94 protein-coding genes and 1 tRNA gene are annotated in these 90,212 nt (G+C 46.0%); 77 read left to right on the top strand and 18 right to left on the bottom strand.

Features of this window, described 5'->3' with window-relative positions; genetic code table 11:
- Positions 1–291 precede the first annotated feature (291 nt).
- The 10 genes from greA (at position 292) to ISALK_RS09445 (ending at position 9,107) form a co-directional block, all read left to right on the top strand.
- Positions 292–780, top strand: coding sequence for a transcription elongation factor GreA (gene greA, locus ISALK_RS09490; protein WP_371723810.1), 489 nt, complete (start codon positions 292–294; stop codon positions 778–780).
- A gap of 41 nt (positions 781–821) precedes the next feature.
- Complete coding sequence (gene lysS, locus ISALK_RS09485) at positions 822–2,297, top strand: lysine--tRNA ligase (RefSeq protein ID WP_160721625.1); 1,476 nt, start codon at positions 822–824, stop codon at positions 2,295–2,297.
- Between the two features lie 157 nt (positions 2,298–2,454).
- Positions 2,455–3,723 carry a putative glycoside hydrolase gene (locus ISALK_RS09480; protein WP_160721622.1) on the top strand — a complete coding sequence of 423 codons (1,269 nt, stop codon included), beginning with the start codon at positions 2,455–2,457 and terminating at the stop codon, positions 3,721–3,723.
- Positions 3,724–3,953: 230 nt separating this feature from the next.
- Positions 3,954–4,730 carry a selenium cofactor biosynthesis protein YqeC gene (yqeC, locus tag ISALK_RS09475; protein WP_160721619.1) on the top strand — a complete coding sequence of 259 codons (777 nt, stop codon included), beginning with the start codon at positions 3,954–3,956 and terminating at the stop codon, positions 4,728–4,730.
- A 52-nt stretch (positions 4,731–4,782) separates the two neighbouring features.
- A complete protein-coding gene (locus ISALK_RS09470) occupies positions 4,783–5,412 on the top strand; it encodes a nucleotidyltransferase family protein (RefSeq protein WP_160721616.1) in 630 nt (209 codons plus the stop codon).
- Position 5,413: 1 nt separating this feature from the next.
- A complete protein-coding gene (locus ISALK_RS09465; RefSeq protein WP_160721612.1) occupies positions 5,414–5,752 on the top strand; it encodes a hypothetical protein in 339 nt (112 codons plus the stop codon).
- A 2-nt stretch (positions 5,753–5,754) separates the two neighbouring features.
- On the top strand, positions 5,755–6,510 hold the full coding sequence (locus tag ISALK_RS09460; protein WP_160721608.1) for an undecaprenyl phosphate translocase family protein: 756 nt from the start codon (positions 5,755–5,757) through the stop codon (positions 6,508–6,510).
- Between the two features lie 14 nt (positions 6,511–6,524).
- Positions 6,525–7,253 carry a diacylglycerol/polyprenol kinase family protein gene (locus tag ISALK_RS09455; RefSeq protein ID WP_160721605.1) on the top strand — a complete coding sequence of 243 codons (729 nt, stop codon included), beginning with the start codon at positions 6,525–6,527 and terminating at the stop codon, positions 7,251–7,253.
- 25 nt (positions 7,254–7,278) lie between these two features.
- Positions 7,279–7,935: a cation efflux transmembrane domain-containing protein gene (locus tag ISALK_RS09450; protein ID WP_160721601.1), complete on the top strand. Its 657-nt coding sequence runs from the start codon at positions 7,279–7,281 to the stop codon at positions 7,933–7,935.
- A 113-nt stretch (positions 7,936–8,048) separates the two neighbouring features.
- A complete protein-coding gene (locus tag ISALK_RS09445) occupies positions 8,049–9,107 on the top strand; it encodes an HD-GYP domain-containing protein (protein WP_160721597.1) in 1,059 nt (352 codons plus the stop codon).
- Between the two features lie 170 nt (positions 9,108–9,277).
- Here the strand turns inward: ISALK_RS09445 and ISALK_RS09440 are convergent, their stop codons facing one another.
- Positions 9,278–9,583 (bottom strand): AzlD domain-containing protein, encoded by a 306-nt coding sequence (locus tag ISALK_RS09440; protein WP_160721593.1) that lies wholly within the window; start codon positions 9,581–9,583, stop codon positions 9,278–9,280.
- A complete protein-coding gene (locus tag ISALK_RS09435; RefSeq protein ID WP_160721589.1) occupies positions 9,576–10,292 on the bottom strand; it encodes an AzlC family ABC transporter permease in 717 nt (238 codons plus the stop codon). Before ISALK_RS09435 ends, ISALK_RS09440 begins: the two co-directional genes overlap by 8 nt.
- 137 nt (positions 10,293–10,429) lie before the next feature.
- On the opposite strand from ISALK_RS09435, the gene ISALK_RS09430 reads away from it, so the two are divergent.
- Positions 10,430–11,332 carry a DMT family transporter gene (locus tag ISALK_RS09430; protein WP_160721587.1) on the top strand — a complete coding sequence of 301 codons (903 nt, stop codon included), beginning with the start codon at positions 10,430–10,432 and terminating at the stop codon, positions 11,330–11,332.
- Between the two features lie 83 nt (positions 11,333–11,415).
- Here ISALK_RS09430 and ISALK_RS09425 read toward each other — a convergent pair whose 3' ends face one another.
- The gene (locus tag ISALK_RS09425) at positions 11,416–12,648 is read right to left on the bottom strand and encodes an aminopeptidase (RefSeq protein ID WP_160721585.1); all 1,233 of its coding nucleotides are present in this window, start codon (positions 12,646–12,648) and stop codon (positions 11,416–11,418) included.
- A gap of 195 nt (positions 12,649–12,843) precedes the next feature.
- Positions 12,844–13,230, bottom strand: coding sequence for a DUF302 domain-containing protein (locus ISALK_RS09420; RefSeq protein WP_160721583.1), 387 nt, complete (start codon positions 13,228–13,230; stop codon positions 12,844–12,846).
- A gap of 159 nt (positions 13,231–13,389) precedes the next feature.
- On the opposite strand from ISALK_RS09420, the gene ISALK_RS09415 reads away from it, so the two are divergent.
- Positions 13,390–14,004, top strand: coding sequence for a histidine phosphatase family protein (locus ISALK_RS09415; protein ID WP_160721581.1), 615 nt, complete (start codon positions 13,390–13,392; stop codon positions 14,002–14,004).
- 662 nt (positions 14,005–14,666) lie between these two features.
- On the opposite strand, the gene pepF is transcribed toward ISALK_RS09415, so the two are convergent.
- Positions 14,667–16,448 (bottom strand): oligoendopeptidase F, encoded by a 1,782-nt coding sequence (pepF, locus tag ISALK_RS09410; protein ID WP_160721579.1) that lies wholly within the window; start codon positions 16,446–16,448, stop codon positions 14,667–14,669.
- A gap of 215 nt (positions 16,449–16,663) precedes the next feature.
- Between pepF and ISALK_RS09405 the strand changes: the two genes are divergently transcribed.
- From ISALK_RS09405 to ISALK_RS09395, 3 genes are all read left to right on the top strand, one after another.
- Positions 16,664–18,814, top strand: coding sequence for a methyl-accepting chemotaxis protein (locus ISALK_RS09405; protein ID WP_160721577.1), 2,151 nt, complete (start codon positions 16,664–16,666; stop codon positions 18,812–18,814).
- Positions 18,815–18,963: 149 nt separating this feature from the next.
- Complete coding sequence (locus ISALK_RS09400; protein WP_160721575.1) at positions 18,964–19,212, top strand: GlsB/YeaQ/YmgE family stress response membrane protein; 249 nt, start codon at positions 18,964–18,966, stop codon at positions 19,210–19,212.
- A 286-nt stretch (positions 19,213–19,498) separates the two neighbouring features.
- The gene (locus tag ISALK_RS09395) at positions 19,499–20,767 is read left to right on the top strand and encodes an MFS transporter (RefSeq protein ID WP_160721573.1); all 1,269 of its coding nucleotides are present in this window, start codon (positions 19,499–19,501) and stop codon (positions 20,765–20,767) included.
- 218 nt (positions 20,768–20,985) lie between these two features.
- Here ISALK_RS09395 and ISALK_RS09390 read toward each other — a convergent pair whose 3' ends face one another.
- Positions 20,986–21,234, bottom strand: coding sequence for a DUF6485 family protein (locus ISALK_RS09390; protein WP_201756882.1), 249 nt, complete (start codon positions 21,232–21,234; stop codon positions 20,986–20,988).
- Positions 21,235–21,239: 5 nt separating this feature from the next.
- Positions 21,240–21,316, bottom strand: a tRNA-Arg gene (locus tag ISALK_RS09385).
- Positions 21,317–21,527: 211 nt separating this feature from the next.
- Here ISALK_RS09385 and pgsB point away from each other — a divergent pair.
- The 9 genes from pgsB to ISALK_RS09340 all read left to right on the top strand — a co-directional run bounded on the left by pgsB (position 21,528) and on the right by ISALK_RS09340 (position 31,215).
- The gene (gene pgsB, locus ISALK_RS09380) at positions 21,528–22,808 is read left to right on the top strand and encodes a poly-gamma-glutamate synthase PgsB (protein WP_160721571.1); all 1,281 of its coding nucleotides are present in this window, start codon (positions 21,528–21,530) and stop codon (positions 22,806–22,808) included.
- Positions 22,795–23,241 (top strand): poly-gamma-glutamate biosynthesis protein PgsC, encoded by a 447-nt coding sequence (gene pgsC, locus ISALK_RS09375; protein ID WP_160721569.1) that lies wholly within the window; start codon positions 22,795–22,797, stop codon positions 23,239–23,241. Before pgsB ends, pgsC begins: the two co-directional genes overlap by 14 nt.
- A gap of 21 nt (positions 23,242–23,262) precedes the next feature.
- On the top strand, positions 23,263–24,549 hold the full coding sequence (locus ISALK_RS09370) for a CapA family protein (protein ID WP_160721567.1): 1,287 nt from the start codon (positions 23,263–23,265) through the stop codon (positions 24,547–24,549).
- Positions 24,542–26,446, top strand: a complete 1,905-nt coding sequence (locus ISALK_RS09365) for a gamma-glutamyltransferase family protein (protein WP_160721565.1) — start codon at positions 24,542–24,544, stop codon at positions 26,444–26,446. Before ISALK_RS09370 ends, ISALK_RS09365 begins: the two co-directional genes overlap by 8 nt.
- A gap of 195 nt (positions 26,447–26,641) precedes the next feature.
- Positions 26,642–27,211, top strand: coding sequence for a GNAT family N-acetyltransferase (locus ISALK_RS09360; RefSeq protein WP_160721563.1), 570 nt, complete (start codon positions 26,642–26,644; stop codon positions 27,209–27,211).
- Between the two features lie 106 nt (positions 27,212–27,317).
- A complete protein-coding gene (locus ISALK_RS09355) occupies positions 27,318–28,160 on the top strand; it encodes a universal stress protein (RefSeq protein WP_160721561.1) in 843 nt (280 codons plus the stop codon).
- Positions 28,161–28,270: 110 nt separating this feature from the next.
- Positions 28,271–28,789, top strand: a complete 519-nt coding sequence (gene dcd, locus ISALK_RS09350) for a dCTP deaminase (protein WP_160721559.1) — start codon at positions 28,271–28,273, stop codon at positions 28,787–28,789.
- A gap of 348 nt (positions 28,790–29,137) precedes the next feature.
- Entirely contained in the window at positions 29,138–30,430 is a 1,293-nt protein-coding gene (locus ISALK_RS09345) for a putative DNA modification/repair radical SAM protein (protein WP_160721557.1), read from the top strand.
- Complete coding sequence (locus ISALK_RS09340; RefSeq protein ID WP_160721555.1) at positions 30,430–31,215, top strand: TIGR03915 family putative DNA repair protein; 786 nt, start codon at positions 30,430–30,432, stop codon at positions 31,213–31,215. The genes ISALK_RS09345 and ISALK_RS09340 overlap by 1 nt, the downstream gene beginning before the upstream one ends.
- Positions 31,216–31,451: 236 nt before the next feature.
- Here ISALK_RS09340 and ISALK_RS09335 read toward each other — a convergent pair whose 3' ends face one another.
- Entirely contained in the window at positions 31,452–31,994 is a 543-nt protein-coding gene (locus ISALK_RS09335; RefSeq protein WP_160721553.1) for an NUDIX domain-containing protein, read from the bottom strand.
- A gap of 200 nt (positions 31,995–32,194) precedes the next feature.
- On the opposite strand from ISALK_RS09335, the gene ISALK_RS09330 reads away from it, so the two are divergent.
- The 4 genes from ISALK_RS09330 to ISALK_RS09315 all read left to right on the top strand — a co-directional run bounded on the left by ISALK_RS09330 (position 32,195) and on the right by ISALK_RS09315 (position 35,634).
- Positions 32,195–34,018 carry an ABC transporter substrate-binding protein gene (locus tag ISALK_RS09330; RefSeq protein ID WP_160721551.1) on the top strand — a complete coding sequence of 608 codons (1,824 nt, stop codon included), beginning with the start codon at positions 32,195–32,197 and terminating at the stop codon, positions 34,016–34,018.
- Positions 34,019–34,132: 114 nt separating this feature from the next.
- Positions 34,133–34,324 carry a DUF1858 domain-containing protein gene (locus ISALK_RS09325; protein ID WP_160721549.1) on the top strand — a complete coding sequence of 64 codons (192 nt, stop codon included), beginning with the start codon at positions 34,133–34,135 and terminating at the stop codon, positions 34,322–34,324.
- Positions 34,325–34,484: 160 nt separating this feature from the next.
- The gene (locus ISALK_RS09320) at positions 34,485–34,796 is read left to right on the top strand and encodes a nucleoside triphosphate pyrophosphohydrolase (RefSeq protein WP_160721547.1); all 312 of its coding nucleotides are present in this window, start codon (positions 34,485–34,487) and stop codon (positions 34,794–34,796) included.
- 13 nt (positions 34,797–34,809) lie between these two features.
- Positions 34,810–35,634 (top strand): alpha/beta fold hydrolase, encoded by an 825-nt coding sequence (locus ISALK_RS09315; protein ID WP_160721545.1) that lies wholly within the window; start codon positions 34,810–34,812, stop codon positions 35,632–35,634.
- A 206-nt stretch (positions 35,635–35,840) separates the two neighbouring features.
- Here the strand turns inward: ISALK_RS09315 and ISALK_RS09310 are convergent, their stop codons facing one another.
- The 3 genes from ISALK_RS09310 to ISALK_RS09300 form a co-directional block, all read right to left on the bottom strand.
- Positions 35,841–36,422 (bottom strand): biotin transporter BioY, encoded by a 582-nt coding sequence (locus ISALK_RS09310; RefSeq protein WP_236660340.1) that lies wholly within the window; start codon positions 36,420–36,422, stop codon positions 35,841–35,843.
- A gap of 228 nt (positions 36,423–36,650) precedes the next feature.
- Complete coding sequence (locus tag ISALK_RS09305) at positions 36,651–37,685, bottom strand: DMT family transporter (RefSeq protein WP_160721541.1); 1,035 nt, start codon at positions 37,683–37,685, stop codon at positions 36,651–36,653.
- Positions 37,686–38,083: 398 nt separating this feature from the next.
- Positions 38,084–38,911 carry a Nif3-like dinuclear metal center hexameric protein gene (locus tag ISALK_RS09300; protein ID WP_160721539.1) on the bottom strand — a complete coding sequence of 276 codons (828 nt, stop codon included), beginning with the start codon at positions 38,909–38,911 and terminating at the stop codon, positions 38,084–38,086.
- Positions 38,912–39,112: 201 nt separating this feature from the next.
- Here ISALK_RS09300 and ISALK_RS09295 point away from each other — a divergent pair, with 201 nt between their 5' ends.
- The 7 genes from ISALK_RS09295 to ISALK_RS09270 all read left to right on the top strand — a co-directional run bounded on the left by ISALK_RS09295 (position 39,113) and on the right by ISALK_RS09270 (position 44,274).
- The gene (locus ISALK_RS09295) at positions 39,113–39,655 is read left to right on the top strand and encodes a TDE2712 family protein (RefSeq protein WP_160721537.1); all 543 of its coding nucleotides are present in this window, start codon (positions 39,113–39,115) and stop codon (positions 39,653–39,655) included.
- A gap of 25 nt (positions 39,656–39,680) precedes the next feature.
- Positions 39,681–40,550 (top strand): DegV family protein, encoded by an 870-nt coding sequence (locus ISALK_RS09290; RefSeq protein WP_160721535.1) that lies wholly within the window; start codon positions 39,681–39,683, stop codon positions 40,548–40,550.
- A gap of 282 nt (positions 40,551–40,832) precedes the next feature.
- Positions 40,833–41,315, top strand: coding sequence for a peptide-methionine (R)-S-oxide reductase MsrB (msrB, locus tag ISALK_RS09285; protein WP_160721533.1), 483 nt, complete (start codon positions 40,833–40,835; stop codon positions 41,313–41,315).
- 17 nt (positions 41,316–41,332) lie between these two features.
- Positions 41,333–41,989 (top strand): ABC transporter permease, encoded by a 657-nt coding sequence (locus tag ISALK_RS14935; RefSeq protein ID WP_201756881.1) that lies wholly within the window; start codon positions 41,333–41,335, stop codon positions 41,987–41,989.
- Positions 41,990–42,050: 61 nt separating this feature from the next.
- Positions 42,051–42,971, top strand: a complete 921-nt coding sequence (locus tag ISALK_RS14930; protein ID WP_236660339.1) for a glycine betaine ABC transporter substrate-binding protein — start codon at positions 42,051–42,053, stop codon at positions 42,969–42,971.
- A 1-nt stretch (position 42,972) separates the two neighbouring features.
- Positions 42,973–43,962, top strand: a complete 990-nt coding sequence (locus ISALK_RS09275; RefSeq protein WP_160721531.1) for an ABC transporter ATP-binding protein — start codon at positions 42,973–42,975, stop codon at positions 43,960–43,962.
- Between the two features lie 12 nt (positions 43,963–43,974).
- Positions 43,975–44,274 (top strand): MTH1187 family thiamine-binding protein, encoded by a 300-nt coding sequence (locus tag ISALK_RS09270; RefSeq protein ID WP_160721529.1) that lies wholly within the window; start codon positions 43,975–43,977, stop codon positions 44,272–44,274.
- 97 nt (positions 44,275–44,371) lie between these two features.
- Here ISALK_RS09270 and ISALK_RS09265 read toward each other — a convergent pair whose 3' ends face one another.
- Positions 44,372–45,271, bottom strand: coding sequence for a DUF4349 domain-containing protein (locus tag ISALK_RS09265; RefSeq protein ID WP_160721527.1), 900 nt, complete (start codon positions 45,269–45,271; stop codon positions 44,372–44,374).
- 166 nt (positions 45,272–45,437) lie between these two features.
- Between ISALK_RS09265 and cysK the strand changes: the two genes are divergently transcribed.
- From cysK to ISALK_RS09240, 5 genes are all read left to right on the top strand, one after another.
- Complete coding sequence (cysK, locus tag ISALK_RS09260) at positions 45,438–46,358, top strand: cysteine synthase A (RefSeq protein ID WP_160721525.1); 921 nt, start codon at positions 45,438–45,440, stop codon at positions 46,356–46,358.
- A gap of 84 nt (positions 46,359–46,442) precedes the next feature.
- Positions 46,443–46,976 carry a serine O-acetyltransferase EpsC gene (gene epsC, locus ISALK_RS09255; RefSeq protein WP_160721523.1) on the top strand — a complete coding sequence of 178 codons (534 nt, stop codon included), beginning with the start codon at positions 46,443–46,445 and terminating at the stop codon, positions 46,974–46,976.
- Positions 46,977–47,520: 544 nt separating this feature from the next.
- Positions 47,521–49,191: a PAS domain-containing sensor histidine kinase gene (locus tag ISALK_RS09250; RefSeq protein ID WP_160721521.1), complete on the top strand. Its 1,671-nt coding sequence runs from the start codon at positions 47,521–47,523 to the stop codon at positions 49,189–49,191.
- Positions 49,192–49,528: 337 nt separating this feature from the next.
- The gene (locus ISALK_RS09245; RefSeq protein ID WP_160721519.1) at positions 49,529–50,905 is read left to right on the top strand and encodes an alpha/beta hydrolase; all 1,377 of its coding nucleotides are present in this window, start codon (positions 49,529–49,531) and stop codon (positions 50,903–50,905) included.
- Positions 50,906–51,094: 189 nt separating this feature from the next.
- Positions 51,095–52,378, top strand: coding sequence for an IS110 family RNA-guided transposase (locus tag ISALK_RS09240; protein ID WP_160721517.1), 1,284 nt, complete (start codon positions 51,095–51,097; stop codon positions 52,376–52,378).
- Between the two features lie 624 nt (positions 52,379–53,002).
- Here the strand turns inward: ISALK_RS09240 and ISALK_RS09235 are convergent.
- On the bottom strand, positions 53,003–53,419 hold the full coding sequence (locus ISALK_RS09235; protein WP_160721515.1) for a bacteriohemerythrin: 417 nt from the start codon (positions 53,417–53,419) through the stop codon (positions 53,003–53,005).
- 222 nt (positions 53,420–53,641) lie between these two features.
- On the opposite strand from ISALK_RS09235, the gene ISALK_RS09230 reads away from it, so the two are divergent.
- From ISALK_RS09230 to ISALK_RS09190, 9 genes are all read left to right on the top strand, one after another.
- On the top strand, positions 53,642–54,127 hold the full coding sequence (locus tag ISALK_RS09230; RefSeq protein WP_160721513.1) for a PH domain-containing protein: 486 nt from the start codon (positions 53,642–53,644) through the stop codon (positions 54,125–54,127).
- Positions 54,120–55,658 carry a PH domain-containing protein gene (locus ISALK_RS09225; RefSeq protein WP_160721511.1) on the top strand — a complete coding sequence of 513 codons (1,539 nt, stop codon included), beginning with the start codon at positions 54,120–54,122 and terminating at the stop codon, positions 55,656–55,658. The genes ISALK_RS09230 and ISALK_RS09225 overlap by 8 nt, the downstream gene beginning before the upstream one ends.
- Before the next feature lie 55 nt (positions 55,659–55,713).
- Entirely contained in the window at positions 55,714–56,565 is an 852-nt protein-coding gene (locus ISALK_RS09220; protein WP_160721509.1) for an ABC transporter ATP-binding protein, read from the top strand.
- Positions 56,562–57,257, top strand: a complete 696-nt coding sequence (locus tag ISALK_RS09215; protein WP_160721507.1) for a fluoroquinolone export ABC transporter permease subunit — start codon at positions 56,562–56,564, stop codon at positions 57,255–57,257. The genes ISALK_RS09220 and ISALK_RS09215 overlap by 4 nt, the downstream gene beginning before the upstream one ends.
- Position 57,258: 1 nt before the next feature.
- The gene (locus tag ISALK_RS09210) at positions 57,259–57,987 is read left to right on the top strand and encodes an Rv2686c family ABC transporter permease subunit (RefSeq protein ID WP_160721505.1); all 729 of its coding nucleotides are present in this window, start codon (positions 57,259–57,261) and stop codon (positions 57,985–57,987) included.
- Positions 57,988–58,152: 165 nt separating this feature from the next.
- Positions 58,153–59,550, top strand: a complete 1,398-nt coding sequence (locus tag ISALK_RS15360) for a methyl-accepting chemotaxis protein (protein ID WP_160721503.1) — start codon at positions 58,153–58,155, stop codon at positions 59,548–59,550.
- Positions 59,551–59,756: 206 nt separating this feature from the next.
- Complete coding sequence (gene ric, locus ISALK_RS09200) at positions 59,757–60,464, top strand: iron-sulfur cluster repair di-iron protein (protein ID WP_160721501.1); 708 nt, start codon at positions 59,757–59,759, stop codon at positions 60,462–60,464.
- 67 nt (positions 60,465–60,531) lie between these two features.
- Entirely contained in the window at positions 60,532–61,725 is a 1,194-nt protein-coding gene (locus ISALK_RS09195) for an anaerobic nitric oxide reductase flavorubredoxin (protein WP_160721499.1), read from the top strand.
- Positions 61,726–62,017: 292 nt separating this feature from the next.
- Positions 62,018–62,773: a class I SAM-dependent methyltransferase gene (locus tag ISALK_RS09190; RefSeq protein WP_160721497.1), complete on the top strand. Its 756-nt coding sequence runs from the start codon at positions 62,018–62,020 to the stop codon at positions 62,771–62,773.
- 45 nt (positions 62,774–62,818) lie between these two features.
- Here ISALK_RS09190 and ISALK_RS09185 read toward each other — a convergent pair whose 3' ends face one another.
- Positions 62,819–63,571 (bottom strand): SDR family NAD(P)-dependent oxidoreductase, encoded by a 753-nt coding sequence (locus tag ISALK_RS09185; RefSeq protein WP_160721495.1) that lies wholly within the window; start codon positions 63,569–63,571, stop codon positions 62,819–62,821.
- A gap of 323 nt (positions 63,572–63,894) precedes the next feature.
- Here ISALK_RS09185 and ISALK_RS09180 point away from each other — a divergent pair, with 323 nt between their 5' ends.
- The 4 genes from ISALK_RS09180 (at position 63,895) to ISALK_RS09165 (ending at position 65,688) form a co-directional block, all read left to right on the top strand.
- On the top strand, positions 63,895–64,503 hold the full coding sequence (locus ISALK_RS09180) for a histidine phosphatase family protein (protein WP_160721493.1): 609 nt from the start codon (positions 63,895–63,897) through the stop codon (positions 64,501–64,503).
- 14 nt (positions 64,504–64,517) lie between these two features.
- Positions 64,518–64,799 (top strand): hypothetical protein, encoded by a 282-nt coding sequence (locus ISALK_RS15085; protein WP_371723800.1) that lies wholly within the window; start codon positions 64,518–64,520, stop codon positions 64,797–64,799.
- 61 nt (positions 64,800–64,860) lie between these two features.
- Positions 64,861–65,115: a hypothetical protein gene (locus ISALK_RS09170; RefSeq protein ID WP_160721491.1), complete on the top strand. Its 255-nt coding sequence runs from the start codon at positions 64,861–64,863 to the stop codon at positions 65,113–65,115.
- A gap of 6 nt (positions 65,116–65,121) precedes the next feature.
- Positions 65,122–65,688 (top strand): M55 family metallopeptidase, encoded by a 567-nt coding sequence (locus ISALK_RS09165; RefSeq protein ID WP_160721634.1) that lies wholly within the window; start codon positions 65,122–65,124, stop codon positions 65,686–65,688.
- A 153-nt stretch (positions 65,689–65,841) separates the two neighbouring features.
- Here the strand turns inward: ISALK_RS09165 and ISALK_RS09160 are convergent, their stop codons facing one another.
- Positions 65,842–66,114: a metal-sensing transcriptional repressor gene (locus ISALK_RS09160; protein ID WP_201756880.1), complete on the bottom strand. Its 273-nt coding sequence runs from the start codon at positions 66,112–66,114 to the stop codon at positions 65,842–65,844.
- A 68-nt stretch (positions 66,115–66,182) separates the two neighbouring features.
- Complete coding sequence (locus ISALK_RS09155; RefSeq protein WP_160721487.1) at positions 66,183–66,563, bottom strand: MATE family efflux transporter; 381 nt, start codon at positions 66,561–66,563, stop codon at positions 66,183–66,185.
- Between the two features lie 579 nt (positions 66,564–67,142).
- Here ISALK_RS09155 and ISALK_RS09150 point away from each other — a divergent pair.
- From ISALK_RS09150 to istB, 7 genes are all read left to right on the top strand, one after another.
- Positions 67,143–69,422, top strand: a complete 2,280-nt coding sequence (locus ISALK_RS09150; protein ID WP_160721485.1) for a putative bifunctional diguanylate cyclase/phosphodiesterase — start codon at positions 67,143–67,145, stop codon at positions 69,420–69,422.
- A 433-nt stretch (positions 69,423–69,855) separates the two neighbouring features.
- Positions 69,856–70,239: a DUF4181 domain-containing protein gene (locus ISALK_RS09145; RefSeq protein WP_160721483.1), complete on the top strand. Its 384-nt coding sequence runs from the start codon at positions 69,856–69,858 to the stop codon at positions 70,237–70,239.
- A 174-nt stretch (positions 70,240–70,413) separates the two neighbouring features.
- Positions 70,414–70,857, top strand: a complete 444-nt coding sequence (locus ISALK_RS09140) for a hypothetical protein (RefSeq protein ID WP_160721481.1) — start codon at positions 70,414–70,416, stop codon at positions 70,855–70,857.
- A gap of 134 nt (positions 70,858–70,991) precedes the next feature.
- Entirely contained in the window at positions 70,992–71,672 is a 681-nt protein-coding gene (locus ISALK_RS09135; RefSeq protein WP_160721479.1) for a 5'-methylthioadenosine/adenosylhomocysteine nucleosidase, read from the top strand.
- A gap of 312 nt (positions 71,673–71,984) precedes the next feature.
- Positions 71,985–72,665 (top strand): hypothetical protein, encoded by a 681-nt coding sequence (locus ISALK_RS09130; RefSeq protein ID WP_160721477.1) that lies wholly within the window; start codon positions 71,985–71,987, stop codon positions 72,663–72,665.
- Positions 72,666–73,282: 617 nt separating this feature from the next.
- The gene (gene istA / locus ISALK_RS09125) at positions 73,283–74,764 is read left to right on the top strand and encodes an IS21 family transposase (protein WP_160721475.1); all 1,482 of its coding nucleotides are present in this window, start codon (positions 73,283–73,285) and stop codon (positions 74,762–74,764) included.
- Complete coding sequence (gene istB / locus ISALK_RS09120) at positions 74,761–75,525, top strand: IS21-like element helper ATPase IstB (RefSeq protein WP_160721473.1); 765 nt, start codon at positions 74,761–74,763, stop codon at positions 75,523–75,525. Before istA ends, istB begins: the two co-directional genes overlap by 4 nt.
- 157 nt (positions 75,526–75,682) lie before the next feature.
- On the opposite strand, the gene ISALK_RS09115 is transcribed toward istB, so the two are convergent.
- On the bottom strand, positions 75,683–75,913 hold the full coding sequence (locus tag ISALK_RS09115) for an ATP-binding protein (protein ID WP_371723796.1): 231 nt from the start codon (positions 75,911–75,913) through the stop codon (positions 75,683–75,685).
- A 149-nt stretch (positions 75,914–76,062) separates the two neighbouring features.
- Here ISALK_RS09115 and ISALK_RS09110 point away from each other — a divergent pair, with 149 nt between their 5' ends.
- Complete coding sequence (locus ISALK_RS09110; protein ID WP_236660337.1) at positions 76,063–76,347, top strand: helix-turn-helix domain-containing protein; 285 nt, start codon at positions 76,063–76,065, stop codon at positions 76,345–76,347.
- Between the two features lie 73 nt (positions 76,348–76,420).
- Here ISALK_RS09110 and ISALK_RS09105 read toward each other — a convergent pair whose 3' ends face one another.
- On the bottom strand, positions 76,421–76,969 hold the full coding sequence (locus tag ISALK_RS09105; RefSeq protein WP_160721471.1) for a replication initiator protein A: 549 nt from the start codon (positions 76,967–76,969) through the stop codon (positions 76,421–76,423).
- Between the two features lie 629 nt (positions 76,970–77,598).
- Here ISALK_RS09105 and ISALK_RS09100 point away from each other — a divergent pair.
- The 16 genes from ISALK_RS09100 (at position 77,599) to ISALK_RS14925 (ending at position 90,110) form a co-directional block, all read left to right on the top strand.
- On the top strand, positions 77,599–77,757 hold the full coding sequence (locus tag ISALK_RS09100) for a hypothetical protein (RefSeq protein WP_160721469.1): 159 nt from the start codon (positions 77,599–77,601) through the stop codon (positions 77,755–77,757).
- A 113-nt stretch (positions 77,758–77,870) separates the two neighbouring features.
- Positions 77,871–78,614 carry an N-acetylmuramoyl-L-alanine amidase gene (locus ISALK_RS09095; RefSeq protein WP_160721630.1) on the top strand — a complete coding sequence of 248 codons (744 nt, stop codon included), beginning with the start codon at positions 77,871–77,873 and terminating at the stop codon, positions 78,612–78,614.
- A 98-nt stretch (positions 78,615–78,712) separates the two neighbouring features.
- A complete protein-coding gene (locus ISALK_RS09090; RefSeq protein ID WP_160721467.1) occupies positions 78,713–79,150 on the top strand; it encodes a hypothetical protein in 438 nt (145 codons plus the stop codon).
- Between the two features lie 126 nt (positions 79,151–79,276).
- Complete coding sequence (locus ISALK_RS09085; RefSeq protein WP_160721465.1) at positions 79,277–79,474, top strand: DUF1659 domain-containing protein; 198 nt, start codon at positions 79,277–79,279, stop codon at positions 79,472–79,474.
- A gap of 99 nt (positions 79,475–79,573) precedes the next feature.
- Positions 79,574–79,780, top strand: a complete 207-nt coding sequence (locus tag ISALK_RS09080; RefSeq protein ID WP_160721463.1) for a DUF2922 domain-containing protein — start codon at positions 79,574–79,576, stop codon at positions 79,778–79,780.
- A 46-nt stretch (positions 79,781–79,826) separates the two neighbouring features.
- The gene (locus ISALK_RS09075; RefSeq protein ID WP_160721461.1) at positions 79,827–80,216 is read left to right on the top strand and encodes a hypothetical protein; all 390 of its coding nucleotides are present in this window, start codon (positions 79,827–79,829) and stop codon (positions 80,214–80,216) included.
- Between the two features lie 410 nt (positions 80,217–80,626).
- Positions 80,627–82,087 (top strand): carbon-nitrogen hydrolase family protein, encoded by a 1,461-nt coding sequence (locus ISALK_RS09070; RefSeq protein ID WP_160721459.1) that lies wholly within the window; start codon positions 80,627–80,629, stop codon positions 82,085–82,087.
- Between the two features lie 281 nt (positions 82,088–82,368).
- Positions 82,369–82,767: a (deoxy)nucleoside triphosphate pyrophosphohydrolase gene (locus ISALK_RS09065; protein WP_160721457.1), complete on the top strand. Its 399-nt coding sequence runs from the start codon at positions 82,369–82,371 to the stop codon at positions 82,765–82,767.
- A gap of 44 nt (positions 82,768–82,811) precedes the next feature.
- The gene (locus ISALK_RS09060) at positions 82,812–85,913 is read left to right on the top strand and encodes a DEAD/DEAH box helicase (protein WP_160721455.1); all 3,102 of its coding nucleotides are present in this window, start codon (positions 82,812–82,814) and stop codon (positions 85,911–85,913) included.
- Positions 85,914–86,100: 187 nt separating this feature from the next.
- Positions 86,101–86,736 carry a hypothetical protein gene (locus ISALK_RS09055; protein WP_160721453.1) on the top strand — a complete coding sequence of 212 codons (636 nt, stop codon included), beginning with the start codon at positions 86,101–86,103 and terminating at the stop codon, positions 86,734–86,736.
- A 71-nt stretch (positions 86,737–86,807) separates the two neighbouring features.
- Positions 86,808–87,092, top strand: coding sequence for a hypothetical protein (locus ISALK_RS09050; protein WP_160721451.1), 285 nt, complete (start codon positions 86,808–86,810; stop codon positions 87,090–87,092).
- Between the two features lie 17 nt (positions 87,093–87,109).
- Entirely contained in the window at positions 87,110–87,247 is a 138-nt protein-coding gene (locus ISALK_RS09045) for a hypothetical protein (protein ID WP_160721449.1), read from the top strand.
- Complete coding sequence (locus ISALK_RS09040; RefSeq protein WP_160721447.1) at positions 87,222–87,383, top strand: hypothetical protein; 162 nt, start codon at positions 87,222–87,224, stop codon at positions 87,381–87,383. Before ISALK_RS09045 ends, ISALK_RS09040 begins: the two co-directional genes overlap by 26 nt.
- 427 nt (positions 87,384–87,810) lie before the next feature.
- Complete coding sequence (locus ISALK_RS09035) at positions 87,811–88,578, top strand: type IV toxin-antitoxin system AbiEi family antitoxin domain-containing protein (protein ID WP_371723792.1); 768 nt, start codon at positions 87,811–87,813, stop codon at positions 88,576–88,578.
- Entirely contained in the window at positions 88,565–89,512 is a 948-nt protein-coding gene (locus ISALK_RS09030; protein ID WP_160721443.1) for a nucleotidyl transferase AbiEii/AbiGii toxin family protein, read from the top strand. The genes ISALK_RS09035 and ISALK_RS09030 overlap by 14 nt, the downstream gene beginning before the upstream one ends.
- A 265-nt stretch (positions 89,513–89,777) precedes the next feature.
- On the top strand, positions 89,778–90,110 hold the full coding sequence (locus ISALK_RS14925) for a hypothetical protein (RefSeq protein ID WP_201756878.1): 333 nt from the start codon (positions 89,778–89,780) through the stop codon (positions 90,108–90,110).
- Positions 90,111–90,212: the final 102 nt, after the last annotated feature.

Genomic DNA, 90,212 nt, shown 5'->3' with positions numbered 1-90,212 from the left:
GTTAATATTACCTTTCTGATTATGTCCACCTCATTTCTTAGTCCTGAGGTTCTATTATAATAGATTTAATAGTATTTGGGACATAGTCACTTGTGATATATTAAGACATTATCATATATGGATCATAATATTTTGCATAAATTGTGGGAAATGCTTGACAATTTAACCGGCCTATCTTATAATAGCTTCAATGTATGACGCATCTTTGTCAGAGCACTGAGTGAATCAGTGCTTATTTCTAATAGAAAAAAAGAAGTCATTGCAATAAGTTAATTAAACTTAAGGGGAGAGATTATGATGACAGAGGAAATAGTGCTTACCGTCAAGGGGAGAAAAAAGATTGAAGAGGAATTGGAGCAATTAAAGGTGGTCCGTCGGAAAGAGGTGGCGGAGAGAATTAAACAGGCCATCGATTTTGGAGACATCAGTGAGAACTCCGAGTATGATGAAGCGAAAAACGAGCAGGCTCAAGTGGAAGAGCGGATCAGCAAGCTATCCAATATTTTAAAGAATGCGAAAATCGTCGACGAAAATGATATTAACACCGATTATGTTAGCGTGGGCACCGTAGCAAAGGTAAAGGATTTAGACGACGGCGAGATTCTGGAGTATACCATTGTGGGAGCCTCGGAAGCGGATCCCTATGAACTGAAAATCTCCAATGCTTCCCCCATCGGGAAAGCCCTGCTAAATCAGCAAGTCGGTGATGTGGTGGAAGTGAAAATTCCCGACGGAGTCAGCCGATATGAGATTGTAGATATTGAAAGATCCCAAGAATAGTACCGGGATTATAAGAGCAGTGAAAGAAAGGTGATGTTTTCGTGACAATAGAAGAACAAGATGTTAATGAACTGATAAAAATCCGCCATGAGAAATTGAAGGATCTGAAGGAACGAGGGATGGATCCTTTCAAAATCGAAAAAGTAACCGTGACCCATTACAGCGGCCAGATCATTGAGGAATTTGAAAAGCTGGAAGGGGACGTAGTTACCATTGCGGGAAGAATCATGGCCAAGCGGGGGCATGGAAAGGCAAGCTTTATTCACATCCAGGATAAGGACGGAAGAATCCAGGCCTATGTACGACAGGACCGGGTAGGGGAAGAGCTCTATGAGATCTTCAAAACCTTTGATATCGGCGACATTGTGGAAATCACCGGGGAAGTGTTCAAAACCAAAAAGGGTGAAGAGACCATTAAAGCGGATAAGATTCGATTACTCAGTAAATCCCTGCAGGTGCTTCCGGAAAAATACCATGGTCTGAAGGACCAGGATCTACGGTATCGTCAGCGTTATGTGGATATGATTATGAATCCCGATGTGAAGAAAACGTTCAAAATCCGTTCCAATATTATTAATGCCTTCAGAGAATACTTAAATGAACGGGATTATATCGAAGTGGAAACCCCGATTCTCAGCACCATCGCCGGAGGGGCCAATGCCAAGCCCTTCGTCACCCACCATAATACCCTGGATATGGATATGTATCTTCGGATCGCCACGGAACTGCCTCTTAAAAGGCTGACCGTAGGAGGAATGGACCGGGTGTATGAAATCGGTCGACTGTTTAGAAACGAAGGGATGAGCATTAAGCACAATCCTGAGTTTACCACCATTGAACTCTATGAAGCCTATGCGGATTATAATGATATGATGGAGATCACGGAAAACATCATCGCCTATGCCGCGAAAAAAGCCCTGGGCACCACAAAGGTTCAGTACGGTGATCAGGAAATCGACTTTACCCCGCCCTGGCCGAGAATTTCCATGGTGGACGCCTGTAAACAATATGCGGGAGTGGATTTCAATGAAATCAAAACCGATGAAGAAGCCCATGAAGCAGCGAAGAAGCTTCATATCGAAGTGAAAAAAGGCATGAAAAAAGGACACATCATCAACGAAGTTTTCGAAGAATATGTGGAGGAGCATTTGATTCAACCCACCTTTATTACCAACCATCCGGTGGAAGTTTCTCCCCTGGCCAAGCGTAACCCGGAGAATCCGGAGCTGACCAACCGCTTTGAAGCCTTTGCCAACGGCTGGGAAATCGCCAATGCCTTTTCCGAGTTGAACGACCCCATCGATCAGCGGGAGCGTTTTGAAGAGCAGGCGGCCAAACGGGATTCCGGAGACGATGAAGCCCATATGCTGGACGAAGACTTTTTAAATGCCCTGGAGGTAGGCCTTCCCCCAACGGGAGGACTGGGTATTGGAATCGATCGTCTGGTCATGCTTCTGACGAATTCCCCCTCCATCCGGGACGTCATTTTGTTTCCCACGATGAAACCCATTGAATAAAGGACCCTTCGGGGTCTTTTTTATTTTAACCGGGTGGGAGGAGGCCACGTGGGAAATTTGAATCAAATTTAAAAATCATTGAGGAAATTTCAAACCTTGTGGTATAATAAATAGGACTATCAGTAGACTGTTGTTAACGGAAAAAGGGGGAAGCATATTGGGAAAAGGACAATTGAGCTTAGGGGTTAAAGTATTGCTTATTGCAGGGATGGTTCTAAGCTTTGGAATGATCGGCTGTGAAGGGGAGGAGGAGGCCTTTACGGTGGAAGAAACGGAAGTGGAAGTGGAGGTGGATTCTTGGGAGGATATGGATCCCGGGGAAGTATCCCGTTTTGATGGTGAAACGGCCAAGCAACCGGATGTAAGTTGGGAACCCTACCGGGTGGACCGGGACGTTCGAGGGGTCTACTTCACGGAATATACCCTGTCCCGAGGGGAAGAGTACTTTCAAAGTCTGATTGAAAAAACCAACAATTCCATCATCAATGCCTGGGTAATCAATATTAAGAATGATAACGCCAATGTGGTTTACAACTCCGAGGTTCCCTTAGTGCAAGAGGTGGGAGCGGATATGAGCATCATTCGGGATATGGACCATGTAATGAATGAACTGCGGGAAAATGATATCTATCCCATCGGCCGGATTGTAGCTTTCAAGGACCGTATTGCGGCCACCGCCCGGGAGGATTTAGCCATCAAAGACGTTAACGGAAACGTATGGCGAGACAATAAGGGAGATGCCTGGTTGAATCCCTATAAGAAGGAGTCCTGGGACTATTTAGTGGATATCGCCAAAGAAGCGGCGATGCACGGCTATAAGGATATCCAGTTTGACTATGTCCGTTTTCCCACTGACGGACGAACCAGTGAAATTGATTATGAGGGAAAAGATGAGGAAATGAGCCAATCCGAGGCCATTGCCGCATTTTTAGAGTATGCACGGGAAGAATTAAAGCCCTACGGGGTGTTTGTCACGGCGGATATTTTCGGCTGGGCCCTGGTGGAGACCGGCGGCGCCAGTGTGGGCCACCATTTAGAGACCATCGTGCCCGCCACGGATGTGATCCTGCCTATGGTGTATCCCTCCCATTACGGACCCGGGATTTTCGGTTTTTCAAAGCCGGACCTGCATCCCTATGAAATGGTATACCAGTCTATGGAACGGGCCCAGGAACGGATTGCGGATATGAATTATGACGGTCAGGTGGCAAGACTGCGGCCCTGGTTGCAGGATTTTACCGCCACATACCTCGGTGCCGGGAACTGGATGACTTATGGTCCGGAAGAGGTCCTGCTTCAAATTGAGGCCAGCTATGATGCGGGTGTGGAAGAGTGGGTGTTGTGGAACTCGGGCAACAACTACACGTGGGAAGCCTTAGAGGCCGTGGACGTGGAGGATTTTACCGAGGAGGACGAAGGCAATTAAATAAAGCATGAACCAAAAAGTGTACCAGGGGGTCGGACCTTGTGGTACATTTTTTTTGTACCACAGGGTCCGACCCCCTGGTACACTTTTTCCTTTTGTCGGGATTTTGTCGGGATTTCACAAGGCAGGTACCGGGGAAATATGGTATAATATTCGAAATACATATAATTTTTTTAGGTAGTACCCCTCTTGACAAAATCCAAGGCGGGCGCAACTGTAGGAGGAGAAAAATGCTCATATCAAAAGCACTGATAGACCCCTTAAAACCTAAAGGTTCCAAGGGATTGGTAACCATTGTGGGGGCCGGAGGGAAAACCGGCACCATGTTTGCCCTGGCAAAAGAGTTAAAGGCCCTGGGAAAAAGGGTATTGATCACAACCACCACGGCGATTTATCAGCCGGGGGAAAAAGACTACGATCTATGCCACACCGGAGATACAAAGAGCCTGCTGGACGCCTCGGGGACAGGGGATTCCCCGGAACAGGTCGGGGAAATTGTGGTGTGGGGAAGCCGAACCGACTCCCAGGGAAAGCTCCAGGGGGTGGAGCCGGAAGCGGTGGATGATCTATGGCGGCAGGCAGCCTTTTCCTGGATTTTGGTGGAGGCGGACGGGGCAAAGGGTAAGAATCTGAAAGCGCCGAGGGAGGGGGAACCGGTGGTTCCGAAAGAGACCACGGTGTTCATCGGGGTCATCGGCATGCAGTCCCTGGGAAAGCCCGTCCATGAAGGGAATGTCCACCGATTGGAAAACTTTACGGAAATCACCGGCACCAAACCGGGGGACCGGATCGATGAGCAGGTCTTACGGCGACTGATTGTTCATGAAAAAGGGCTCTTTAAAGGCATCCCTCCCGGAGCAAAACCCCTATTGCTGTTGAATCAATGCGAGGATTTGAAAATCCGAAAAGGGGCCCGGGCCCTGGGGAAGAGTCTTTCTATCCCTTTTATGGTAACGAGCCTAAAGGAAGAGGAATTGTATGACTATGAAAACAAGAAGAAGGTTTAATAATATGAACAACCGTGGAAAAGCAGGTGCCACGGTGTAAAGGAGGAAGTATATGGTTACCGGTATCGTAATGGCTGCAGGCTTATCCCGTAGAATGGGAGTTAATAAACTGCTGATGTGTATTGATAATACCCCGCTGATCAAACGAACCTTAAAAATTATTGAAGCGTCCAAGCTGGAAAAGTTGATTGTGGTATACAGTGACCCCGCTGTTCTGGAAGTAATCAGGGAATACGAGGGGGAAAAAGAGGAAGGGGAAGCCTCTCCCCGGGAGATAAAACCGGTATACAATCCCCATCCCGAAAAAGGACAGAGCGAATCCGTGAAAACCGGGATGTACGAAAGCCATCCAAAGTCCCGGGGCTATATGTTTTTTGTGGCGGACCAGCCCTTTCTGAAGCCGGAGGTCATCGACCGCATTGTGGATACCTTCATGGAACAGCCGGAGCACATCGTGGTGCCCACCTATCAGGGAAATCGGGGGATGCCCATTCTATTTCCGGGGAAATACCGTTTGGATTTACTGGGGGTTTCCGGAGATAAAGGGGGCCGCAGTATCATTGATGAAAATCAGGACCAAACCATTTTCCTGCCCATCGAGGATCCGAAGGTCGGGGAAGATATGGATACCATCGAAGATTACGAAAAGATTTGCGAAATTGATGCAGAGAGGCGAGGGTAGTATGTTCTCGGAAATTGTGATCATTAAAAGCGGAGGGGATCTGGGAAGCGCCGTGGCCCATCGACTGGTACAGTCCGGCTTTCCCGTCATTATTACAGAGCGGGAACGGCCCTTGAGTATCCGCCGGAAGGGATCCTTTTCCGAGGCCCTTTACCAAGGGGAAGTGGTGATTGAAGGGGTTGTGGGGAAAAAGGCGGCAAAGGAAAACCCCAAAGAGGTGCTGGAGTTATGCAAAAAGGGAATCATTCCCGTGATTTCCGACAAGGGAAGAACCATCTCCGGAGCCGTGCTGGAGGGAATTTCACACCTGCTGAACAAAAAAGAAAGACAGGGCGGATGACCATGGAATTATTAGGAAAAGGTATTCTTATCGGCATTATCATTGTGCTTCCCGGGATGAGCGGCGGCACGGTTTTTCTGGTGCTCGGTTTATACGAAAAAATCATCCGGGATTTGGCCCGATTAAACCTGAAACCCTATATCCCCCTATTGTTGGGATTAACCCTGGGGGTATTTATCGGAGGATTGCTGCTGAGCTATGTATTTGATCAGTTCCGGGATCTCAGTGTAGCCTTTTTGCTGGGTTGCCTGCTGGCTTCCATCCGGCCGATTTTAAAGGGGCAGGGCACCAAAAATCCCAAGTTCATCGCCTTGCTGATGGGGGGCTTTATCCTCGGATACCTGATGGCGGGAGAGCCCATCGAGCTGGTGGATCCCGGGGAGTCCGCCTCCTATTTACGGTTGATCATCGGAGGGGCCCTGGCCAGTGCTACCATGATTATCCCCGGACTGCCCGGCAGCGGGGTCATGATTCTTGCGGGGATTTATGATGACGCCCTGTTTTACTTAGGAAACTTCCAGTTCTTCCAGTTATCCATTATGGGGGCCAGCGGCCTGCTGGGAATCTTTGTTTTAGCCCGGGGACTGGAAAAGCTGTATATGAAAAATCGGAAAGTCATCGCCTACACCTTTTCAGGGTTGATTGCCGGCTCTGCCCGAGCCATCATTCCCTTTCAGTTTACAATCGGCGTTGCAATTCTATTTGTGGTAGGCTTCGGTCTGGTTTGGTTCTATGGAGACCGAAAAACCGCCGCCTAGAAAGGAAGGACACTATGACGGAACGAGTGGAAGTTGCCATTGGAATTTTTATAGGGTATTTTCTTGTCTTCGGTCTATCCACAGGGGTGATTGGAAGGCTGCTCCGTATCCATCCGGAAATTATCAGGAAGGTATATCATATCTTCGGCATTGCCTCCATGGTAATCCTGCTTTATGTATTTCCCGGCTGGAAAAGCGCATTGGGAACCGTAGTGGTTTTTTTCATCGTGGCCTATGGGATCGTGTTTATGATTGAAGATACCGATTTTATGAAAAGGTTTCGCAAGGAACGGAGAAAAGAAGATGCTAAAATCCGGGAACAGATCCTCTATGTGGTGCTGGTCTATTCCTTTTTGATCATCACTTTTTGGGGCATAGGAGGAGAGGATCATAAACATTTCATCCTGTTCGGAACGATGACCTGGTGTTTCGGCGATGCTTTGGCCGCCCTTGTGGGACGATTTTACGGCAGAAAAAAATTTCAGTATAAGCACTTTGATCGGGATAAAACTCGGGAGGGGTTTCAAGCCTTTGTGCTTTCCACGACTTTGGCAAACCTGGTTATTTTACTGATTTTTTACGCCTTTCCCTTAGGGGTGAGTATCGGGATCGCCCTCTTATTAGGGCTTGCGGGAGGGGTTATTGAATTAATGTCTAAAAGGGGACTGGATACGGTGACAATTCCCATCGGCATTACTTTGTTAGCTTACGCCGTTATTAACGGAGTATTGGTATTTTATTAAAATCTTAGGAAATTGAGGGAGCCAAATGAGTAAATATCAAGGGTTGAAAAAAGAAAAAGAACGAACCTTACGTGCTGCATGGATGATCAGTGCCAGCGCTCCCTTAGTAACAGGATTTGCTTTTTACCAATCCGGTTCGGTTTCGGTCTTAGCGGATTTCTTTCGAAGGACCCTGGAGTTAATGGTGCTCTTTTCAAACTGGCTGATCTATAAAAAAATTCTTAAAAGTGAAGAGGGCGTTAAGGAAATTGACACAAAAAAGCTGGAAGGCTATGCCGCCCGGGGAGTAATGGGGGTTATGGCCATCTCCTTTTTCGTAATTTTTTTAAATGCCCTTAGGCAGTTACAGGATCCCCAGCCCCTGGGGGAAATTTGGGCGGCGATGATCATCGGCATTCTGGGAATTCTGGTGAACGGAAGTTTTTGGTGGAAGAATCGAGCCTTGGCAAAAAAAGAAGCCTCTTCCATCTTTTATGCCCAGTGGAAGCTATACAGAGCCAAGGCCCTGATGGATGTGACCCTGATCATCATCCTGTCCTCCAGCAGAATTTTTGAAGCCTACCCCCTGTCCCTTTATTTTGATCCTGTGGGTTCGATTATTATGTCTTTTTTCCTGTTGTACTCCAGTTACAGTATCTGGCTTAATAAGATCAAAAAGAATATTCGGGGATTGTCGGAATAATTCCTTTGTGAGGAGCATTTCCATTTCGGATTCCCTATGGTAAAATGAATCTTTGGAAGAAGCCTGTAAAGGATTATCATGAAAGATAAAGGAGGAAGACAAGGAATTGTCGCATGACTATGAGAATTAAAGCGATCAAGGAACTGCATCCCGGGCAAATTTTAGGACAAACGTTGTATACGGAAAAAGGAGACATCCTGCTTCGAAAAGGGGTGTATATCTCCCCTTTCATCATCAAAAAGCTGCAAGAATCCGGGTACGCCAGTGTATATATATGGGAAGACACTATGGAATACGAACTGGAGGATGTAATAAGACCGGAGATCCGGCAAAAGGCCATCAATGATCTTCGCAAATTCACAAAAGCCATCGAAGGAGAAGACCCGAAGCGGGCAGAAGCCAATATGAGCATTTTACGAGCGGAAGTGTCCACCGTGGTGGACGAGCTCTTTAATCAAAAAGAAGTCGTCGTGGAATTGGTGGATATGAAAAACATCAACCGGGGACTCTATCAGCACTCGGTAAATGTGATGATTCACAGTGTGATCCTGGCCGTTGGTTTGGGACTGAACAAAACGGAAGTGGGGAAAGTGGCCCTGGGGGCACTGCTCCATGACATCGGATTGCTGTTTATGCCTACGGAGATCATGAAAAAAGAAGGCCCCTTAACCCCGGAGGAATTTGAGCAAATAAAGGAACACCCGAAAAAGGGATTTGAGTTTTTACGGGATAAGTTAAATGTGGAAGCCACCACAAGAATGGGGATTTTGGATCATCATGAACAGTATGACGGTTCCGGGTATCCCGCCGGCAAAAAAGGAACAGAAATTCATCTTTACGGAAGAATCATCGCCGTGGCCAATAAGTATGATTCCATTATTTCTGATCGCCATTACAAGAAAGCAATGCCCGTAGCCGAAGCCCTGGAATACATTATGGGTGGGGGCGGGTCGGTGTTTGACCCGGAACTTACCCGGATTTTTATTCGAAACGTGAACCCTTACCCCGTAAACACCTTAGTGGAGCTGAGTGACGGAAATGTTGCGGCGGTAGTGGAGGTGCATTCCAGCTTCTTTTCAAGGCCGGTGGTGAAGGTTATTCGGGGAAAGGATAAGGGGGAGAAAATTGATCTGCTACGGGAGAAGAACCGGGTGATCATAAATACCCTTTAAGTAGGCCGGGCTCGGATAATCATGCCTGTGCTCGGATTATCATGCCTGTGCTCGGATTATCATGCCTGTGCTCGGAATCATGTCGCAAAAAACCCCCTATAGTAAATAGGGGGGCGGAAGATGTTGGGGGCAAAATAGTGCTACACCCAAAAGCGCTAGGTAAAATAGGGCTACAAAAATAATAATTGATAGAGAAAGCTTCCGAGAATTCCGCTGAGGACGATCAGGATCAGATTTTTAGAATAAAGGGCCACAACCACAGCCAGGAGGCCGCCGACCAAGGAGGAGGGCAGGCTCTCCGTGGAAAAAAGAATTTCCGGAAAAATCAGGGCTCCCAAAGCGGCAAAGGGAATAAAGCTTAAAAAGCGCTTGATATAAGGCTGAAGGCGAAGCTTTTGCAACAGGACCATGGGAAGCATTCGAGGGATGTAGGTTACAATCGCCATGCCGAGGACGATTAACAGGGTATTATTCATAAAGATCCTCCTTCGGAAACAGAATGGTGCCCAGGAAGGCCCCCACCATAGTGGAAAGAATAATATTCCATCCCGTGGAAAAACCGGGGACCCAGGGAATAAAGGTTATGGCACTGTGGGTAAGCATTGCGCTCAGCGCCACCACCACGATGGGCAGGGAACCTTTCATGGAGGGTACCAGCAAACCGATAAACATTACATAAAGGGCAATGCCCATACTGTTTTGTAACATTTCCGGCAGGATGTTGCCCATAAACAAGCCCACCCAGGTGCCGGCGTTCCAGGCGGTAAAGGAGATCACCATGGGCCCGAGCAAAAAGGAAAAGGAAAGCTTCTTATTTTCATCAAGATCGATCACCGAGGCCAGGGAAAAGGTTTCATCGGTGATCCCGAAGGATAAAATACTTCGAAAAAGCTTAGGGGTACTCTCCTCCAGGCGCTGGGAAAGGGATGCGCTCATTAAAAAATGTCGAAAATTTAAAATAAAAGTGGTCAGGATGATCTCTCCCGCCGCAGCCCCCAGGGACATCAAATTCACCGCCACAAACTGGCTGGCCCCGGCAAATACGGTTAGGGACATCATGATACCCGTAAGGTAGGGAAGGCCTTCGGAGGCGGTCAAAAGGCCAAAGGCGATGGCAATGGGAAGGTAGCCCAGAGCAATGGGAATGCCCTGTTGTAATCCTTGTAAAAATAATGGTCTCTTCATAGCAAACGTCCTTTACATAGTTTTCATAAGCAATTATTTCTGTAACAGTGTATACCAAAAGCCTTTGGAAAGCAAACAAATCCGGGAACATTTTCGGGATGAAAATCCCGGAGCAGGGAAAGAAGGAGGGGAAGGAAATGGAAGACAAAGCACTGGGAAAAGTTTACTTAATTATGGGTCTTGGCATACTGGGTGTCTCCGTCTCCGCGGTTCTGATCCGCTCCACGGAGGCCCCCTCAACGGTCATTGCCATGTATCGAATGGTGTTCACCTTTTTACTGTTCACCCCTCTGGTGATAAAAAAAGGCGGCCTTCCCCTAAAAATCATTGGAAGGCGGGGCATTGCCCTGGCCCTCCTTAGCGGATTTTTTCTGGCCCTCCATTTTGCCGCATGGATCGAATCCCTAAAACACACCACCATTGCTTCCTCTACGGTGCTGGTAAGCCTGCAGCCCTTATTTACCGCCACCCTGGGATACTTCTTTTATAAGGAACGCCTCCGCCGGGGGCAAATTGTGGGTATGGGAATTGCCATTTTGGGCAGTGCCTTTATCGGACTTTCCGACTTCATCGGCGGTGGCGGGCATTTTTACGGGGATCTACTGGCGGTACTGGGAGGGGCCTTTGCTTCCGTATATGTGCTGCTGGGTCGGGGACTTCGAAAAACCGTGGGCAATCTGGACTATGTATACCTCGCCTATGGAAGCTGTAGTGTTACCCTGCTGGCGGCCAATCTCCTAGGGCAGACCCCCTTAACCGGCTATTCGGGAAATGATTATTTGATATTTATCGGTCTTGCGGTATTTTCCACCATCGGTGGCCATACCGTCTTTAACTGGGCCTTAAAATACGTGGAGGCCAATAAAGTATCCGTGGCACTGTTGGGAGAGCCTATCGGAGCCACGATGCTGGGGTTTTTAATCCTCCGGGAGGTTCCCAGCCAAGCCCAGCTCATCAGTGCCGGGATTATCCTTTTGGGCCTGTATATTTTTATCAAAGACAGCTTTCAAAGAAAAAAAACCACCGCCGCCCTGTCCTGAAGACAAGGGGCCGTGGTTTTTTTATTGTAGGAGCCGGAGGAAAAGGTTGCAAAATCCAAAGGTTGTAAAATCAAAAATTTACGCTAGGAAAAGCTTACAAAATTCCCCTGGTCAAATACGGGAACCTCTTCCCCTTTTTCCGTGATGCCGAAAATCTTCAGATCCTCGGTGCCGATCATAAAGTCCACATGGGTCAGGGAATCGTTGGCCCCTTTCGCCTTCAAGTCTTCCTTGGACAGGTCATCTCCGCCCTTAATACAACTGGGGTAGGCTTTTCCCAGGGCAAAGTGGCAGGAGGCGTTTTCATCAAACAGGGTATTATAAAACAGGATTTGTTGGTTGGAGATGGGAGAATCATAGGGAACCAAGGCGATTTCCCCTAAGTGTTTGGCGCCTTCATCGGTATCCAGGAGCTCCCGGAGCACTTCCTTTCCTTTGCGGGCATCAAAGTCCACTACTTTTCCCTTGGCGAAGGTGAAGCGGAAGTCTTCGATTAAATTGCCGTTGTAATTCAGGGGCATGGAGCTCACAACGGTGCCGTCCACGCCGTCGGCCTTGGGCAGGGTAAATACCTCCTCCGTGGGCATGTTGGCAAAGAAGACTTTGCCGTGGGGGCCTTGGTCTCCGCCCCCCACCCATCGGTGATCTTCAGGAAGCTCTAAGGTCACATCGGTACCCGCTGCATTTTCGTAGCGGAGGGCCTTAAAATGATGGTTGTTTAAGAAATCCAACCGCTGATTCAGATTTTGTTGGTGCTCTTCCCAAGCAGCAACGGGATCCGGTTGGTCCACCCGCACCGCTTTATAAATCGCCTCCCAGAGCTTATCCAAGGCGACCTCTTCGGAAACCTCGGGAAATACTTTTTTAGCCCAGGCCGCTGTGGGAATGGAGGCCACGCACCATACGTTCTGGTTCGTCATCATTCGGGTACGGTAATACTCCAGGCCTTGACTCATCACTTTTTGCTGGCGGCTCATTCTTTTCGGGTCCACGTCCTTCATCAGTTCCGGATCCGAGGCGGCAATACTTAAAAAGGCCGCGCCTTTTTTGGCGTATCCCTCCAGCATAACCTTCACCCATTCCGGGAACTCATCGAATACTTCGTCCTTGGCCATATCAAAGCGAATTTTCGTGGACTTTTCGTCAATCCATCGAATCACCACATCCCGGGCTCCGGATTCGTAGGCCTTTACACTGGCCAGTCTGGCGAAGTCCGCACATTCGATGGGGCTGTTGATGACTAAAATCTGGTCCTCTTGGATGTTGATGCCGGTTCGCACCAGCAGTTCCGCGTATTTCTCCAAATTATTTTTCATAGTTTGCCTCCTTTAAGATCTTTAAGCGTCTTAAAACGCATATAAAAACATTTTACTACATATAAAAAGATTTTTCCATCGATTTAGAAAACTTCGAGGATTTCACCGGGGAAGACTTTCTTTTATCCCCATAGTTTGAGATAATAAAAAAAGGTTTGAGATAATAAAAAAAGGCTCCCGGGGGAGCCTTAAATATTACTGTGCTTCATGAATGGCGGCAACCAAAACGTCCTCAACTTCTTGGGCGATTTCCAGCAGGGCCGGATTGCCAAGCATGCCCATCAGCTTCATGGGCAGGGGCATCCCGATATAGGTTTGACCGGATTTTGTATAAACCCCCACTTTGCAAGGCAGGAAAAAAGCCATTTCCAAATGTTGATCCAGTACTTGTTTCGCTTTTTCAGGGTTGCACACTTCGAGTAAGTGGAATTCCTGATCAAAATCCACTCCTTTGGATCGAAGGGTATCCTGGAAATTCAATTCACTGAGCACCCCGAAATCATGATCGGCGAGACTGTCCTTTATGGACTGGATGGCTTCCGTGAAGGATTTATCCGTTGCAACTTCATAGTTCATATCCATTCTTCAACACTCCTTTGATTTATAGGTACCGAGTATATATATACCCGAAGGATTGTGAAGATAACAGGAAAGGTAAAACTTAAAGAAAACCCTCTGCTTTCCCTGAAGGTAGGGAAAAGAAGGCGTAAAAAATCCACCCCAGAAGGAGGCAATGCATTAATGAAAATTCACATCACCCGACACGGAGAAACGAAGTGGAACCAAGAGCGGCGGATGCAGGGCAGCCAAAATTCTTCCCTGACATCCAAGGGGATGGCCGATGCGGAAAAACTGCAACAGCGCCTGGCATCGGTGAAGTTTGACAAAATCTATTCCTCTCCCCTGGGAAGAGCCGTAAGGACGGCGGAAATCATCAGGGGGGACCGGAAACTGCCCATCGAAAAAGTTCCCCAATTGATGGAAATGAACTTCGGAGCCTGGGAGGGGAGAACCGTAGAGGAAATCGAAAGGGCCTATGGCCAGCGGTATCGTGACTTCTGGGATGCTCCGGAAAAATATCAACCGGTGGAGGGGGAAAGTTTTGAAGAACTCTTCCAACGGGTGGAGCGGGGACTGAAGGAGATTATAGAGCGGGGGGAAGAAGGGGAGGTCTCCTTATTGGTGGCCCATGCGGTGGTGATCAAGTGCATCTATGCCTTGGTGAAAAACCTTCCCTTAAAGGAATTTTGGAATCCTCCCTTTATGTACGGAACCAATCTTACGATTTTGGAGATCAAGGGGGATGAAAAAGAGTTCATCCTAGAGGGGGATATCAGTCATCTACAGGATGAATGAAATTGATCCTCAAGGACCCGCCTTCCCGGTGGAAACTGTGGAGGGTTGGTGAGGTCGTTGAACCCTCTAAAGATAAAAATCTCATAGCACAAAGGCTGGAACAACTTAATGCGGTCTTGGCTGAGAAAAATAAGCGGAGTCGCCGTATCTGGAAAATCGTGATGCAACTACGGTACATTTTTCGGGAAAACGATTAAAACGAGGACTTTACCGCTCAAAAGACGGAACCCTCATGAACGCCGATGTTAACGGGGCCGCCAATATTCTTAGAAAAACCTTCGAAAAAGCTTTTGATGAAGCATTTTCAAACACGACTTGTTTATTAAAACCGATTGCATTGACCGTAAGGTATAAGTACTCCTAAAGGCTTGTCCAATGGGATAGCGGGGTTGGGTGTCTTTCGCACACCAACGTGTCAACTCCACCGGTGGTTAATCGTCATGCTTTGAGTCGATACCCCGGAAACCCCCACTTCAAATTTCGTAGAAATTAAGTGGTGGGAGTATTCATTACAATGGAACAGATAATTAGTTCAGGATACCATCTTCAAGGCTATGCAATGGGATAAGTTTGTAGTCAAATATCATAAAAAAATAACAGAACCCTTTGGGATTCTGTTATTTTTCATTGTTGAAAATATACTCAAAACATAGGGATAAGAATTAACTCATTAATTTCTCCAACTCTTCCACACCCTCTTTAAAGACCTTCATGGCATTGGATACCGGGTCTTTGGTCTCCATATCCGCACCGGCCTTTCTAAGGATATCGATGGGATAGTCGCTGGATCCGCTGGATAAAAACTCCAGGAAACGATCCACGGCGGGTTTTCCTTCCTTCAGGATCTGATCCGACAGAGCAATGGCTGCGGAAAAGCCGGTGGCATACTGGTATACATAGAAATTGTAGTACATATGGGGGATTCTAGACCACTCGTATTTGATCTGGTCATCAATAACCACATCGGGACCGAAATATTTTTTGTTCAGCTTCAGGTAATGATCACATAAAAATTCATTGGTCAGGGCGCCCCCCTGCTCCACCCGCTGATGGATATCCCGCTCAAATTCCGCGAACATGGTCTGTCGGAAGATGGTGCCCCGGAACTGTTCCAGATAGTGGTTTAGGATATACTTTCGCTTTTCCTTGTCCTCCACGGTTTTTAATAAATAGTCATTCAACAGGGCTTCATTGGTGGTGGAGGCCACTTCCGCCACGAAAATGGAATAGTTTCCGTAAACATAAGGTTGATTTTGCCGGGTTAAATAGCTGTGCATGGAATGTCCCAGCTCATGGGCTAAGGTAAACATGGAGTTCATGTCATCTTTATGATTCAACAGCACATAGGGGCGGGAGTCATAGGTACCTGCGGAGTAGGCGCCGGAGCGTTTCCCTTCGGTTTCATAAACATCAATCCATCGCTGGGAAAAGGCGGAGCGGATCCCCTCCTGGTACTCTTTCCCTAAGGGAGCCAGGGCATCGGTAACCATGGTGCCGGCTTCGTCGTAGGTGATGGGAAAGTCCACACCGGATACAATGGGGGTATAAATATCATAGAGATGAAGCTCATCCAGGCCCAGGACTTTTTTTCGAAGCTCCATGTATTTATAGAAACTCTCCAGATTGTTGTTGACCGCTTCAATAAGGCGGTCGGGAACGGTTACGGGAATGTTGTTTTCAAACAGAGCCGCCTCCCGGGCGGAGGAGAAATTCCTCATTTTACTGAAGAAAATGTTTTTGTTGACTTCACTTTGCAACAGGCTGGAAAGGGTGTTGATATGTCCCTCGTAAACCTTATAGTATTTTTCAAAGGCATCCTTACGAAGGCTGCGGTCCTTGGACATCAACAGGGGTACGTAGGATCCGTTGGTTAAGGCATGGCCCTCCCCTTGGGCGTCCACCGCCTCTTCAAAGGTCATATCCGCATTTAAAAGCATTCCGTAGGCGTTGCTGGGGGCATCCCCCAGTTCTCCCACCCGGGCCAGGACAGACTCCATCTCCTCCGAGAGAATGTGGGGCTTTTTACGGAGAAGGTCGGAGAAGTATTTTTTGTAATGGGAAAGATCCTCATGGTTCAATAAGGCTTCAATGGTCTTTTCGTCCCCTTCCAGAAGCTCGGGGATAAAAAAGGCGTTTTCTTTTTGGATTTCCGTTGCCAGTTTTTCCGATCGGGAGACCATCCCCTGATATTTGCTTTCCTTGGTATTCTCATCCATCTTTAACCGGGCGTAGGTGACCAGGTTCATCAGTTTTCGGCTGAGGTTTTCATAGGTTTCCAGGGCGGAACGAAGGGTTTCCCTGCTTTCCAGCAATCGTCCCTTGTAAAGCTGGAAGGCTTTGGATGCTTCCTTCAGCTCTGTTAAAGCGGTTTCCCAGGCCTCGTCGGAAACAAATAAATCCGTAAGGTCCCAAAGATATTTCTGATCAATACTTTCGCGTTTCATAGGCTCACTCCTTATAATTAATTTAAACGTATGGTAATTTTATCATGTATAAAGAATCCTTGCCACAATTTTAGAACTTTTATGAAAATATTGGTTTTGCCACTTTACAATGAAAATTTTGAAAATAAAGATGCATTCTCCCCGAGGCTATGATAAAATTATCTTGAAGTTTGCGTCGAAGGGATTTAAAAAACAACTAGGGAGGCGAAGCATCGATGAAGGAGACATTCGGTGAAGAAAAAGAGCAGCGGGAAGACCCCCGGGAGGACACGGAGGCGGTAAGCGGAGAGGACGCCTATGAAGAAGACCGGGAGGCACCGGAAGAAGGAGCGCCGGCAAGCGGAAAGGACGGCCGCGAAGAGGACCGGGAGACGGCGGAAGAAGCGCCGGCAAGCGGAAAGGACGGCCGCGAAGAGGACCGGGAGACGGCGGAAGAAGCGCCGGTAAGCGGGTATGGTACATATGAAGGGACGAATGAAGAACATAGGGAAATAGGGGACGAAACAACAGCCGCTACCGGGGACGAGAGAAGTTATACAGAGGAACCCCGGGACAGGGTAGAGAACAGCGGGGCTGCCGGAGAAAAAGAGGAAAAGTCGGAGAAGGGGAAAGCACTGAAAATGCCCAACCTCCCCAAGATGCCCAAAATGCTGAAGAAAAAAGAGGGGGGCGGAGGCTTCAATCTCCGAATCGGCAACAAAATCGCTATAGGATTTTTACTGGTGATCATCATTTTTGGCGTGGTGTCGGTACAAACCTGGATGGCCTTTAATGATTTGGAAGAGGCGATCTATGATTCCAATGTCGCCGCCGAAACCTATAATGATGTGGCACAAATGGATGCCGAACTTTGGCGACAGTACGCATATATTTACGAATATGTTAATCTTGGGCGAACGGAAAGCCTGCCGAATTACGAAGCCGCTGCAGAGCGCTTTGACGAATTATTTGAAAGGGTTTCTCGGGGGATTGAAGACCCGGAAATCATTGAGGAACTGGAACGAATCACCATCATGAAGGAGAGTATGGAATCCGTTCTTTATGAGAGCATCATTCCCAACATGGGAACCGATGGGGAACAATTTAATGAACGTAGACTGAGAAATGTGGAAAGCAGAATTCGCTATATTGGAGAATCTTTCGCCATTGTAAGGGAACACATCCAAGAGGATACCCAGACAATTATCCGGGAGGCGGAAGAGGTCATTGCCAGCGAGCGAAGACAATTGATCGTTTTCTTAGGAATCGCTCTGGGGATTGCGGTTATTGTGACCGTGGTGCTTTCCCGAGGCATATCCAAACCTCTTAAGGAATTGCAGGAAGAGGCGGAACGAGTGGCGAAAGGGGATCTTACCCTGGAGTTTAACGGAAGTAAGGGAAAGGATGAAGTCGGGGAGTTGTCCCGGTCCTTTGCACAAATGACAAGGAGTCTAAAAACACTGATTTCCTCGGTGAAGGAAGCTTCCGGAAAGGCAACCCAGTCCTCGGAGATTTTAATGGAAACCGCCAAGCAATCCTCCGGGGCTTCGGAAGATTTATCCAAAACCATTCAGGAAATTGCTGAAACTGCGGATAATCAAGCCCAAAACACCACGGAGGGGACGGAAAAGGCAAGTGAAATGGCTGCAACCATTGAAGACGTCTCAACCAGGACGGAAGGGCTTAAGAAATCCACGGAAAACGCGGATCGTTTACGGGAACAGGGCGTGAAGGTGGTGGATGACTTATTCGATAAAACGGAAACCATTAATCAAGTGACATCGGAGGTTTCGAAAATCATTCAGGAAACCGATGCCAATACGGAAAAGATCAACAAGGCCAGTATCGTTATCCACTCTATCTCGGAACAAACCGGGCTTCTCGCCCTTAATGCGGCGATTGAATCCGCCAGGGCCGGGGAAGCGGGAAGAGGCTTTGCGGTGGTAGCCGAGGAAATTCGGAAATTAGCAGATCAGGCCTCAAACTCCACGAAGGAGATCGAAGACATCGTTAAAGTATTAAAAGAAAAATCCAATGTGGCGGTTCGGGATATGAAGAATCTGGAAGGGACCATTTCGGACCAGGGAGAGGCCGTGAATGCCACGAAGGGGATTTTTAATGACCTGTCCAATGCCATTGACAACACCAAGGAGGAAACCCACGGGGTGGAATCCTATGTGGAGGTTATGCTGGGCAAGAAGGATGAGATCGTGGATGTGATCAATCAACTGGCATCCATTGCCGAGGAAAACGCCGCCAGCACCGAGGAAGCCTCCGCCGCCACGGAGGAGCAAACCGCCTCCATGGAAGAGATTCAAAGCGCTTCGGAACAGCTGACGAATTTATCCTATGACTTAATGGAAGTGGTAGGAGAATTTAAAGTATAAGAAAAGGGGCGTTAAAGATAGGATCCTGAAAAGATAGGGGGGTCCTATCTTTTTTAGCGTTTAATCGATTAAAACCATGGTATATAAAGGGTAAGGGAATTTTTCCCGACCCAGGATTCAACGATCCGGATAAAAAAAGGAGTGAGCATATGGGAATACTAGCGTGGATCATTTTTGGCGCTCTGGCCGGGTGGATTGCCAACGGCATTGCCGGGGATAAACGGCGGATGGGCTGTGGCATGAATGTGGTCATCGGCATCGTCGGCGCATCCATCGGAGGCTTGGTGTTTAGCGCTATTGGTGGAACCGGGGTCACCGGTTTTAACCTATGGAGTCTGTTTGTGGCCGTGGTGGGGGCGGTCATTCTCCTCAGTGTGATCAACGCCCTGCAAAAGTGAAAATCTGAAAACAGCGTAAAGCGTAATAAGAAGGAATGAAAAACCACTTTGAATTTTTTGAAAACGAAGTGGTTTTTTTGATGAATAGGATTGACGGAGGGGGGAAGATCGGGTAAGATAAAGAAGGTTATTTAGGCATTCGAAATATTAGGGGTAAAAAAATAGCCTTGATTAATAGAATGCCGTTAAAATACGATGGTGATCAACCCATATATCCTATTGCAATTAATCCATACATAACAACCACGCTGGTATAAAATACATTGAAAGAAATCGAGGGACGCTTATGAAGGTGAACCATCTTGCAAGTGAAAAGCTGAAGGACTTTAAAAGTTTTCCCCGGAATATCCGGCTGATCTTCGCGGTGATTTTGTTGAACAACATCGCCAAGGGCATGTTTATGACCCTGTATAACTTATATCTTCAGGAAGTGGGCTTCAATGCCAGCTTCATGGGAGAGCTGATTTCCATGACCGCCTTGGCCAGTGCCATTTTCCTGGTGCCCATCGGTTTTTTAAGCGATAAAATAGGGCGGAAAAAAACCATGATCATCGGCATCGTTTTCGCCGATATTTTGCAGATCCTTCGGGCGATTATTTTAAGCAGCAACACCTTGGTGCTCTTAAGCTTTTTACTGGGGGGCCTGAACTCCTTTTTCATGGTGGCCAACGCCCCCTTTCTCATCGAGAACTCCTCTAAGGCCATTCGGATGAAGGTATTCAGCATCAATTTTGCCTTGATGATCTTTTCCTCCATGCTGGGAAATATCATCGGAGGCGTCACCCCGGATATCCTTCAGGGGCTGTCGGGGATGAACGTTGCCGACGCCCAGCGGATGACTTTGATCCTATCCACGTTGCTGAGTCTCTTTGCCTTAATCCCCCTGCTGAAAATCAAAGAGCCGGAGAAGGTGATTGAAAAGGGGAGGGAAAAGCTGTGGAAGAGCCTGAAAAACATTAAAAACAGCGCCATCATTTTAAAATTCATCTTTGCCAACGCCCTGGTGGGCTTCGGGGCCGGGCTGTTTGTTCCCTTTTCCAATCTATATTTTGAAAATCAGTTTCAGCTGCCCACCTCCACCATCGGACTGATCATGTCCCTGGGCCAGGCCAGCACCGTGATTGCCATTTTGCTGGGACCCTACCTGAGTGGGCGCTTCGGTCGGGTAAAAACCGTGTTCTATCTCCAGATTCTGTCGGTGCCCTTTATGCTGATCCTGGGGGATACTCGGATCCTTTCCCTGGCGATCTTTGCCTTTTTAATCCGCCAGGCCATTATGAATGCCAGCAATCCCATCACCTCGGCGGTCATGCTGGAGGAGGTGCCGGAGAACTTAAAGGGCATTACCAACAGTCTGAATCATATGGTGTTTCAACTGGGCTGGACGGTGTGCGGCCGTTTAAGCGGAATCATCATCGACAACTACGGTTACGACTTGATCTTCTACCTTGCCGGGGGCCTGTACGCCACCTCGGCGGTGTATTATTACTTAATGTTCCGCCATATTGATAAGCGCAAAGCGGCGCCCGCCGTCGCAAAACCAGAACCGGCCTAACCGTCGGGAAAAGCAAAAAGTGTACCAGGGGGTCGGACCCTGCGGTACAAAAAGCAAAAAGTGTACCAGGGGGTCGGACCCTGCGGTACAAAAAGCAAAAAGTGTACCAGGGGGTCGGACCCTGCGGTACAAAAAGCAAAAAGTGTACCACAGGGTCCGACCCCCTGGTACAAAAATTCCCCCCCAAAAAAAAAGCCACGGCAGAGCCGAAGGCTTTTTTAGGTCTTATTCTGTTGTTTCAAGTAGAAGGCCACGAAATCCTCGGTTGTAAAATCCTTCACCTCGGAAAGATCCGGGTTTAGGGATCGGAAAAAGCAGCTGGGAATTTCTCCGGCCTTAAGGTTTTTCTCGATGCAGGGGTCGCAGCCCCTGGTGTGATTTACCGGATGCAGTTTGCAGCTGAAATCTTCGCAGGTACAAAAGTCGTTGGCGGGTTTCATAGGGGATCCTTTCTTATTCGTAATCATAAAAGTGGCGCACCTGAGAGGACTTGAACCTCCGGCCTGCGGTTTAGGAAACCGTTGCTCTATCCAACTGAGCTACAGGTGCAGGGACCATAACAGTAGAATAGTCGAAAACCGGATTTTTGTCAAGGGAGGCCCGAAGGCTCTAAGGGGCAAAGGGGAAAAAGTTCAAGGAATCCCAAGGTTTTTTGGGAAAAATCCTTTAGAATGATAGAAAAAATGGTATAATAGAACAGTCCAAAACGAGATTTTTATTTTTTGGGAATAATCAGTTAATTTTCAGAGGAGGCCCTTTCATGAACGAATTGGCATATATCAGCATCTTTGCGGGATTGATCCTGCTCTTTGGCGTGTGGGAGCGGATACGGCTACAGCGAAGATTAAAAAAGATTCCTAAAAGAATTCTTGTCAACGGCATCCGGGGAAAATCCACGGTAACACGATTGTTGATGGGAATGTTACGGGAAAAAGAATATAAAGTAGCGGGAAAAACCACAGGAACCATGCCGCGACTGTTTTATTGGGACGATGAAGAGGAAATTGAAATCATACGAAGCCTCCAGGGCCCCAATATTTCCGAACAGAAATGGGTGGTAAAAGAGGTGGCCAAAAAAGGGGCCGAGGCCCTGGTCACCGAATGTATGGCGGTAAACCCGGAGTACCAGATCACCTTTCAAAAAAGGTTGGTCCAGGCCAATATCACGGTAATCACCAATATTATCGAGGATCATCTGGATGTAATGGGACCCACCCTGGATCAGGTGGCGGAAGCCTTTAGTGAGACCATCCCCCAGGGAGGATATTTAATCATGCCCCCCAACCCCTACGAAGAGTATTTTCGAAAGAAGGCGAAAAAGAGAAAAACAAAAGTACTGATCGCAGATCCCGATGAAGTTACCCAAAAGGATCTTGACCGGTTCTCTTATATGATGTTTCCTGAAAATGTGGCCATCGGTTTTGTGTTGGCGGATTTGTGGGGAATTGACCGAACCACCGCCCTAAAGGGAATGGTCTATGCACCGGTGGACCCGGGCGCTCTGATTGTCAAAAACTTTGGCAGTGCCAAGGAACCCAGTTACTTTTTCAACGGCTTTGCAGCCAATGATGCAACCTCCACAAAAAATATCTGGGAAAGAATACAGGAGGAATATCCAGGTCTTCAACGGAAAATTGTGATTATGAACTGTCGGGAGGACCGGGTGGACCGAACCATACAATTTGCCAACGAGGTGCTTCCCGATCTCTCCATGGATCAGCTGATTCTTACGGGGAAAACCGTGCGTCCCATTGTGGAGGCCTTTGAGGAAAAGCGGATCCCGGCGAAGGAATTGATTAATTTGGAAAACAAAAAGCCGGAAGCCGTCGTAGACTTTCTTCAAAAAATTCCGGGGAACACCCTGGTTTACGGAATTGGAAATATCCACGGGGGCGGCGAGGAAATTGCCCATGGCATCGACGAGCTTTGTGTCCGGGATAAACCAAAGGAGATCAAGGACTATTATTCAAAGGTCCGGGACAAAAATGTTTCAGAAGATAATAGAGCCCAAAGGAGTGTAACCGCCCATGTTCGGAACTGACTTATATATAGCCATCGTTGTCGGAGTCATTATATCATTAATCTATGCGGAAAAAACCGGAGTCGTGCCCTCGGGCCTGGTGGTTCCCGGATATTTAGCCTTAGTGTTTGATCAGGTGTATTTTGTGTTGGTGGTGGGGGTAATCAGCCTACTGACGTATTTAGTGGTCACCCAGGGATTGGAACGGGTGACGGTTTTATATGGCCGGCGGAAGTTTGCCGCCATGCTCACCGTGGGCATCTTAATGAAAATGGGGTTTGATTTTCTCAGTCTCACCCCCTTTATCGTCCTGGAACTTCGGGGAATCGGGGTTATTGTTCCGGGACTGATTGCCAATACCATTGGGAAACAAGGGGTCCTACCCACCTTTGCTTCCACGTTTTTGCTGTCCGCCGTTACCTTTGGGTTTCTTACGGTTTATCAGCTGCTGTAGAAAAGGGGAAAGGAGTTTATTATGTCTAAGGAGTTAACGAAGCAGGAAAAACGAATGCTCTCTCATCAGTGGCATCAAAAAAGAGCAAGCTTCCATGCTACGGTGTTGCTGATATTTCTGGCCCTTCCTTTTTTAAGTCATCACTGGATCTTTACCTCCAGCGCACCGGAAAGTACCCGGGGGGAGGATGTGGAGTATCGAATCAGCATGGTGGGGGATATGATGATGGGTCGCCACGTGGAAGAGCACGCCTTGATGAATGATTTTCATATTGATTATGTTTTTGAATATGTCCGCCCATATTTTCAGGAATCGGATTACGTCACGGGAAACCTGGAGTCCCCCATCGTCGATGCGGAGGATCCGGAAATAGAAGCGCAAATGGAGGAGGCGGCCCTGCGCCACAAGGACATTCATCTCCATGCCCTGCCCTGGGCCATTGATGCCCTGGAAGGGGCCCATTTCGACTCTGTAACCCTGGCTAATAACCATTCCCTGGATTACGGGGACTTATCCCTGTACCAAACCCTGGATCACTTTGAAAACCGCGACGTGGAAGTTCTGGGTATCGGCCACGGGCTGGATCTCTCCACCCGACAGGTCAATGAAGGGTTGAAGGACTCCTCGAGAATCTCCTATTTTGATATGGGAGAGGATTCAACGGGGGCCATCATCAGCATTACCGATTCCTATGTCCGGGGCTTTGACGCCAGTGAGAATGTGGGGGGCGTGTTTACCAGTCCCAACATGGATGTCTTGGCCAATCGACTGATCCATGCAAAAACCCCAAAAGCCCAAGGTGGCGGAGGGGCGGATCTGGCCATTGTCCACATTCACTGGGGAGACGAGTACCAGGTTCGATACAATGAAAACCAACAGGAAGATGCCCAGTTTATGGCGGATTACGGTGCGGATATTATCATCGGCCACCATCCCCATGTGCTGCAGTCCGCCAGTATCATAGAAGGAAGAGATCCCTTAAATGAGGACCGGGATCATGAAACCCTGGTGATGTACAGCCTGGGGAATTTTGTGTTTGATCAGGGCTGGACCACCACGAAGGAATCCACCATCGCCCAGCTGGACTTTTTAACCGACGGATCCAAAGAATTATCCTTTGTGCCCATGTGGATTGAAAACGCCACTCCCAGAGAAACCGGAGGGCTGATGAAGGGTTACCGGGACCGACGGATTTTCAGAATGCTGAGCAAAGACTTGGATTCCGATCTTTACCGTGTGGAAAACGGCAGACTCGTCATTGATCTGGAAAAGACCAAGGTCCTTCAAGGAGGAAATTTGAATGATTAATTTTCGAAAATATTTAATGGGCACTTACATTCTCTCGGGAATTATTTTTGTATCCCTCCTCGGCTGGACCTATCTGGAAGCGGCGAACCAGGAGGAGGTCTCCCGGGCGTTTCTACAAAATCAAATTGCCAAGCTCAGTGCCGACGACGGTTTAACCCCCGAGGAGCGGGAGGCCGCAAGGGAGGCTGACCGCATTGCGGCGGAGAACGCCAGAGAGGAGGAGGAACCGGATTACTCCATTGACTTTTACGGCGTCAGCGCCATGCACCCCATAGCGGCGGAAGCGGGCATGGAAGTCATGGAAGCCGGGGGTACCGCCGTGGACGCGGCCATTGCCATCTCTTTTGTCTTAAACGTGGTGGAGCCCTACGGCTCCGGGATGGGAGGCGGCGGCGCTTTAGTCCTCCATGATCCGGAAGAAGGGGTGTACAGCTACGACTACCGGGAGATCTCACCCTTAAGCGCCAGCTCCTCCTGGGGCGGACCGGAACGGGGCATGGCGGTGCCGGGGATGGTCATGGGGATGGAAACCCTGCATCAGGATCATGGGACCCTGTCCTGGGAAGCCCTGTTAGAACCATCCATTAAAATTGCCCGGGAAGGGTTTCGCGTAACGGAGATGTTTCATATTCAAGCCATCAACGGAGCCCGGTATTTAAAGGAAGGACCGGTACAAGAACGGCTGTATCCCGACGGGCACCCCATAAACAACGGAGCACTCCTGGTGATGCCCGAGCTTGCCGATTCTCTGGAGAAAGTGCAGCAAGGAGGATCCGAGGCCTTTTACCAGGGAGAAATCGCCGAGGCGATCCGCCGACGGACGGGAATGACCGAGGCGGACCTTTTGGCCTATGACGTCAATGTGGATGAACCGGCCAAAGGGGAATTTCACTTTTACGATGAAAGCGAAGACCGTTGGCGGGAACAGACCATTTACGGTGCGGCGAATCCCACCTCCGCCATCGTAACCATTCAAGCCCTGCAAATGGCCTCGCAACTGGATTTAAGCGAGTATTATCAAGGGGCAAATATGGAGGAAGGCTTCTTTTTAGGGGATCTGCTAAGGGATGAGGCCCTGACAGGGGACTACATCCATTTGATGAATGAAATAATCCGGGTGACCTATGAGGACCGCTTAGATACCATCGGGGATCCGGATTTTGAAGAGGTGGACCAAGACGCCTTAACCTCTCTGGAGTACACCGAGGAATTATTGTCGGAAGTGCGCATGGACCCGGGAAATGAACCGAGTATGTCGGAGATCGAATCCCTTTTTGATTCCCCCGGGGAACGAGGGGATCCGAAGAATACCACCCATTTTGTTGTGGTGGACCGGGAGGGGCGGATGGTCTCCGTGACCAATACCTTAGGGGAGCTCTTCGGTGCCGGGATTGAAGTGGGGGGATTTTTTATGAACAACCAATCCCGAAACTTCAGCGATGACCCCGAGTCGCCGAATTATTATCAACCGGGAAAACGGCCGAGAACCTTTGTCTCTCCCCTGATTTTGGAGGAACATGGAAGACCGGTGCTGGGCATGGGAACCCCCGGCGGTCGGCGGATACCCACCCATGTCTTCCAAACCATTATGCAGTTTTATTATGGAAAAGACGAAGGGGGAAATCCCCTGGACCTGCAGGAGGCCATTATGAAGCCGAGATTTTACTTCGAGGACGGCTCCATTTACGTGGAAGAGCCCCTGGATGATGCGGTCATCAGTCAACTGCGGGAAAAAGGCTGGTCGGTTCGTACCAACACCTCCAGTATCTTTTACGGAGGGATCCAGGCCCTGGGTCTTGAAATCGACGAAAACGGTTTTGTAAAGAGCATCTACGGCGGCGGCGATGACCGGCGGCGGGGCACCTGGCAGATTAAAAATTGGGACGGGGAAGAATAAAAAACAGAGAAGAATAAGGAAATGAGAACACTCCCCGGAGTAGCGGTCCCGGGGATTTTTTTCGGTTCAATTTCCGGGGGAATTTTCACATAATTTATGGATTTTCACCGCTTTTTCAGCAGGAGTTTTCTCCGTGGATGGAGAATAATAGTAGTAAGCATCAGAAGGATGGATTAAAAAAAGGAGGGAAAGATGATGGCTAGAATTTATGGAGATCGGATCGTACTTCGGGAATACCAGGAGGAAGACCTGCGCTACATCCGGAAATGGGTTAACGATCCACAAATCACCGATTATTTATCGGATATTTTTCTGTATCCCCACAGCATAGTGACCTCGGAGAACTTTTTAAGCCACATGATGGAGGGGAAAAGCGACAATACCAAGGGTTTTGTGATCGGAGACCGGCAGTCGGAAAAATACATCGGACAGATCGACATGTTCAAAATCGACTGGAAAAACCGCTGCGCAGAAATCGGTCTGGTTATCGGGAATCCTGAAAATCTCAACAAAGGCTACGGCCGGGAGGCGATCCGTTTGCTGCTGGACTTTGCCTTTCACCGGATGAATCTTCACCGAATCGAGCTGGAGGTCTATGATTACAACTTACGGGGCTACCGTTGCTATTCGAGCTGCGGCTTTCAAGAAGAGGGACGGCAACGGCAGAAGTTTTTCCACAAGGGTGAGTACCGGGATAAAATTCAAATGGGAATACTGAAGGAGGAATTCAAGGATCCGGGGGATGAAAAAAGAAAAAAGAAATAAGAATTAGCAAAATTATAAGGTAAAGTGCAAGAAACGGGGTATAAATATAAGTAGCTGATAATAAAATGTCTTGACCTTCGGGTTAAGGGAAAGGAGCGTTGAACCCATGTTATTGGAAAAAGTCTTGCTGTGTACGGATTTTTCTCCTCCGGCGGAGAAGCTGGTAAAATGCATTGCCGAGCTGCAAAAGTCTGGGCTCCGGGAAGTGGTAGTACTTCATGTGATTGATATCGACTCCGGGGAAGCTCAGGATGAAGCCCTGCAACAAAAGAACGAAGAAAAACTTGCAAAGATCGAAAGAGAAATGGAGGAAATGGGTCTGCAGGCAAAAGGAATAATCACTTCCGGTGTTCCCAGTGTGGAGATCGCCCGGGCCGCCGAGGAGGAAGCGGTTTCCCTGATCCTGTTGGGATCCCATGGGAAAGGTTATATCAAAAGCCGTTACCTTGGAAGCACCACCTTTGATGTTCTCAGAATGACGGAAACCCCGCTGTTGATCGAAAAATACTTGGGGATTGAAGAGGGGAAAATGGAACCCTATTGCACGCAAAAGTTCTCTAAGGTATTGATTCCCGTGGATTTCTCGGAACACTCCATTGAGATGATGGAAAAGATCAAAGAAACGAAGGGCATACAAGGGGTTATTCTGGTTTCCGTAGTTGAAAAAAGTGAAAATCAGCAGGAGTTGGAAAACAGCAAGAAAGAGTGGAAGGAACGACTGGCCATTATGGAAGAGGAATTCCTATACCACGGTTATGAAGTCCAAAGTCATGTACGGGAAGGCACCGCCTCAAGAAATATTATGGAGGTGGCGGAAGAAGAGGGGGCTACCCTCATCGCCTTGGCTACCCGGGGGACGGGAGCCATTGAAAAACTCTTAATCGGAAGCACCATAGACGCCGTGGCAAGACAGTCGAAAAATCCGGTGCTGATTTTTCCATCGAGATAAGTTATTAAGAGAATACTTTGAGAAAACCGAAACCGGTGAAGCATCCGAAAGGGTGCTTTTTTTGAAAAAAAGAAAGAATCCATCAAACCCACACCTTAGGAGGCGAAGCAATGATACTGTCGGGCAAGGAAATTCAAAAACGCATGGGAAAGGATCTGTTTATCGAGCCCTTCCGGGAAGAGCAGCTAAATCCCAACAGCTACAACTTAAAGCTCCATGACGAGCTACTGATGTACACCGATGATGTGCTGGATATGAAAAAGGAAAACAAGGTGGAAAAGATCACAATCCCTCCCGAGGGCCTGGTATTAGCTCCGAACCGGCTGTATTTGGGAAGAACCATGGAATACACCCGAACCTTAAAGGTGGTGCCTATGCTGGAGGGGCGATCCTCCGTGGGAAGGCTGGGGCTGTTCATTCACGTCACTGCCGGCTTTGGGGACGTGGGCTTTTCCGGTTACTGGACCTTGGAAATCTTTTGCATCCAGCCCATCCGGATTTATCCCCATATTGAGATCTGTCAACTGTACTATCATACCATTGAAGGGGACTACGAGGCCTATCACAGCGGAAAGTACCAAAACAACCAAGGGATTCAGCCCAGTTATCTGTATAAGGATTTTGAGTAGGGACGTCTATGGGTAAATTTCACTGTAGATAAATAAGACTGTAGATAAATAAGACTGTAGATAAATAAGACTGTAGATAAATAAGACTGTAGATAAATAAGACTGTAGATAAATAAGACTGTAGATAAATAAGATTGTAGATAAATAGACTGCAGATAAATAAGATTGTAGATAAATAGACTGCAGGTAAATATTGTGTCAGGGAAATACCGCCGCGAGGATAGGCTCCGTAGCAAGACTGGGGGGGATAAGTGGCGGCCGGAAACGAAGAACAAACGTTTGATAAAACAGCAGTTCTGTGCTATACTGGATGTATAAAATCGAGTAATCAAAAAGCAGGGTGATGGCATGGAACTTCAAGAAAAGTTAAGAGTATTATCCGACGCGGCAAAGTACGATGTGTCCTGTTCCTCCAGCGGAAGCAACCGGAAAAACACCCCGGGAGGCCTGGGCAGTGCCTCCGAGGCCGGGATCTGTCATTCCTGGACCGAGGACGGCCGCTGCGTTTCTTTGCTGAAAATTCTTTTTTCCAATGAATGTGTCTACGACTGCATCTACTGTATGAATAAAAACTCCAACCCGGTAGAGCGGGCCAACTTTACCCCCCGGGAAGTTATTGAACTGACCCTGAACTTTTATAAACGAAATTACATCGAAGGCCTGTTTTTAAGTTCCGGCGTGGTTAGAAATCCGGACTATACCATGGAGCAGCTCTTAGCCGTGGTCAAGGGCCTTCGGGAAGCGAAATTTAACGGATACATTCACTTAAAAGGCATCCCCGGGGCCGACGAGGCCCTGATTCATGCGGCGGGAAACTACGTGGACCGGATGAGCATCAATATTGAGCTGCCCTCGGAAAAAAGCCTGCTGAGTCTGGCCCCTCAAAAGAAAAAGGAAAGTATCCTAAAGCCCATGGCCTCTTTGAAAGAGGAGCTCGCCGTGTATCAGTCGGAAAAAAAGATCTCAAAACATACCCCCGCCTTTTTACCGGCGGGGCAAACCACCCAAATGATTGTGGGGGCCAGCCCCGAGTCGGATTTAAACATTCTTCGGCTTTCCGAAGGGCTCTATCACCGCTATTCCATGAAACGGGTGTATTATTCGGCCTATATCCCCGCCAACGAAAACCGCCGCCTACCGGCCCTGCAAACAAAACCGCCCCTCCTTCGGGAGCACCGCCTGTATCAGGGGGACTGGCTCCTTCGCTTCTACGGCTTCACGGCGAAGGAACTGCTCAACCCCGGCAATCCCAATTTCGATCTGGACCTGGATCCCAAGTGTTTTTGGGCCCTGGAAAACTTAGGGCTGTTTCCGATCGAAATCAACAAAGCCACCTATGAAGAGCTGCTTCGAATCCCCGGGGTGGGAATCCGCTCCGCAAGGAAAATCATCAAGGCCCGGCGGGTGGCCGCCCTGAATTATCAGGACTTAAAGAAAATCGGTATCGTCCTGAAACGGGCGAAGTACTTTATTACCTGTCGGGGAAAGTACTACGGCGGTATCGCCCTGTATCCCGAAAATATCCGACGACAGCTGATTCAAAAGCCAAAGAATCATCATCAGCAGCTCTCGATTTTTGATCTCTACGAAAAAAGCATCCTAAAAACCGAGGCAAAAAGCAAAGTGCTGGGGGAATTGTAATGCGGATTGTAACCTATGACGGCACCTTCGAAGGCCTGCTGACCGTGGTCTTTGTCTGTTACTTAGAAAAACTGAGGCCCACCGATATACAGGTGGAGGGGGCGGTGGAAAAGGACTTTGTCTCCAGCTACCGCTTCATTAAAACCGAAGAGGAGAAGGCGGACCGGGTGTACCGGGGGATTGAAGAAAAAATCTCCCGAGAGGCTCTTAAAAACTGTTATTACGCCTATCTTTCCCAGGAGGCCTCCCACAGCCTCAGGATCTACCGATATCTTCGCCTGGGCTTTCAAAAGGGAAGGGATATCGATGCCTGTATCACCGAGGACGCAGTAAAAAATCTTCACGGTCTGGTGCAAAAAGTCCTCCGGGAAAAACATCGAATGCTGGGCCTTACCCGGTTTATGGAGCTGGAGGACGGGACGCTGTACGGAAAAATCCAACCGAAGTATAATATCCTCGGCCTGATCGCCCCTCATTTTGCCGATCGCTTAGGGCCGGAGCGGTGGATGATCCACGACGAAGGGCGAAACCTGTTGGTCATCGGCACCCAAGGCAGTTGGCTGCAGCGGGAGTATAATATCGACGGGGCGCTAAAGCTCCATCAACGGGAGGCGATGTTCCAATCCCTGTGGAAGGAGTTTCATCAAAGTATTGCCATTACCGAACGGAAAAATAAAAAGCTGCAGCAGCAGTTTATGCCGAAGCGCTATTGGAAGCATTTGACGGAAATGCAGGGCGCTCCGCCCCCGGGCGGAGAAAAGCCCGCCCTTAAGAAGGAGACATAAATAGACTCAAGACGGTTTTGAAACCCCAAGGAAAGGGGTATACTATTAACATACTCAATCTTTAAAAAAGTCTAGTAATAAAGCGGCAGCACTCCTACTGCCGCGGCAAGACCAAGCAAGACCAAGCAAGACCAAAAAAGTGTACCACGGGGTCGGACCCCGTGGTACACTTTTTTTCCTTTAGGCGCTTTCCTTTAGGCGCTTTCCTTTAAGCGCTTTCCTTTAAGCACTTTCCTTTAAGCACTTTCGTTTACTTTATCGGGAAAGTATTTTTTCGCAATCTCTTCCAGGACAAAGGTTTCCCGGAGAATGGAAAAGCCCATGGAAGCCTCTTTGTTTTCAATCACCCGGCGGTTATGGTCCAGGGCGTCGAAAATATTGACCCAAAGGGCCTGCATGCCGTTGTTCTTTTCGTAATCCTCCAAGGTCGGCTCCAGAAATTCATCGGAGGCGGTGCACCGGTAAAAGTAGGACTCCATATGAACCAGGTCGTATTCCGGTTTGTAATGGGGCCGGTACTCGTCGATGTAGCCGAAGGGCTCAAGCACCTGGATATTTTGGGCGCCGGTTTCCTCCATCAGCTCTCGTTTCAGTCCTTCAAGCAAATTCTCTTTGGAGTCCACACCGCCGCCGGGGAAGCTGTAGTCGTTGTAGTGCTTGGTATACATCAGTAGGATGTTCTCACCCTGTAGGATAATCCCCCGGGCCGTGGTCCGCGGAAAGGTTCTTCCCTCGGTGGACGCAAGGTCGGGGTGAATCATTTTTTTTAGTAATTGCAAAGTATTTCACGTCCTTTGTTGGATTGTTGATTTCACCCTTAGTAGCATATCATAAACCGGGGAAAAAGGAAAATTGGCCCGTAAATCTTAAAAAAATATACATAGGTATAAAAAAGCATACAAAAGTACAAAAAATATGGTATCATGATAAAATGAACAAAAATCACAGCCGAGTTATAATTTGTAGGGAGGGTTATGGCATGAAACAAGGAAGAGACCAAAAAAAGCTCATTGGAATACTGGGAATCTGCCTTATGATACTGATCAGCGGAGCCTTACCGGGGAAGGGGTTTTCCTCCGGCTTAAGTTATGGATACAGCGGGGAGGAGGACTCCCTGTTAACCGTGGGAATAGAATCCTCCACGGGGAATTTCAATCCCTTTTATTATCCCCAGGGGGCCGACGGCGACGTGGTGGATTTGGTATTTCAACGGCTGGTGCGCCGGGATTTTGAGGGAAACTGGACCGGAGACGCCGCCGAAGAGTGGGAGATAAGCGAGGACGGGAAAATCATCACCGTAACCTTGAGGGAAGGGCTCACCTTTTCCGACGGAGAGGCGGTAACGGCGGAGGACGTGGTGTTTAGCTACCGGGTGATCTCCGACCCTTCCTATGCGGGGGGACACAACACTTATGCCCGAAAGCTAGAAGGCTACCAATCCTACCGGGAAGGGGATACCGAGGACTTTCCCGGAGTGCGGGCCATCGACGATGGAACCGTGGAATTTCGCTTTCAACAAGGAGGCGGGGAAAATCTGGAGAGTGTCGGCTTTTATATTGTACCGAAACATGAATATCAGGAGTTTTACCGATACAACGATACCGCCCGGCTTCGGGAAAAACGGTCAGAGCCCTTAGGGTCGGGACCCTATACGTTAGAAAACCTGATCATGGGGGAGTATGTCTATTTAACCGGGAACCCACACTATTACAATGAAGAGACCTATGCCATTGAAGAAATTATTATGCAGCTGATTGAAGAAAATACGGAAATCGATGATTTAACCCAGGGAAACGTGGATTTGATCAACGGCCAAAGTGAAATCCGAAACATCAAGATTGCCAAGGGAGAGGATGGAATCGCCCATAACAAGTACTACAACGACAGCCAGGGTCTGTATTTTTTCAATCATGAAAACGGCGCCACCCAGGACCCCGCCGTCCGAAAAGCCCTGCGACACGCCATGGACCTAGAGGAGCTGATGGAACACCATTTTGAAGGCTACGGCACGGTTCCCGCCCATTTCTTCGGTGAAAACGCGGATATTGCCGATGAAGAGGGGATTCAGTCCCTAAAGAATCCAAGCTATGATCTCGAAAAGGCCAAGGAGATCTTAGCGGAGGGGGGCTGGCATTTAAACGACGACGGCTACCGGGAAAAAGACGGGGAGGTACTGACCCTCAGGATTATAGGAAGTACCCATTCGGATATTATCGAAACCCTAAGCCCCCTGTGGGATCGGGACTGGGCCAATGCCCTGGGAATTGAAATCGATAACGCCTACGGAGGCATGAACGCCATTATGGAGGATCTGATTTATGATGCCGACGCCAATGTGGACGTGTGGAATGTGGTGTTTCTAGAACTTTCCCTGGATCCTTTTGCTCCTCTCGGCGCCGTGGAAGGGTATTTCCATTCATCGAATATCGGCACCAACCGGGGAAATATCAGCCGCTACCAAAATGAAGCCCTGGACGAACTAATCGAAAAGGCCCGGGAGACCGAGGACTTGGAAGAAGAGAAAGCCTATTATGTTGAAATCGCCGAAATCCTTCAGGAAGAGGATGCATACGCCCCGGTGTATACCCCCGAATATTATGATCTGTATACCGAGAAGCTGACGGATTTTAAGACCAACAGCCACTTTACCTGGACCCGGGCCTTAGAGACCGCACGGTTAAGCGGAGAGGATATAAACCGAGACGGAAATGGTGGAGAAGAGGAGGAAGGCGTTCCCTGGAGGACCGCAAGCTACGGGGTAATTGCCCTATTCCTTCTGTTTAAATGGAAAAACCGACGGTAACGGCGGTAAGGATTCGAAAATTTCTCCCCACTGTGATTTTCCTCACAGAATTCTAGTTTTCCAGGGGGTATAATGAACCCAGATGAAAAAAACCAACAGGAAAGGAAGGATCCTATGAAAATTACGAAGGATATGAATATCGGTGATGTGGTTCGAACCTATCCCCAGTCTATTGCAATTCTCGGGAGTTTCGGCATGGGGTGCGTGGGTTGTCCCTCAGCGCAGATGGAAAGCATTGAAGAAGCCGCCCAGGTTCACGGCATGAACGCCGATGAGATTGTGGAACAATTAAATCAAAACCTGTAGAAAGATCGTGAAAAGATCATAAAAAGGTTATAAAAAACAATAAAAAATACAACAAACAAACAGTGAACAAACAACAAACCAAAAAACTCCTTCGAAATGAAGGAGTTTTTTCACTTTTGTAGAATATCTTATGGTAAGCCATTATGGAAGGAGTGATAGAATGACAAACTATAACAAACTGGTCCGGGACCGGATTCCGGAGATGATTAAAGAGGCGGGGAAAACCCCGGTCACCAAGGTGATCCCCGAGGAAGAAATGGAAAGCTACCTGATTCAAAAACTGGAGGAGGAAATCCGGGAGTTTAAAGAAACCCGGGATTTTGAAGAGCTGGCCGACCTTCTCGAGGTGATTGATGCCCTGGCAAAGCTGCGGGGGGATGATCTTTTCAGCTTGGAACGGATCAAAGCCGATAAGAAAACCGAGCGGGGAGGATTTGAAGAAAGAATCCTGCTGGAAAGCGTAGAAGACTAAGGGAGGAAAATCCATGGCCTATATGAAAATTAAGGACATCAACTTTTATTATGAAGTAAAGGGCAATCCCGACGGGGAAAAAACCATTGTGTTTTTAAACGGGGTAATGGCCTCCACCAACAGCTGGAAAAGCTATGTAAAAATCTTTGAAGCCTTAAATTTCAAAATCATTCTCCATGATTTTAAGGGCCAGCTCCTGTCGGACAAACCCAAGGGGCCCTACCGCTTTGAGGACCACGCAAAAGAGACCCGGGAACTGCTAAAGGCCCTGGGGGTAAAAAAAGCTCATTTCATCGGAACCTCCTACGGCGGTGAGGTGGGAATGAAGTTCGGAGTGCTTTTCCCGGAGATGGTGGAGAGTCTCACCTTGATCAATTCCGTCAGTGAAATGGACGAGACCCTTCGATTATTTGTGGAGGGATGGAAAGAGTCCGCCGGGAGAAAAGACGGGGAGGCTTTTTTCTGGGACCTGGCCCCGACGATTTATCACAGTTCTTTTTTAGAGAAGGATCCGGAAGGATTGAAAAAACGGGCCCGGGGAATGAAGAACCTGGATGAGGAGTTTTTCCAAGGACAAATCGCTTTGTATGACACCTTCTTACAGGATATTTATATGACCGATGAACTTTATTTGATCAAAGCCCCCACGTTGATTATCGGTGGGGAAAAGGATTTGTTAAAATCCATAAAGTTTCAGGAGATCCTGGCAAAGAACATTCCCCACGCCGAATACGTGGTGATCCCCGACTGTGGTCATGTAACGATTTTTGAAAAGGAAGAGGAATTGAAAACCCTGTTGCTGGGTTTTGTGATGAAGCATATCAGAACTATCTGCTAACAGGAAAAAGTTGCTGACTAGGACTATCTGCTGACAAAAAATAGCTGCTGAAAAAGGATCGCAAACAAAACGGGCAGTAAACAAAAAAAGAGTAGCAAACTAAAAAAACGATAATAAAAAAACGATAGCAAAAAACGATAGCAAAAACGATAGTAAAAATAATAGTAAAAAACCTCCTGTGATAATGCTCAAGGAGGTTTTTTTTTCTAAATTTCACCGGAGGGGGAAATCAGATGGGCTTTAATCAGGCCGTCTCTAAGGGCCACCGCCACGATGGCGGCAGCGCTTACCTTTAACAGATCGGGAAGGAGAAAAGGCAGGGCCCCGGTGGCCACGGACTGGGTAAGGCTCATCCCTGTCACCACCATCAGCTGAAGGGAGCCGAAGGTGTAGACCACCACGATTCCCGCCGCCATGGCGGACAGTTGAATCACGTACTTCGATACCTTGCCCCGGGAAAACTTGCCGTAGCCGAAACGGGTAAGATGTCCGATGACGTAGGCCCCGGCCATAAAGCCGAAGATGTATCCCCCCGTGGGGCCGAGGAGGGCACCGAAGCCGGAACCGCCCCCGGCAAACACCGGAAGGCCGATGAGGCCGAGGAGGGTGTAAAGGGCCAGGCTATAAAAGCCCAGGGTGGGCCCTAAAATCGCCCCGGAGAGGGTTACTCCCACAATCTGCAGGGTGATGGGCACCGGGGTGAAGGGCAGGGGAATTAAAAAAATCGATAAAATACAGGTCATGGCCGCAAACAGGGATACTAAAATCAGTTCTCTAAGATTTTTCATGGGTCTCATCCTTTCTTCGGGTAGTGGGATTTTTTAGTCTCTTGTCAAGTTTTCTTTCAAGATCCGAAGCTATGTACCAATTCTTCTTACTTTAGTATGGGGTATTGTAACATTTTCATCGGTCTTTTCCCGTTTCTGTAACGCTTCTGTAATTAGTATAAACAAGGAAAAAAAGATTGTCAACCAATATAAATAAATTGGTTAACAATCCGGCAAAAGGGTCAGGTTTTAAGGGTGGATTTCAGGATTCCTTTCCGTGGCCGGGGACGCCGGAGCCTCGGAAGATGCTGACTCCGGCTTTGGGTAGAAGGAAGCCGCCGTCCCAGGCTTTTTTCTGAGAGCCGCCCTAGGCTCTTCCCTGGGAGCTGCCTCAGGCTTTTCTACGGACGCCCTCCCCCGGTCGAAACGTACAATCAGAATCACTGCAGAAAGAATGAAAATACAGCCGATCAGGATCGGAAGGTTCAGGAGCTCATTAAAGACCAGCACCCCGATGACAATGGAGGTAATAGGCTCCAGGGTGCTGAGGATTCCCGAGCTCTGGGAGCCGATGCGCTGAATCCCCACATTCAGCAGGTTGACGGCCCCCAGGGTGACGAAAATCGATAAAAACACCGTCACCCCCCAGCCCAACAGGGTCAGCTCTAAGGTGAAGTGCCCGGTAAACAGGGCAAAAAAGAACATCGACACCGAGGCGATCAGACTGAGGTAAAAGGTCAGGGTCAAGGAAGAAAGGGCCTTCAGTCCGCTCTTATCAATATAGAGCACGTAAAAAGCATAGGTCACCCCGGAGAGCAGGGCCATAAAAATTCCGAAGAGACTGCCGCTCAGCTCGCCGTTGTATAGCAGATAGATCCCAAGGGTACTGAGAATGCCCGCAAAGGTCTTAACAAAGGTCAGCCGGTCCCGGTAAAAAACCGTGGAGCCGATGATCACCAGAATCGGATAAATAAAATGCAGGGTAGTGGCCACTCCGGTGGAGATATAATTATAGGATACATACAGGGTCATGGCCGTGGCGGCGTAGCCCAGGATCCCCACCGCTAACAGGTTTTTCCCTTGGGTTCTGGTAATTGCAAAATTTAAATGGGGGCTGCGGCGAATCATCCAAAAAAGCAGGGGAAGGGCGAAGAAAAACCGCCAGAATACCAGGTTAATGGAGTTGCCCCCCTGGGAGAAAATAATTTTGGCCAGCAAGGGCATGGACCCGAAAATCATTCCGGAGATCATCACTGCCAGGTAGCCGATGGTTCGAGACTGCATGGAAAGCCTCCTTTCTCTCAAGTCGTTTACCCTTATCATAGCATATCGGACAAAAAATGATAGGGGGAAAAAGCGGCATGAAAAAGCGGCATGAGCAAGCGGTATGAGGAAGCGGCATGAGGAAGCGGTATGAGGAAGCGGTATGAGGAGGCGGTATGAGGAAGCGGTATGAGGAAGCGGTATGAGGAAGCGGTATGAGGAAGCGGCATGAGGAGGCGGTATGAGGAGGCGGTATGAGGAGGCGGCATGAGGAGGCGGCATGAGGAAGCGGCATGAAAAAGCGGCATGAAAAAGCGGCATGAGCAAGCGGTACGTCGCGGCAACTAAGAAGGCATAAAAAAGTCCCCTAATCTCGCAATTAGAGGACTTGTAGTGTTTTTACGAACGTTTTACAGCACTTACTTCGGGTCAATCAATCCGCTCATTCGAATGATTTCCGCGCCCTTGGCTTCCAAAGCGTCGGCGAACTGGTTGATGCCCACGGAATCGCTGGCCATGTGTCCCGCCACGACGATGTTACCGATGTTTTGTTCCTTAACGGCTTTAATGACGTCCTCGGGCATGTGCATACATACCAAAGTGCCCACTCCGGCTTCGAAGTAAGACTTAATCACGTTGGTTCCGCCGCCGGTGCCCCCGGCCATAACCACCACTACTTTACCCGCATAATCCTTTTCGCTTCCCACACGGATCACCGGTTTCGCGGAAGTCCGTTGGTACTCCACCCGGGTTTCCAGGGCGTCGGTAACGTCCTTTAACGTCGCCTTGGGCTGGTCCTTTAGTTTCTCGTCCAACAGGCTTTGCACCGTTCGCTCGGCTAAGATATCCGCCGGGGTATGCACCGCCATAAAGGGCATTTTCATCAGCTTTGCTGCGGATACCGCCCGGTCGTAGTTGGATACATGCAGGCCTCGTTCCACCTGGCCTTTTTTCTCCTGGAGGGCTTTTTGGGCCTTATTAATCGGGACCCCTGCCTTGGTCATGGTATCAATTTGATTGTCCATTACCTTGTGCAGGTTGATTCTAGGATCTCCACCGCTGGGATGATGGGTGATGACCAGGTCCGCACCCAGTTTTTCCGCCAGCATCATTTCCGCCAGTTCCATATCCACGCCGATGGCCACTTTTTTAATGTCTTCTCCCTCGACAATGATCCCCGAATCCGCCGGAGTTTCTTTCAGGTCCGCTAAATCTAAGGCAATGTCCATAACTTCTTTCGTATTCATAAATATCCTCCTTGATAAAATTATTTTTACATACTAAATTTATTATATCGAACTTCGGAAGGCGAAGCAAATGAAATATTTTGAAATTACCGAATAAAAGGAGGCAAAAGCCAGGATTAATCCCCCTGAAGGATTGTCAAAACCTCGACAAATTGATATGATAATACTGATAAAATAATTGAAAAAGGATCGGTGATATAAATGAAACGTATCAAAATTAAGCTCGATATCGTGGAAAGCATGCTGTATTACTGGCAAGCCACCAGTGAGAAAGAAAAAGTCGGGGAAGGGTACCTCAACGATATTGCCAGTCATGAGGATATGAAAAAAATCTATGATTCGGAGTTTGATCAGGAATCCTTTCGAAAAGTACTCAGCGCCATCTCCAATCGGGAGCCCTTTCAAAGTGATGTGAAAAAAGAACGGGTTTTCTGGAACGCCAATATGTGGATGACCGAGGACATGGAATTCACTCAAATGATGGTGGGACCGATTAAGGTTCTCAATCTGGACGATTTATTGCCGAAAATAAAGGAAGGGGTACAAAATCCGAAGTACGAAGAGGTGGAAGTGGTATTTCTTCCCGGTCATGAGTTTGAGTATCAGATCCATGAAAACCAGCTGTTGATCAACTTCTTTAGGGTGCAGGTGGACCTTTACGAGGAGGATAAAGTGGAAATCGGCGGTACTCCGTTAAAAGAGTATCTTAGGGAAAAAATCATAGAAGTCCAAAACCAAAACTAAATTCGCAGCAAAAGGAGAAATTTCGATGGTCAAAGTAGTAACGGACAGCACCGGTTATTTGGAAAAACAGGCGGTAAAGGAGCTGGACATTCAAGTCCTATCCCTGAATGTGGAATTTGAAGGGGATACCTACCGGGAAGTGGATTTGAACAATGAGGATTTTTATTCCATGATGGAAGAAAGAGGGGTTCCCAAGTCCTCCCAACCTCCTGTGGGGGATTTTATCCAGGCCTTTGAAGCCATTCTGGAGGAAGGCCAAGAGGTCCTGGGAGTTTTCCTGTCGGGAAGCATGAGCGGCACTCTGACCACGGCGATGATGGCTAGGGACATGGTTTTGAAAAAATATCCCGAAGGAAAAATTGAACTGCTGGATTCTCAGTCCAACTGCATGCAGCTGGGCTTTGCCGTGGAAGCGGCAGCCAAGGCGGCGAAGGAAGGCAAGTCCTTGGAAGCGGTAAAGAGCGCCGCGGAAAGGATGAAGGAGCGAAGCCGTTTTCTGTTTGTTCCCAAAAACCTGAAATACTTACAAAAAGGGGGGCGGATCGGAAAGGCCAATGCCCTGATCGGCAACTTGCTGAGCATTATCCCCATCCTCACCGTGGAACAGGGAGAAACCGCCATCTTTAAAAAGGTCCGCCGGAAGAAAAAAGCCGTGGAGGAGATGGTGAATAAGCTTCTCTCAGACCATGGGGAGTACCAAGTTAAAGAGGTGGTCATCCACCATATTGCCGCCTTAGAGGAGGGCAAGGACCTGGCCAGGCGCATCGAAGAAACCCTGGATGTCCCGGTACGAGTACTGGACATCGGACCGGTGATCGGCCTTCATGTGGGACCGGGTGCCATCGGCATCGCCTATCATACAAAAGAGGCCGAAAAGACCACCAAAGATTCTTAAAAACCGGCTATAACGGGCTAAAACCTTTTTAAAATTTGTATAAAAACTGTTTACCAATCTGTTTGCCAATCTGTTTGCCAACCTGTTTATAACCTGTTTATAACCTGAAAAAAACTGCAATGACCCGGCGGGGTCTTTTTTATGAAGAAAAGTGAATAAACCCCCTTTTTTTAGGTATAAATGGATTATATGCGAAGGAATATTAGTAAGGATCGAATCTTTGAAAAGAGCAGATTATCTTAGATAGGCAAGAGGTGTTAAAAAAAGAGAAGAGGTGAAAGCATGAAGGAACGAGAGGGTAAGAAGGACGGAAATAAGAAAAAGGACGGGGAGGAGCTGAAAAAGAAACTGGATAAGATGCAGTTCTACGTCACTCAGGAAAACGGAACGGAGCCCCCTTTTAAAAATCCCTACTGGAACAATACAAAGGAGGGGATTTATGTGGATGTGGTGGACGGACGGCCGCTGTTTTCCACGAAGGATCAGTACGACGCCGGCTGCGGATGGCCCAGTTTTACCAGGCCCATCGATGAGGGGGAAATTATTGAAAAAGAGGACCGAAGCCTATGGATGGTCCGCCAGGAGGTTCGCTCGAAGGGGGCGGACAGTCACCTGGGCCATGTGTTCAACGACGGGCCCAAGGAAGAGGGGGGACTTCGCTACTGCATCAACAGTGCGGCCCTGCGGTTTATCCCCGTGGAGGACCTGGAAAAGGAAGGCTACGGAGATTATAAAAAACTCTTTGACAAGGAAGAGTCAAACTAAGGAGTGGACATCGGGCTATGAAATTTCTAAGAGATGTACTGAGTCTTTACCAGGAACGGTCCGCCTTTTTCATACGACTGACCATGGAACATATCTATCTGTCCTTTATCGCCATCGTTTTTATCGCGGTCATCGGCATTACCATCGGGATTACCATTGCAAAGTATCAAAAACTGGCGGAGCCGGTTCTCAGCGTGGTGAATTTCATCTACACCATTCCCAGCATCGCTTTGTTCGGGATTTTGGTGGCCATCACCGGCATCGGGAACCGCAGCGCCTTAATCGCCCTGGTGGTCTACGGCATGCTGCCCATGATCCGAAACACCTATGTGGCCATTGCGGAAATTGATGATCTGATCATCGAATCCGCCATCGGCATGGGCACCACGGGAAAGCAGCTGCTGCTTCGGATTCAATTGCCCCTGGCCCTGCCGGTGATCATCGCCGGCTTTCGGATCATGGTGGTAATGACCATCGCCCTGGGAGGGATCGCCTCCTTTATCGGCGCCGGCGGGCTGGGGGTCGCCATCTGGCGGGGAATTACCACCAGCTTCCCGGAGATGACCGTGGCGGGCAGTCTTCTGGTGGCCCTGCTGGCCATTGTGGTGGACCTGATTTTGGGAATCATTGAAAAAGTCGTACGGAAAAAGGTGCTGGGCACCGTCAAGAGCTAAAGGAAAGAGGCATCGTAAAACAGAACCACTGCAAAAACCACTAAAAAAATGGAGGGGTATTATGAAAAATTCAAAAAGCAAATTTCGACCCACAATGAAAAAAATGTTTATTTTGGTATTAATAATTGGATTGCTAAGCACAGCGCTGATCGGCTGCGGAAATGAAGAAGACCCCGTGGTGGTGGCCTCAAAACCCCATGCGGAGCAGTACATTTTAGGGGAAATGCTCAGTATTTTAATTGAAGAGCACACCGATATCCCCGTGGAGCGAAACTTCGGCATCGGCGGCGGAACGTCTAATATTCATCCCGCCATGGTTTCAGGAGAGATTGATATCTACCCGGAATATACGGGAACCTCCTGGATGTTTGTGTTAAATGAAGACTTAATCGAAGACCCCGAGGAGTTATATGAAGCAACCAAGGCCGCCTATGAAGAGGAATTTGAACTTCAGTGGCTGGATCTATATGGCTTTAATAATACCTACGCCTTAGCCATCGCCGAAGACATCGCCGAGGAACACGATATTCATACCTACTCCGACTTAGCGGCGGTCTCGGGAGAGGTTACCTTCGGCGCGGAGTACGATTTTTACGAACGGGACGACGGCTTTGACGCCCTGGCCGCCCTTTACGGCTTTGATTTCCAGCGGGAAGTGGAACTGGACATCGGCCTGAAATATCAAGCCATCGACCAGGGGGAAGTGGATGTAATTAACGCCTTTTCCACCGACGGTCTCCTCAGTGCCTATGACCTTCGGGTTCTAGAGGACGATCAGTTTTTCTTTCCCTCCTACTTCGCCGGCACCATTATTCGAAGGGAGACCTTAGAAGCTCATCCGGAGCTGGAAGAGGTGTTAAATCGACTGGCGGGCAACATCACCGATGAAGAAATGATTGAAATGAATTACCGGGTGGAAGAGGAAAATGAAGACCCGGAAGCCGTGGCTCGAGAATTCCTTGAGGAGAAAGGATTAATCTAACATGAGTTTACTAACCTTTAAGGATGTGTCAAAATCCTATGATCAAAAGGTCCGGGTCATTGATCAGTTAAACTTCAGCATTGATAAGGGAGAGTTTATTACCCTGATCGGACCTTCCGGTTGTGGAAAAACCACCCTGTTAAAAATGATTAACGGACTGATTCCCTTTAACCAAGGGGAAATACACGTGAAAAATCACTCTCTGGCGGACTGGAACTTAATCAAGCTGCGAAGGGAAATCGGCTATGTGATTCAGCAAATCGGGCTGTTTCCCCATTTGACCATCGAAAAGAATATTTGCTACGTCCTTTCCCTGTTGGGAAGGGACGGGGAGGAACAAAAAAAACGGGCGACGGAGCTGATCCAGCTGGTGGGCCTTGATCCCGAGTATTTAAGCCGCTACCCCCGGGAGCTCAGCGGCGGCCAGAAACAACGGGTGGGAGTGGCCCGGGCCCTGGCGGCGGACCCGGATATTATTTTAATGGATGAGCCCTTCGGCGCTGTGGACGATATCACCCGAAAGGTCCTGCAGGACGAGATGAAAGCCCTGCATCAAAAGCTTCAAAAGACCATTGTCTTTGTCACCCACGACATCGAGGAGGCTATCAAACTGGGCACCCGGATCGTCCTGATGGATCAGGGGAAAATCATTCAGGCGGGAACCAAGGAAGAGATGCTCTTTAACCCCACCACGGAATTTACCAAGCGGTTTTTGGGGACCAAAAGTTTCAATGCCTACCTAGGGCAGCTCCCCATTGAAGATGTGTACCGGCCCTACGACGCCCCTGAAAAAAGCAGTAAAAAAACCAGTAAAAAAACCAGTAAAAAATCCGTCCCAGAAAGCAAAACCATCCCCCTGACCGATACGGTGATGGAGGGCATCCGAAAAATGATTAAAGAGGACCGGCAGTCCTTAGTGGTGATCAATGAAGAAAATAGGCCCCTGGGCGAATTTCAGCTCCAGGACATCCAACAAAAAATTCAATTATAAGGAGGCGTAACTATGGCAATTGTAGAAACATCCATTACCCCCATCGGCACCGGCACCCCCAGTGTCAGCAAGTATGTGGCCAAATGTCACGAGGTGTTAAAGGAGTATCCCGACCTTGAGTATCAGCTCACCCCCATGGGAACCATTTTGGAAGGGGATCTTTCAAAGATCTTCGAAGCCATCGAAAAAATGCACGAAGTTCCCTTTGACAACGGGGCCAGCCGGGTATCCACCTTAATCAAAGTGGACGACCGCCGGGATAAAAAAGGCACCATGGAAGGGAAGATGCGCTCGGTACTGGATAAGCTGTAAACCCAAAAAGTGTACCAGGGGGTCGGACCCCGTGGTACACTTTTTTTGTACCACAAGGTCCGACCCCCTGGTACACTTTTTGCTTTTCCCCGGTCCCCTATTCCGAAGAGGATTTTCTGTTAAACCGCTTAACAACTGAAGGGTAAAACTTGCCGATGAGTCCAAGTACAATGCCTGCCAGGATAACAAAGGGGAAATAGGCGGCGATCCATAGGAGGAAATACTCTACCGCACCCTGGAACTTTTCCAAGGAATCCCTAAAGTTCTTTCCCAGTTGATCCGTAAAATCTCGACCCTCCAAGGCGTCGGTCTCCACTTCTCGAATGGATAAATAGACGGTGCTGTACTGCACCTGGTCATCCAGGCGATTGAGGGTTCCCTGGAGCCCTTCGATTTCCCGTCGAATCCGGGACAACTCACTCTCTAAGGTCAGGACGTCGGAAAGGTTCTCCGCCTCCTCTAATAATTCCAGTAAGCGCCGTTCCTGGATCTTCTGGTTTCGAAGATTGGCCTCTAGGTCGTAGTAGGTGTCGGAAACGTCGTCGCTTTCCAGTACCTCCTGGGTGAAGACTCCGTAGTTTTTCATGGAGTCCACAAAGGCCTTTAAAGATTCCGAGGGTACCCGTAGGGTAAAATCCCCTCGAGGAAGCTCATCTTGTTCGGAAATGACCTGGTAGCGGTGAATATGTCCGGCGTATCGGTCTAAGTCCTGTTCCATTTTATCCACGGTCCGGTTCAGGTTGTCGGTTTCCATCATCAGGTTCTGCCGGTAGATGATTTTGTCCCCGGAAATGGAGCCGGCGGTGTTGTGGACGTCCCCGGCCTCGCCACTGTAGGCACCATCCTGAACATCCGGGGATTCATCGGCCCGGTCATAATGCACGCTTTCCTCTCTTTGGGAGTCGGGGGCCTCGTCGTTGGCACTGCAGGATGCGGCCAGAAGCGTAAGAACGATGATTAATAACACACTGAGTATAATTCGGGGTTTCTTTTTCATGGATGATCCCTTCCTTCTTTTTCGATTGGTAGTGATAATACTTTGACGACAAAGACTTTGGTTTTGTTCCCTCTTGACAAAGGAGGAAAGAATTAATACAATAAAACAAATGAATCCCGACTAATTTGATTGGTTTAACGTTGATTCCTTGAAAGGAGGATTTCTTATGATATATGACAATATCGGACAGTTGATCGGAAACACCCCGATGGTCCGTTTACACAGTGTGGATAAAGACAGTGCCGAAGTGCTGGTAAAGCTGGAATCCATGAATCCCGGCGGCTCCGTGAAGGAGCGGATTGCCCTGAACATCATCGAGGAGATGGAAAAACGGGGGGAGCTGAAACCGGGCATGAAGTTGGTGGAGCCCACCAGCGGGAACACGGGGATCGGCCTCAGTATGGTGGCGGCCTATAAAGGCTACAGCCTAACCCTGGTGATGCCTAACACCATGAGTATGGAGCGAAGAAAAATCCTGAAGGCCTACGGTGCTGACTTAGTGCTCACCGACGGAAGCAAGGGGATGCGAGGGGCCATTGAGAAGGCCGATGAAATTCAAAGTAGTAGCGGGGATACGGTGTTGATCGGACAATTCCAAAACCCCGACAATCCCAAGGCCCATGAAAAAACCACCGGGCCGGAAATCCTGAAAGATACCGATGGAAGGCTGGACGCCTTTGTAGTGGGTATTGGCACCGGCGGCACCATCACCGGGGCCGGAGGCTTTTTAAAAGAAAAACTGCCGAATTTAAAGGTCATCGGTGTGGAACCGGTAAAATCCCCGGTGATCTCCGGAGGCGAACCGGGCCCCCATAAAATCCAGGGCATCGGCGCCGGATTTATTCCCGAGGTTCTTAATAAAAACACCATTGACGAAATGATTCAAGTCTCCGAGGAGGAAGCCATTGCCGAGAGCCGCCATATCGCCGCTAAAGAGGGGCTGCTTCTGGGAATCTCCGGGGGCGCGGCGATTTTTGCCGCAAAGAAAACCGCCAGGGAACTGGGTCCCGGAAAACGGGTGGTGGTCATCGCCCCGGACACCGGCGAGCGCTATTTAAGTACCGAGCTTTTTGAGTTTGACGACTAGAGAAAAGAAGGCCGAAGGGCTGACTATCAATTTAACAAATGAGAGGAAAACAGCAATGATTAAAATTAACGAAAGTGAAAGGATGTGATTTCTATTTCCTATTTTGATGTAGTTAAAGAACGAGACCCGGCGGTGAAAAATAATCTGGAAATTATTCTCACTTATCCCGGGGTGCACGCCCTGTGGTTCCATAAAGTCGGTCATTTCCTGTACCGGAAAAACCGGTTTGTTATCGCTCGCCTGGTTTCCCAAATCGGCCGCTTCTTCACGGGAATTGAAATCCATCCCGGAGCAAAAATCGGGGAAGGTTTTTTCATCGACCATGGTATGGGAGTGGTGATCGGAGAGACCGCCGAGGTAGGCAAAAATGTGACCCTGTTCCACGGCGTCACCCTCGGGGGTACGGGGAAAGATACGGGAAAAAGACACCCCACCGTTGGGGATAACGTATCCATCGGTGCGGGAGCCAAGATCCTCGGACCCATTACCATCGGAAGTAATGCCAAGGTCGGGGCCAATGCCGTGGTGTTAAAGGACGTTCCGGAAGGGGCCACGGTGGTGGGCATCCCCGCAGTAATTAAGAGTAAAAAAGAAGCGAAGGAAAACTGCAGTCTCTAAGAGGCGGCAGTTTTTCGCGTTTTATACTTCAGTTTTTTCGCGTTTTATACTTCAGTTTTTTAGCATTTTATACTTCAGTTTTTTCGTTTTTAAACTTCGTTATTTTGCGGTTTTTCGCGGTTTGTATTCCTTCGGTTTGTATTCCTTTTTTTCTGCTTAATCCCTCCGTTTTTCTCCGGAGAGAAAAATCCCCTGGGATAAACCTTGAAAATACATACTTGTGCACAATTTGTGGATAAAATGTGTATAACCTGGGGATAATTTGTGGACGTCCTGGGGATAACTGAAAGTTTTTTGTGTACAATGTGGATAATATGAAATGGAAGGCCTTAAGCCTGTTGACTGCTGTTTTTCCTAACCGGTGATGTGATAGTATCTTTTATAGATTCTTCTAAGTCCTGTGGAGAAATTCGAAGTTCCCTATCTTTTAGGGCATTTTTCTGTTTCTTTGGCCGTATACAAGGGGATTTATTGGAAAACTTTCCTCTCAATATTTGTTATTTGTGGTATAATCTTAACTATCATAAGAGAAGGAAGGGGTACCATGGCGGAGTTGGAAAAAATCATAGGCATTCTGGAAAAATACATGGACCAGGAAAAACAGGCGGCGGAGTCGGAAGTGAATAAGGATCCCTTCACCTCCCTGACGGAAGAACAGGCCCTGGCCCTGTTAAAGGACCGAACCCTTCGTCGGTTCGTGGAAAGGGAGCGGAATTATCGGTTGCTGGTCAAGGAGATGAACGCGGGCCTGTCGCTGCAGCGCTTGATTTATAATGAAGAGGGGGCGGCGGTGGATTTTGAGATTATAAGCGTCAATCCTTATTTCGAAAAGATTACCGGGATACAGGAAGAGAATTTTGTGGGGAAAAAAGCTTCCGAGGCCATCGGCAAAAACCATCAGGATTGGATGGCTTTTTTCCGGGACATTGTGCTGGAGGAAAAAACCGTGAATCAGCGGTACTACTCCGAGAGCCTGGATCGCCACTTACAGCTGAAAAGTTATTTTCCCGATACCGGGTATGTTGCTTTACTGATGGAGGACATCACCAAACGGGTGGTGGCCCGCCGGGAGATTGAAGAAACCAATCGTCAGCTCCAGGGGATTTTAGCCTCCATGTTGGAACCCCTGGTGATTATGGATCCCCAGGGAAAGATCTACCAGTGGAACAAGGCGGCGGAAAAAGAGTTCGGCTACTCTAAGGAGGAAGCTCTGGGCAGGGACCTTCACCAACTGCTGGCTCCGAAAAACTATCATGCCCAGTTTAGCAAACACCATGAAACCTTTGTAAAAGACGGAACAGGAAAGGTAATCGGACGTACGGCGGAGTTTGAGGCGAAGCGAAAAAACGGGGAAGTCTTTCCTATGGAGCTGTCCCTATCGGCGATCAAAATGGAAAAGGGTTGGTATTCCATCGGGGTTATCCGGGATATTACAAAGCAGAAACGGGAACGGAAGGAACTGATTAAGGCAAAAAAAATAGCCGAGGAGGCCAACCGGGATAAGAGCCGGTTTATGGCGAAAATCTCCCATGAGATGAAAAACCCCCTGAACGGTATCATCGGATTTTTGGAGCTGTTAAAGGATACGGAAATCTCCGGGGAACAGCAGGAGTATTTGGATACGATCCTCTATTCTTCAAAAAACCTGCAAAACATCATCAACGACTTATTCGACTACGAAAAGATTACCATGGGACAAATGCACTTGGAAGAGGAATCCTTCGTGCTTTCGGATTTACTCCGGCGTTTGGAAAATACGAAAAAAAGAAAGGCCGAAGTCAAGGGGATTGAGCTTGAAGTGATCCTGCAGGAGGGGCTACCGGAGGAGGTGTGCCTGGACAGTACCCGGATTCATCAGGTGTTGGAGAACCTGGTCAGTAACGGCATTAAATTTACAGAGAAAGGCCGGGTGGAATTATGGGCAGGGAGCGATCAGGATGAGGACGGAAAGGAACGGCTGAGATTTCAGGTGCGGGATACGGGCATCGGCATTGCTCCCGAGGGTTTAACACAACTGTTCACCCCCTTTTACCAAGGGGATAATCAGCAAATCCATAATGAGCGGGGTACCGGGCTGGGAATGCCCATCGTCAAGGATTTGGTGGACCTGATGGGAGGAGAGATCAAAGTGAGCAGTCAGCTGCACCTGGGTACCACCGTCGCCGTGACCATTCCTTTAAAAGGATGCTCCCAGAAGGTCAGGGGATGCTCCTAGAAGGTTAGGGGATGCTCCCAGAAGGTCAGGGGATGCAGGGGATAGCATAGGGATAAGAGCACTTCGAAGATTTCTTTTCGAAGTGTTTTTTTATACCTCCGGCTTTTATACCGTCGGCTCATCTCACGGGAGCAACCGGCTTAGGTCTCTGATAACAGTGAGGCCGTTGCTTTCGAAGAAGACCCCGTCAGCGAGGATTGGACAGAGGGTTGCGAACCCGGGTTTTATAATGAACCCTAGACAACGGATGACAGAAACTCCGTCCCGCTGTCAGTTTTTTCTTTGGTTAGAACGGGGAGGATAAGGGGTAATAAGTGAACAAAAGGAGGCGAGGGCTTTGAAAATAACAATAGGAAAAATAAAGAGTCCCTTATTCCTGCTGGGGGCGGCATTGGTGCTCCTAAGCCTGGGAGGCTGCGGCGAAAAGGAGGAGAAGAAGGCTCCGGAAGGAGAGCCCTTGGTGACCGCCTTAAGGTTTGTGGAGGAACTGAAGGACGGGAAGTTTGAAGGGGCCACGGAGAAGTTTGGAGAGGCCATGGCCCGGGAGATGCCCAAGGAACGGTTGGAGCAAACCTGGAGTCAGCTGGAAGGCCAGGTGGGCGGTTTTGTGGAGATTCAATCCCAACGGGAAGAGATCCTGCAGGGATACGATGTGGTCTATGTCACCACGGAGTTTCAACAGGCCCTGATCGATATTCGGGTGGTTTTTGGTGAGGAGGGCTGGATTGAAGGGTTGTTTTTCCTGCCGGCGGAGGATGCTTTCGACGACGGGGAAGAAGTCCGGGAAGAACCGGACTATATTGACCAAGAAGCCTTTCGGGAGGAGACGGTAAGCTTCGGCGAAGCGCCCTGGATCCTGGACGGAACCCTGGCAATTCCCCAAGGGGAAGGGCCTTTTCCCGGCGTTGTCCTGATCCACGGTTCCGGCCCTAACGACCGGGACGAGACCGTGGGACCCAACAAGCCTTTCAAGGACATCGCCCAAGGGCTGGCTTCCTCGGGGATCGCGGTGCTTCGCTATGATAAAAGGACCTATACCTATGGGGAGGAACTGCAAGACGCCGAGGAAGCGGTGACCGTACGGGAGGAAACCATGGAGGATGCTCTGCAGGCCCTAGAATATTTGAAAACCCGCGGGGAAATCAGCAACCAGCGGCTGTATTTGGCGGGGCACAGCCTGGGGGGCATGCTGCTTCCCCGAATCGCCTCGGAAACCCGGGACCTGGAGGGACTGATTTACCTTGCGGCCCCGGCCCGTCCTCTGGGAGAGTTGATCCTAATGCAGATGGAATATCTTGCGGAACAGGAGGGGCACTCCGCCGTGGTGGAAGCCCAGCTGGAAGAGGCCCGGGAGCAGGTTCGGCGGATAATGGATCCGGACCTTTCCCCGGACACGGATCCCGATGAAATCATGGGGGTTTCTCCGGGCTACTGGCTGGACCTTCAGCAGTACTCCCCGGTGGAGACCGCCAAAACCCTGGACATCCCCATGATTTTTCTTCAGGGGGAACGGGACTATCAGGTGACCATGGAAGACGTTGAGATCTGGCGGGAGGCCCTGGGGGATCGGGATGACACCGAGTTTATCAGTTACCCGGAACTGAACCATCTTTTCCTCTTCGGAGAAGGACCCAGTATTCCCGAGGAATATATGGAACCGGACCATGTGGACCAGGCGGTGATCTCGGACCTGATCCGGTGGCTGGAGCCATAGCGTAGCCCAAAGCAGCCCAAAGAGCTCAAACAGCCCAAAGGGGACGGAGGTATTCGGGCTATAGACAAAAGAGGACGGAGCATTCCCGTAATCGTCTTAAATAGGATTTGAAAAAAGAATGACCTCGCGATAGAATTAGATAAGTGTTCCCGAGAAGGACAAATCTAAAACTATTGGAGGTCATTCATTATGTATTGTACACAAAATGAAAAAATTAATCAAGTTACGGAAAGCACTTTGGTTGTAGGAATTGATATTGGAAGTAAGACGCATTATGCCCGAGCATTCAACTGGCGAGGGATTGAATTCACCAAATATCTACGTTTTGATAATACTGCAGCCGGCTTCAAAGTATTGGATCAATGGATTTTAAACTTACAGAAAAAACATCACTTATCTGAATTCTTGATTGGTGCTGAACCTACGGGCCACTACTGGTATGCCCTGGCAGATCATTTAAAAGCGAATCAAAGCTCCTTGGTATTAGTGAATTCTACCCATGTAAAGCAAAGTAAAGCGTTAGATGATAATAATCCGTCGAAAAGCGACCAAAAAGACCCCAAAGTTATCGCGAAATTAGTGATTGACGGACGATACAACAACCCCTATCTTCCTGAAAAAGAACATGCAGAGCTACGGGTCGCCCACAATAATTATCTGCGTGTAAAAGGTGATATTTCTCGGTTAAAGAATAAAGTTCAGCGATGGCTGAAGATCTATTTCCCTGAGTACAAAGAGGTGTTTAAAGACCCCTTTGGGGAGGCCAGTGTTGAAGTATTAAGCCGGCTGGCCTTGCCTTCTCACATCATGAAAATGGACGCGGAATCCATTAATGAAATTTTCCGAAGCGTGAACATTCGAGCGGTTGGTATTAAACGATCACAACGTCTGATCGAAGCAGCGAAAGGGAGTATTGGCCGTAAAACAGAACCGGTTGCAGCGGCCATGGAAATAGAGATGCTAATCGAAGAGTACCGGCTGAAAACAAAGCAAATTGATAAGGCGGAGCAATTCCTGGAAAGCATCTGCGCACGCATCCCCTCTGCAGAGAAACTTGAGGAGATTAAAGGGATCGGACCGATTAGTTCCGCTGGATTTCTTGCGGAAGTAGGAGATATTTCGCGCTTTCAATCCCCTAAGCAAATTCAAGCGTACTCAGGCCTAAATCTCAAAGAGACCAGTTCCGGAGCTCATAAAGGGAAGACTGAAATTAATCGTCGCGGAAGGAAACGCCTTCGAACAACCCTGTTTCAGGCAGTACTTTCCCTGGTATCCAACAATGACGCTTTCAAAGCGCTGCATCATTATAATATCAATGAAAAACCGAACCCGATGAAGAAAAAACAATCCATAGTGGCTCTTAGTTGTAAACTCATTCGAATATTTTATGCGATGCTGACTAAAGGGGTCTCTTTTGACCCAGAGAAAATGCTTAAAGACATTCAAAGGCCAACATTCTTAGCGGCTGCATGAAGGAAGGGTTTTAGTATAAAACAGTAGTATGAAATAAATAATACCATAAATAGATAAAAAAACAGGTACCTAGGGTACCTGTAAGACGAATAGCATCAACAATGATCAAATAATATAATGAACAAGAAATAGCGATTGAAATCCATATGTATATTGCTAGGCTGCGTCTTAGAGAACCTAGCAATGGAAAGTATCCAAAGAGTGATCAAAACAGGCAGGTAGTCGAATCAAATACCATAAGAGCAATGACTCGGTAACGGAGCAGAAAGACACCCACTTTATGGAGAGGCAGAACGAGGGAATTTAGGACGTTTCAAAAGAAGAAAACGATCCGGTTAGACATGGGAGGTTTGCTTCCATAAGTGAACGTGGGTTAATACCGCCAAATAAGTAGGTAAGGACGCTTGTTTGCGGTGCAAAAAAACCCATATTTGATCCCTGGTATTCCAACTGTTCTTGTTTTCCATAAAGTTGCCTGTTTGATATATATGAAAATCTAAGATATCGTGAGGAAATCGAAGCATATTTAAGATTATATAGGGAGGTATTTGGGCTATATTTTGTACCAAATACCTCCGTCCCCTTTGGTTCACCCTTTGGTTCATTTAGGTTCGTTGACAGCCTTTATTTGACTCCCTTTTCTATCAGGTAGTCCCGGTACTTAAAATCCGATCCGGAAATGTGCTTGAATACCCAGGTGATCAGCATATTGAGGATTTTCTTGCCGTAGGCCACCTGATCTTCATCCGCCGCCAGTAGATCCAATTCGTTGATCTCTTCAATCAGACGGCTGTGCTCTAAAGCATGCTCTGCGGCATGGGGGTAGCCGTGCTTTTCAAACAGGGTTTCCTCAAACTCAAAATGCACCGCCGTATAGTCTTGAAGCTCTTCAATCAGACGGACCATCTCATCGTAGATGTCATCCCCTTCAGCGGCTTCTGTAAGCAGGGTGGAGAGTTCTCCGGCGATGCGGACCAGCTCCTTGTGTTGATTATCAATGCTTTGAATACCCAGTTCATAATGTTCGTCCCATGTAATCATTGTGTCGCCTCCTAATGGATAAATATAAAAATAAGGTGTTCTAAAGATCGCCTCCGTTGTATAATGATAATGTGCCGGGGACTGGGCATGGAATAAAGGTTGGTTTCCATGGTATTTATAAATATTAGCACGGAGAATCGCTGTTTTCAACTGCAAAAAACTCTGTCAGCAGGAGAGATAGCACAAAGAAACTATAACAATACATAATAAGGATGTGATAGGATGGATTATCAAAAACCCAAGGAAAAAATTGATCAACGGGCGGCCAGGGCTTGGCGGGTAACCGGTGTGGTATACCTTGTTTTCTTCCTGTTGTTAACCCTGGCTTTTTATATATTGTCCAACTTTTTCGGCCCCTTTCCCCGGTGGATCGGCTATAGCCTCGGAGGGCTGACGGTGGTGGTCGGTGTTTTCGCCGTCGGCATCATCCCGGCGATACGGATGCGCTACTGGTGCTATGAGATCCGGGAGCATGAAGTGGATATTCAGTACGGCATTATTGTCATAAGAAGAAGCCTGGTCCCTATGGCAAGAATCCAGCACGTGGATACGGAGCAGGGACCGATTCTCCGGCATTTTAAACTGGCTACCCTGTCCATATCCACGGCGGGGACCACCCACAAGATCCCGGCTCTGAAAATGACCCGGGCCTTGGAACTTCGGGACCTGATCTCCTCTTTGGCAAGGGTGAGTGATGAGGATGTTTAAGGCAGAACGGGCCCACCCCATTATGATCTTCACCGCCTTTTTCAAACAACTGAGAGGATTTCTGCTGCCGATGATTTTCGCCGTGAGCTTTCAGTTTCGCCGGGGGGACGGTTTGTTTGAAAACCGCTACAGTCTCTATTTTGTCCTGGGTTTTCTCGCCCTCAGCCTGATTGGCGGATTTTTACGATGGTTTTTCTTTACCTATGATTATCAAGAGGGCGTGCTTCATATCCGCTCCGGTATTTTTGTTAAAAAGGAGCGTTATATTCAAAAAGAACGGGTACAGACGGTGAACTATAAAGCCAATGTCTTTTATCGGCTGCTGGATCTTGTGACTTTGCAGATCGAAACCGCCGGGGGATTTAAAGAGCCGGAAATCGACATTGAAGCGATCCACCGAAGCAAAGCGGGCCGGCTGCGGGATGGGTTAAAACAACAAAATAACACCGCTGAGGGGGGCGAAGGTACTTTCCAACGGCCCGAAACTGCTCCCGAAGCGCCGGAAACCCAAAACCCGGAAAAGACGACGGAAACCCGAAACCCGGAAAAGACGCAGGCCTATACCGTGGGTTACCGCCGGCTGGCCCTGGCGGGGATAACCTCCGGCGGCGTGGGGGTGATCCTATCCTTTATCGCCGTGATCTTCGGACAGACAATGGCCTTTGTGCCGGAGGATTGGATCAACCGCTTTTTTGCCGTTTTCCAACGGACCGGGGTCACCGTGATTTTATCCCTGGTCTTTTTCGCATTTCTCCTGGCCTGGCTGATCTCCCTGCTTCGGTTTATCATCGCCTACGGCGAGTTTCGGATTGAAAAAGGCCAAGGGGAGATTCTGATTCGCCGGGGACTGCTGGAACAAAAGGAGCTATCGATTAAAACCCACCGGATTCAGGGGATTCGGATCACCGAAGGTCTCCTTCGACAGCCCTTCGGCTACGCCTCGGTCCAGGTGGAGGTTGCCGGCGGCGCCTCCCAGCAGGACGGCTTTAAAACCATGATTCATCCCCTGATTCACCGGGGGGAACTGCCGGCGTTTTTAGCGCTGACTGTACCGGAAAGGGTCTATCATCAACAGGTTAAGCCGCTGCCTCCCCGGGCGCTGCGGCGCTACCTGATTCGCTCATTTTTACCGCTACTTCCTTTCCCGGTGGCCTTTTACTTCATTCCCGGAAATCTCATCTGGATCGGGATGATCATCTTTCCCCTCTCCGCCCTGTTCGGATACTTTCGCTATAAAGACGGAGGCTATCGGATCGATGACAAACAGCTGACCCTACGGTACAGGTTGTTTGCCCGGACCACGGTGTTGTTAAAGCGAAAGCAGATTCAGTCGTTGAAGATGCAGACCAATTTTCTACAAAAGCTTCGTCGGCTGACATCGGTAAACGCCACGATTCTATCGGCAATGATGCGGGCGGAGTTCACACTGAAGGACCTGGAACTGGAGGATGCCCTTGAGATCTGGCAGTGGTACCAGACCGGAAAGTCGACAAAACCCCCTAAAACGGTAATAAAGGAGGAAATGCAATGAATCCAAAAGAAAGGGATTTATTAGTCCCTAAGGGAAAGTCCGGAGGAAGAATCCGATGATTGATGTAAAAGAACTGGCCTTTTCATACAAACAGCAACAAAGCTTTATCACGGATCTGTCCTTTGCCGTATCCCCCGGGGAGATCTTCGGATTTTTAGGTCCCTCCGGGGCGGGAAAAAGTACGTTGCAAAAGATTCTTTGCGGCATTCTTCGAAACTACAACGGATCGGTGACGGTGCTGGGTCAGGAAGTAAAACATCGAAGCAAGGACTTTTATCAGCAGATCGGCGTGGACTTCGAGTTTCCCAATCTCTACGGAAAGTTCAGCGGTCTGGACAACTTAAAATACTTTGCGTCCCTGTATGATCAAGAGACCTTGGATCCGTTGCTTTACCTGGAGCGGGTGGGGCTTTCGGAGCATAAGGATAAAAAAGTCGCTGAGTACTCCAAGGGGATGAAAATGAGGCTGGCCTTTGTCCGGTCGATTTTACACGATCCGAAGCTTCTTTTCCTGGACGAGCCCACCAGCGGCCTGGATCCCTCCTATGCCCGGACCTTAAAGGAGATGATTCTGGAGCAGAAAAAGCTGGGAAAAACCATCATTCTAACCACCCATAATATGCATGATGCCGAGGAGCTTTGTGACCGGGTGGCCTTTATTGTAGACGGTGGCATTAAAGCCGTGGGCACGCCCCTGGAGCTGAAAAGTGTCAAAACCGAGGTGGAAGTCCGCTATGGCTATCGGCTGCAAAATCAGATCAAACAGGGAAAAGCCATGTTGACAGAGCTTAACCGGGACGAGCGGTTTTTAAAGCATTTAGAGGAAGGGAGTTTAACCAGCATCCACACCAAGGAGGCGACCCTGGAGGACGTTTTTATGGACGTGACCGGGAGGCGGCTGATATGAGAGGGCTTCGGATATTTCGTTGGGACGTGCGTTATCAGATTCAATACGGCTTCTACTTTTTATACGGTATCATTTCCCTGCTGTACCTAAGCGTGCTGTTGTTTTTGCCCGAGGCCCTGGCCCGGCCGGTGACGGCTTTGGTGATTCTGACGGATCCCGCTGCTCTCGGGTTCTTCTTTATCGGGGGCATGGTGCTCCTGGAGCGGGGAGAGGGGCTTCACAGCTATTATTCGGTGATACCGGCGACAAACCGGGAATACATCCTGTCTAAAGCCCTGTCCCTGTCGATGATCTCCACCATCGTGGCCCTGATTATTGCAGGGATTATGTACCGGATGGAAGTAAATTATGGGTTGTTGACCGTCGGGGTCTTTGCCGGCGCCGTGTTTTTTACGTTGTTCGGTCTGACGGTGGGCACGGTTTCCCGATCCATCAATCATTACTTCGTCATCGGGGTGCCCGTGGGGATTGTATTAATGGCCCCGGCTTTTTTAGTATTCGTTGAGGTAAATAGTTTTCTTGCGGAGATGCTGCCGGCGGTGCTGCTCCTGCGGGTGCTCTACAGTGCCCTGGGGCTCGAAGTGCCCTACTGGGCGGGATACGCCGCCCTTGGGCTGATCCTGTGGTGCATTCCCGCCTATCTGCTGGCAAGTCGGGCTTTTACCAAGTATATGGATCGGGGAGGGGACTGATATGCTAAGGAATCCCGTAAAAATTTTTAAAATCGGCTTTCGCCAGGTCCTTCGGGACGGCATGCTGCTGATATTGATCCCCGCCCCGTTTTTAATGGCAGTGGCCATGGGGGTCCTCTTGCCCCTGGCGGATCAGATAATCCAGGAGCAAACCGGCATCGTGATCACCCCGTGGTATTCGGTCAGCGACGCCCTGGTCCTGACCATGACACCGGTGATGACGGCGATGATTTCCGCCTTTTTAATCCTGGAAGAGCGGGACGAAGGCATCGGTGTTTATTACAACATCACCCCCGCCGCCGGCTATTCCTATCTGATTGCCCGCCTTGCCCTGCCCATGGTTTGGGGACTGATCTCTTCGATTTTGGTCATCGCCCTTTTCGCCTTTACCGTGTATTCTCCGCTGGAAATCATTACGGCCTCGGTTATTGCAACCCTCCAAGGGGGAATCATGAGCATGTTTTTGGTTACCGTGGCGGGCAATAAAGTGGAGGGCCTGGCGTTGGCGAAGCTGACCAATATTTTTGTCATGGGCTTTATCGTCCCCTGGGTGATTGCGTCGCCGATCCGCTACCTATTCGGTTTTCTCCCCGGTTTCTGGCTCGGAGAGATTCTAAGCAGCCCCGGCACGGAAGCCTCCTTAACGATCCTTCACGGGTTAGGGGGTCTGCTGATTGCGGCCCTTTGGATGATCCTGCTTATGAAGCTGTTCCTTCGAAGAATATCCTAAACAAAGGGCTTGGGGCGATCCTCTGTCCCTCCTCTGTCCCTCCTCTGTTCCTCCCGCTGCCCCATTTGCCGCCCCCCTTGTTCATAAAAAATGTTTAAAGGGAAAATAATCAGGTATAAATACCTAGGTGACAACGAAAACAACATTCAACTAGGAGGATTATTAATGATCAAGACCAGATATAAACGCGAAATACAGGCACTACTAGAAAAAGAGGATTTCAGCCCCTCCATTGAGGAACTGAAACCCCTTGGAGGGAAACTGGAACATTTAAAGGGACTTCGGGAAGAGGCCAAACAGTATCTTCTGGACACCATCGGACTGAGTGCGTCCCTGGGCAATATCGAAGTGGATATTACCTACACCATTGAAGAAATCGAGGAGATGATGAAAAAACTGGAAACCCAGACGGAATCCACCTCCGCCTTTTCCCAGCAGACCACGGCATCCATGAACGAAATCAACAATGCCATCGAGGATAACGTAAAAACCGCCGAGGAAATTTTACTACATATCGACAAAATTGTGGAAAACAACGAAGAAAATACGGAAAGCGTGGATGCCATGGGTCAGGTCTGCGGCAAGGTGACCAAGGGCAATGAGGCGGTCAATAAAAATCTGAAGGACCTGCTGAGTAAAATGAACGAAATCGGCAGTATTATCGAAGTCATTGAAAACATCGCGGACCAAACCAATCTTCTCGCCTTAAACGCCAGTATTGAAGCCGCCAGGGCCGGGGAGGCGGGTAAAGGATTTGCGGTGGTCTCCGAGGAGATTCGAAAGCTTGCGGAAAACACCAAAAGCAGTCTTTCCGAGTTTCAGGTTTTTCGAAAGGAAATCGAAGAGACCTCGGCGGAGAGCCTAAAAAGCATTGAAGAAACCAACACATCCATGGAGGAGATCCCCAAGGCCTCGGGAAAAATCAAAAACCTGATCGAGAACAATTTCAACGAGGTATCCGACATCAAAAGCGACATGGAAACCTTTATGGCCTCCTTCCAGGAAATCAGCAGCTCCACCTCCGAGGTCAACCATGCGGTCAACGCCCTGGCGGAGGAGACGGAAAAAATTACAGCCCTCACCCATACCCTGGATAAAACCACCAATAGCTTGAACACGGTGAAAGAAACCATCCATCACAGCGATACGAAATTCATCGAGAACAATACAAAGTACTATGAAACCTTTATGGGCTATCAGAGTAAAATTACCTCGGAGGAACTGGTACGCCTCCTGAAAAATGCCAAGGCCCAGCACGAAACCTGGATGCAAACCCTGGCGGAAGCCGTGGAAAATGATCAGATCATGCCTCTGCAAATCGACAGCAGCCGCTGCGGATTCGGTCACTTCTACCACTCCATACAGGTGGAGGACCCCCGGGTGGCCGCCCTGTGGCAAAAGATCGATCAGCACCATGAAAATCTCCACAATATCGGCGGCAAAATTCTTCAGGATATCAAAGCCGAAAACTTCCATTTGGCCAAAGATAAGTACGAAGAAGCGAAAGAGGCCTCCCGGCAGGTGTACGGAATCATCGACAAGATCATAGCTGAAATTGCATAAACCAAAGGGGACGGAGGTATTCGGTAGATCATGTACCGAATACCTCCGTCCCCTTTGGTTTATTTGGTTTACATCTTTTGATCCCCTGTGATTCAAATCACAGCAAGAAATTTTTAGAAGGTCTATAATGGGGTTAAGCAATCAGGAATGACCGCATAAAAGACGATGGAAGCCAAGAAAAAATAAGATCAAAGGAGTGTTGGATCATGAATAATAGTAAGCTGGAAATAAAAGAACTGGATAAGAACATGAGCCTGGGCCAGGTGGCAGGAATTTATCCCGGAGCGATTAATATCTTTATGGATTTGGAAATTGACTTTTGCTGCGGCGGCAATAGACCCCTTGGAGAGGCTCTAAAAGAGGAAAACCACAACGTCGATGAGGTGCTGGAAACCATCCGGGAAAAATACCGACGGGACGTGAAAGCGGGAAAGACCATTGAAGATTTTGGGCGACTGTCCAAAGGGGAACTGATGGATCATATCATTCAGACCCACCACGAATATCTTCGGGCCAACCTTCCCCGGATCCAAAGCCTAACGGACACCATTTTCCGGGTCCACGGGGAGAACCACTATCAGATGCTGCACTTTGTAAAGGAAAGTTTTAACGCCCTGAAAAAAGAACTGGAAGCCCACTTGGAAAAGGAGGAGACCGACCTGTTTCCCAAGATGAGGGAATATGAGCAGGGGAGACTGGATAAAGCCGCCATGGAGACCACGATACAGGAGTTGGAACAGGAGCATGACGCCGCCGGGGATATTCTAAAGGATCTGAGACGGAAAACCAAGGGATTTACCGTACCCGCCGGGGCCTGCAACACCTTCGTCTTCGCCTTTGAGAAGCTGGAGGAACTGGAAAAAGATCTGTTTCAACACATTCATCTGGAGAACAACATGCTGTTTAAACTTTAAAAAAGCCTTGTAAGGGCGGGAAAAGTTGGAAAAAGCCGGAAATGAGAAATACTAAGGAGGTTAAATCATGGGATTTAAAATCAATGAGCATGTAAAATGGGTAGGCAATATTGACTGGGATCTTAGAAAGTTTCACGGAGAAGAGTACTCGGCCCACCGGGGCTCCTCCTACAACTCTTATTTAATCGAGGACGAAAAAACCGCCCTGATCGATACCGTATGGGCCCCCTTCAGTGAAGCCTTCGTTCAAAATCTGAAAAAGGAAATAGATCTGAGAAAAATCGATTATATTATTTTGAATCACGGGGAGATCGACCATAGCGGAGGGCTGGTGGATTTGATGAAGGAGATCCCCGATACCCCCATTTATTGCACCGCCAACGCCGTCAAGTCCTTAAAGGGCCAATTTCATCAAGACTGGAATTTCGTTCAGGTTAAAACCGGGGATACCCTGAGCCTCGGCACAAGAACCCTGACCTTTGTGGAAGCGAGAATGCTGCACTGGCCCGACAGCATGATGACCTATATGGACCAGGACAACATTTTGTTCAGCAACGATGCCTTCGGCCAGCACTACGCCTCCAGCGAAATGTACAACGATACCGTGGACCAGGGAGAGCTGTTCCAGGAGGCGATAAAGTACTACGCCAACATTCTAACCCCCTTTAGCAAGCTGGTGGAGAACAAAATCAACGAACTGCTGGCAATGGGGATTCCGGTGGATATGATTTGTCCCAGTCACGGGGTGATCTGGAAGGAAAACCCCCTGCAGATTGTGGAGAAGTATATGGAATGGGCCCGGGATTACCGGGAAAATCAAATCACCATTTTGTATGAAACCATGTGGGAAAACACCAGGAAAATGGCGGAGGCCATCGGTGAAAGAATGTTAGCGGCGGATCCCGGGGTAAAACTGAAACTGATCAACCTGGGGAAAACCGACAAAAACGATGTGCTCACCCAGGTCTTTAAATCCAAAGGGGTGGTGATGGGCTCTTCTACCATCAACAACGGGATCCTGTCCAATACCGCAGGGCTCTTGGAGATGATCAAGGGGCTGAAATTCAAAGGAAAAGCCGGCGCCGCCTTCGGCAGCTACGGTTGGAGCGGCGAGTCGCCGAAAATCATTGAAAAGGCCTTGGAAGATGCGGGCTTTGACGTGATGCAAGAGGGCTACAGGGTTTTATGGACCCCGGATCAAGCCGCCCTGGAGGAAGGAATTGCCTTTGGCGGGGAGTTTGTAAAGCATCTTCAGCGATAAAAACCGGGAAACCTTTCTTGCCACTTGTGTGAACCGAATCTTATAGGATGTAAAAATGGAAATTTGCGGGAAAAGATGACAGAAACTCCGTCCCGCTGTCATCCTAAACTCCGTGCTACTGTCAACGCTGTAATCGGGCCCTGTTAGGTAAACTAACGGGGCCTTTTTTTTGTGAGATAAGCAGGGAAAAACCCGGTGGACGGCGAATATAACAAGTAGAGAACAGCGTGAAAAAATGAAGCGGTGAAACAGGATATGTCAAAGCAGGAATTGAGGAAAGGAGGATTTTCAAATGACCTCAACCGATGAAAAACTGGCGAAATCTTTAACGGCGGAATCGGTGGAATTGATTCCCTACCTGCCCTATCTGCTCCAGGACCTTTGGGAGCTGGGTTCTTCCCCACGGGATATTATGGAGCTGATCACCACCCATGTGCCGAATCCCGGGAAAAAAAGGGTGTTGGACCTTGCCTGCGGCAAAGGGGCCGTCGCCGTACATCTTGCCAAAGCCTTCGGTTGCCCGGTAAAGGGGATCGATATGATGGCGGCCTTCATTGCCGAGGCCAAAAAAAAGGCGGCGGAGCATCAGACCGAGGCATTATGTGAGTTTGTAACCGGCGATGTGCACGAGGCCGTCAGTAGGGAACGGAACTATGATATGGTAATCTTCGGCGCCGCCGGGGATGTGTTAGGCACGCCGAAAGAAACCCTGGCCGCTTTAAAGAAGACCCTTACCGAAAAGGGGTACCTGATCCTTGATGACGCCTACGGAAAGGAAGGTTCTCACGGGGAGTACTACACCAAAGCCCAGTGGCTGGAGTTTTTCCGCCATGCCGGGGTGGAACTGCTGGGGGAAAAAACCATGGATCCCGGGGAGCTGAAAGCCCTTAACCGTCAGCAGCAGGCCTGTATTGTAAAAAGAGCGGAAGAGCTGAAGGTCAAGTATCCGGAGAAGTCCCGGATGTTTCAGGACTATGTAAAGAGTCAGCAGGCGGAGTGCGACGAGCTGGAAAATGATATCACCGGGGTTACCATGCTTCTTCGGTAAGGCTAAAAAAGTGGGGGGAGTAGATGCTGATTCTGAGAATAACTTTTAGGGAAGATTCTTTCGAAACTTCCGCTTTTCCATCAGCACCCCCAGGTTTAGTAGATAGGGCATAAAGGTTTTCATAAACCAAAAGCTTTTGGAGGGGTAAATCTCCCCTTTATCCTTTTCAATTCCCCGGAGAATGGTTTTTGCCACATGCTTTACCGATTGTTGAGGCTTAGGCGGAGCATCGCAGCCGGCTTTCCTGAAAAAGTCGGTTTTTACCGCAATGGGATAGACGCTTTGGTAGTGCTGGTTCGGCTTCAGTTCATACTTATACCCCTGGCCGAAGCCCCGAAGGGCGGCTTTGGTACTGCAGTACAGGGCGTATCCGGGATAGGAGATGAAGCCGAAGCCGCTGCTGACGGCGACGAAGTTATAGGGACGGTCCCCACAGATTTCCTTCATTTTTACCGCGGCATAAATGGCACCGGTGGTATTAACCCGAAAAATCTCTTCAATATGTTCGTAGTCCGGGGAATCAATCTTCTCATAATACATAAAGCCCGCATTGGCAATAAAAAGATCGATCCTTCCCATCTTTTCGAAGGCGTAGTCAAACAGTCCGTCGATCTCGCTTGGATGCTTCAGATCAAAATTCTTAAAATAAACATTTTTCCGCTCCGGAGCTTCTACTTCCTCCATGGTGCGAGCCGTGGCAACGATGGTACAGTCATATTCCATCAGCCTGTCCAGCAGTTCCTTTCCGATCCCCGAGGAGGCCCCGGTCAGTACGATGTTGGCATTCTTCAGATTCATATACATCCGTCCTTTCGATAAATAATAGCATCTTCTCCCTTTCCCTTCTTACTTTGATAGGTACCCAAAAAACAGGAAAAGTACGGTTCAATCGACAAAAAGTGTTTGGAATAAGCAGGAAAAACCATATGGATATCGAATAAATTATAAGAACCTTAAAATCGGAGCCAAAGCCACGGGGACGTCCCCAGGGCACATAAGAAGGCACAACAATGGAAAGAAAACAACTTGTAATCGAATGCGATAACGGCAAAAGTTTTTACCGGTTATTGACCTAAAGGATTTGAAGAGGGTTTTGTAGAATAGTATAGAGAGGTGATAAAATGAAATTGATTTTGATCAGGCATGGGGAGTCGGAGGCCGATCTCCTAAAAGTACATGAGGGGAGAGCGGATTTTTCCCTGACGGACAGGGGAAAAGGGCAAGCTCGACTACTTAGCAAGTGGCTTGCAGCAAAGGAAGATTTTGATTTCCTGTTATCCAGTCCACTGAAAAGAGCAAAAGAGACGGCGCAGTTTATTAGTAAGGAGACGGGTAAACCTATCATTTTAGCGGAGGAATTAATGGAATGGGATAACGGTTTATTAGCAGGACTCCCCCGGGAAGAAGCAGCCAAAAAATATCCCTTACCAAAGGGCGGCAGGAAACCCCACCATACCAATGGGGGTACGGAATCCATGATCAATTTTCGAGCTCGGGCAGAGACGTTTTTGTCTGAATTGAAAGAGGAGTATCCGAAGGATGCACAACTATGTATCATCTCCCATGGCGGGATGATCAATATGCTTTACCGGTCACTGCTTAACCTCTCTATGCAAACGGAACAATCCATCCGTTGTGGAGATACATCCATACATAAGTTTATTTTAAAAGAAGATAAATGCGATATTGAATACATTAATCGATTGGAGCATTTAAGTGAATTATTGTAGTTGGTGGAATGATATTGGAAATTTCAAAACTATGCCATGGGAATAAAGAGCCGATCTTTATTACAAAAAATAGCTATGGTGATATGGCTGTAATGAGCATGGAAACTTATGAGAAGCAAGTAGCTAAAGCTGAACTATATGACAAGTTAGCAAAAATAGAAGAGCTCTTGGAAGATGCAGTGAAGCCAGGTCCTTATGGTTCCTGGTTCCTGGTTACTAGATCTCCGGTACCTCCCCTTGAGTATCTTGGTTTTTATCTGTATTTTTTTCGAATTATTGAACTGAAGTATAATTAATGGTATGATGTTCTTATTCACTATCCGTACATGCTTAAAATACATAAGAGGAGGATATTTTATGAAAAAATTTTTAAACAATTGGAACTTCGGGAAACATTTCATCTTGTGTGTGATGACCTCTTTTCTACTGGTGATGCTTACCGACCGGCTTAATGAACCTTCAAGTATGAGCATCATAGGGGGCGCAGAGGGACCCACGGATATATACATTGCAGGAGGCATTTATTCCCCGGCAGTAAGTATGGGAGTAATGATTGCAGCCTTAGCCCTTTATGTTCCCGTAAAAAGTCTATTGAAAAGAGCCTGTGAGTAAATTTAGATAAGGGGACAGGCTAAAACCAAACCTTTTGGGCTGATAACAGTAGGACAGCATGCAAGAAATGGAGAAGAAAATGCCTATTTCCCTCATACCATTCAATCCCCACCGATTAAAGGATTATGGTTCAATGACATGCATATCGCAGAAATAGGTATGGCAGTTTTGAATTTCCAGGGAGTCAAGTATATTGCCAATATCGGCTGTGAAGCATCGAGGAAGGAAGCAAAGGAATTATCAGAGAAAGTAAAGCATATTTCCGTTAAAGATAAATCCCAAGGCTGGGAACCGGGAGTGGAAGAAACCTATGCAATCATAAAAGATGGGGTATTGGAGGCGTTGAAGAATTCGAAGAAATCAGAAGGCGTAGTATTCCAAGCCCCATATACTTTCAAGTTGGAATTATGTAAAAATTACTACTTCCAGGAACCCAAAGAGATATCCTGGAAAGGAGAGTTTACTAAAAAAGATGCCATTTGGGAAGCCCCCAGTATAGAAATAGGATGGGAATTATTCAATTATGTACGAAACCACATTCGGGTTGATGAAGTCGATACAAAGCAAAAGTAAGGATGTTGCACTTAGGTAAAAGCCGTTTTTCAGGATTTATCCAGACATAACAGTAACCGGTGAAGGCCTCATTAATTGTGACTGCTAATTGCGGAAGCAGAGAGGACAGTTACTCTTTCCCCCTGTCCTCTGTCCAGCTCTCCTCCTGCCTTCTTACTTCATAAACTTGTCGATGGCCTCATCCAGTTTTTCTATGGCTTCCGGATTATCATTTTTTACGGCGTCCACGATGCAGTGGTTCATATGGTCCTTTAACACCAGTTTTCCCACGTTGTTTAAGGCGGATTTTACCGCGGTGATCTGGATTAAAATATCACTGCATTCCTGTTCCTCTTCCAGCATCCGTTTTACGGACTCTGCATGGCCCACAACCCGGGACATCCGGTTAATCAGCTGCTTTTGATTGGGATGGCTATGTTTCTCCATGAAAATCATCTCCTGTTATTGTTATTCGATTTTTCACCTTTCGCCTGCATCGGCACTCGAATATGTCCTTAGTCGATTTCAATATCTTTCCATTTTCCTTTTAAAAAACGAATCATTAAAATAATGCCCCGAAGGGTAATATCAACGGCGTAGACGGTCCAAACCCCGATCAGGCCGTAGTCCATCCGAATACTTAAGATGTAAACCCTTACCACCCGGACGCCCCAAATCCCTAATAGGGAGGAATACATGGGAAACTTCGTATCCCCGGCCCCTTGCAGCGCGGCGGTGATAACCAGGGTGATGGCTAAAAAGGGTTGAAACAGCGCAATGATTCCAAGCACCCGGACCACCTGGTCAATGACTGCCGGGTCCTCGGAAAAGAGGCCTGCTAAAAAGGGAGCGAAAATGTAGTACACCCCGCCGTAGATTAGTTGTCCCGAGGGCATAATCAGCCGTTACACCGCTGCGTGGATATTGATTTTTGTCAGGGTTTTAAACATCTTACGGTTCAGTTTCCAGTCTGTGACATACTCCCACCACTTATAGAAGTGGGGGCTTCTCGTTCGAGTAGTCTACCGACTACAGCATAAGCGAGCTATCCCCGCGTGTCCCACGGTTCATGTGTCAGCAAATAAGCTAACTCATTACCTTGAATATTTTACACAGAGAAGGAGTGTAATCATCGCTTGGTTGTCGCATTCAGAATACACCGATTTCTCTCTGCAACCTCATATATTCAGTTTTCGATGTGCAACATTGCTGACATATTTAGTATACCCCTTTTTGCAAGAACAAAACCACCGATTCATCTCCCACCTACGCGCTCACTTTTTGAGTAAGGAAGGCTAAGAGGAGGGAGACTTCTCGGCATTGCGGTTAAAAAAAGCGACATGCTGATCCTTATAAATTGTCGAAATTTGTTGACAAATGTCAGGTTGGATAATAGGATAGAGAGATAAGAAAAATAAAAAAAGTGCTTGATTTTAAAATAGTTAACATGCAAGGTTTGAAAAGAGGTGATGCCTTTGAAAATCAAAAAAATGATAGTGACAATCCTCGCAGTGAATACCATGCTTTTTTACGGGAGTAAGTTTTTATTTCAAGGAAGTCCGACGGTATTGATGTTAGCATTAAACCTGTTGCAAATCCTTGGTTTAGTTTTCGCTTTAATATTTTTACATAAGGCCTGTGAAAGGGTCACTAATGAACATAGAAAACTTTGGGTACTGTTACGATTCGGGGTGGCAGCATACCTTATTGGAAATGTCCTTTGGATTATTTATGGATTTACGGAGGATGTACTCCTGTTTTCCGATGCCGCATACTTCTTTTGGATTGGGGCCTATTTGTTTTTTTTACATTCCCTAATCAGCCGAATCAAAATTACGGTTACCAGCAGGTTTAACCGGTCCTATGTTTTTAATGTTGTGGTCTTTATGATCACCATGGCTTCCATTAAGATACACTTTTTGATCGAACCGATCTTTACATTTTCCGAGCAAGCGCTACTGAACTGGTTTATGTCTTTAGTATTGCCTGTACTGGAATTAAGTATGCTCTTTGCCATTATAATTCTTTACTACCTGATATATAAGAAAAAAGAAGAAACCCCTTTACTTCTGGTTTTGGGTGGACTGTTTATACATATTGCTGCGGACTCCTATTATGGTTATTTAAATATGATGGGGGGCTACTATTCCGGACATCCGGTGGGTTTGTTATGGCTGAGCGCCATATGGTTGGTCGGTTTTGGCGGTTTTTATGCAAGGAACTCCCGTGAAGTCTCCAGGGCCAGTATTAAAAGAAACTTTGAAAAAAGGGAAACCACCATACCCTACATCAGTACGACAATTTTACTAGTGCTGGTTTTCTATAGTTACAATTGGGAAATCAATGCCCTGAGTTTCGGACTTTCCCTAATCTTGATCATGATTATTATACGACAACGGTATGTACTAAAGGAAAATAATAAATTAATCGATGAATATCGGTTTTTAGCTCATCACGACTCCCTTACAGGGCTCAGTAACCGAACGAGCTTTAGGCGTCAACTGAAGCATCAGATCAATCAGCCTGAAAACCGGGCGGTAGGTTTATTATTGATGGATTTGGACCGATTTAAAGTGGTAAACGATACCTTAGGCCATCAAACCGGAGATCACATTCTGGTAAAAACAGCGGCTTATTTACGGGAGTTCATTACTCCCGATATGCAGTTGTTTCGTTTGGGCGGGGATGAGTTTGCCGTTGTTTATGCCGAGGCATCGGAAAAAAAATGCATCGCGGTAGCGGAACGCTTGCTACGTCGATTTCAAAAACCGTTTTTTGTTCAGGAACATGAAATCCTCGTTACCGCCAGCGTCGGGATCAGTCTGTATCCCAAACACGGAGAAACGGTGAACGATTTGTTCAAGTATGCCGACGCCGCCATGTATCTTGCAAAGGACAGCGGACGGAACAATTATCGATTTTATGATGACGCCCTAAACCGGACCATGGTACGAAAGATGAAAATTGAAAATAGTTTAAGAAAAGGGATTGAGAAGAATCAGTTTACCCTCTGCTATCAGCCGAAGGTGGCCTTGGATACGAAGGAGATTGTGGGAATGGAGGCCCTGCTTCGATGGCACCACCCGGAGTTGGGTTGGGTATCGCCGGCAGAGTTTATTCCCATCGCCGAGGAGACCGGAAGCATTGTAAGGATTGGCCAGTGGGTGCTTCGGACCGCATGTAAACAAAATAAAATATGGAAGGAAAAGGGGCTTCCCTCCATGACGGTTTCCGTTAATGTATCCGTAAGACAATTTCAGCAGGGGAATTTGCTTAGCATTATAAAAGAAGAACTGGAAAACTCACAACTGGATCCCGGTCTTTTAGAGATCGAGATCACTGAAAGCATCATGCAGAATACGAATAAAAATGTGGAGCTCCTTCACCAAATCAGTGACTTGGGGGTTGGCATCTCCATCGATGATTTTGGAACGGGATACTCTTCCTTATACGTGATTCAGGAACTGCCAATTAATACCATAAAGCTGGATAAGTCCTTTATTGCAAAAATTCATGATAAAAAACAGCAGGTCATGATCAACACCATTATCAATATGGGAAAGGCACTGGATTTGAATGTGGTAGCGGAAGGCATCGAAAATGAGAACCAGTATAACCGGTTGCTGGAAAGCAACTGTAGTATGGGTCAGGGATATCTTTTTTCGAAACCTATAGCACCGAAAGTCTTTGAAGAACTTCTTTGGGAGAATGAAGCCATAGCAGTACCAGGATTCCAAAACTACCGTCAGGATTAGTTGACCTTTGGTTGGTCAGTTATTTTTGTTTATTGTTTTCAGTGTTCAAAATCTCATTTATTCCAACTGCAATTTGCGGTTGGATATAAAGAGGTTTTTTTATGCAAAAAAGTCGAAGAGTTTTTGGGGTGAATTTAGGAAAAATAAAGGGTTTGAAGAGGGTTTTGTAGAATAATACTGTAAAGCCACTGAAGCCAGGGGGACGTTTTGCAAGCCACGGGCACAAGCCGTGGAGCCACGGGGAGGAGCCACAGGGACGTTTTGTTTGCCATAAGTAGAGCATGCAAGCCAAGGGGACGTTTTGTTTGCCATAAGTAGAGCATACCCATAACTGGTGTCGGTAACGGAACATGATCAGCCAAACGCCCCAAGGACCATCTTTAGAAAAAAGTAATAGTTCAAAGCTTTAAATTTTTTACACAGGGAGGTTTATATGCACACTGTAGAATTTGTTGGCTCGGTAATTGTTTTATTTGAAGGGATTGGTTTTTATTTGAGTCAAGCGGCAAAAATCAGGAAAAACAATAACATTGAAGGAAAGATAAAATTGTATAGGTCACTGACTATTACAGACAAGCTCCTGGTGATGATTGTTACTTTACTATTAATCGCTATACTCTATGGAATTATGATCGTCAATCCTCAGCCCTATTGGTTTGAATTTATTCTAGTAGCAGGAGCTATCATGCAAGGACTGCGCGCTTATTTTGAAAGGAAATATGAAGAAAAATCGAATAGACATAAATTAAGCATACTGAATTCAATTTTTCTCTTGTTTTTAGCAATCTTTAGGACCCTACAGACTGTGATATTTTAGAGGTGTAAGTACTGAAAAAACAAGCATACAAGTCCAGCATATGACGGGAGGTTTATTGCGACCTTGTTTAATGGCAAACAAAACGTCCCCAGGGCATATCCCCAGGGCATAAGAACCTTAAAATCGGAGCCAAAGCCAAGGGGACGTCCCCAAGGCACATAAGGAGGCACAACAATGGAAAGTAAACAACTTATCATCGAATGCGAAAACGGCAAAAATATTTACCGGTTACTGACCGAAAGGTTTGCCGAGGAAAGGTTTTTTGACGGGCCCGCAAAGTCCATTTTGTCCGGGGATAATCTTTACATTATTTACGGGGAAAAATATTATTACCGAAACAAGTCCCGGATCTTTGCGACGATCACCATGCACCGAAGGGCGGATAATGAATGCAGAATCAACATCCTTCTCGGCGGCGGCAGTGGAGGGGTTACGGTGACCCTTGGTGCGGAGAAGAATTTGATGAAAAAGATTATAAAAAGGGTTGAAGAGGTTACCGAGGAGAATCAGTGGATATTGACGGAAGTAGATGAGGAAAAGGAGGAAAAGGAAAAGAAAAAGGATAAGGAACAAAAGTCAGAGGATGAAAATACGGGAAAAAACATGGGCCCGCTGTAGACTAGCGAAGCATAAAACCCAGCCTGCTGGATTTTGAAGTGCCACAAAGCCTTTTCCCACAGCGGGATGACAAAAACTCCGTCCCGCTGTCATCTAGATCGTAAGGATTTTTAATATTAGGAGGAGTCGCTGAAATGAAAAAAGTTGGGATTATTGGCGCTATGCCAGTAGAGACAGAGATTATTAAAAATGATTTGGAAAATTGTTTTATTGAAACACATGCAGGTTTAGATTATTATGTAGGCAAAATTAATGATATTGAAGTTGTTTTAGTGGTATGCGGAATTGGCAAAGTAAATGCTGCTATTTATACGCAGATTTTAATTGATAAATATTCAGTTGATAAAATAATCAATACAGGCATTGCTGGAGGGCTTTCTGATGATATTAATCATCTTTCTATAGTATTATCTAAACAGCTAACCTACTATGATGTGCGTAGAACACAAATGATAAGTTGTTTTCCAAATCAGGAGTTTTTTGAAGCGGATGCTAATTTAATTGACCTGGCAACTAAAATTTCAAAATCCAATAATTTAGATTATCATATTGGAACAATTGTATCAGGTGAAGACTTTATATCAGATACTAGGAGAAAAAGAGAGTTTCATCAAATTTACAAGGCAACTTGCGTAGAGATGGAAGGAGCAGCCATAGCACATACCGCTTTTGTAAACCAAGTTCCTTTTTTAGTTATTCGCTGTATTTCTGATTTATCGAATGAAGCAAGTACTGAAGATTATACTGAATTCGAAGAACTAGCAGCACATAAATCTGCTAATCTTGTGAAAGAAATGATACGTCAATTATATTAAGCAAATTAACCGATATACAAAAAAGATTATCACAAATTACGATAAATCCCGGAGGGGAAGAAATCTTTCGCAATATATAACAAGAAGTACTGATTTAAAGGAGGTTTTAACTATGGGTGGTATTCCTGTATTACTTATAATAGCTGGTTTAATAATTATGAACCAGCCTTTTCAACTTTACCCACTGCTACAAAATATACACATACTAAAATATTCGAGAATATTTCAACAGAGAATATTGGAAGAGTAATATCCACTAAATTATATAGTATTTTCCATGCACCTAATTTAAGAAAGTTACAGCCTGAAATCATGAATCATGCAGAATTATTAACTGAAGAAAAAGTTAAAAGTAGTTTAGAGGAATTATGGAGAAGCGTAAAAAATGAAGAAAAAGATTTGGGAATTATATGGTTAAGCGTAGATGGTAAGCTTCATAAAAGTGATGTAGACGAAGATATATTTTCACCTGGAGGTCATAAAAAAGGGCCAAGAAAAGTACTGGATAGATTGCATAGCTATTTTGTGGCTATAACTAAGTTTTTGTGTGTAAATCCTGAAGCAGAAATTTTCATATCAGCTGATCATGGAATGCATGCAAATATGAATTCTTATATTATAGGCAATTCGACACAAATAGAATATTTTGACATAAATCGTTATTTCCATATTAATGAAATTGGGAATAATGATTATATTATAAAAAAAGGTGGAAGCAGAGCTGTTTTTATAGAAATTGCAACTTTCAAGACAGGTATTATTGAGGCTTTATTAAAACTCAAGAGTGCAAACATAATAAAAATGATAGTAGATTATAATAATGGTGGAAATGTAGTTGAAAATATACATGAGATGGTTTTAGATAACAAATATTTAATAATACCATGTAAAGGGAAGGCTCTAAACAAAGATAACAAATATATCGGAGAACATGGAGGAATAGAATTTGATGAGTTTATAGTGCCGTACATAAACTTAAATATTGAGTACTAGATCGTTTTCTAAGAACCATGTAAAAGGCAAAAATATAAGGCTCTTTGTCAAGTAGTGTTGGTGAACTATTTTTATGATGATGAATGATAAAACAGAATAAATATAATAATGCAGCATAGGGAGTTGAAAAGTCTTCTTATGCTGTTTTTATATTGTAAGCGTAAAACATAGGACACATACCCGGTGAGTATTTCATCGAAATTGACCCATTGAATTCTTTTGTTTGACCCGGCAAGTACAAAATTTTGACCCACCATATTCATTAGAGAGCCACTGTTGTGGCTGGGTAATCCGGACTTAATGAATATTTCACTAAAATCGATCCACTGTCACGGTCAAATTGATCCACCTTCACGGTGGAACTGACCCACTATCACGAAGTACTATGCCGCTTCGTGGAAAAACTCTATAATGTATCTATTGGGTAATCCGGACTTAACTGTACCGCCTGTCCGGTGATACAGTACCGCTGTTCCGGCGACAGAGTACCGATATTCCGCTGTAAATGATATTGTAAAAGTGTACCACTAAAAGCTATTTCGCTACTGAATTTCTTTACCACCAAATCCAATAATCCTGTAAAATGATATCAAATCATTTATGGGAGGTTGAAAGGTGTGAAGGTAGAAATGGATGTATACAAAGAAATCAGACAGCGATACTTGAGTGGTGAATCCGAGCGTTCAATTGCAAGAAGCTTAGGAGTCGCTCGTCAAACAGTAAAAAAGTACTGCGAAGGCGCAGCGCATCCCGGGACAAGAAAGTCCTATGAGCGGGAACCAACACTAATCACTGACGAAGTGATTGAAATCATTCTCGAATGCTTTAAACATGATGAAGAAGAAAAAGTTCGAAAGCAAACCCACACAAGTAAAAAAATCTTTGACCGATTAGTGGATGAGAAAGACTTTGCCGGTGGAGAATCCACGATTCGAAAGGTCGTTCGAGACTTACGAAAAGCCCAAAGTGTTCCACATCAAAGTAGTGTTCCCTTATCCTATGAACCAGGTGAAGCGGTTCAAATTGACTGGGGCGAAGTAACCCTTTACTATAACAAGAAAAAAGTGAAGCTACATATCTTTTGTGGAAGACTATGTTATAGTTGCGATATCTTTGTCCAAGCTTTCTTTGCAGCCAATGAAGAATCCTTTCTCGAAGCACAACAGCGAATGTTTACCTTCTTTGGCGGTGTCACGAGACGAGCCATCTTTGATAATGCTAAGGTTGCTGTAAAAGAAGGCTTCGGGATTTATGCAAAAGCACAGGACCGCTACCTCGCCTTCAGTGCCCACTGTGCCTTCGACCTCGACTTCTGTAACCCCGGAAAGGGTAACGAGAAGGGGTTGGTGGAAAATCTTGTCGGGTATGCAAGGAAAAATTTCTTTGTCCCACTTCCTTCGATTACCGACATTGAAGCCCTGAACCGCCTTCTTTGGGAGAAATGCCTTCGGTACCGGGAAAATCATAAAATTCAAAAGCGGGAACATCCTGTGAAAATCATGTACGCCCAGGAACAAACAAGCCTTAACCCCTTGCCAATCTTTCACTATGATACCAGCAAAACAGCCGTCATCCGGGTGGATGATTACTCAACGGCCTTCTTTGAAAAAAGTTATTACTCTGTACCAACAAGGTACCTTAGAAAGCCGGTAACCGTAAAAGGTTTTGGAAACCACATTGAAATCCACTTTCAAAATCATGAAATTGCAAGCTATAAACGTTCTTACAAAGCGGGAGAAACCCAATACAAGCTTGAGCACTACATTGACCTTTTAGAGAGAAAGCCACGCTCCGTCTTTAATGCTAAACCGGTAAAGCAAAATGTCAGCCAGGAGCTTATGGAGTGGGGAAAAAGACTTCCCGGTGGTAACCGAGAAATGGTCAAGTTATTAAGGCTTTGTATCGACCATGGTGAAGATCGGATCCTATCGATTAAAGACTCTATTCCGAGCTATACTGTCCCGACAGTAGATCTTATACGTGCGCATCTTTGTCCATCGGAAAAGCTCACGGTAATCCCCATGAAGCAAGATGTTCCGGTGGAGCCGGTAAACCTTGTGAACTATGACAAAAAGTATGGGATGGTGCTGGAATCATGAAAAATTCAACACTACACCAACAAACCATTGAACTATATGCTAAACAGCTCAGAGTCCCCTCTTTTAACCGTTATGAAGAAGTCATAAGACAGATGGATAAGGACCAGAGTTTCGAAGATTTCTTAATCGAACTGTTAAAGACGGAAGCTGCTTCCCGGATGGAAAGTAGCCAAAAGAGAAAAATAAAAACGGCTAAATTTCCTTATCAGAAAACCTTTGATGAGTTGGATCTCCATCGCTATGATCATGTAAATGAAAGCGCATTTCGTGAACTGGCAACCTGTGACTTTATTGGTAAACGACAAAATATCGTAATGATCGGCAACACGGGTCGAGGCAAGACCCATCTTTCCATCGCCTTGGGCATCAATGCCTGTATGCAAGGCATGAATGTACGCTTCTGTACCGCAGCGAATCTATCGAATGAGCTCATCGAAGCAATGGAATATAAGCGTATTTTGAAGTTTGAAAAACAGTTGGCTAAAACGGACCTGCTCATTATTGATGAGATGTCGTATTTAACTTTTAATCGCCATCAATCCGAACTTCTTTTCAAGGTGATCGCAGATCGAGCGGAAAAACAAAGTGTAGTGGTTTCTACGAACTTAAAGTTCTCAGAGTGGACTACCCTATTTGAAAATGAAACCATGGTCTCTGCTCTGGTTGATCGGTTGACCTTCCGTTCCCATGTATTGAATATGAACGGCCCCTCTTACCGGAGCGAGCATGCCAATGGTACAACCAAAGAACTGAGTGAATGATATTAGGGAAAGCCTTATTCGGTTTTCCCTTTATATAGATATTAAGTGGTAAACCTTTTGATGATCAACTGGTAAACTAATTCAATATCGAATGGTAAACAAATTCATTGACGTTTAGAGCCTGATTCTTTTGTCTAAAATAAAGATTCACGATGTGCTAAACGATAACTTCTCCTGTAAAATAAAAGAGCTCGCATCGATGAGTAAGTATGTCTAAAACTGCGGTGGTAAGAGCCGGATCTCCTAAGAGTTCCGTCCAATCTTCCAGTCCTTTATTTGAGGTGATGATCAATGACGACTGTTCATGCAATGTCGAGAGCAGTTGAAAAAATAAATTAGCTTCTTCCCGGGTGATTGGAAGGTATCTAACCTCATCCATCACGACCACGGTGGTTTTATAAGGCTTAAATTTTTTCTCCGAAACTGTGGAAATATATTGACAATTATCTTGGGAACATGTATTCTATATACAAAGAACACATGTTCAATTCATGTGAGCTAAAAACCTTTATAGGTATTAAAACAGGGGGAATGGCCATGAAAAAAATCAATTCCGTTACAGACCATAATCAAAAGGAGGTGAACTACATAAAACCTACAACTTCTGCCAAAGATCAAACAAAGGAAATGGATTTTGGGGAAATGCTTACATCGGAGGATGTGAAAAAAAGACTGTTACTGGGAAGAAGCAAAGTATACCAAATTCTTCGTTCAGGAAAGCTTAAATCCGTACGAATTGATAGACAGTACCGGGTAAGTGAAAGTGCACTGAAAAGCTATATCCTGGAACATGAATCAGGAGATTTCGAACCAAAAGCGTAGTATAATAAGCAGTATAAATGATGGGCCGGAGACCCTATCCTTAAATCAAAAGGATGCAGGTCTCCGGCTTTTTTTATCCCCTGGAGGACATTTGATAAAGGGGAGAAATATTTCCTTCCAAAGGGACTTCTCCACACAGTGCGGGGAAGTTCTTTTTATAGGCATCTCTTTCAAGACTCAGTTGTATCGGTTTCCGGCTGATTGGTGCTTCCTCCGGTATTAATACATACAAACGATTGACTTTTCCCAGTCCCCTGCGTTTTTCAACGAGTAACTCATGACGGATGAGTTCTTCTTTATATTTTTTTATGCTCTTAGGATTCACATTCAACAGCTCTGAAAGACTGAAGTCTTCTTCAGGCTTTTCTTCCGGTCTTCGGGTATCATCTTGGGCAGGCTTGGTCTTGAAAAGTACAAAAGTATACCCTTCTTCATCGATCATTTCATTCTTTAAACTCAAGCTCATGCGATCGGACAAAATAACGTATAAAGATCTTGCCCCTAAGGAAAGCTTATGATACTTCCGGTTATAATAAAAATTCCTCGGTGTTTTGAGAAAACGAAAATCCACCTGATGCCCCCTTTTGTAAAAGCGTTTTGGATCTACCTTTGTGTTCTTCATTTACATTTCCCCCTTTAAAAATAATCTCGAACCGGTTATGGGGTTTATTATAATCAATTCTTGGAAGATTGCCTATCCCTTTTGCTGCAAAAAGCACTGGATAACACTAATCAACACCAATCAACACTAAACAACACTAATCAACACTTCTTCATTTTTGTTCACTCTTGTTATTTTTTATGGACGGTGGTAGATCGCCGTTGTCTTCTCAATCAAGACGTCAATTAATTCAGTATGGATCAATAAATCTCACTGAAGTCAGTTTTATTAAGATCAGTATAATTAGGGGGGATTTTTAGGAGCTACTGAGGCGAAGTTTTGTATTTTCAGAGGAGAAGATAAGTCGCTTCTTAAGAGATGTTTTTACGCCTTAGAAGGGGACGTTTCATCCTATTTGTGGATAAGATGTGGATAACCCCTGATATTCATGTGGATAAATTGTGCATAAGATTGAATGAGGTTTTCAAATAGAAATTTTGAGGTTTTTGAGTTATATCGAGTGTTGTTTAGTGTTATTTAGTGTTATCTAGTGTTGTTTAGTTCTTTTATTTGCAATGGGTATAGACATTTATTTTATTTCGGGTATAATATACGTAAATCGAACAAGAGTTCAAGAAGGGAGGTGAAAGATGGAGGTTTTATCCAAGGAGGAATTCTTAAGAAGATACCTTCGGGACCGAAAAAAACGTAAGGAAATGGAGAATCGAAAAAAAGAAGCGGAGATTATCGGTTACTATGCCCGGCATCATAAAAGGCCAAACTATGAGATTGATGAGGAGGTGATCTAAGAAAAGAAGGACAGAAAGGAGGGCGATAGAAAAAAGAGAGATAGGGGTTTGAGAGTTTGACAGGAAGGGAAATTGGGAAGGAAAAAGGAAAAAACTTTAAAGAGGAGGAAAATATGAGAAAAATACGCGTAGTAATTGACCCCGGCCATGGGGGAGAAGATCGATGGAATCGGGGACCGACCGGCTACATTGAAGCCGACGGCGTACTGAAAATTTCAAAGTACTTAAAAGAGGAGTTGGAAAAGACCGGGCATTTTGAAGTAAAGCTTACCCGGGAGAAAGACCAAACCTTATCCAGAAAGCAGCGGGCGGAGATTGCCAGGGATTTTAAAGCAGATCTTTTCATCAGCGAACACACCAATGCCTTTAACGGTACGGCCAAGGGGACAGAGGTTTATTACTCCGTTAAGCGGCCAAAGGATATGTCTTTTGCCGGGAAAATGTCCCGAGCCATTGCCACACACTTTCGTACCCACAACCGGGGGGCAAAAAACCGGTTGACCACAAAACGGGATGACTACTATGGGATTTTATACTACGGAGTGCTGTACCATATCCCATCGATTCTCTTGATCGAAAGTCTGTTTCATGATCATGTGGAGGAGGAGAAAATTTTACTGGAGGATCAAAATCTTCGAGATCTTGCGGAGGTTCAATGTGAAGCAATCAAGGACTACTACGGGATCCAGGAGGAAGAAGGGAGGGAAAAAGCAATGAAAGAAGATAGCAGGGAAGAGACCCCGGAGAAGCTGTACCGGGTGCAGGTCGGAGCCTTTCGAGAAAAAGAAAATGCCCTACGAATGATTGAAGCCTTGGAAAACGACGGATACCCTACGTATCTGGTGCCACCCCGATAAGGCCAAAGGAAAATCAGAATTTGCAAGATGTAAGCCGGAGTGCGGGAGTAAGAAAAGGGAGGAGTACATGGAAAAAATAAAAGAAAAAGGAGAATGTTATGCCGAAATCCCAACTGGTTGCCAAGATTAAACGAATGGATGTCACCAACAAAATTCAGCGAAAGCACTGGAAGCAAATGATCGGAATTACCCTGGGAGAGATTGCCCTAAACGATGAGAATCTGCTGGCGATTCGTAAGTTTCGTCCCAACGAGGAGGTGCTTGTGACCATAACGCCGGTGCAGCGGGATATGGCCGAGGAGATGGACCGTATTAAAAAAGCGAATCCCGTGGAGGGGGTGATTCCTGAGGAAAAAAGGCTGTCGGACTTGCCGGAGAATCCCTTAGACCTTCTAATCGAAGAGGAGAATGGCCGGGATGTTGAAGGCGCTCAAGAAGAGGAAGATCAGGAGCTTGCCACAATTACCGTGCTAACAGAGGGAGAGGAGGATATCTTAGGGGAAGGAGAGGAGGTGAGTAAGTCTTTTGAGTTTTAAGATCTGAACTAAAGGCAACAGCGAGATCAACAAAAGCGGGCTTAAGAACTAAAACATAAATCATAAGCCAAAGAAAGGAGGTTTATCTTAGTAAATCTCAACACCCTATGAAAGGAGGTGAAAAATATGGACCGAAAAAGAATGCGACTGCAAGTGGTTGCCGGGATGGACCCCGACGGGAATGAGATTCTCCGATCACGAACCATCAGCAACCTAAAGTTTGAAGCCCAGGATGAAAACATTAACATCGTGGCTGGTGCACTGGGCAGCTTGATCGCCACCCCGCTGAAGCAGGTAACCCGGATTGAAGAAGTGGTACTGTAAGGAGTGGGTGTAAACAGTACTGAGTAAAGTGAGTACTGCAAAAGGGTTATCGGAAAGAGAGATTGACAGGGGAAAATATAAGAGAAAGGAGGAAAATGAATGCCTAGACTTGAAATGAACTTTATCAACTCGGAAGGAAGCCGAACCCGTCTTTCCATGAACGATGCACGGGAAGACTTGACGGGAAATGAAGTGAAAAGTGCCATGGAAACCATCATCGACCAGAACGTCTTTGATTTTGCCCAGGCCCACTCCGCCCGGCTGGTTCGAACCACCTACGAGGATATTGAATTACCCGCGGAATAGGGTAAGGGATTACCCGAAAACAGGGTAGATAAAGGGCGGACATTTCTTGTCCGTCCTTTTTGAACCCTCAACAAAGGAGGAATGTCCTCTGAATTTAGAACTACTGATTATGGCGGTTATCGGAGCCATGATTGGAGAAGGGGTAAGAAAAGAATCGAGCCTCTTGGAAGTAAGTGTCGTCATCAACATCGCGGCCTCGGCTTTCCTAGCCTACCTGGCCGCCTTTGGCCTGATGAGCTTAGGATCCCTGCACGATGGGATTGTAGTATCCCTTTCAGGACTCCTGGGCTATCTCGGAGATCAGTACTCTAAGGAATGGCTTCTTAAAGCCTTAAAACGTTATGAAAATGGAGAGATGAAACCTTCCGAGATCAGGTTAAAGGAAAAGGCAGAAGGGGAAGGAAAAAAGAATAAGAATAAAACGGACTCTAATTAGGGGTCCGTTTTTTGATGTTTTGGTTTCTTTAGGGACTTATACCAAAGGATTTGCCAAAATAAGGCTCCATAAGGCGGGTGAATGTTGGGCAAAATGAAAAACTTACTGGAACAAGAAGGAAAATCTTCCACCTATATAGAATACTTATATAAAGAAAGAATTTGGAAGCTGTTTTTGGAGAGGGGGACCATCAATTTTCCAGTTTTCATGAGTGAAGGAACTATAATAGCACTTATGAAAAAAGTGTAAAAAACAATACCACGGAAGTGATTCTCTATTGTAATGCTGCGTGCTTTTTTAGCAAATTCAAGTTTTTTTATTGTGCCTCAAACTTATGAAATAGAAAAACCTCATATCGAAATAGAATATTAAAGAACATTGAGTCCGTTTCTTTAAACAACGAGAACGAGATGAAAGAGAATGAGAAAGAAGTAAAGCAATATTTAGAGAAGCATTGTGATTTATCTATAGTTCAAGCTTGCTCATTAAACCTTAACATACTTACCTTAATAGAAAAGGATAATCGAGCAAATGATGGATATAAAATAAATGAAAACACTGAAGGTGAATGTGAAAAGCTTAGAAGAGCTAACCTCATAAAAGATAACTATTTAATCACCCCTTTAATAAATTATTCATATGGTATTGACAAGATCAAAAATCTAGTTACATTAAATTTAAGATGTTCAAAAGATCATATTAATAATTCCCAATCGCATATTTGTAAGAATAGTAAAAAATGCGAACTGAAGTTAGATCTAAATAGATTTAAGTATGCGCCAAGATTCATACATTATCATGAGGTCCAGCATTATAATTTTTTTATAGAAGCATATAGGTATGAATCTGGGTATTTTGGTAGTTATGTCAAAAATGCTAAAGATTTTTATTCAGATGCTGGTATTAACGGTTTAAATCTAAGCAAGAAGTCGGAACCGTCTTTTGATGAAGACCTTGATATTCCAAAATATTTAAATATGAGAGTAAATGAAATTACTATACCTGCAATTGCTGAAAGAGAGAGTTTAAGAATCGGCGTAACCAGCATAAAAGTAGATAATAAAAATATTTCTCAAAGTTATTTAAAAACACCAAACCTGTCTCGTGATCGCTTTAATAAATTGATTAAATTAATAAATTATATAGAGTTAACAAAGAGTGATGTGGTTGTTTTCCCAGAAGTATCTGTGCCTTTTGCTTGGATTGGAATTCTAACAATATTTGCTAGAAAGCAACAAAAGACTATTATCTTTGGATTGGAGCATATGATTAACAGAAATAATGTAGCCATGAACTTCCTAGCAACAGTAGTACCTTATAAGATTGGTGGCTACAACTACTCATATTTGAAAATTAGGCTTAAAAATCACTATTCTCCAGATGAAGTGCGGCAATTGAAAGGATACAGATACAAAATACCCTATAACGTTGAGATGTCCTACGATTTATTTAAGTGGAAAGGTGTTAGGTTTAGCTGTTTTAATTGCTTTGAATTAGCTGATATTCAACACCGATCATATTTTAGAAGTAAAGTTGATTTTTTGACAGCCTCAGAATATAACCGTGATATACCATATTTTTCAAATATCGTAGAATCTGTAGCCCGAGATGTCCACTGTTACTTTATCCAGTCAAATAGTTCGGACTTTGGAGATTCGAGAATTACTAGACCATCCAGAACTTATGAAAAAGATATTGTTAAGCTGAAGGGTGGAATTAATGATCAGGTCGTAGTGGGTGAAATTAATATTAAACAATTAAGAGAATTTCAATATAAAGAATATGAACTTCAGAAGGATGATCAAAGTTTTAAACCAACACCGCCTAATTTTGATAAAAAAGAAATAGAAAAAGTGCTTTCTGAATCATAAAGCCAAGGGGACGTTTTGTTTGCCACTTGAATTCCCAACTCATAATGAGGTTACGAAAGTCCAGCTTAACCGTGGTTATTTGGTGGGGTGTTTTTAGGCTGGAAAACAAAGCGAAGTGCTCAAGTCGTCAAAACTACTATCGAAGACAAAACCATCACCTGGCGAGAAGGATTGATAGTCACTTAGTGGGTTTCAGTATATTTTAACCGAAGCCCATGAAGATTTTTAGCTCTAGTCACCAATATGATATAATAATGTAAAACAATACAGGAGGCAATATCATGAAAACGGTAGAAGTTGTGGCAGCAGTAATAATGGAAGATCAAAAGGTGCTTGCAACCCAAAGGGGCCAACATAAATACAACTATATTTCCAACAAATATGAGTTTCCCGGAGGAAAAGTAGAAAAAGGAGAGACTGAGGAAGTAGCTCTCGTTAGGGAGATCAAAGAAGAGTTAGGGATGGAAATAGAAGTAAATCAAAAGTTGATCACCGTAAACCATACGTATCCGGATTTTAAAATTATCATGCATACCTATCTATGCAAACGCCGGGGCGGGGAAATTAAGCTTTACGAACATCAAAACTATCAGTGGCTTTCGCCTGATGATTTATACAGTGTAGACTGGGCAATGGCTGATGTTCCCATCGTAAAAAGTTTGACCGAGAAAGTATTATAAGAGCTTCTAGAGATTTTACAAACTTACGTAGAGGAGACTAAATTATGGAATCAGAACTACTCAAGTCCCTAAAAACCGGATTTATGGATAAGAATCTTGGCTCCTTTAGTTATTACCAACCGAAGCTGATTGTAAATGATAAAAAGGAAAAGAAGAAAATTCTATCGACCTTACTCTATGAACTCCGCCACTGTGAATCCTTTGTATTTTCCGTGGCTTTTTTGTCGAAGAGCGGCGTGGCGGTATTAATCAATACCTTAGAAGAACTGCAGCAAAAAGGGGTGCGGGGAGAAGTATTAGTTTCTCAGTATTTAAACTTTACGGAACCGGAAGCCCTTAAATCCTTATTACAGTTTGATAATATTGATCTACGAATTGTGACCAATGGGGACTTTCATGCCAAGGGATATTTCTTTAAATATCCCACCCACTATTCCATGATCGTCGGTAGTAGCAACTTAACGGCACCTGCCCTGACCACCAATAAAGAGTGGAACCTATATGTAGTGGGTATGGAGCATTCCAAACTGATTGAGGACTCCTTAGAAATATTCTATCAGGAATATCATCAATCAAAAAAAGTCGATGATCGTTACATAAAAGCCTATGAAAAGATTTATATTCATCAAGGACCATTACAGATCGCACCTAAAGAACAGGTTGCAGAACATCGGTTGCCTGCTGCGGAAGACCAGCTCGATTATACTGCAGATTCTGGATATCAAACAAATAACGGTTATACCACGGATTTTATAAGCACGCTAAAACCCAATCCCATGCAGTATGAGGCAATGGAAAACCTAACAAAAATTCGCCGAGGATTTGATGGTAAGCCCAAACAGGATAAAGCGATGATTATTTCTGCCACAGGCACTGGGAAAACTTATTTATCCGTATTTGATGCGCAAAATTTTAATCCTGAACGATTATTATTTGTAGTACATAGAGGGAACATCGCAAGAGCAGCGATGAATAGTTATAAAGAGGTCTTTGGAAGTTTGAAATCCATGGGCCTATTCTCCGGTGGACATAAAGACACGGATAAGGATTTTGTGTTCTCGACGGTACAAACCCTTTCGAAAGAGTATAACCTAAAAATCTTTGATCCATCGACCTTTGACTATATCGTAATTGATGAATCTCATCATGCAGGCGCCGCTACCTATCAAAAGATTTTATCCTATTTCAAACCGAAATTTTTGTTAGGGATGACCGCAACCCCTGAACGGACCGATGGATACAACGTGTTTAAGGATTTTGATCATAATATTGCCTTTGAAGTACGACTTCATCGGGCGTTGGATGAGAACATGCTTTGCCCTTTTCATTATTATGGGGTAACGGATGTAAGTGTTGATGTGGAAGGAGATTCCAAGGAAGTATCCTTTGATAAACTGACTTCAGGGGAACGTGTGAAGCAAATTATTGATAAATCGAAGTTCTACGGTACCGACAACGGAAAGATTCATGGGCTGGTATTTTGCAATCTGACCAATGTGGCTGAAGAACTATCTCGAAAATTTAATAAACGTGGATTTAACACCATAGCTCTCACCGGTAAAGACTCGGAAGAAGGCCGAGAAGCTGCCATAGAGCGTTTGGAAATGGAAGAAGAGACCGATAAACTGGACTATATTTTCACTGTGGATATCTTTAATGAAGGAATCGATATTCCAAAAGTTAATCAAATAATAATGCTTCGACCGACTCAATCTGCAATCGTGTTTGTTCAGCAACTAGGGCGGGGGTTACGGAAAACACAAGGGAAGGAATACCTGACCGTGATTGATTTTATCGGAAACTATCAAAACAATTACTTAATCCCCGTAGCCCTTTATGGCGACGGAAGTTATAGCAAAGATCGGCTTCGAAAATTAGTAGCTACAGGAAGCACGGAAATCCCCGGTGCATCTTCGATTAATTTTGATCGAATTGCTAAGGAAGAAATTTTCAAAGCCATTGATACTGCAAATATGCAGTTGAAAAAAGATTTGGATAGAGATTATGATCTATTAAAATTCAAACTAGGGAAAGTCCCCATGATGATGGATTTTGTAGCACATGGTTCCCGGGATCCCATGCTCTATGTTCGATATTCCAACTCTTATTATAATTATCTGAGTTTACGAGAGGAAACTTACCAAGATCAGTTAGATGAAAAAGCCAAAAAAGTGTTGGAATTTTTCAGTTTACATGTGGCAAACGGAAAGCGCTACGAAGAACTTTTCGTCCTTGAGGCACTGCTGGGAATAAACGTAGAAAAAAGCAGTCAAGCCTATGTTGATGTTCAGGGAAATCAAGAAGTTCGTATCGATGAAATAAGCACAAATGAAATTAGTAAAAAAGAATTGATGGAAAGTTCCTTGGCTTGTGATTACCTTAATAATTTAACGGAGAAAAAACTAACATCCGCAGTAATTAACATTAATCTGCAGTTTATGAAGGAGCGCTTTGAGGGAAAACTAATACCAATCAACGAAAAATATAACATTCAAATTTTAGATCAAAAGAGATACGAAGTTGAGGGTGTGCTAGCCTTCAGCAATGAATTTATAAACCACTTACAACATCCGGTCTTCAAAGAATGTTTTCTCGATCAATTATCTTATGGGATCTATAGTTTCCAAAAGGATTATAACCCTTCTAAAGATATTGACGGGTTCGTGCTTTACCGTAAATACGCGAGGAAAGATGTATTTCGAATTCTAGGATGGGATGAAAATCCTCTAGCGCAAAATGTTGGGGGATATATGATCAGTAAAGATCATAAAGACTGCGCGATTTTTGTAAATTATCACAAAGAAGAAGACATCAGCAGCACCACAAAATACGAAGATCGATTCATCACACCGGATCTTTTTCAGTGGATGTCGAAGTCCCGGCGAAAGTTAGATAGTAAAGACGTTAGGACAATTGGAAATTATAAAGAGCATGAGATGAGACTACCTTTATTTGTAAAGAAACACAATGATGAAGGGTTTGAATTTTACTATATGGGAGATACAGAGCCTTTAGTAGAGCAGTTTGAAGAACAAAAAATGGATACTGATAATGGGAAATCCGTATCCGTTGTGAAGATGATGCTCAAGCTGAAAAGCCCGGTACCCCATGAAATGTATGAGTATATTACTTCGAAAGAGGGTTAAAACTTGACGTAAGGTCATATAGACGAGAGATAGAGGGGATATTACCCTGAGATGTGGGTTAGTTTTCATTGTAAAATAACATAAGGGCGGTTATCTTATCGGACGTAGGGTGGAGAATAGATGCGGATATTCTATAGCGACCGATGAGTTTTTAATAGCGATCCTAACAAAGGAGGCCGGAACCATCATGAATAAATCAACCTTCAAAGGTACTATAATATCAATCCAACCTCGCATTCGCCTAACCAGGTCCTTCGATGAAGCCTCCCATACATACCTGGGATATGCGATCACTTTAAAAGGCGAGCTGGTCAACACTAAGTCTACCTTCTCCATAGGCATCGAAAAAGCCGCTCAAGCGAAACATGAGTTTAAAGTAAATGATGTTATATCGGAGGCCTGCGTTCCTGTACCGGATCCAGATATGGAGCCGGCTGAATTTCATAAAGTCTCCAAACTTAAACTCCTCTCAAAAGGGACCACTGGTAGCACATCATCGCCATGGGAACTGGTCCCGCCTGCTCTGGAAGTTTACAGACAAAGAGGACACCGAAGACTTGCAGCTAGGACTTATGACACTAAGTGTATCAGCTGTATGTGGGGAGCTAGGATGCCTGTTGAGATTATTATTGATAACTGGAATCCTAGAGGTAAGAAGAAATATCGGTTTGAGACATTCTGTTATGGTCCACTTAATTGTAAGCTGTATAAAGCCGGTCCTAAACGGAAGGTGGAAGTGCGGAACAAGATGGTGTACATCGAGGAAGATTGGGTAGATGAAATGGCCGTGGAGCATCGGGATCCGGAGGAATGTTCATGGTGAATTTGATTTGTTGTTGAGGAAAAAGCACAAGAAGTGCTGTTTGGATTAAATCATGAAAGAGGGATAGAAAGATGAAGCAGTCAAACATTGAGTTCTTAATGCATATGACAAAAGATTACTTAGAGGGAAAAAGTGACTCCTACAGCTATGGAATGGACTTTTCCCATGAAGTAGGGTTTCGATATAATAAGCTCGTAAAGGAAGATCGTGAAATTGCGGATTTTATTTACCGATGTTTAGTAGAAGAAGGGGCCAGTCTTTATGATGTGTTACCGGAAGAGGAGTTCAGGGAGAAAATTGAAAAAGAGTATGCGTATCTTGTAGAAATTTATAATGGTAATGTGGATTTGCTTTAGTCAAAGGAGGGATGCCATTGATTTATCTAACAGGTGATACCCATGGCAGGTTTGAAAGAATAAAACGTTTCTTGGAAGAGCAGCAGACCACAAAAGATGATATGATGATAATAAGTGGTGGGAGTATTCATGATCGATCAGAGTACGGTGGATAACAGCACAGAGATATGGTTAGATGAGATTTTTGAGAAGCTGACCTTTGAAAAGTGGTATTGTGGCCATTACCATGGGGAAAAGGTGATTGATAAAATACGATTTTTATTTGAAGGGTATATGATGTTGGGGCAATAGGTAGTGAAAAATGGAAGAATGAAGGCAACACTGGGTTGGAATAAAAAGATAAGTTCAGATTGATTATATAAGCTTATTGGTGGTACATGATGATTTTTTAATAATGGAACGTTATTTTTCAAAAATAAAGAAAATCATGACAAAATTAAAAAGCTCACTGAGTTGTCTGATTACTATGATCAAGCTACTTGGTGGTTTTTTATATCTCAAACAAACGGAGCGAAAATGGAAATGGTTCCGAATGTTAGGTCTCGAATAGGATTGTTTTTAATAATGGAATGATATTCTTTACAAATAGAGAATAACGTGCTAAAATTAAAAAAAGATGAATATTGACTTTTGAAACGGGCATAATGTTTTAATAATGGAACGTTATTCATTGAATACAAAGAAAAACGTGACAAAAATAAAAAGAGAGGTGAGAAAAGTGAATGTCTATACTGAACTGGCTAAACACCCTGTTTTCACCATAGAAGATGTAAAAAAACTGACTGGAAATGAGAAAACGGCTTATTCTCAGGTGGACCGTTTAATGAAAAAAGGTCTAGTCAAAAAGATACGAAAAAATATCTACTCTGTGGTCAATCCAACAACAGGGCAGGTGGTAGCTACTCGATACCAAATCGCCTGTGCTATAACTGATACTGCTTATATTTCTCACCATAGTGCCTTTGAATATTATGGACTGGCAAACCAAGTTTTTTATGAAGTGTATGTTTCATCTGAAACGAAGTTCAATCACTTCGAGTATGGTCATACCACTTATAAATATGTTGCATCTAGGATGAGCGAGGGTGTTGTTGAAGTAAAGAACACCACCGGGGTTAAAATAACTGATCTGGAACGGACAGTTGTTGACAGCATAAGGGATTTTAACAAAATAGGTGGGTTTGAAGAACTGCTGAACTGCCTGGAAGGCATCCATCACTTGGATGAAAAGAAACTGAAGCGATATCTTGATATATATGATACCCAGGGACTTTATCAACGGGTAGGATATCTCCTCGATCATTACCGAAAAGAGATGCAGTTATCAAAGGAGTTTATAGAATACTGCAAAGATAAAATAGGAAAAAGCCGAAGATACCTGGTTAGTGAGTTGAAAGGGGAAAGCAGCTATAACAGTGAATGGGAACTGATGGTGCCGGAAGAGCTATTTGAAATAACCGATCAAGGTGGCGATGTACTTGTCTAATTACGACATTATATATTTAGGGAAAAAAGCTGAAGAACTAGGATTTGTGAGGGATACATTAGAAAAAGTTACAAGACTTGCAGATGTTTTGGAGTATCTCAATACAAATCCGGTTCTTAAAGATAGTCTCGCATTAAAGGGTGGGACGGCTATTAATCTAACAATTTTCAACTTGCCACGTCTTTCTGTAGATATAGACTTGGATTATTTAATCCCCAACAGTAGACAACAGATGATTGAAAGTCGAGAAGTCATTAACACTACCATTGATCGTTATATGGTTTCCCAAGGATATTCTAAAAACCCAAGGACAAAGAATCCCCATACCCTTGATTCCTGGGTTTATGACTACATGGGAGCTAGTGGGAACAAAGATAACATTAAAATTGAAATCAATTACTCTTTAAGATCTCATGTACTTGAAGCCGAGGAAAGGCCAATTATCACTGAGCATTTCTCCAGTGAATACAAGGTCAAGTGCTTAGCTCCGATTGAGATATACGGAAGCAAAATTAATGCACTGCTAAGCAGAGCCGCAGCTAGAGATTTATATGATGCTAGAAACATGATCCATTTTGGACTCTTCGATGAGTCAGAAGGAGAAATGTTAAAAAAGTGCGTTATATTCTATGCTGCCGTATCTGCTAAAGATATTAATAAGACCTTTGACACTAAAGCCATCGATTCCATTACCCAAAGAAAGATTAAAACGGATCTCCTTCCAGTGATTAAAAGGAAAGATGATTTTGAGTTGGAATCCGCTAAGAAGCTTGTCAAAGAGTACACTTCTGAATTGATGGTTCTTACAAAGGAAGAGAAAGAGTTCTTGGATAGTTTTGAAAGTGGAGAATACATTCCAGAGCTTCTATTTGAAGATAAAAAAATTCTGGACCGTATAAAGAACCATCCAATGGCATTATGGAAAACTAGATAAAATTATGCAACCCACCTAGATATTTTCTAGCTACGGAACGTTACCGAGGTTAGAGAAAATCTGAGTGGGTTATTTCTTTAAGCAGAATGATCTTATAATATAGCGGTACAGAATGACCGGACAGGTGATCCAATTATGAGCGGAATATCCAGTTGCTAATAAACAAAATTTTGTCTTAATAGATTCTGATAATGAGAAGGAAAAAATAGAATAAAAATCGAATATAGTAATAATAACAAGTCATTTTTTTCAAGGAGGTAAAATGATGGCAAAAAAAGCCGCAAGCTGGAGGAAACCTGAGGGAAAAGAGGGGCTAATTGGTGTCAAGAAGGTGGATGACTCGGTTTTTAAGTACGGCATTGATATTCCGATGTCATTTTGGAAGGAATTTAAAGAAGCTAATGGAATGCAAGATGTGGAGGAAGGGAAAGCTGAAAAAATCAAACTCATTTTTGAAGATACAGTTTTTGGTGCAGAATTAAGGAGCGTCCGGGACTGGGGGGATTGCGATGATTTTTGCACCCACGCCCTGGGAGCGCTGATCAGTCAGCACAATCATTTATTCGACAGGGTGGTGACATACTCCCACCACTTATAGAAGTGGGGGCTTCTCGTTCGAGTAGCCTACCGGCTACAGCATAAGCGAGCTAACCCCGTGTGCCCCACGGTTTTATGTAGAAGTTATGCCAATGTCATACGC

It is taken from the genome of Isachenkonia alkalipeptolytica, assembly GCF_009910325.1.
GTDB lineage: Bacteria > Bacillota > Clostridia > Peptostreptococcales > T1SED10-28 > Isachenkonia > Isachenkonia alkalipeptolytica.
Note: the sequence above shows the minus strand (reverse complement) of the source record. Positions and strands in the feature narration are given on the sequence as shown.

What these genes read in the sequence shown, in the direction of transcription:
- ISALK_RS09070 (WP_160721459.1), top strand. Translation starts at nt 80,627, where the DNA reads ATGAAAGAGAATGAGAAAGAAGTAAAGCAATATTTAGAGAAGCATTGT.
- ISALK_RS09240 (WP_160721517.1), top strand. Translation starts at nt 51,095, where the DNA reads ATGTATTGTACACAAAATGAAAAAATTAATCAAGTTACGGAAAGCACT.
- ISALK_RS09180 (WP_160721493.1), top strand. Translation starts at nt 63,895, where the DNA reads ATGAAATTGATTTTGATCAGGCATGGGGAGTCGGAGGCCGATCTCCTA.
- ISALK_RS09340 (WP_160721555.1), top strand. Translation starts at nt 30,430, where the DNA reads ATGCGGATTGTAACCTATGACGGCACCTTCGAAGGCCTGCTGACCGTG.
- ric (WP_160721501.1), top strand. Translation starts at nt 59,757, where the DNA reads ATGAATAATAGTAAGCTGGAAATAAAAGAACTGGATAAGAACATGAGC.
- ISALK_RS09400 (WP_160721575.1), top strand. Translation starts at nt 18,964, where the DNA reads ATGGGAATACTAGCGTGGATCATTTTTGGCGCTCTGGCCGGGTGGATT.
- ISALK_RS14925 (WP_201756878.1), top strand. Translation starts at nt 89,778, where the DNA reads ATGGCAAAAAAAGCCGCAAGCTGGAGGAAACCTGAGGGAAAAGAGGGG.
- ISALK_RS09365 (WP_160721565.1), top strand. Translation starts at nt 24,542, where the DNA reads ATGATTAATTTTCGAAAATATTTAATGGGCACTTACATTCTCTCGGGA.
- istB (WP_160721473.1), top strand. Translation starts at nt 74,761, where the DNA reads ATGAAAAATTCAACACTACACCAACAAACCATTGAACTATATGCTAAA.
- ISALK_RS09460 (WP_160721608.1), top strand. Translation starts at nt 5,755, where the DNA reads ATGGAATTATTAGGAAAAGGTATTCTTATCGGCATTATCATTGTGCTT.
- ISALK_RS09140 (WP_160721481.1), top strand. Translation starts at nt 70,414, where the DNA reads ATGGAAAGTAAACAACTTATCATCGAATGCGAAAACGGCAAAAATATT.
- ISALK_RS09110 (WP_236660337.1), top strand. Translation starts at nt 76,063, where the DNA reads ATGAAAAAAATCAATTCCGTTACAGACCATAATCAAAAGGAGGTGAAC.
- pepF (WP_160721579.1), bottom strand. Translation starts at nt 16,448, where the DNA reads ATGAAACGCGAAAGTATTGATCAGAAATATCTTTGGGACCTTACGGAT.
- pgsC (WP_160721569.1), top strand. Translation starts at nt 22,795, where the DNA reads ATGTTCGGAACTGACTTATATATAGCCATCGTTGTCGGAGTCATTATA.
- ISALK_RS09345 (WP_160721557.1), top strand. Translation starts at nt 29,138, where the DNA reads ATGGAACTTCAAGAAAAGTTAAGAGTATTATCCGACGCGGCAAAGTAC.
- ISALK_RS09305 (WP_160721541.1), bottom strand. Translation starts at nt 37,685, where the DNA reads ATGCAGTCTCGAACCATCGGCTACCTGGCAGTGATGATCTCCGGAATG.
- ISALK_RS09090 (WP_160721467.1), top strand. Translation starts at nt 78,713, where the DNA reads ATGCCGAAATCCCAACTGGTTGCCAAGATTAAACGAATGGATGTCACC.
- ISALK_RS09225 (WP_160721511.1), top strand. Translation starts at nt 54,120, where the DNA reads ATGTTTAAGGCAGAACGGGCCCACCCCATTATGATCTTCACCGCCTTT.
- ISALK_RS09275 (WP_160721531.1), top strand. Translation starts at nt 42,973, where the DNA reads ATGAGTTTACTAACCTTTAAGGATGTGTCAAAATCCTATGATCAAAAG.
- ISALK_RS09155 (WP_160721487.1), bottom strand. Translation starts at nt 66,563, where the DNA reads ATGCCCTCGGGACAACTAATCTACGGCGGGGTGTACTACATTTTCGCT.
- ISALK_RS09405 (WP_160721577.1), top strand. Translation starts at nt 16,664, where the DNA reads ATGAAGGAGACATTCGGTGAAGAAAAAGAGCAGCGGGAAGACCCCCGG.
- ISALK_RS09430 (WP_160721587.1), top strand. Translation starts at nt 10,430, where the DNA reads ATGGAAGACAAAGCACTGGGAAAAGTTTACTTAATTATGGGTCTTGGC.
- ISALK_RS09390 (WP_201756882.1), bottom strand. Translation starts at nt 21,234, where the DNA reads ATGATTACGAATAAGAAAGGATCCCCTATGAAACCCGCCAACGACTTT.
- ISALK_RS09250 (WP_160721521.1), top strand. Translation starts at nt 47,521, where the DNA reads ATGGCGGAGTTGGAAAAAATCATAGGCATTCTGGAAAAATACATGGAC.
- ISALK_RS09265 (WP_160721527.1), bottom strand. Translation starts at nt 45,271, where the DNA reads ATGAAAAAGAAACCCCGAATTATACTCAGTGTGTTATTAATCATCGTT.
- ISALK_RS09040 (WP_160721447.1), top strand. Translation starts at nt 87,222, where the DNA reads ATGATCGATCAGAGTACGGTGGATAACAGCACAGAGATATGGTTAGAT.
- ISALK_RS09355 (WP_160721561.1), top strand. Translation starts at nt 27,318, where the DNA reads ATGTTATTGGAAAAAGTCTTGCTGTGTACGGATTTTTCTCCTCCGGCG.
- ISALK_RS09030 (WP_160721443.1), top strand. Translation starts at nt 88,565, where the DNA reads ATGTACTTGTCTAATTACGACATTATATATTTAGGGAAAAAAGCTGAA.
- ISALK_RS09270 (WP_160721529.1), top strand. Translation starts at nt 43,975, where the DNA reads ATGGCAATTGTAGAAACATCCATTACCCCCATCGGCACCGGCACCCCC.
- ISALK_RS09370 (WP_160721567.1), top strand. Translation starts at nt 23,263, where the DNA reads ATGTCTAAGGAGTTAACGAAGCAGGAAAAACGAATGCTCTCTCATCAG.
- ISALK_RS09300 (WP_160721539.1), bottom strand. Translation starts at nt 38,911, where the DNA reads ATGAATACGAAAGAAGTTATGGACATTGCCTTAGATTTAGCGGACCTG.
- ISALK_RS09105 (WP_160721471.1), bottom strand. Translation starts at nt 76,969, where the DNA reads ATGAAGAACACAAAGGTAGATCCAAAACGCTTTTACAAAAGGGGGCAT.
- ISALK_RS09420 (WP_160721583.1), bottom strand. Translation starts at nt 13,230, where the DNA reads ATGGATATGAACTATGAAGTTGCAACGGATAAATCCTTCACGGAAGCC.
- ISALK_RS09220 (WP_160721509.1), top strand. Translation starts at nt 55,714, where the DNA reads ATGATTGATGTAAAAGAACTGGCCTTTTCATACAAACAGCAACAAAGC.
- msrB (WP_160721533.1), top strand. Translation starts at nt 40,833, where the DNA reads ATGAAGGAACGAGAGGGTAAGAAGGACGGAAATAAGAAAAAGGACGGG.
- ISALK_RS09190 (WP_160721497.1), top strand. Translation starts at nt 62,018, where the DNA reads ATGACCTCAACCGATGAAAAACTGGCGAAATCTTTAACGGCGGAATCG.
- pgsB (WP_160721571.1), top strand. Translation starts at nt 21,528, where the DNA reads ATGAACGAATTGGCATATATCAGCATCTTTGCGGGATTGATCCTGCTC.
- ISALK_RS09320 (WP_160721547.1), top strand. Translation starts at nt 34,485, where the DNA reads ATGACAAACTATAACAAACTGGTCCGGGACCGGATTCCGGAGATGATT.
- cysK (WP_160721525.1), top strand. Translation starts at nt 45,438, where the DNA reads ATGATATATGACAATATCGGACAGTTGATCGGAAACACCCCGATGGTC.
- ISALK_RS09235 (WP_160721515.1), bottom strand. Translation starts at nt 53,419, where the DNA reads ATGATTACATGGGACGAACATTATGAACTGGGTATTCAAAGCATTGAT.
- ISALK_RS09185 (WP_160721495.1), bottom strand. Translation starts at nt 63,571, where the DNA reads ATGAATCTGAAGAATGCCAACATCGTACTGACCGGGGCCTCCTCGGGG.
- ISALK_RS15360 (WP_160721503.1), top strand. Translation starts at nt 58,153, where the DNA reads ATGATCAAGACCAGATATAAACGCGAAATACAGGCACTACTAGAAAAA.
- ISALK_RS09230 (WP_160721513.1), top strand. Translation starts at nt 53,642, where the DNA reads ATGGATTATCAAAAACCCAAGGAAAAAATTGATCAACGGGCGGCCAGG.
- ISALK_RS09325 (WP_160721549.1), top strand. Translation starts at nt 34,133, where the DNA reads ATGAAAATTACGAAGGATATGAATATCGGTGATGTGGTTCGAACCTAT.
- ISALK_RS09315 (WP_160721545.1), top strand. Translation starts at nt 34,810, where the DNA reads ATGGCCTATATGAAAATTAAGGACATCAACTTTTATTATGAAGTAAAG.
- ISALK_RS09100 (WP_160721469.1), top strand. Translation starts at nt 77,599, where the DNA reads ATGGAGGTTTTATCCAAGGAGGAATTCTTAAGAAGATACCTTCGGGAC.
- ISALK_RS09445 (WP_160721597.1), top strand. Translation starts at nt 8,049, where the DNA reads ATGACTATGAGAATTAAAGCGATCAAGGAACTGCATCCCGGGCAAATT.
- ISALK_RS09160 (WP_201756880.1), bottom strand. Translation starts at nt 66,114, where the DNA reads ATGGAGAAACATAGCCATCCCAATCAAAAGCAGCTGATTAACCGGATG.
- ISALK_RS09085 (WP_160721465.1), top strand. Translation starts at nt 79,277, where the DNA reads ATGGACCGAAAAAGAATGCGACTGCAAGTGGTTGCCGGGATGGACCCC.
- ISALK_RS09215 (WP_160721507.1), top strand. Translation starts at nt 56,562, where the DNA reads ATGAGAGGGCTTCGGATATTTCGTTGGGACGTGCGTTATCAGATTCAA.
- ISALK_RS09440 (WP_160721593.1), bottom strand. Translation starts at nt 9,583, where the DNA reads ATGAATAATACCCTGTTAATCGTCCTCGGCATGGCGATTGTAACCTAC.
- ISALK_RS09330 (WP_160721551.1), top strand. Translation starts at nt 32,195, where the DNA reads ATGAAACAAGGAAGAGACCAAAAAAAGCTCATTGGAATACTGGGAATC.
- ISALK_RS14930 (WP_236660339.1), top strand. Translation starts at nt 42,051, where the DNA reads ATGAAAAATTCAAAAAGCAAATTTCGACCCACAATGAAAAAAATGTTT.
- ISALK_RS09170 (WP_160721491.1), top strand. Translation starts at nt 64,861, where the DNA reads ATGAAAAAATTTTTAAACAATTGGAACTTCGGGAAACATTTCATCTTG.
- ISALK_RS09290 (WP_160721535.1), top strand. Translation starts at nt 39,681, where the DNA reads ATGGTCAAAGTAGTAACGGACAGCACCGGTTATTTGGAAAAACAGGCG.
- ISALK_RS09130 (WP_160721477.1), top strand. Translation starts at nt 71,985, where the DNA reads ATGAATCATGCAGAATTATTAACTGAAGAAAAAGTTAAAAGTAGTTTA.
- ISALK_RS09465 (WP_160721612.1), top strand. Translation starts at nt 5,414, where the DNA reads ATGTTCTCGGAAATTGTGATCATTAAAAGCGGAGGGGATCTGGGAAGC.
- ISALK_RS09425 (WP_160721585.1), bottom strand. Translation starts at nt 12,648, where the DNA reads ATGAAAAATAATTTGGAGAAATACGCGGAACTGCTGGTGCGAACCGGC.
- ISALK_RS09080 (WP_160721463.1), top strand. Translation starts at nt 79,574, where the DNA reads ATGCCTAGACTTGAAATGAACTTTATCAACTCGGAAGGAAGCCGAACC.
- ISALK_RS09095 (WP_160721630.1), top strand. Translation starts at nt 77,871, where the DNA reads ATGAGAAAAATACGCGTAGTAATTGACCCCGGCCATGGGGGAGAAGAT.
- ISALK_RS09055 (WP_160721453.1), top strand. Translation starts at nt 86,101, where the DNA reads ATGAATAAATCAACCTTCAAAGGTACTATAATATCAATCCAACCTCGC.
- ISALK_RS09470 (WP_160721616.1), top strand. Translation starts at nt 4,783, where the DNA reads ATGGTTACCGGTATCGTAATGGCTGCAGGCTTATCCCGTAGAATGGGA.
- ISALK_RS09395 (WP_160721573.1), top strand. Translation starts at nt 19,499, where the DNA reads ATGAAGGTGAACCATCTTGCAAGTGAAAAGCTGAAGGACTTTAAAAGT.
- ISALK_RS09360 (WP_160721563.1), top strand. Translation starts at nt 26,642, where the DNA reads ATGGCTAGAATTTATGGAGATCGGATCGTACTTCGGGAATACCAGGAG.
- ISALK_RS09455 (WP_160721605.1), top strand. Translation starts at nt 6,525, where the DNA reads ATGACGGAACGAGTGGAAGTTGCCATTGGAATTTTTATAGGGTATTTT.
- ISALK_RS14935 (WP_201756881.1), top strand. Translation starts at nt 41,333, where the DNA reads ATGAAATTTCTAAGAGATGTACTGAGTCTTTACCAGGAACGGTCCGCC.
- ISALK_RS09060 (WP_160721455.1), top strand. Translation starts at nt 82,812, where the DNA reads ATGGAATCAGAACTACTCAAGTCCCTAAAAACCGGATTTATGGATAAG.
- ISALK_RS09415 (WP_160721581.1), top strand. Translation starts at nt 13,390, where the DNA reads ATGAAAATTCACATCACCCGACACGGAGAAACGAAGTGGAACCAAGAG.
- ISALK_RS09310 (WP_236660340.1), bottom strand. Translation starts at nt 36,422, where the DNA reads ATGAAAAATCTTAGAGAACTGATTTTAGTATCCCTGTTTGCGGCCATG.
- ISALK_RS09295 (WP_160721537.1), top strand. Translation starts at nt 39,113, where the DNA reads ATGAAACGTATCAAAATTAAGCTCGATATCGTGGAAAGCATGCTGTAT.
- ISALK_RS09435 (WP_160721589.1), bottom strand. Translation starts at nt 10,292, where the DNA reads ATGAAGAGACCATTATTTTTACAAGGATTACAACAGGGCATTCCCATT.
- yqeC (WP_160721619.1), top strand. Translation starts at nt 3,954, where the DNA reads ATGCTCATATCAAAAGCACTGATAGACCCCTTAAAACCTAAAGGTTCC.
- ISALK_RS09450 (WP_160721601.1), top strand. Translation starts at nt 7,279, where the DNA reads ATGAGTAAATATCAAGGGTTGAAAAAAGAAAAAGAACGAACCTTACGT.
- ISALK_RS09065 (WP_160721457.1), top strand. Translation starts at nt 82,369, where the DNA reads ATGAAAACGGTAGAAGTTGTGGCAGCAGTAATAATGGAAGATCAAAAG.
- ISALK_RS09135 (WP_160721479.1), top strand. Translation starts at nt 70,992, where the DNA reads ATGAAAAAAGTTGGGATTATTGGCGCTATGCCAGTAGAGACAGAGATT.
- ISALK_RS09145 (WP_160721483.1), top strand. Translation starts at nt 69,856, where the DNA reads ATGCACACTGTAGAATTTGTTGGCTCGGTAATTGTTTTATTTGAAGGG.
- ISALK_RS09195 (WP_160721499.1), top strand. Translation starts at nt 60,532, where the DNA reads ATGGGATTTAAAATCAATGAGCATGTAAAATGGGTAGGCAATATTGAC.
- ISALK_RS09050 (WP_160721451.1), top strand. Translation starts at nt 86,808, where the DNA reads ATGAAGCAGTCAAACATTGAGTTCTTAATGCATATGACAAAAGATTAC.
- dcd (WP_160721559.1), top strand. Translation starts at nt 28,271, where the DNA reads ATGATACTGTCGGGCAAGGAAATTCAAAAACGCATGGGAAAGGATCTG.
- ISALK_RS09210 (WP_160721505.1), top strand. Translation starts at nt 57,259, where the DNA reads ATGCTAAGGAATCCCGTAAAAATTTTTAAAATCGGCTTTCGCCAGGTC.